The following is a 91,999-nucleotide window of genomic DNA, read 5'->3' as shown; positions in this document are numbered from 1 at the left end:
TTATTTTTTGACTTGGCAAACGCTCCTCTTTCAAGAAACGCTCGCCCGCACATTCGTTTTTGGTTATTGTTCAGTTTTCAAGGTTCTGCCTGCCGTTTTTGACGACTTGTATAGTATATTACATCTTTTCGATGTTGTCAACTACTTTTTTTCATCTTTTTTAACGGCTTTTTTCAGTTATCAACTGCCTTCAATCGCCTCAGGCGACTTTCATTATCTTACTAGATTTTATGAAAAATTTCAAGTGCTTTTTTCATTTTTTTATTTTTTAGCGGCAGTATAAACTGCCGCTAAAAAACATCCTGTAATTTATTTATGTTCTACCTCATATTTGAAATTCGTTATCTCGGGACGCATATCTTTACCTTCCTGCGCTTCTGCGGCCAGAATCGCCTGCAGCACGATAGCGCATTCCAACCGTTTTTTCTGCAATTTACAGCCATATTGATATGGCTTGCTGATGTCACCATTGATAAGATCAGCATTAGCATGACAGCCTCCACTACAGAAAAATCTAGCCCAACAAGTACTGCATTCTGTCTTAGTCATCACATGAGTATGTCTGAATTTTTGTACCAGATCAGGTTTTACGACACCTGTTTCCAACGTTCCTAATTTGTATTCTTCTCTGCCTACAAACTGATGACATGGATAAATGTCGCCTTCGGGCGTTATGGCAAAATATTCATGCCCAGCACCGCAGCCTGCTAAACGTTTAGCCACACAAGGTCCGTTATCAAGAGCAACATTAAAATGGAAAAAATCAAAAGCATCGCCTTCACGGCGCTTTTGCAGATAAGCCCTTGCCAGTTTATCATATTCTTCATATAGTACAGGCAGATCAGCTTCGGTAAGTACATAAGGTTCGTCAATTCCTACAACAGGTTCTACAGAAAGTTCTTTCCCGATCTTTGTCATATCGAGAGTATCTTCAGCAAAATGCGGATTAAAATGAGTATAAGTACCACGCAGATAATAATTTTTTCCATTCCGGCTTTCAATAACTTTTTTAAACCCGCGAACAGCTGCATCATAACTGCCCGTTTTATTTGGGAACGGCCTCATATTATCATGAGTTTCTTTTTTGCCATCCAAACTAAGAACAAGCATGACACGATTATCATTTAAAAATTGAATAATATCATCATTCAAAAGTGTTCCGTTAGTAGTGAGTGTCAATTTGATATTTTTGCCGGTTTCAAATTCACGACGACGCACATAGTTTATGACATGTTTGACAACCTCAGGATTCATCAGCGGTTCACCGCCAAATAGATCCAGCTCTAAGTTATGACGCATTTTACTGCCAGCTATAGCAAACTCCACAGCCTTTTCAGCTGTTTCTTTGCTCATCATTGCACGATATCCTCCAAAATCTCCTGTCCCTGCAAAGCAATATCCACAGCGCAGATTGCAGTCATGAGCTATATGCAGGCATAACGATTTTAGTATTGGTGTTTCTGCAAAAGTCTGGGGCACTTCAAATTCAGGAGAAAAAAGTAATCCTTCTTCCTGTAACTGATGAAGTTCTTCTAAAGCTTCACGCAAATCTTTTTCCGGATAGCTTGTTTGTAAGGCCGCAATGGCTTCATCATCATTAGTTCCATCAAAAACATCAAGCAAATCATAGATGACATCGTCTACCAGATGCACAGCTCCACTGTTAACGTCAAGTACAGCCATATATTCATCAAGACGCATTTTATGAATAAGCATGTATTTCCACCTTTCATAGTAAAACAGCCCCCTGTAAAACAGGGAGCTGCAAATTAAACAAATATACTAGTTAAATAAAGCCACAGCCTGAATTATTTTTGCTCACAAACCTGATTGCCAACAGTGCAGGAAGTTTTGCAGGCAGATTGGCAGGAAGCAGGACATTCGCCGCAGCCGCCGGTTTTTAAAGTTTTGTTCAGAATTGCTTTATTCACGGTTTTAATGTGTTTTCTCATTTTAAGATACCCCCAATATGTTTTGCTTACTGATTTATTTTACCGTTTTTTGCAGATTTCTGCAAGTGTTCTCCTGATATTTTCTTATAAGCTCTTGAAAAAATGTATGTTAATGCCTCGTTCTTTCAAGTATCCAACCCAATAAGAATAACGCAATCTTTCTTTAAAAGTATTGATATTTGAATTGTCAATACAAATACGTCCTAATTCCAACGGCTTTTGTTCCATAGTTTTTTTACTGACAGTGCCAGCATTCCCAGTAACAGCCCAGTAATAACCGTATTCTTTTACCGCCGCTAAAATTTTTGAATTATACATACCATTAGGATATGAAAGTGAACGAACTACATAACCATTATAATCTTTTTTCAGAAAATACCGCGAAGTAGCAAGCTCCCAACTCAAATACTGAGGATCTATATCCGTAAGTATCTGATGATTGATTGTATGAGAACCAATTTCCATCCCATTATCTATCAAAGACTGTATCTGATCGTGTGTCATATATCTGTAATGCCCTATTTTACTATGAACAACAAAAAAGGTCGCTGTAGCGTTATATTTTTTTAAAAGCGGCAGAACATTAGTATAGTTATCAAGATAGCCATCATCGAAGGTCATAACAATTGTTTTTTCTGTAGATTCACCATTGGCAAACATCTCTGCCATTTTTTTCACTGATACCATTTTATAACCATTGTCATGCAAATATTGCAAATGCGTTTCAAAAGTTTCTTTAGAAACAAACAGTTCTTTCATCCAGCCATCTGCCGACCCAATACCATGATATTCCAATATCGGCACAGCCTCTTTACAATACTGTTGATAGTCATACCTTACATAAAAAGCTGTTAAAGCAAGCAATACTATTATACTAATACCAGCGGCAGCCATATATTTTTTATACTTTTTCCAAAGATCACTCATTCTTTATCATCCCTAGTTCTTCAGCTAAATGCTGTATTTTTTTCAAGCGGTGATTAATTCCTGATTTTCCTATTTTCCCTTCGGATAGATCAGCTAATTCATTTAGAGAAGCGTCGGGATGATTTAAACGTAATTCTGCCGTTTCACGTAATGTCAGCGGCAATTTTCCCAATCCCAGATGTTTTTCTATATAACGTATGCTTTCAAGCTGTTGTACAGCTGCCTGCACAACTTTATTAAGGTTTGCCGTCTCACAGTTAACTACTCGATTGACATTATTGCGCATTTCTTTAACAATACGTACATTTTCAAATTCCAACAAAGCATTATGTGCTCCGATAACTGATAAAAACGAGGTGATACCATTTCCTTCTTTCAAATAAACGATATAATCATTTTTTCTGTCTGTTATTTTTACAGGCAATGAAAATCCTTGCATAGTTTTCATGATCATTTTCGCAAAATCCTGGTTCTCAGTTACCATTTCCAAATGGTAATCACTGGCAGGTCTGCTGATCGAGCCACCCGCTAGAAAAGCTCCGCGCAGAAAAGATTTGCGGCAGCAAGGAGTTGTTAATAAAGATGTTTTGCCTCCTTCATTTTCTGCCGGCAACAGCTGTAATTCTTCCAAAGCTTTACCAGCCTCTGGGGAAGGTACTACTTTTACCTGATAGCGATTGTTTTTTTTAAGGCGACGTGATCTTGTTATTACTACTTCTGTTTTAACATCGTAGTTATTTTTAAACAACTGAAGCACACGCCTGGCTAAAGCAGCATTTTCGGTCGAAAAATGAATACCCATATTTCGGCCTCTTAAAATAATAGCACCACTCATTCTCAGCAAACCAAACAGTTCGGCTTTTTCACAGCACTGTTTACCGTTTTCAAGCCGGGCTAGTTCGTTTTTAACTTCGTTAGAAAAAGACACCGGTCATTCTCCTTCTATAAAATAATTGATATATCTATTTTTTCTTTAATTCACGCATGCTTTGCCGCATAAAGAAGTAATCAAAAAATTGTATACCTTTGCCAAATAAACGCAAACGATAAACTAAAGAAATAATAACCTGCGCCAGTTTCTGCGGATTATGCCGCACTAAATCTTTATTACTGATAAGACGCGTGGGAATAACCTGGATCCCAAGCCGTTCTATTTTTTTGATATCGGGCGTAACAGGCATAGAACCTTTTTCGTTATATTGCGCTAATTGCGCCGCTGTAACCCGCTGGTCATTAACAATAACATAATCTAGAAACTGGGTTCCAGCCTGCTGAATAAGTGCCTGTACATGTTCAAAAGCCCCATAACCATCTGTTTCTCCGGGCTGCGTCATTACATTGCATATATAGATTTTCACAGCTTCTGATTTGATAACGGCATCACGAATACCTGTTACCAATAGATTAGGTATGACACTGGTATAAAGACTACCCGGACCAAAAATCAGGATATCAGCATTTAGAATAGCCTGCACTGCACTGGCAGTTGCCGGTGCATCGGCTGGTTCCATAGCCATCGTTCTGATTCTTTTATGTGCTTTTGGTATCTCCGATTCACCGTTAATAATACTGCCATCCGTCATTTCTGCTTTCAGTCTGATATCACGCAGCGTTGACGGAACAACTTTACCGCGCACATTCAAAATCTGACTCGTAGCAGCAAGGCCTGCTTCCATACCACCTTCAGCTTCAGCCATGGCAGCAATAAACAGATTGCCAAAACTGTGTCCCGCCAGCGGCGAATCGCCTTTAAAACGGTACTGCATGATCCGTTCCATCAAAGGTTCGCGATCCGCCAAGGCAACCAGGCAGTTGCGCAGATCCCCGGGCGGTAAAATACCCATTTCTTTCCGCAGCCTTCCTGAAGATCCGCCGTCGTCACCTACAGTGACAACAGCAGTACAGTTATTCGTAATATATTTCATACCGCGCAGCAGAGTTGAAAGTCCAGTGCCACCACCAACAACAGTAATTGCCGGACCGCGTGTCAGCTTGCGCTGCGTAAAGATTATTTCCATCAGCGATGCATTATTATCTGGCATAACAGCCTCAACTACAGAACGAATAATTTTACGAGTTGCATAATACATAATAAATAATCCAGCACATAGGGAAATAAAACCTGTCAACATCGAGACGGTATTAGAATATTTACCAGTAGTAAGATATGACATACGAAAAAGCATTTCTTCAACAAAACCCATAAATTGGTAATTGAAAAATAGTGCCAGCCCAATAGCACAGCACAGCACGCCCCCTGCAAAAAGCAGCAACCAGCGTTTCAGGTTTATTCCCGGACATAACCAACTGATCCAGCCCATAGGAACCTCCTCTTATTTGTTTTTCCGCTGCAGATCACGATGAGTAAGCTGTACGGCATAGCCCTGTGTACGCAAAAATTCATACAATCGATTTGCTATAAATACCGAACGATGCTGTCCCCCGGTACAGCCTACACTTATAACAAGCTGGCTTTTGCCTTCGGAAATGTACTGTGGCAACAAAAATTCAAGCATTTCTTCTTCTTTTTTCAGAAACTGAAACGTTTGAGGGAAACGACAAATAAAATCGGCAACCGGCTGGTCATTGCCAGTTAAACGCTTTAAATCTTCTTCATAAAACGGATTGGGCAAAAACCTGACATCTAAGACCATATCACTATCTAATGGCAGTCCGTGTTTAAAACCAAAGGACTGTACTAAAACAATCATGCGCTCTACACCGCCATTGCCTGAATACAACTTCCAAATTTTTTCTTTCAGCTCTGCTGTAGGCATATCAGTAGTATCGATAATGTGTGTAGCCCTGTTGCGTACTTCAGTCAATCTCTCACGCTCTACAGCAATATTTTCACTGAGGCTTTTACCCTGTCCGAGCGGATGACGGCGACGTGTTTCTTTATACCGCCTGATCAAGCTATCATCGGATGCATCAAGATACAACAATTCATATTCATGTCCCATAGCTTTCATTTCGTCCAATATTTCTATCAACTCGTCAAAAAAACGACCACCGCGTACATCTACTACCAGAGCAGTATTACGGGCCTGCGTTTGACGACATAATTCGGCAAACTTAGGAATAAGTGCCGGTGGCAAATTATCAATACAGAAAAAATTCATATCCTCCAACGTCCGCACAACTTGTGTTTTACCTGCACCGGACATCCCTGTAATGATCAGAAACTTTGATTCTTCCATAAGCTCACCTCCATATATACTAAAACCATAATAAATGACCCTATAAGGTTTATTATACCACAAGGGTATATATTCTCAACAGAATCGAAAATACCTCGTCAAGTTATCATATTATATCACAGTAATCAAAAAAGACGCCCCTTTCAGGGCGTCTTAATCAGCAAAACTTAAAATGCGCAGGGATCAGAAAATTTAATGTTACTATGCAGATCGACTTTCTCAAAAACTTCCTGCATTGCTTGTTCCAGTATACTCAGCATTTCTTCTATCTGCTGTACCGTACTTACCAGCGGCGGCATAAAAATAATAACATCACCAATATTCCTTACAATAAGGCCATATTTTCTGGCTGTCTGGCAAATTCCCCCTGCCATCAAAAGAGTTGAGTCAAAGGGTATTTTTAAATTTTTATCATGCATCAGCTCAATACCGGCAAGCATACCGCATTGTCGGGCATTACCAACATATTTCATAGTATTCATCTTCTGTATATGTTCTGCAATAACCGCCATTTTGGGCGGCAGATTTTCAATAACATCGTCTTTTTCAAAAAGCTCCAACCCGGCAACACCAGCTGCACAAGCCAAAGGATTACCGGTATATGAATGTCCGTGGTAAAAAGTTTTATATTCGGCTGCTTCACCTAAAAAAGTATTGTATATCTCATCAGTCACCATTGTAGCACCTAATGCCATATAACCTGCGGTAATACCTTTGGATAAGCACATCATATCCGGACAGATACCTTCATTCTCACAGGCAAATAATTTCCCGGTACGGCCAAATCCAGTCGCAACCTCATCAATTATCAAAAGCACATTATATTTTTTGGTAAGTTCACGTACACCTTTGATATACCCCTTAGGCTGCATCAACATTCCTGCAGCTGCCTGTACAAGAGGTTCTATAATCATTGCAGCAACTTTATCACTGTTTTCTTTCAAATAATCTTCCAACTCCTGCAGCAAAAAATCCCGGAATTCTATTTCATTGTTTATCCCCTCTATACTGCTGTGGTAAAACGACGGGCAAGTCATTTTTTTAGTATTAAAAAGCAAAGGTTTGTAGACTTTATGAAAAACATCTATATTACCAACGCTAACCGCACCTACCGTATCTCCATGATAAGAATCTCCCAAATTGATAAATTGCTGTTTTTCAGGCAAACCTTTATGCTGCCAGTATTGAAAAGCTATTTTTACTGCCGCTTCCACAGCTGTAGATCCGTCATCTGAATAAAAAACTTTATTCAATCCTTTAGGCGTTACCTCAACTAATTTTTTCGCCAATTCAGCAGAAGGCTTATTAATAAGACCAAGCAAAGTAGTATGGGCTATTTTATCAAGCTGTTTTTTTACAGCTTCATCAATTTCCCAACGGCGATGTCCATGTATATTAACCCATAAACTGGAAATACCGTCATAATAAGCGTTTCCTTCAACATCATACAATTTGACTCCTTCGCCATGATCAATTACCAGCTGCTTATTTTCATTCCATCCTTTCATTTGTGTAAAAGGATGCCAGATATATTCTTTATCCATAAATTCCCATTGATTCATTTTACAGTACCTCCTGCTAATGATAATATTCTATCAATATCAATGTTCGCCTCTGTAATTTCAGCTAATTCAAGACTATTAAATTCATCAAGCAAATGCTGAGATAGGACTGGCAATTTTCCTAAAATTGGTAAACCGGTTAATTTCTCATAATAATAAAGATTGCTTTGCTCCAAGGCACCAGCTTTTTTTCTGTCCCAACCATTAACTATCAATCCCACTACTTTCAAACCATGTATCCTTGCATATTCAGCCGTCAATACAGCATGATTAACATTACCTAGAACAGCTTTAACCACTATAACCAAAGGCAGCTTCAGTTCACTGAAAAAATCTTTAACCAAATATTCATCAGTCAAAGGCGCGGAGATTCCTCCTACGCCTTCAACTATACTGATTTGACTGCCCAAAAGCATCTCCCTTGCTCCTGCCAGCATTACACACGGATCTATTTTTATACCAGCAAGACGGCTGGCTTCAGCAGGAGCCAAGGCAGCCTCCAATACATATGGTACGACCTGATCATGTTTTTCCACATTTAGCCCCGCGCAGTGCAGTAAAAACTCGGCATCTGTAGAAATCAACTTCCCGTCACTATTCTTAACACATCCTGAAGCAGCAGGTTTGTAAACGCCAGTTTTATAACCGCGGTGCCGCATAGCTGCCGCCAAGGCTCCACTTACTACTGTTTTACCTATTTCAGTATCCGTTGCCGTAACGCCTATTCCCAACATTTATTCAGCCTTCTTTCTTTTCACCATGTTTTAGTTCCTGCCAAAGCGCAGTAATTATTTGAGCCGCCTGACGCAACTGCTCTTCGCAATGAGCAGCTGTAACCGTTATCCGAAGGCGGCTTTCGCCACGAGGGACTGTCGGCGGGCGAATACCTGACACTAAAATACCTTTCGACTTCAACCTGTCAGCAAATTGCATCGTAAGCCCAGCCTCCCCAATGACAACTGGTATAATCGGAGTAATACCTTCAACAACATTCAATCCACCTTCCAATAAAAGCCGGCGCATTAGTCTTGAGTTCGCCCGTAAAGAATCAAGGTATTTGGAAGCCTGAGTTTGTAAAAGTAACAACGCTGCATTAGCTGCCGCTAAAGTAGCAGGAGCTAATGCTGTTGAAAAAATAAACGGTCGCGACCTGTTAATAAGATAGTCAATAAGTATTTTTTTACCAGCTACATAACCTCCTTCTGCTGCCAACGCCTTGCTCAATGTTCCTACCTGCAGATCTATTACATCCGTTAAACCGTAATGAGACGCCGTTCCGCTGCCATCATTTCCAATTACGCCCACTCCATGCGCATCATCAACTATAAGGAAGGCATTGAATTGTTTTTTCAGCACCGCCAAAGAAGGCAGATCAGCAATATCACCATCCATACTGAAAACTCCATCTGTAACGATAAATCGCTGACCAGTAACAATTTCCGTCTCTAAAAGCCGCTGTAAATCTGCCATATCATTATGTTTATAAACAACCACTTTGCAACGGCTAATACGGCAGCCGTCAATAATACTTGCGTGATTAAGTTCATCACTGAAAACAACATCACCAGTTTGCAGCAAACCATACAAGACTCCCAAATTGGTCATATAGCCTGTATTAAAAACCAAAGCACTTTCACTATGCTTAAAATCTGCCAGTCGCTTTTCCAGTTCACTTGCTATGAAGGTCCCTCCAGTAGTCAGTCGTGAACCACTGGAACCAGTACCAAATTTTAAAGCCGCTTGGGAAGCTGCTTCAATAACTTCCGGAGCATGAGTAAAACCAAGATAATTATTACTTGCCAATACCAAGTAAGTCTTACCGGTTCGATCCTGTGCCTGAGCTGGATTTACAAAATACAGCTCAGTAATTCTACGCGCCAGCCCTGCTTGACTGATATAAGCCAACTCTTTTGCGATCCTTGTCTCAAGCATCTTATTTATCCTCCGGTCTGATCAATACTACCTGATCCTGTAAATAGGTGATAAGTTTCTGAACATCAGTTCCATGCTCTACAAAAAAAACTCTGCCACCAATCGGGTTGCCATATTCTTTCAATACAGGAATACGTTTATATCCATATTTTGCCGAAGCTACATAACCAGTCACATATTCAGGATCATCCGACCAGCATAATTCAGCGACAACCCCAACAGCACTGGCCACTTTAGATGCCAATACCAAAGCCTCACGGACATGATCCCCAAAAAGCCCTTTTTCTAAAAGTCTCGCCTCATATCTTTCTGAATTGTCACAATCCATTTTACTGACTCTCACACCACGTTCACCTAAAGAGTCTACTCTTAGCCCTGTATCCGCATCCAAAAGCATCGCTCCACGCATACTGTCCCGCAGATTGATTATACGGGAAATCCCAGCCGCTGCAGCTTCAGTACTCACTCCGGCTTTAACAAGTTCCTCCACAGCCGCTTTCCTGCCTGCCATAACACTATCTGCCTGACAGCTTGAAAGCGGCAGCAACGGACGATAAAAAATATCCGCAGTTTTTACCGCTTCTACTTTTAAGCTTATAAAATCCGCCATTCCACGCTGATGCTTTTGTGCCCTATGCAGCATTGCAACAATCGCCTGTTCTATTTTTTCTTCACTTAAAATACGTTCGGCACCAGAAATATGGCGTCCGCCTTGTTCATGCGGACCTCCTTGCGCAGAACGCATTTTGACACTGTAAAGCATATTCTCACCTTCTTGGACTTACAGTACCGGAACAGTAACTTTACGTCCCAAATCTTTAATCATCTGTTTATCAGCATCTGTACTGCGTCCGCCCGTAGTCAGATAACCGCCTATCATAATTCCGTTAAGGCCGCCGTTAAGTGCCAAAGCCTGCAAATCACGTAAATTTACTTCGCGTCCTCCGGCTGTTCTAATCAGTGCTTTAGGCAAAATGAACCGAAACACTGCATAAGCACGCAATATTTCTAAAGGAGTTAAAGTTTTATTATCGGCAAAAGGAGTACCGGGGATGGGAGTAAGTAAATTAAGCGGCACTGAATCTATTCCCAGCCTCTTCAATTCGAAAGCCATTTCAACACGCTGTTTTGCTGTTTCATTAAGTCCAAAAATACCGCCGCTGCAAACTCTTAATCCTGCTTTCTGAGCATTCCGGATCGTAAACATTTTATCTTCATAAGTATGAGTACTGCAGATATCCGGAAAATGGCTGGGTGCAGTTTCAATATTAGAATGATATCTGGTGACACCTATTTTTTTTAATTCAAAAGCCTGTGCTTCTGTTAATATTCCTAACGACGCACAAATTTCAATACCAACTTCCTCTCTAATTCGAATAAGCGTTTTACAAATATTATCAAAATCGTCTGCTTTACTTTGTCCGCGTCCACTAGTAACTATGGAAAACCTTACAGCACCTGCAGCTTTAGCCTTTTTGGCCGCATCAACTATCTCATCTTCCGCTAGCAATGAATATTCTTCAACACCAGTATTATAATGGGCTGACTGAGCACAAAATTTACAATTTTCAGGGCAGCGGCCGCTGCGGCCATTGATGATAGCACAACAATCTACAGCATCCCCTGTAAACTTTTGTCTGATTCTATCTGCCATAGCTAAAAGCAGCATCGTATCATCATCGCTAACATCAATAAGCTGTTCAGCTTCTTGACAGGTTATTGATCCACCCTGAAGAACTCTATCCGCTAAGCTTAAAATTAAATTTTTCATTTCTCCAGCTCCTTCGTAAACCTTTATTTTTTTTTAGTTAACAATCAAATTATAGCTCGTCAACGCTTTTTAGTCAACTAGTTAACTTAAGATGGTTAACGTATAATAAAAGGCACCGCTGTAAAAACAGCGGTGCCTTTTATTATTTTTCTGTAAATTATCTTATTGTAAATTTATCTCAGCCTGCCTGGTAAGTATATTTTCGATAGCCAATGCCACGCCATCATTATCATTACTAGCAGTAATCAATTTTGCCGCCTGCTGGACCTGAGGTTTTGCGTTAGCAACAGCAACGCCGATACCAGCATTGGCAATCATCGAAATATCATTATTTGAGTCGCCTATACACATGATTTCATCCGGTTTAATACCAAAACTTTCCGCCAATTCTTTAACAGCAACCCATTTATTAACCGCAGGCTCCATCAGCTCCAAAAAATTGTCCTTAGAACTGGTTACGTCAATACGTCTATCAAAACGATTCGCCACATCTTGCCAAGCCGCTGCAAAATCACTGCTTTCAGTCATCAGTAATAATTTATACGGAGCTTTGGTTATATGATATACAGCTTCACCAACAGCAGTCGTAGGAACACCGGAAATACGGCTATACATACGAGAATATTCATTTTCTTCCTTTACAAGCAGTTCATCATCTATATATACCTGAACATAATAGTCTTTTTCTTTGCAATAGGACAGAGCATCTAAAGCAGTTTGCAGCTGCATTGGTTTCCGAACGTATACTTTTTCTGAAAGCGCACCCTTTACCAATGCTCCATTATAAGCGATCAAAGGAACATCCAATTGTAATTGTTCAGCAAAGGGCTTGATAGATCTGTACATTCTGCCCGTTGCAAGAGTAAAAACAATTCCTGCAGCTAATGCTCTTTTAATAGCAGCAAGGTTACGCGGAGATATTTTCCGCTCATTATTGAGCAATGTATCATCCATATCACTGGCAATCATTTTGATTTTCATTCTTTGATCTCCTTTTTAACTGTTAGTTCAGTAACACCTAATACCATCAGACAAAATACCGCCAGCAAAACTAACGCACCAAATTTATCAGTCACTGTATAACCTGGCAGCAAACGCATAATATCCATAGTTAGACAGCTGCTGCCCACAAACAGCAAAGCCCGCTTCCGTAAGATAGAACCACCAAGTTTCCATACTAAAATCTGGACTAAGGCACTGCCAATACCAGCAATACATGCCCCTGCTATCAGACCGCCCAATGTGACGACCTCCATAACATCAGTCCAGTAAATCAAACAAAAATAAAGCACGCTCAAAGTTACGGCGCGCAGAAAAAATGCATACATACCATCACCCGAGATATATTATACCACAAGGGTACGTATTCTCAACAGACTAGAAAGCACCTCGTCAAGTTTTTACACAGTACTATAAAATAAAAAGAAGTTTCGCATAGCGAAACTTCTTTGATATTATTATTTATTGTTTACTGAACTGGTCTTTGCCAACACCGCACAAGGGACAAACCCAATCTTCCGGTAAATCTGCAAAAGCAGTGCCTGCCGCTATCCCATTATCAGGATCTCCTATTTCCGGATCATAAATATACCCACAAACATCACATACCCATTTTTCCATTTGTTTCAACTCCTTAAATTGATATTTTCAACTACATCAGCGACCTGCTGTAAAACAAAACCTTATTTTTTCAAGCTCTGTTAATTAAGCATTAACTACGACATCAAAAAGCAAGTCCTGTTTTACCACAAAATTACCGCTAATTGTTCTTTAATAATATTATACCATCAATACAGCAAAAGTCATCAAACAAAATTTACATAAATGACGATTTAATTTATTTAAGCACTTCTCGCTTTTCTGGCAAATCTAAACGAAAAAAATCATAAATACGCTGTGCTGTTGGATAATTCATACCTTCCACTTCTGCTAATTCTTCTACACTGGCAGCTTTCATCGCATCCAGCGACTGAAAGCGTTTCCATAAAGCCTGACGTCTTTTCGTGCCAATACCTTCAATATGATCAAGTACCGAAACCAAATTCCGCTTACTACGCAATTTGCGATGATATGTTATGGCAAAACGGTGTGCTTCATCTCGAATCCGCTGTATCAAATGAAGAGAAGCAGAATCTCGATCCAATAAGATACTTTCAGACGAACCCTCTGTAAATATTTCTTCTTCCCGTTTAGCCAAGCCAATAACAGGAAGTTCATGCAGACCTAAGCCACGAATAACTTCCAGCGCTGAACTCAGCTGTCCTTTACCACCGTCGATAATGACAAGACTTGGCAGTTCCTCATAATCTTTATAGCGTCGGTAAACGACTTCCTGCATTGATTTAAAATCATCTGGTTTCCCTTCTGTAGATTCAATTTTATAACGGCGGTAATCTTTTTTACAGGGTTTCCCATTACGAAAAACCACCATTGAAGCTACCGTTTCTGTTCCCTGAGTATGCGAAATATCAAAACAATCTATTCTTTCTAATGCATTTGGCAATTGCAGAGCTTTCTGTAATTCTTCTGCCGCCTGTTCCTCTGTTTTCAGCGAAACCTGACCTTTGCGCAGCCTCTCTTCAAGAAGTTTGGCTGCATTTTCAACCGCAAGATGCAATAATTCACGTTTAGTTCCCCTCCGGGGCTGTAAAAACTCAACTTTACGCCCGGCTCTTGCTGTCAGCCACTCTTCCAGAACGATCAACTCATCCGCTGCTGGAAGAACTGGCAAAAGTATTTCCCGCGGTACAAAAGATGCCTCGTTATAATATTGTTTAATAAAAGCAGTCAAAATTTCCTGATCGCTGTCATCATCATTTTGTAAAAAGAAATTATCACGACCAATCAACTTGCCGCCACGAACAAAAAATATCTGCAAACAAGTTCCGGTACTATCTTTGGCAAGACCTACTACATCAAGATCACCACCGCTTGTTACAGCCTTCTGCTGTTCGTTCAGTCTTATTACAGCCTGCAGTTGGTCACGTACCCGGGCAGCTTCTTCAAAAGCATAATTTTCAGCGGCCTGCTGCATCTGCAACTTTAGTTCACGTTCAAGTTCAGACGTACGCCCATCTAACAGTAAACACACGGCTCTGATCATTTTTCCATAATCTTCTCGGGAAACATACCCCGCACATGGAGCAAGGCAACGTTTAATATGATATTGCAGGCAGGGCCTATCGGTATTCATTTTTCGGCAATTGCGCAAAGGAAACATTGACCGCAGCAGTTTAACAGTAGCGTGCATTGCCCCAGCATCTGCATAAGGACCATAATATTTAGCACCGTCACGAAGCTGTTTGCGCGTAACATAAATACGCGGGAAATCTTCCTGCATCGTTACCTTCAAATAAGGATAAGTTTTATCATCCTTAAGCATAATATTATAGCGCGGACGGTGCTTTTTTATTAAATTGCATTCTAAAATAAGCGCTTCAACTTCGCTGTCTGTAACAATGGTTTCTATTTCAGCAACTTTTGCGACTAATGCTTTAACTTTTACAGTATGTGATGCCAGATTACGAAAATAACTGCGTACACGATTTTTTAATACTACCGCCTTTCCGACATAGATAATTTTCCCATGTTCGTCACGCATTATATAAACGCCAGATTTATCCGGCAGTACAGCTAAAGTTTTAGCAATAGATTCATTCATTACTGATACCACCCATGTTTTTTAGCCTGAGCCAAAGCTTGTTTAATATATTGACCTGTATATGATTTCTTGTTTTTAGCTACTTCTTCAGGAGTACCACAGGCAAGCAGAGTACCTCCCTTGTCACCGCCCTCAGGACCCAAATCGATAATATAATCGGCAGTTTTGATAACGTCAAGATTATGCTCAATAACAACGACGGAATCACCTGCTCCGACCAGTCTTTGTAATACCTCTAATAATTTATGTACATCTGCTATATGCAGGCCGGTTGTAGGTTCATCTAAAATATACAGAGTTTTCCCTGTGCTGCGCCGTGATAATTCTGTTGCCAGTTTCACGCGCTGCGCCTCACCACCGGAAAGTGTTGTTGCAGCCTGCCCTAACCTAATATAACCTAAACCAACATCTTCAAGAACCTCAAGCTTACGATAAATACGTGGCAGATTTTTAAAAAATTCACAGGCTTCCGTTACAGTCATGTCTAAAACTTCGGCAATAGTTTTTCCTTTGTAATGTACCTCCAGGGTATCACGATTATAGCGGGCACCATGACATACCTCGCAGGGAACGTATACGTCAGGCAGAAAATGCATCTCTATTTTATTCATACCATCGCCGCGGCAAGCTTCACAGCGTCCGCCTTTAACATTAAAGCTGAAGCGCCCTGGCTTATAACCGCGCAGTTTTGCTTCATTTGTCTGGCTGAACAGTTCACGAATAAAATCAAAAACTCCGGTATAAGTAGCCGGATTTGAACGAGGGGTCCTTCCAATAGGAGACTGATCAATATTAATAACCTTATCGATCTCACTCAATCCCAAAATTTCTTTATGGTCTGCTGGCCGCAGACGTGCCCCATGCAGTTTCGCAGCCAATGCGTTATAAAGAATATCGTTAATCAGCGTTGACTTGCCACTACCGGAAACACCAGTCACAACAGAGAAAACACCTAAAGGAATTTTTACATCGATGTTCTTAAGATTATTTGCCTTGGCTCCTTTAATTTCAATAAAACGACCGTCATTACTTCTGCGTTTTTTCGGTACAGGAATAAATTTGCGTCCGCTAAGATACTGACCGGTAATTGATTGCTCTGACTGCTTGACGACTTCAGCAGTTCCCTGTGCTACTACATTACCGCCATGCTCACCGGCTCCAGGACCAATGTCAATAATCTGATCAGCAGCATACATTGTCTCTTCATCGTGTTCAACTACCAGCAGCGTATTTCCCAGATCACGCAAATGCTTCAATGTCTCAAGTAATTTACTGTTATCACGCTGATGCAGCCCAATACTTGGTTCGTCTAAAATATATAATACGCCTACCAAACCAGAACCAATCTGTGTTGCCAGACGAATACGCTGTGCCTCACCGCCAGAAAGCGTTCCGGCAGCACGATCCAAAGTAAGATAATCCAGTCCGACATCATTCAGAAATTTTAGCCGGGCCAGAATTTCTTTTAGGACTTGTTTTGCTATAATCTGCTGTCGTTCAGTAAGTTTCAACGCATTAAAAAATTCTATTGCATCACGTACGGTCAACGCTGTGACCTGACAAATATTTTTACCGCCAACAAGAATGGCAAGAACCTCTTTTTTCAACCTGGCACCATGACACACAGGGCAAGGAGTACTTGTCATAAACCCTTCAATATCCAAACGCATCCGTTCGGAAAAAGCTTCTCGATGGCGACGGCGCAGCATAGGAATAATACCCTCAAAAGCAGTAGTATGTTTTTTTACTTCTCCCTGCATATTTTCATAGACAAAAGAAAATTTTTCTTCACCGCTGCCATACCAGAGCAAGTCTTTTATTTTTTCCGGTAAATCGTTCCAAACCGTACCAAAATCATATCCATAAGCCTTCAGAACCGCTCCCAGCTGTTTCATATGATAAGCTTCCATATTCGTGCTGAGTGCTGCAATTGCACCTTCCGCAAAGGGTTTAGCGCCATCTGGAATAATCAGCTCTTTATCCAATTCCATATTCATGCCCAACCCAGTACATTCAGGACAAGCACCATAAGGGTTATTGAAGGAAAAGAGACGCGGCTCGATTTCAGGCAAACTTATACCACAATCACTGCAGGCAAAATGTTCGCTGTACAATTGCGTTTCACCATTAATAACATTTATTTCCACCAAACCATCAGCCAACTTTAAAGCCGTCTCTATAGAATCTGATAACCTCTGAGCGATACCATCACGTACAGCCAAACGATCAACTATCACGGATAAGTCGTGCTTTCTTTTCTTATCCAGAGATATTTCTTCATCTAATGTGCGCACCTCACCATCAATATACATTCTGGCGTAACCAGCTTTGCGCATAGAATCTAAAATTTTCTGATGTTCACCCTTACGGCCGCGCACCAAAGGTGCCATAACCATAAATTTAGTATTTTCAGATAGTTCCAGAACATGATCGACAATCTGCTCAACTGTCTGCCGTTCAATAATTTTTCCGCAATTTGGGCAATGAGGTTCTCCAATACGGGCAAACAACAAGCGCATATAATCATATATTTCAGTTACTGTGCCCACTGTTGAACGCGGATTACGACTGGTAGTCTTCTGGTCGATGGAAATGGCAGGGCTGAGCCCTTCAATATAATCCACATCCGGCTTATCCATCTGTCCTAAAAATTGACGCGCATAAGCGGACAGCGATTCGACATAACGACGCTGCCCTTCCGCATAGATAGTATCAAATGCCAAAGAAGATTTACCGCTGCCAGATAAACCGGTAACTACAACCAGCTCATCACGCGGTATCTCAACTGTGATATTTTTCAGGTTATGCTGCCTGGCACCTTTTACAATTAATTGTTCTTTCATTACTTACTCCTGTTTTTAGGTTTAGGCGACAATTTCTGGCCTAACTGTCCTTTAATTACGATCAAACGGTCCCTTAATTCTGCAGCAAGCTCAAAGTTAAGTTCCTTGGCAGCAACAGCCATACGTTTTTCAAGTTCTTTCGCCATTTTCTGCAATTCTTTTTCCGACCGTTTTTTTATCGCATTATCACTGTAATCTTCCGTCCCGTCATCCTCGGCAATCTTCGTCAGTTTTATCAGCTGACGTTGTTCTTTATAGATAGTTTTTGGTGTAATCTGATGCTCTTTATTATAATCTTCCTGCAGTTCCCGGCGGCGGTTTGTTTCATCAATGGCACGCCGCATTGAATCCGTAATACGGTCAGCATACATTATAACCCGTCCGTGCTCATTACGGGCAGCTCTGCCAATGGTCTGGATCATAGCAGTATCACTGCGTAGAAAACCTTCTTTATCGGCATCTAAGATAGCAATCAGAGAAACCTCGGGTAAATCCAGGCCTTCCCGCAGCAGATTTATTCCAACCAGTACATCAAACTTACCATTACGCAGATCATCAATAATTTCAGCACGCTCAATAGTAGCAATCTCAGAATGCAAATAACGGACTTTTACCCCAGCTTGTTTCAAATATTCAGTCAGATCCTCAGACATCCGCTTAGTCAGAGTTGTAACTAAAGTACGTTCTCCTGCTTCAGTAACTTTATGTATTTCATTCAGCAAATCATCAATCTGACCTTTGATTGGCCTGATTTCTACCTGCGGATCTAATAAACCAGTAGGTCTGATAATCTGCTCTACCACCTGCTGCGTCTGCTCCATTTCATATTTTGCAGGAGTTGCGGAAACATAAATCACCTGATTTATCTGCTGCTGAAATTCATCAAAGGTAAAAGGCCTATTATCAAAAGCAGAAGGCAGCCTGAATCCATGTTCTACAAGCATCTCTTTACGCGAACGGTCACCAGCGTACATCGCCCTGATCTGTGGTAATGTCACATGTGATTCATCAATTACTAATAGGAAATCCTTGGGAAAATAATTAACTAAAGTAAATGGAGGTTCTCCTGCCTTACGATTAGCTAAATGCCGTGAATAATTTTCGATTCCGGAGCAGTACCCCATTTCATTCATCATTTCCAGATCATAGTTAGTACGTTGTTCCAGACGTTGTGCTTCCAGCAATTTATTATGTGAATTAAGATATTCAAGTCGTTCTGCCAATTCTACTTTAATGTCTTCCATTGCCCGATCCAGGTTTTCACGAGAGGTTACATAGTGAGAAGCAGGGAAAATAGCAACATGGCTGCGTTTAGCCAAAATTTCTCCAGTCAGTACATCAACTTCCAATATCCGCTCAACTTCGTCATCAAACATCTCAATGCGTACTGCTTTTTCATTATAGCCAGCAGGAATAACTTCGATAACATCTCCGCGAACACGGAAAGTACCACGTTGAAACGCAATATCATTACGATCATATTGAATCTCGACTAATTTGCGTAAAATAGCTTGTCTGTCAATCTTCTGTCCTACACGCAGAGACAGCACCATATCATAATATTCCTGTGGCGCACCCAATCCATAAATACAAGATACACTGGCCACAATAATTACGTCACGGCGTTCAAATAAAGCGCTAGTAGCAGAATGTCGGAGTTTATCTATTTCATCATTGATCGATGCATCTTTTTCAATATAGGTATCAGATTGTGGAATATAAGCCTCCGGTTGATAATAATCGTAATAACTCACAAAATATTCCACTGAATTTTCAGGAAAAAAAGCTTTAAACTCACTTGCTAACTGTGCCGCCAATGTTTTATTATGCGCAATAACCAATGTTGGTTTATTCACTTTATTAATAACCTGCGCAATAGTATAGGTTTTCCCAGTTCCGGTAGCCCCGAGCAAGACCTGTGTCCGCAGTCCTCTTTCTATACCTTCTGCCAACTTCTCAATAGCCTGAGGCTGATCTCCATCCGGCTCAAAAGGTGCTGTTATTTTAAAATCCATATTTTGACCTCTTGTCATTACTAAAAATTTATTTCAAAACTAATCCGACTGGGCAATGGTCACTGCCCGTGATATCAGCATAAATCACGCTGTCTTCTATTCTGTCAGCCCATCTGTCAGAAACAAGCCAGTAATCAATACGCCATCCCGCATTCTTTTCGCGCGCTTTAAACATATACGACCACCAGGTATAAGCACCTTCTTTTTCGGGATAGAGATGGCGAAACGAGTCAGTAAACCCCGCCGTTAACAACTCCGTCATTTTTGCTCTCTCTTCATCAGTAAACCCGGCATTATTACGATTAGTTTTCCAGTTTTTCAAATCTATCTCACGATGAGCAACATTAAGATCTCCGCAAACAAGCACCGGTTTAATTTGGTCAAGCTTCAACAGATAATCACGAAATGCATCTTCCCATATCTGTCTGTAATCCAACCGTTCCAGCCCGCGCTGTGAATTAGGCGTATATACATTTACCAGATAAAACTCCTGATATTCGGCAGTAATAACACGCCCTTCTTTATCATGTTCTTCAATTCCCAAACCATAGGTGACAGTAAGAGGCTTGACTTTAGAAAAAACAGCCGTACCGGAATACCCCTTTTTTTCAGCGCTGTTCCAGTACTCCTCATATCCAGGAAAAACAAACTCCGCCTGCTCACGCTGCATTTTTGTTTCCTGAACGCAAAAAACATCTGCGTCGACGCTGTCCATAAATTCTTTAAAGCCTTTATTCATACAGGCCCGCAGCCCATTTACATTCCAAGAAATAAATTTCATCTCAACACTTCCCATCTGCAGTTTTTTTGACTAAAAAAATTCTTTAATAGTAATATTTTATCATTTATCATAGCTTTTTTAAAGAGACTTCACCGAACAGGATTTGACAATTCTGCAAACAAACGTACACCCAAATAAAAAACCTCGACCATATCAGGTCGAGGCATTAAAACTTAATTTCATTGAATATGAGAAACTCTATCAGCGGCTTCTTTTTTCTTAGCATCGTTAAAACGCGGCAAAGTACTGAGATAACCGGTAATACGGCGTACACGCACTATGGTGTCATAATGTGGTTTAACGACTACATCATTACCGTCAAGCCCTAAATCCAAAGACAACAATGTTTTATGCGGCATTACCTGTAATTGATTATTGAGATAAATGGCGGCTTCTTCTTGCGAGATCCCATCCGCGCAATTAATTTTTATACCATGCAGTTCATAGGTCATGTTAACCAGCTCCTTAGATAAAATTCCATGACCTAATTATAAATCAATAATAATTATTTGTAAAGCCCTTTCTACAATATTTTGTGTTTATTTCACTTATTAACTTTTCCATATACAATATTTAGTACATCATTTTATGACTTCAATTAATAACAGGACGATTTTCCATGATATTTACCTGTTTGCTGATTGCCCATTTCATAGTTTCTTCCGGAGCAGTCTGATTCCCCAATTCTTTTATTTCATTTTCCCTAATCCGTTTTTTAGAGAATCTATCACCATCTTTTCGGTAAACATAGATATCAGCATTTAAAACCGTTCTTACATAGGTTGAACCGTCTTCATTACGCCATATCATTCCCTGCACCATCTGCTCGTACATGTCGTGCACAATGACCAAAACTAACGCTTCCGCTGGTATTTCTTCTGCTATCTTCCTCGCAACAGATTGGTCGACAACGCTTTTTCCATGTCCCGTAAAAATATTTTCTGCAGTCACCTTTTTAGTCCGATCTGTATCAACCAGCTTAAAATCAGGGAAATGATACGCCCAACGTACAGGCTCACGCCACATTTTATAAACCTGCTGCGTTACGTTACCACTGTTATCAAAAACTACAAAGGCTACAGGCTGATCAGCAAAAGCGGCAGCCGTATTAGGAACAATTGCCACTATTGTTAATAAAACAGCCAACAACAGCCAGTTAAATTTTTTCATTAATACTCCCTCCTATCAGCGTAATTCAGCTGCTTTACCATTGGCAAGCCGCTCTATACCTAAATGAACAGCTATTGTCTGACCGATATCAGAAAACGTCCGCATGGGTAGTAAAGCCTTACTAACAATATTTTTACCAAAAAACAAGACCGGAATTTTTTCACGTGTATGGTCACTGCCACTCCAGGTTGGATCACATCCATGATCTGCAGTAACCAGCAACAGGTCATCTTGCTTTAATAACCTAAGCAGTTCAGGCAAACGATCATCAAAATATTCCAATCCTTCCCCATAGCCTTCAACATCACGCCGATGCCCGAAGGAAGAATCAAAATCCACAAAATTTACAAAAACCAGGCTATTATCAGGAGCTTCTTGCACAGCCTGCAATGCAGCGGCAAATAATTTATCAAGACCACTGGCAGGATAATGCTTCGTAATTCCGCGGTGAGCAAAAATATCAGCAATTTTACCCACCGCATAGACACTGCCGCCTGCGGCTACCAGTTTGTCCAGCAACGTATCAGCAGGAGCAGGCACAGCATAATCATGCCTGTTGCCAGTCCGCACAAAATCTTCTGCACGAGTGCCCACAAAAGGACGCGCTATAACGCGCGCTATATGGTAAGGTTTAACTAGTTCATAGCAAATCTTACATAATTCATATAATCGTTCAAGACCAAACACTTCTTCATGCGCCGCAATTTGCAAAACACTGTCTGCGCTGGTGTAAATAATTGGCTTGCCAGTCTTTAGATGTTCTTCACCCAGTTCTTTTATTATTTCAGTTCCAGATGCATGCTTTTCCCCCAATACCCCCGGCAAATTTCCCTGTTTAATAATTTTCTCAACTAATTCCTTTGGAAAACATTTTAGCTGCTGCGGAAAATACCCCCAGTCAAAAAGTACCGGGACGCCTGTAATCTCCCAGTGCCCGCTCAGAGTATCTTTACCATGGCTTATTTCCTCTGCATAAGTATAAGCAGCATCGATTTTACTATCGTCACTGCTTAGAGGATACGCCAGCTTTTGACCACGGCTGAGCTCTGCCGCACCTGCCAGTCCTAACCTTGCCAGATTAGGCAGATGTAAATACCTGGAACTTCCATCCGCACTTTTGCGGTTTGCAGCCATCCACTCACAAATATGGCCTAATGTATCTGCACCGCTGTCACCAAACTTTTCAGCGTCATGGGCATAGCCAATACCAAAAGAATCCAATAATAAAATAATACTTCTTGCCATGTTATTTACCTGCCTTTATTAAATCCTGCAAAGTCTTTTTTACTACTGCCTGAAATCTTTGCGAAGCCAATTCGTAAAGATCCTGCGGCGCAACCAGTTCGCTGTCAGTCCTTTTAGCAACGACGCCGCAAATTGAAGCCGCTTGCAAACCAAAACTCTGAGCAACTATAAACAGCGCTGCAGTTTCCATCTCATAATTTAAAGCTCCTAATGCCTGCCACTCTTGTAGACTCCCCTGCAATGATTTTCTCACATAGCCTGTATAGCTGTCATAACGTTCCTGACCAGGCCAAAAAGTATCACTGGAAACAGAAATACCAGTATGATATGGAATTGACAGACTTTCTGCTGCCTGCTGCAGGGCCAGAGTTAACTCAAATGAAGCCACTGCAGGAAAATTCAAAGGCGCATAGTGCTGTGACGTTCCGTCTAAACGTACTGCCGCTTTATTGATAACAAGATCACCAAGTTCTACATCTTTCTGAATAGAACCAGTTGTTCCGACACGAATAAAATTCTTTATGCCAAGACGTGCCAATTCTTCCATTCCTATGGCGACAGAAGGTCCTCCCATGCCTGTAGAACAAACCAATACCGATGTTCCTTCAACATCCGCCAGCCAGCTTGTATATTCACGATGACAACCGACAGGCTCAGCGGTGCCAAGAGCTCTGGCCAACGCTTCTACACGCCCTGGATCTCCAGGCAGCAAAGCATACTCTGCTCCTTTAAGCATTTCTGCTGAAATACCAATATGATAAAGAACTTCATTAGGCATTACTTTATTCCCCACGCTACTGCCTCGCTTTCTTAAAATCATACTTCTACTTAATCTATATATTCGCCATTTTCATACTTGCTCCTGCTAAAAGATATTACAGCAATGTGAAATAAAAAACTGCCGCAGCAAATGCTGAGACAGTAATATTTTTAATAACCCAAACTCTCGCCAACTAAAATCACTTTGATTTTTCCTTTAGGTTTACAGCGTCTGGTAGTCAATATATAATTGCAAATACAGTCAGGTGCGTTACAATCTGCACAAAGCCCTGTTTCCATACAAGGAGTTTTTAACTGAGGAAAACGTTGAACATTAATAGGCGCCGCCAACATTCTCACACGTGCCAAAGCATCATCCTGGGTTTTGACGATTTTATTGATCCCTGCAATAACAATTACACTTTTAGGACCATACACCATAGCTGCCACACGATTTCCAGTACCATCAATATTTACCAGCTGTCCATCTTCACTAACAGCATTACTGCTCATTAAAAAAGTATCACACAACAGTGCTTTACGCATCAGCTCCGTTCTCTGCGCAGGTGTTTCTGCCGTGTCACGGTCAATAACCTTATAGCGTCCGCTTCGCATTACATCTAACAGTCCAATTTCCTGTATGGTAACGGAACCGCCCCAGGATACAACGTCGTCTTCAGATATAAGTTCTAATGCTTTGTCTAAAGCCGCAGGCTTATCCGAACAATAAAAAGCTTCAAAACCACGTCTTTCCAAATTTTTCAAAACTGTTTTACATGCAGCTTCACTGCGTAATTGAGTAGGAGTTTTTGCCATTCTGCTCACCTCTTATTCTGCAACTACTTCCCCTATGAATACTTCATCAGTTTCATCATGTTCTTTTAAAGTAACTTCAATAGTTTCCTTATGAGCAGTTGGTACGTTTTTACCAACAAAATCAGCGCGAATAGGCAATTCCTTATGTCCTCGATCAATAAGCACTGCTAATTGGATAGACCGTGGGCGTCCCATGTCAATGACAGCATCCAGCGCGGCTCTAATCGTACGACCAGTATAGAGAACATCATCAACTAAAACGATATTCTTCCCATTCAGATCAAAATCAATATCAGTTCCATGTACGATCGGATTATACCCCAAGGTAGAAAGGTCATCACGATATAAGGTAATATCAAGCATACCCACTTTTACTTTTACGCCTTCAATAATTTCAATTTCCTGTGCAATCCGTTGTGCCAACGGCACTCCTCTGGTTCGAATACCAACAAGCACAACATTATTGACACCCTTGTTCTTTTCGATGATTTCATGTGCGATACGTACCAACGCACGACGCATTGCATCACTGTCCATAATAACATTTTTCTTAACTACTTTACTCATACAGCTCACCTCAAAATATTTTAGAATTGTCCGTTACGTAAACGGGTAATAATTTTCTGCATATCTTCCGGCAGCCCCGCCTCAAACCGCAGCCGTTCTCCTGTACGCGGATGTGTAAACTCCAGTTCCTGTGAATGAAGTGCCTGCCCATGAATCGCAAATGGAACCTTCATCGGAGAATATTTAGGATCTCCTACTAAGGGATATCCCAAATAGTCCATATGGACACGTATCTGATGTGTTCGACCTGTTCTCAAACGGCAGCGTACAATAGTAAAACGTCCAAAACGCTCAAGCACTTCATAATCAGTTACTGCGGTACGCCCACCCTCTTGTACTACAGTCATCTTTTTACGGTCATTTTTATCACGAGCTATCTTCGCCGAAATTGTCCCGGTATCCTCTTTTATATTGCCCCTGACAATAGCAATATATGAACGTTTGGCAGTTTTGTTTTGAATCTGTTCCGATAAAGATATATGTGCAGCATCATTCTTAGCTACAATCATGATGCCTGAAGTATCCTTATCCAAACGGTGCACAATCCCCGGCCTGATTACATTATTTATCCCTGATAAATTTTGGCAATGATGAAGCAGTGCATTAACAAGAGTACCGGTATAATGGCCTGGTGCTGGATGCACCACCATCCCACGGCTTTTATTAACAACAACTACATCTTCATCTTCAAAAATAACATCCAAGGGAATAGCCTCAGAACGAATTTCTAAAAGTTCCGGCTCTGGCAGCATAACTGTGAACACATCGCCGGCCTTAACTTTATAGTTGGCTTTAAACACTTTTGCTCCACGAAATACACGCCCTTCCTCCAAAAGTTTTTGCATATTGGAGCGCGACACCTCTAGTTTTGCAGCCAGATAAATATCGAGTCTTTGCCCAACATCATTTTCTGCAGCAGCAATATTTTCTACTTCTTCAGTATTTCTGTCTGTATTAAATTCCATATAATAAAACCCACCCCTACACAAATAGCAATATCTGCCACATTAAAAATAGGCCAAATACGAAAATCAAAAAAATCTACAACCATACCATTTTCAGCTCTGTCTATCAGATTACCGACAGCCCCACCAATAAAAAGTGCTGTTCCGGCCCGCACACACAAAGGTTCTGCTAAGATTTCTTTTCTAAACCACCAAACTATGATCAGCACCAGCAAAGCTACACAAATAAAAAAAGTTCTGTTATGGGCAAACATTCCAAAGGCAGCCCCTGGATTCAAAATATAAGTTAAATGGAAAATGTTAGGAATGATGGGAATACTTTGTCCTTCAGCCATCACAGCTACAACTATATTTTTTGTCAATTGGTCAAGCAAAACGACTAACGCCGCCAGCCAAATCAAAATCATAAGTTACTCCTATATTTATAAAAATTACTCTTATTATTATACCTGTAAAATTATCTTTTTTCAATGCTTCTTTGCCATAGTGTAATGAGAATCACTTGAGTAATCAGTCTTAATAATTAAAGTATATATTTTTTTACATTTATGCATAAATAATTTTGACAGTCCTATATAAAAAACCCGGCACCAAATAGTACCGGGTTTTATAAATAAACTATTAGTACAGAATTTTATTAGCTATAACCAAACGTTGAATTTGGTTTGTGCCTTCATAAATCTGCATGATCTTAGCATCACGCATCATTTTTTCAACCGGATATTCACGGGAATAGCCATAACCGCCCATTACCTGAACAGCATCAGTAGTCACCTGCATAGCCACATCAGCAGCATAACATTTAGCCATAGCCGCCTCTTTGGAAAATTCCAGCCCCTGGTCACGCATCCAGCACGCTTTCAGTACCATCAATCTTGCCGTTTCAACCTTCATAGCCATATCAGCAATCATGGACTGGATCATTTGGAAAGAAGCAATCGGCTGGCCGAATTGTTTTCTTTCTTTAGCATATTTTACAGCACAATCTAAAGCAGCCTGAGCCAGACCAACGGATACTGCTCCAACAAAAGGACGTGCAGAATCCAAAGTATTCATTGCTATACGGAAGCCCTCGCCTTCACGGCCAACACGGTTAGATTCTGGAATCACGACATCCTGTAAAATCAATTCACAGGTATTAGAGGGGCGGATGCCCATTTTATCCTCTTTTTTACCAACAGTAAAGCCAGGTGTTCCTTTAGGTACGATAAATGCGGTCAAACCACGGATACCACCGGATTTGCGGGTATTAGCAAATACAAGATAAGTATCTGCAATTCCACCATTAGTAATAAACGCTTTAGTACCATTAAGAGTATAAGTTCCGGCTTCCTTGTTTTTTACAGCTGAAGTAGCGACACCACCGGCATCTGAACCTGCACCAGGTTCAGTTAATGCAAACGCAGCCAGTTTACCATCATTAAGTAAATCACAATGCGCTTGTTTCTGTTCTTCAGTGCCGGCAATTAAAATAGGATAAGACGCCAGGGAGTTCGCAGCCATTGAGGTAGCAACACCTGCACAGCCTTTGCCCAGTTCTTCATAAATAACGGCAACTGTAACGCTGTCCAGTCCAGGTCCGCCATATTCTTCTGGAACAATAACATTCAAAAGCCCCATATCAGCAGCTTTTTCAAGCAGCCCGGGCATAGATTGATTATTTCTGTCCATTTCGGCAGCGTAAGGGGTAATTTCTTTTTCTACAAAATCCCTCACCATTTCCTGTAATTCAAGTTGTTCTTCATTAAGTGCAAAATCCATTTTGTCCTCCTTGTGTTAAGGCTTAAGCCAAATTGCTTGTTAAGGCGACTTGCCGTCAGCCTTTACCATTTACGGGGTATATCCTTAATTGTTTCCACAACAAACAAAGTCGTCAGTACCGTTGCCAACAGAGTATCATTTTCATCATATACCTCAGCTTCGGCCACAAGAGTCATTCGTCCGCAATGGCAAATCTTACAGACAGCATAAAGTTTTTCAGCTGCTGTGTATTTTACAATGTTACAACAAAAATTTAATGTTTCAGCTTCGACACCAACGCTGACAGCGCTGATTTGCAATACAGATTCAAGAAGACGATAAATAACGCTGCTACGGACCTTACCACGATGATCAAGGTCAGTACCGGCCGTCAGAGAAAAACTTATCCGTATCTGGCCGCAGTTTAACTGTTCTATACTCAGCGCCGGATCATCTAAAAAGCGCCTTTCCAGACAAGCCGATTGCACTAAGAAAAGTATTCCCGATACATTTTCAGTACTCACGAACTACTCATCTCCTACTTGCCATAATCTTACTAAAACATAAACATATTTTGGACATTATACCTTGTGTATTTTACCACAAAAAATTTACTAACTCAATAGTTTTCAGACAATTTTATGCGATTTATGTAAAAAAAATACCACAACAGCTTCCAACGCCCACAAAACTGACTTGTCAGTCATTTTTGTTCAAAAAAATCCGCCAAAGTTTTCTTTGGCGGAAAGTCATTAATGATGGAACAAACGTAAACCAGTAAATGCCATTGCGATATTATATTTATCACATGTTTCAATAACATTATCATCTCTGATACTTCCGCCTGCCTGAGCAATATAATCTACACCGCTGCGGTGAGCGCGTTCAATATTATCACCAAACGGGAAAAAAGCATCACTGCCAAGAGAAACTCCGTGCAGCTTATGAAGCCATACTTTTTTTTCTTCACGTGTCAGCGGAGCTGGTTTTTCGGTAAAGAACTGTTCCCAAATTCCATCTGCAAGTATATCTTCATAATCGTCAGAAATATACACATCAATAGTATTGTCCCGATCAGGACGTCGAATACTGTCCTTAAAAGGCAGTTCTAAAACACTGGGGTTCTGGCGCAGCCACCAGTTATCAGCTTTATTTCCGGCAAGCCTTGTACAATGAACACGAGACTGTTGCCCCGCACCAATACCAATCGCCTGTCCATCTTTAACATAGCAGACGGAATTCGATTGCGTGTATTTCAAAGTAATCAACGCAATCAGAAGATCACGTACTGCATCCTCAGGAATTTCTTTATTGACAGTCGGACGATTTACAAGCAGCTCTGACGTAATTTTAGCCTCATTACGGTCCTGTTCAAAAGTTATACCAAATACATCTTTCGTTTCCTGTATCTCTGGAATATAAGACGGATCAATTTTGATAATATTATAAGTGCCCTTACGTTTAGTTTTTAAAATTTCCAAAGCTTCCTCTGTATAGCCGGGGGCAATAACGCCATCTGAAACTTCTCGAGCCAGCATAGCTGCAGTCTCCTTGTCACAGATATCTGATAAAGCGACAAAGTCTCCGTAAGATGACATACGGTCAGCACCCCGAGCCCTGGCATAAGCAGTAGCCAACGGAGTCAGAGCTAGATCGTCAACATAATATATTTTTTTCAGTACATCGCTCATCGGCAATCCAACGGCAGCACCGGCTGGACTTACATGTTTAAAAGATGCTGCTGCAGGCAGGCCGGTAGCTTCCTTTAATTCTTTTACTAACTGCCAGCTGTTAAAGGCATCCAGAAAATTAATATAACCAGGGCGGCCGTTCAAAACCTCAATTGGCAGTTCACCTATTTTACTATAAATACGCGCCTTACTTTGATTTGGATTACAGCCATACTTCAATAGCAGCTCTTTCACGACTATTCCTCCTTAAAAATATATAAAAAAACCGACACTTCTGGGGTAAAACGCCCAGACGGTCGGCAACACCGGTCATACTCCACGTGGTTAATCCACTTCCGTCAGTTATATGACCTACTTCTGCTTTAGATTATACTTTTTACCGCTCTTTTTGTCAATTATCCTTTTATCTCTTGTCCAACTATGCTACAATTTAGAAAATACTCCAAAGGAGATGTTTTAATGACTTACTGTTACGTCTGCCCACACCGCTGCGGAGTTGACAGGGCAGAAACAATGAACAGTCCAAATGGTATTTTCGGTTCCTGCGGCTGCGGTATGCAGCCAATAGTTGCCCGTGCGGCACTGCATATGTGGGAAGAGCCATGCATAAGCGGCACCAAAGGTTCAGGCACTGTTTTTTTTAGTGGCTGCAATTTACATTGTGCATTCTGCCAAAATTACGAAATCAGCTGTTTAAATAAAGGACAGGAAATATCCGTTGAAAGATTAAAAGAAATTTATTTTGACTTAATTAAACAAGGAGCCCATAATATCAATTTAGTTACAGCAACACATTTTACTGAGACTATTATCGCAAGCTTACAGGAACCATTGCCAGTCCCTGTAATTTATAATACCAGTGGTTTTGAAACTGTCGATACAATACACAGATTGAAAAATAAAATACAAATATGGCTTCCCGATCTAAAATATAGTGACGATTTAGCCGCAATAAAGTACAGTAATGCGCCTAATTATTTTAATACTGCTACAACGGCCATAAAAACCATGTACAAACAAGTCGGGCCCTACCAAATCGATGAAAATGGTTTATTAAAAAGTGGTGTAATTATCAGGCATCTGCTGTTACCGAATATGTTAGAAAATACACTAAGAGTAATAGACTGGATCGCTGACAATTTTGAACCGGGGCAGGTCCTGTTTAGTCTGATGCATCAATATATTCCATGCGGCCGAGCCGCTGAATACCCTGAAATAAACCGTGTTGTTACTGCAGAAGAATATCAAAAAGTTGAGCAGTACCTTTTCAATTCCGGTATTGAAGACGGCTTTGTTCAGGAAGATACCGCTGCCAGCGCTGATTTTATTCCCATCTTTGATGGGACTGGAGTTTAGTTGACAAAGATTTTATAATCCTATATTATAAAAATATAATTATGAATATTGAAAGGACACTTGAACGAATGAAAAACTGATCCAATTTCGCACCTTATCTGAAAAAGACACAAAAACAGCTTAAAACCAAAAGCTTTGTTAAGTGTTGTCTTTTATCAGTAAGTCAGAATGGATCATTTTCTGCGATTTGAGGCTAAGTCTACCTTTACACCTCCCATTCTGTCTTGAATCGGGAGGTTTTTATTGTCTTCGAAAGTTAGGAGTTGAAATTATATGTACATCCTCGAAACCAATTCATTTAAATATTATTTAGGCGAAAGACTATTATTCAAACTGCCTGCTTTAAAACTACATACAAAAAGCCGTATAGGCCTGATCGGGCTGAACGGAAGTGGAAAAACAACTTTATTAGAGTTATTAGCAGGTATAAGACCAATTCCTGCAGCCGCAAAAATCATTTGCAAAACAACAATGACTATACTACCGCAATTAAAAGAAAGACTCTCCAAAAGCGGTGGCGAAACGACTCAAGCCTACATCCTGCAGGCGCTCAAACAACAATCCGGTTTGCTGCTGGCAGACGAACCAACTAATAATCTTGATATGGACCATTTGTTATGGCTTGAAAAGGAACTTCGGCATTACTCAGGAGCCTTAATATTAGTTTCCCACGATCGTGATTTTTTAGATGCATTATGCAATGAAATCTGGGCTTTGGACGATAAACAACTTCAAATATATCAAGGTAATTACAGTAATTATCAGCAGCAAAAGATAATTTCTGAAAAAACTCATGATCAAGCTTATCGTAAATATATTATGCAAAAAACTCATTTAGAAACAGCTTTTTCTGCCAAACAGCAGCAAGCGCAAAAAGCTGTTAAAACCACGAAGATATCTTTATCAGAAGCCAGGATTACCGGAGCTAAACCCTACTTTGCTAAAAAACAGAAAAAGTTACAGCAAACAGGTCAATCCCTACTGACGAGGTTAGACAAACTTAAACAGATAGAAAAAAGACAATCCTTACCAATAATAAAAATGAATTTACTGTCTTCAAAACTATGGCAGGGACAAATTTTAGTAAGAGCACATAACTGGTCTTATATTATTGATAAAAAACCGCTCTGGCAAACAGCAAGTTTTTCAGTAAAATCCGGCGACAAACTTGCCATCATCGGACCAAACGGCTGCGGGAAAACAACTTTACTCAAACAATTTTTAAAAGCACACAACAAACACTTGCCAAATGTGCAAATAGCCGGCGGAGCAAAAATAGGTTACTTCAGTCAGGATATTGATATTCTTGATCCTGATAAAAACCTGCTCCGTAACCTACAGTCAACGTCTTCACAAAGCGAAGCTTTATTACGTACTGTTTTAATAAGACTTCGTTTCAAACGCGAAGATTTTTTTAAACCAATACAGCTTTTAAGCGGCGGTGAAAAAGTCAAAGCTGCTTTAGCAAAAATATTAGTCAGTGACTGTAATGTACTTATGCTAGACGAACCAACCAATCACTTGGATCTGGATGCTGTAACTGCTTTAGAAGAATTATTATGCAATTATCCAGGAACTTTGATTTTTACAACCCATGACCGCCGCCTGCTTAAAGCCATTGCTAAAAATTTATTAGTCTTTGATGGAACAAAACTGAACTTTTTCCCTGGGCCATATGACGACTACTCAAATAAACAAATAAGCACTGAGTATATTGAAGCAACAGCAGATATTTTACTTATAGAAAATAAACTGGCTGAAATTATCAGTCACCTTAGCCTCAATCCAACTGAAAAATTAGAAGCAGAGTTTCAATCATTACTGGCAAAAAAACGCCTTTTATTGTCAAAGCAATCATCTTAATTTACAAAATAGTTTGCATTAGTCGAATTTAGCTGTTAAAATATAACTCACAATGTATTTTATTTTGCAATTTGTATTCAAGGAGAACGATGATAAACAATTCACATAATAAATATATCATTTTCATATTGTTGCAAAGTTTTCTATACGGCTTAGGTAATCCACTCACTAAAATTGCTTTTGCCAGTATCACACCTTTATGGTGTCTGGCCTTTCGTTTTGGTCTGGCTTTTTCTCTCTTCGCAATTTTCTTTGCAACACGCTTAAGGAAACAGCTGCAGGCACTTTCTGCAAGCCAATATCTGCCAGCAGGATTATGTATGGCTTCAGCTTATATTTCATGTAATCTGGCATTAGAAGGAACTACGGCAACGAATGTTGGCTTTATTATGTCCTTATCAGTAATTTTCGCACCGCTTTTGTCAATAATAGTCTTACAGCGACCTTATAAAATTTCACATCTTCCTATACAACTATTAGTCATTCTCGGTATGTATCTACTCTGTAGTAATGGAGGAACGTTTTCTTTTAACCAGGGAGATTTATGGGCATTGCTTACAGCAGTCAGCGTCGCAGGAGCACTGGTCTTTGGAGAAAAATCTCTGAAAGCAACAGATGCTATCACTATTTCTGCTATTCAAACCTTTATTACGGCAGTTATCAGCATCGCAGGAGCTTTATTATTCGACGATATCAGCACTATCACTAAAATTCAACCAGAAGCCTGGGCTGTTGTTATCTATCTGGCTATTACATGTACCTGCCTGGCTTATTTTCTGCAAAACGCTGCCTTGAAATTCTTATCTTCCTCCTTAGTATCAATGCTGCAATGTACTCAACCTATTTTAACTGCTGCGGCCTCATACTTTTTACTTAATGAAAAATTAACTTTTACAGGTATGAGCGGAGCTGTAATAATTTTAGCTTGTATAATTTCTGAAAATATTTTAGAAAAAAAGTAAAACCGCGGTAAACCGCGGTTTTACTTTTACTTTTGTACTTTATTACGTCTTTCAGCTTCCATCTTCTTAAAAGCTTCTCTTTCCTGGCAAAGTTCCTCATATAAAGCCAGGCCATTCCAACTTTTATTATTTTCCGTAATCATCGCTTTTAACTCTATTCTTCCTACCCCTACACGCTGCAAAGCAATTAAAAATTTTTGTAACTTGCTGCCGTCAAATCCATGCAGCACCAACATTTCTTCCTGAAATTCTTCCCCCTGATAAACTTCTCCGTGATTTTCTATTCCAGAAATTCCCAATAAAGCTCCCAGCGGCTGCTCATACTCTGCTCTTGCAACCTCTTTAAACCTCACCTGCATCATCATACAGACCATTTTAATCATTTTTAACTTTTCTTCATTGAAATTATATAATAAAGCAACAGAATTGTTCATACAATACTCCTTTTCGATAATAATTATTGTTACCGCTATTATAGCATATTTTTCGCACTATTAGCTAACTCTACCAAAATAACTTTCAAGACGGACACAAAAAGACGCCTGCCAAAAAATTCCGGCAGGCGTTATTTTTATTCAACTGTTACTGATTTAGCAAGATTCCTAGGCTTATCAACATCACAGCCACGAGTTAAAGCAGCATAATAAGCTAACAGCTGCAAAGGTAGGACAGCAAGCAACGGAGCTAGATATTTATCTGTTCTGGGAATGAAAATAACATGATCAGCATATTTTGCAATACTGTCATCCCCTTCAAAAGCAATTGCAATGACCATCGCTTCACGCGCTTTTACTTCCTGCAGATTGCTGACTGTTTTATCATAAACATCAGGCTGTGTAGCTAAAACGATTACCGGCACACCTTCAACAATCAAAGCCAAAGTACCATGTTTCAGTTCTCCCGCTGCATAAGCCTCGGCATGGATATAAGATATTTCTTTAAGCTTCAAAGCACCTTCCAGCGCAACAGCATAATCAAGGCTGCGGCCCAGGAAAAATGCATCTTCACTGCTGCCATAACGGGTTGCAAAAACTTTAATCTGATCTACATTTTCCAGTAGCTTATGAATCTGCTCAGGGATATCGTGTAACCCTTCCACAAGCTTATGCGCTTTGGCAATATCTAAAGTACCGCGCAAACGTCCAACATAAATAGCCAGCATCAGCATTACTAAAAGTTGTGTAGTATAAGCTTTAGTAGAAGCTACAGCAATTTCTGGGCCAGCATAGGTATAAACAACCTGATCAGCTTCTCTGGAAATAGAAGAACCTACGACATTTGTAACCGCCAAAGTACGGGAACCAAGGCGCTTAGCCTCTTTCAAAGCAGCCAAAGTATCGCTGGTTTCACCTGACTGACTGATAACTATCGTCAAACTGTTGCCATCAACTAAAGGACTGCGATAACGGAATTCACTGGCAATATCGACTTCTACCGGAATCCGTGCCAGCTGTTCCAAATAGTATTTTCCAACAATACCTGCATGATAAGCAGTGCCACAGGCAACAATAAAAATCTTATTGATACCTGCCATTTCTTCTTCTGTCCAGCCAAGTTCAGTAAATTCAATTCCGTGAGAATCTTTCGGTACGCGCCCAGTCATTGTATCACGGATAGATTTTGGTTGTTCGTAAATTTCTTTAAGCATAAAATGTTCAAAACCGCCTTTTTCAGCAGCCTCTGCATTCCAATTTACTTCAAAAACCTTTTTACTGATCGGTGTTCCATTTATATCCTGTACCCAGACACTTTCTTTAGTGACAGTAGCAATTTCACCATCACTCATAATAAACGTACGGCGTGTCTTAGCAATAATAGCCGGTATATCGGAAGCAATAAAATTTTCGCCTTCACCAAGTCCAATAACCAAAGGATTATCTTTTTTTGTGCAAATTATTTTCTCCGGTTCTTTGGCACACATAAACACCAGCGAATAGGATCCCTCAATAACACGCAAAACTCTTTTTACAGTTTCTTCAAAGTCTCCATCATAATATGCAGCCATTAAATGTGCCACAACTTCAGTATCTGTTTCAGAAACAAATTTGTGCCCTTTGGCAATCAAATCTTCCTTCAGAACCAGATAATTTTCAATAATACCATTATGCACAACAACAAACTCCCCGCTGGCATCAGTGTGCGGATGAGAATTACGGTCGGACGGACGTCCATGCGTAGCCCAACGGGTATGTCCTATACCCATGGTGCCTTCAGGCATATGACCATCCAATTTTTGACGCAAAGAATCAAGACGGCCTACACATTTCTCAACAGTGATCTTACCTTTTTCATAAACAGCGATACCAGCGGAATCATAACCGCGGTACTCAAGCTTGCTCATGCCGTCCAGTAAAAACGGCGCTGCTTGATTATTACCAATATAACCAACGATACCACACATAGTTGTATCCTCCTAAATGTATATTGCCAATTCTGCCACAGACATTTTGTCACCGTCGTTACCGCCGGAATTTGTAGTCTGCTTACGGCCTGCAGCTAGCCGAGAGGTACCCGCTGACTGATCGATAAACCTCTCCCTCGTCTGCCGCCAAAGGCGGCACTTGCGCTTATGGTAACAAGTGTATGCTGAGCACACAACATGCCGCGCAGGCTTGGCTTGTCCCACGCGGCACGTCCTTGTAACCATTGTTATTGTACTATATTTTGACTCTTAGGTCAATGCTGACCAGTTATCCCAGTTCGCTGTTGACAACTTCGGCAATAGCACTTGCTATCTCTTCTAAGCGTTCTTGCTGTGGTCCTTCAGCCATAATACGGATCAAAGGTTCGGTTCCAGATGCCCGTACCAAAATCTGGCCGTTGTCACCAAGCTCTTCCTGATATTTTTTTATAATATTCTTTATAGATTCCTTTTCTTCCCAGCCATGCTTGTCAGCAACACGTACATTAAGCAGAATCTGAGGATATTTTGTCATCATCGCCCCCATTTCTGAGAGTCGTTTGTTATTTTGAACCAACGCCCCGAGAAGCTGTACGGCGGTTAAAATGCCATCACCAGTTTTTGCAAATCTTGAAAAAATAATGTGCCCGGACTGTTCCCCGCCCAAACTATATCCATTTTTCAACATTTCTTCTAACACATAACGATCACCAACAGCTGTTTTTACACAGGAACCGCCATATTTTTTCATAGCTTGATGCAACCCGACATTACTCATAACAGTTGTAACGAGCACATTATCTTTCAGCTGTTTCTTTTTCATCAGTTCCAGTGCGCAAATCAACATCATTTGGTCACCGTCAAGAGCTTCCCCCTTTTCATCTACAACCAAACAACGGTCTGCATCACCATCGTTGGCAATACCAACATCAGCACCAACCTCAACTACTTTAGCCTGTAATGCTTCAAGATGCGTTGATCCACAGCCATTATTGATGTTAATGCCGTTAGGCTGATTAAAAATCGTTACAACCTCAACCCCTAAAGAGCGTAAAATAACCGGAGCAATGACACTGTTGGCACCGTTAGAGCAATCCATCACAACCTTCAGTCCATTAAGTTTACATGGAGCAGCTGCAATAACATGATCTATATACAGCTTATCAAGGCCTTCTTCCACAATAACCTGCCCAACAGAAGAACCGCGGGGATTCTTACTGCATTCTACAGGCAGGCTTACCAGTTCAGCAATCTCATCCTCTACTGCATCCGGCAGCTTATGCCCAGTTTTAGAGAAAAATTTAATGCCATTATCTTCAAAAGGATTATGCGAAGCAGAAATAACTACTCCAGCATTGGCCTTCACTTCCGGTGTCAGAAACGATACTGCCGGAGTAGGCATAACGCCTAAAAGATGCGCGTTACCACCAGCAGAGCAAATACCAGCTGCTAAAGCAGCTTCCAGCATCGTACCTGATAAACGCGTATCACGACCAATAATGATTTTCGGTGTAGTAGTTTCCCTTCCAAAATAAGTTGCCGCAGCGCGCCCTAATTTAAAAGCGAGTTCCGGCGTTAATTCAATATTAGCGACTCCACGCACACCATCAGTACCAAACAAACGAGCCATTTCAAGACCTCCGAACAAAGGATTTTTATTATCAGCTTATTATAAACTTTTTATCACCAAGTGACAAGCCTTTAAAAAAATGGTGTAAATTTTGCCATTACAGCCCTGGCGACATGATAACCATCTAAGGATGCACTCATAATTCCCCCCGCATAGCCGGCACCTTCACCACACGGATATAATCCGTTATGAGTAATTGATACTTTAGTATCATTATTACGCATAATTCTTACCGGCGCAGAAGTCCTTGTTTCGATACCTGTAAGCAAAGCGCCGCCATCCGCAAAACCTTGAATTTTTTTGTCAAAAGCAAGTATTCCCGAACGTAAAGTATCTGCAACAAAGTCAGGAAGAACGCTGTCTAACGCACAAGCGGTCAATCCAGGTCTGTAAGTAGCTTTAATATTACACCGTAAATCAGGCTGCAAATATTTCAAAAAGCTTGCAACATTCTGTGCCGGCGCATTATAACAACTTCCGCCAGCCTTAAACGCCAGCTTTTCATAATACCGCTGAAACTCCATCCCGGCAAGCGGATCCGTACCAAAATCCTGAGGACCTACATTTACAACAAGTGCACTGTTGGCAATCCCGGAATCACGCTGATACATACTCATACCATTTACTACTACACCACCTGCTTCAGATGCTGCCGCAACGACCATACCACCAGGGCACATACAAAAAGAATATGCAGTTCTACTCTTATCCGGAGTATGATGGACTAATGCGTAATCTGCTGCCCCCAGACGTGGATGTCCTGCAAAATCACCATACTGTGCCTTATCTATAAGTTCCTGCGGATGCTCAATCCGTACCCCTATGGCAAATGGTTTTGCTTCAATACCAATTCCAAGCTGCAGCAATCTGGAATAAGTATCACGCGCACTGTGACCACATGCTAGAATAACCGCATTGCTCATGATTTTTTCACCGTCAGAAAGAATTACTCCGCTCAAACTATTTTCTTTAACTATAAAATCAACGACATGGGCATTATAACGTATTTCACCGCCAAAGGCACGTATTTCATTTGTCAAGCCCATAACCATCACACGTAATTGATCTGTGCCCACATGCGGCTTATGTTCGTATAAAATTTCCTTAGGAGCACCCGCCTGCACAAAATCTTTTAAAATTCTTCCCATCACCGGATCATTGACACGAGTGGTCAATTTACCATCGGAAAAAGTACCGGCGCCTCCCTCACCAAACTGGACATTAGAATCTGGATCAAATTTTCCGTCTTTCCAAAAACGCTGCACATCATCCACTCTTTGTGCTACAGGTTTACCACGTTCCAGTATCAAGGGCCTATAACCATACCGAGCCAACTCCAATGCAGCTAACAAACCAGCCGGCCCCGCTCCAATAACCAACGGCCGTCCAACTATTTTTTCCACACCCAAATCAGGTTCAACAAGACTTTCTTCTGTCAATAAAGTGACATCTTTATCCTTAACCAATCTACCTAACTGCTTAGAAGATATTTCTAAATCAATCAAAACATGGTAATTTAAGGAAATATTATTTTTACGGCGGGCATCAACTGCCCGCCGTACTATTTGCAAATTCTCAATATTCTGTTTTTTTAATCCCAGTTTTTTAGCGGCTGCCTCTTTAACAGATGTTTCCTCCAAAAGCGAAACCCTGACATTATTCACCTTTAACCTCATTAGTAATCCTTTCTCATTCCGCCTCAATATGTACCTTTACCGTATGAGTATCAGCCATTGTTTTTTCAGGCAACAAAAGTACCGCTTCTACATTGCCATTAGCACTGAATTTACCTAAATCTACTGGCTGTGTCTTTACTTCTGTTATACTTTGCAAAATGGAAGGTTCGGCTGTCAATTTCACTGTTGCAGGTTCACAGACTGCACGTTTCATGGTCATTCCGCCAGTTAATGCTCCAGTAGTTTCTACAACTACCGGTACTTCAACTGTAATCATCTGACGTACTAATGAAGCTTTTACCTGTGCTTTAGCAGGTGAAATCTGCAAATCAGGCATTTCCAAACCATTAGCGCTCATCGCTATCAATGTACTTTCAACTTGAAAATCATTTTCTCGCTCACTGACATCAACAGGTGCCACAACTCTAGCCATCTCATTGATACGATGCGTAGCACCTTTTACAGTTACACTGTCAGGAATGACCTCTCGTTTACTTAAAGTAAAATCAGAAGCAGGTATACCGATAACACGCGTATCAACCTCCATTACCTTTTCTGTAACAGAATCAAGATAAGCATAAATATTATTGGGATATACTTCCAACACGGTCCCCTGATTAAACTGTGCTTTAACAGGCAAGGCCTGCTGTCCTATATTTTTGTCAGCAAAATCAACATAGGCCGTAACTTCTTTTTCCGTTATATCACCTAAAACCGTTCTTTGAGCCTGAACCTTAACACGCACTTTATCAGGAGTATTAAGTACAATCATACCTTCCGGGACATTACGCAGTTCCAAATTAACCACATAATTACGTTCTACAAGTGGGTTCTGTTCATTCATAACATACATCCATAACGCACAGGCAATAAGAAACGCGATGACCCGTGCCAACATATTTTCACGATCAAAGAAATTCCCCATCATTTGCCACCCCGAATCTCTTTGATTTTATCATTGATAACCTGTTTCCAATTCAGAGAAGGCTGTACTACAGCAGCTCTTAATAAGCTTTTAATATCTTCGCCGGTCAGATAGCGATGCAATTCACCGTTACGGGCCAGAGAAATCGTGCCGGTCTCTTCGCTGACGACTAAAACCAGAGCATCTGACTGTTCGGAAATACCGATAGCAGAACGATGGCGCGTTCCCAACTCCTGGCTCAGATTACGTGCTTCTGTTAAAGGAAGCAGGCAGCTTGCTGCTACGATACGATTACCGCGTATAACAACAGCGCCATCATGTAAGGGTGTATCCGGTTCAAAAATATTGAGCAGCAAACTATCTGAAATCAAACCGTCAATCGGCACGCCGGTTTCAATTCTCTCTTCCAAACCTGTCTCCCGTTCAAAAACCATCAATGCGCCTATTTTTCTACGACTCATAATTTCCGTAGCATTAGTAACAGCATTCAGCATATCTTCCAGTTCTTTTTCATCAAGTTCGTTATGCTTATGAAATAAACGCCCGCGACCAATCTGCTCAAGCGCACGACGCAGTTCCGGCTGAAAAACTACAGGCAGCGCGACCATGACTACTGTCATACTTTTTTCCAAAAGCCAGGTAATAACATGCAGATTCAGCCATTTACTGATAAATAAAATAACAGCTAAGACCAAAAGACCTTTGACTAAAGTTGCGGCCCGAGTGTTTTTTAACATTAAGTATATACGGAAAAGGAAATAAGCAACAACTAAAATATCCAAAACATCTAAAATGCTTATCGTTTTTAATAATCCCTGCAGCTGCAATAACAAACTCTTCACCTGTTTCCTAAGTATTTTTTAGACAACAATATTCTAATATATATTATAACAAAAAACTCGTGTACTTCGCTATGCGAAATGCACGAGTTTAATATATTTTGCAAAAATTTCTTAAATTAATTATATTCTTGCTTTTAAATCATCTAATACTACCTGCTGTTCTGCCAACAGTACGTCTCCGCGTGAAAATTGTTTAGCATTTTCAGAAAAAGCAGGTCCGCCATAAGAAGTTCTTGCCGCAACACAGTTTTCCGGCTGCAAAGCCTCTAGTAGATCTTCTTCAAACAACGCTGAAAAAGTTTTATATTCTTCAAGCGAAATCTCCGGCAAGAATTTTCCCTGATGGATAGCATAAGCCACACACTTACCTACAACTTCATGGGCCTGTCGGAAAGGTAACCCCTTCCGAACGAGGTAATCAGCAAGATCAGTAGCATTAGAGAAATCTTTGCTGACAGCCTGCTCCATTTTTTCTACATTGACAGTCATCGTAGAAATCATATCGCTGTATACTGCCAGACTGAATTTAACAGTATCGACCGCATCAAAAAAACCTTCTTTATCCTCCTGCAAATCCTTATTATAAGTCAGCGGCAAACCTTTGGCTGTAACCAGCATCGCTTGCAGATGCCCATAAACACGACCTGTTTTACCACGCACAAGCTCGGCAATATCCGGATTTTTTTTCTGCGGCATCATCGATGAACCTGTAGCAAATGCATCATCCAGTTCTATAAACCCGAATTCTGTACTTGACCACAGACAAATCTCTTCACTCAAACGGCTCATATGCATCATCAAAACGGAAGCAAATGACAAAAATTCGATAATATAATCGCGATCGCTGACAGCATCCATGCTGTTGGCATAAACACTGCCGAAATTCAGCTGCTCAGCCACATCAAAACGATCAATAGGGAATGTAGTTCCAGCAATGGCTCCTGCACCAAGAGGCATCATATCAGCGCCAGACCACACCCCCTGCAACCTGCGAAAATCACGCTGCAGCATATTAAAATAGGCCAGCAGATGATGTGCAAAGGTTATAGGCTGAGCACGCTGCAGATGTGTGTAACCAGGCATCAGCGTTCTGTCATGTTTTTTGGCAACTGCCAAAAGCGCCTTCTCAAACTGCAGCAGCAATTCACCGATCTCTACAATCTCACGTTTCATATACATGTGCATGTCTAAAGCAACCTGGTCATTACGGCTGCGGGCAGTATGCAAACGTGCCCCAGCAACGCCAATCCGCTCAGTAAGGCGTGCCTCAATGTTCATATGAATATCTTCTAAAGCCACTTCAAAACTAAAATTACCGGCTTCGATATCAGCAAGAATAGTTTCCAAGCCGGCTACAATCTTTTCCACATCTTCAGCAGGAATAATACCGCATTTGCCCAGCATTTGCGCATGGGCAATACTGCCTCGGATATCTTCGTGATACAGCCGTTTATCAAACTCAATAGATGCATTAAATGCATCTACGAGTTCATTGGTATTTTTACTAAATCTGCCGCCCCAAAGCTTAGCCATTATTTCAGTTTTCCTTGTTTCATCAATGCACGTACAGTCAAAGGCAAGCCAAACAGGTTAATAAAGCCGCCGGCATCTGCCTGATTATAGACTTCATCAGCACCAAAAGTTACATACTCCTGGCTGTATAAGGAATACGGAGATTTAGCGCCTGCAGAAATGATATTGCCTTTATACAGTTTCAAACGTACTGTACCTGTAACAGTTTTTTGTGTTTCATCAACAAAAGCTGCCAAAGCTTCGCGCAGCGGAGAGAACCACATACCGTCATAAACGAGTTCAGAATATTTAATGCCTACCATTTGTTTATAGCTCATAGTAGCACGATCAAGGCAAAGATTTTCCAGTTCATTATGAGCATAATAAATAATAGACCCACCAGGAGTTTCATAAACACCACGGGATTTCATACCAACCAGACGATTTTCAACCATATCACAAATACCAACGCCGTTACGGATACCAATCTCATTAAGATTTTCAACGATAGTGGCCGGACTCATTTTTTTACCGTTAACAGCAACCGGCACACCCTGTTCAAATTCCAGTTCTACATACTCAGCTTTGTCAGGCGCAGTTTCAGGAGTATTAGTTACAATAAAAAGTGCGTCCTTAGGAGCATTCCAGGGATCTTCGAGATCTGAACCTTCATGGCTCAAATGCCACATGTTACGGTCCATAGAATAATCATGTTCCTTGGTAACAGGAATAGGAATATTATGTGCTTCCGCAAAGTCAATGGCATCTTCACGGGAACGGATGCTCCATTCGCGCCAGGGAGCAATAATTGCCAGCTGCGGAGCCAGTGCTTTTACAGAAAGTTCAAAGCGAACCTGGTCATTACCTTTGCCCGTAGCACCATGAGCAACAGCATCAGCACCTTCTTTTTCAGCGATCTCTACTAATCTTTTAGCGATCAGAGGACGTGCAAAAGAAGTACCAAGTAAATATTTCTTTTCATAAACTGCGCCGGCTTTGACAACAGGCCAAACATAATCAGCAATAAATTCTTCCTTCAAATCTAAAATATAACATTTGCTGGCACCTGATTTAAGTGCTTTATCATGTACGGGATCAAGTTCGTCACCTTGACCAAGATCTGCCGTAACTGCTATAACTTCACAGTTATTATAGTTTTCTTTGAGCCAGGGAATAATTACCGAGGTATCCAAACCACCAGAATAAGCAAGCACGACTTTTTTAATGTCTTCTTTTTTCATTGTAGATACAGCCTCCTAAGATGTTTAAATATGTAAGATTTCATGCATAAACTTGTAATGACGAATATGATTATACCACATTTTCCAAAAAATGGAAGAGTTTTTATGAATGTATACCGTATTTTTACTTATAACACTTCATCACTCATCAAAAGTGCCATAATCGCTTTTTGTACATGCAGACGATTTTCTGCCTGATCAAAAATTTTTGATTGCGGTCCTTCCAAAACATCCTCAGTTATTTCCTCCCCGCGATGTGCAGGCAAACAATGCAAAACCATAGCGTCAGGCCGGGCCACTGCCAGCAATTCTTTATTGATCTGATATTCACCCAAAGCTTCCTGACGGATAGATTGTTCTGACTCTTGACCCATACTCGCCCAAACGTCAGTATAAAGTACATCAGCACCTTTCGAGGCTCTGAACAGATCATCGTCAACCTCAATCGTACAGCCTGTATGGACTGCATCTTCCTGGGCTGTCTTAACGATAACAGGATCTGGCTGATATCCCTGCGGACAAGCACAGACCATATTCATACCAACTTTTGCACAGGCATACATCAGTGAATGTGCCATATTATTACCATCACCTACATAAACAAGTTTCCTGCCTTTCAAGACCTCTTTATACTCCATAATAGTAAATAAATCAGTCAAAGCCTGACAGGGATGCAGCATATCCGTTAAACCGTTAATGACCGGAATACTTGCATATTTAGCCAATTCTAAAACAGATTCATGTGAAAAGGTACGAATCATGATCCCGTCAACAAAACGTGATAAGACTCTTGCCGTATCACGTACTGGTTCACCACGGCCAATCTGAGAAGCAGAATCGTTCAAATAAATCGGGTGACCGCCAAGCTGCCAGAAACCAACCTCAAAAGAAACACGTGTACGTGTTGATGCCTTGGAAAAAATCATCCCAAGAGTTTTGCCTTTAAGATATTGATGCGGCTCGCCATTTTTTTGTTTACGCTTTAACTTTTTAGCGACATCTAAAATAGTCGCAACTTCACCCACCGATAAATCGTGAATAGAAATCAAATCTTTATTTCTTAAACCCATTCTCCACCCTCACAAACTTGGTTAAAATTCAGCCAATGCCGCATCTAAAGCAGCTACTGCCTGATCTATTTCTTCTTTTGTAACGATCAAAGGAGGAACTAAACGAATAACGTTACCAGCCGTACAATTAACAATGACCTGGCGCTTAAGACAAGCTTCGACAACCTCTTTGCCATCTTTAGCCAACTCCATGCCTAAAATCAAGCCGCAGCCGCGTATTTCAATAACCTTATCCGGATACTTAGCCATCAGAAATTCCAGTTTCTTTTTGAAATAATCTCCTTTTTCTGCCGTCTGTTCTAGAATATTTTCATTTTTTATTGTAGTTAAGGTCGCATAAATAGCCGCACATGCTAAAGCATTGCCGCCAAAAGTACCACCATGATCACCAGGTTTAAAAACATGCGCCAACCTTTCCGTGACGACAAAACCACCAACAGGGAAGCCACCGCCAATCCCTTTGGCAAAAGTCATAATGTCAGGTTTTACACCACTATGCATATACGCAAACCATTTTCCTGTACGCGCGACACCTGTTTGAATTTCATCAAAAACAAGCAGTGCGTCATATTTATCGCACAGTAATCTTGCTTCATGCAAGTATGTATCACTGGGAACATGAACGCCGCCTTCCCCTTGAATAGGCTCGAGCAAAACACAGCAAACATCTTCATCCATTGCTTCTCGTAACGCTTCCAAATCACCATAAGGAACATAATCAAAACCTGCAGGCAATGGCTCATATCCTTGCTGATATTTTGGCTGACCTGTAGCAGTAACAGTCATCATAGTCCGACCATGAAAGGAATGTACAGCCGTAATAATACGATATTTCCCCTCATTTTTTTGATGGCCATACTTACGCGCAAGTTTTATGGCACCTTCATTGGCTTCAGCACCGCTATTTGCTAAAAATACCCTGTCAAAGCCTGTAGTTTCAATGATTTCTTTAACAGCTTTTGCCTGAATATCAGTATAGTAAATATTAGAGCAGTGCATAAGTTTCGCAGCCTGTTCACTAATAGCTTTTACCAGTGCAGGGTGTGCGTGTCCCAAAGAATTAACTGCTATCCCTGCTAAAAAATCCAGATATTCATTACCGTCAGCATCATAAAGCTTACAGCCTTTACCATGGGTAAGTGCCAGCTGATATCGACCAAAGACCGGCAAATAATATTTTTCTGTTTGGTCGATAATTGTTTTTGCGTCCATTGCGATCCCCTCTAATCCTTTTATTCTCAGCAGTCTTTACAGCTCTTTTACTACTTCTGTCCCCACGCCTTCATCACTGAATATCTCCATTAAGATTGTATGCTCAGCACGTCCATCAATAATATGCGTTTTTTTCGCACCGCCGGAAAGCGCCGTGATGCAGGCCTTCACTTTTGGAATCATACCTCCGTCGATGTTGCCGCGGATGATCAGTTCCTGTGCTTTTTCAAAGCTCAGCGTCGAAATAAAGCTTGCTTCATCACGATAATCCGCATAAATACCTTTAACATCAGTTAGAACCAGTAATTTTTCAGCTTTCAGTGCACCTGCGATCTCACCGGCAACACTGTCTGCATTAATATTATAAGTTTCTCCATTAGCACCCACTCCAGTCGGTGCAATAACCGGTATAAAATCATTATCAAGCAGTACTTCTAAAAGCTCTGTATTGATTTTTTCGACATTGCCGACATAGCCAATATCAACTAAATTTACCTCACCATTTTCATAAACATCTGCCAAATGCTTTTTAGCACGGATAAGTCCGGCATCCTTACCATTCAAACCAACTGCGCGTCCACCCAGAACATTTAAACGGGCAACAAGGTCAGTATTGATCTTACCAACAAGGGCCATTTCAGCTATCCCGACGGATTCTGCGTCAGTAACGCGCAAACCACTGACAAATTGTGTTTTTTTGCCAGCCTTGCCAAGCATAGCAGTGATTTCAGGACCGCCTCCATGTACAACTACAGGACGTAATCCGGCGCATTGCAGGAAAACAATATCCTGCAGCACTTTAGTCTTAATATCATCATTAAGCATAGCGTTACCGCCATATTTTACTACTACAGTTTTTCCTTTAAAATCGCGCAGATATGGCAGCGCTTCCACTAAAGTTTTAATTTCTTCGTTACGTAACATTGACAGTTCCTCCTGTTTTTACGGCAGTACCGGGCCCTGGACTGCCTTTTGTTATTTTTATAAATTTGAGGCGGCCAAAGCTCCCGACTCAGTACGTCAACAAATCTCAGGTATGGTATTCACCATTAATTTTGACATATTCATAGCTGAAATCACAGGTCCAGACTGTAGCACACTCATTCCCTGCCGCCATATCAATGGTCATTGTGATATCATGTTCACTCATGATATCAGTCAAGCTTGTCAGCGGTATATTACAGTTCATACCATTTTCAACTAAACGTACGCCGCCGATTGACAAATTAACTTTATCTGCATTCATTGCTGCACCACTATAACCTGCGGCGCAAACAATGCGCCCCCAGTTCGGGTCTTCGCCAAAAAAAGCAGTTTTAACAAGTGGCGACTTGGCAATTGCCATAGCCGCTGCTTTGGCATCTTCCCATGTAGCCGCACCAACAACATTAACTTCCAAAAATTTTGTAGCTCCTTCACCGTCTCTGGCAATCAACTTAGCGAGATCCTGTGCACAAGTTACCAAAGCTTCAAAAAAAGCCGGATAATCTGGATGTTCCTCTGAAAATATAATTTCATTTTCAGCCAGTCCGTTGGCCAGTACGATCATACTGTCATTGGTACTGGTATCTCCATCAACGACTACCATATTAAAAGATTTATCAGCAGCAGCCTTAACAGCTCTTTTTAAAACATCTGGAGCGATTGCCGCATCAGTAGTTAAAAAGGTGAGCATTGTCGCCATGTTAGGATGTATCATCCCTGCACCTTTAGCAATTCCAGCAATCCTTGCAGTCTTCCCTCCAACCTCAAATTCATAAGCAGCACGCTTAATAAACGTATCAGTTGTCTGAATTGCCATAGCACAGCTTTCACCTTCGTTTTCATCCATAACATCGACAGCATCGGCTAAACCATTTTTTATTTTATCCATAGGCAAAAAATGACCTATAACACCAGTACTGCAAACATAAACATTCTGCGGTTCAATACCAAGTAAATCAGCTGCAAAAGCCTGCATTTCTCTGGCATCAAGTAAGCCCTGTTCACCTGTACAGGCATTCGCACAACCGCTGTTGACTATAATAGCCTGAGCCACAGCCTCTTGTGCAACTTCTCTGCTTAATAAAACAGGAGCCGCACACATTTTGTTTTGAGTAAATACAGCACCGGTAGATGCCGGAACTGTACTGTAAATAACAGCCACATCATGATTGCCACTAGCTTTAATACCGGCTTTAACCCCGGCAGCAAGAAAACCCTGAGGCGCTGTTACCCAGCCATCAATTTTCTTCATTCTTCACGCCTCCTCATGGATAGATAGGTAATTGAGTCAAACCAGTATTTTCCGGTATCCCAAACATCACATTCATATTCTGCACAGCCTGACCTGCCGCACCCTTCACTAAATTGTCCAGCACACTCATAACGATGATACGTCCAGTACGCTTATCAATCTGCCAGCCAATATCCACATAATTAGATGCTCTGACATTTTTTATTTCCGGGCAAGCACCCTGACCGCGCAAACGAATAAAATACTCATCAGCATACATTTCTGCAAAAGCTTCCTGAACCTGAGCTTCGCTGACGTCATTTTTAAGAGAGGCATAGCAAGTCGCTAAAATACCACGATCAACAGGCAACAAATGTGGTGTAAATTGAATCACAACATCTTTTCCGGCATATTCACTATAAACCTGCTCGATCTCAGGAGTATGCCTGTGACCAGCAACACCATAAGCGTGAAAATTTTCATTCACAGAGCAATAGAGACTACCCAGCTTCAAACCCCGTCCTGCACCCGTTGTTCCAGATTTCGCATCTATAATAATTCCCTGGGTTTCAATCAAGCCTGCTTTCAGTAAAGGTACCAAGGCTAAAATACTGCAAGTTGTATAACAGCCTGGGTTCGCTAAAATTTTAGCATCCTTTACCTGTCCCCTATATAATTCGGTCAGGCCATAGACTGCCTTAGTTTCTGGATCTTCGTGTTTTACTTTATACCATTCTTCAAAAACTCGTATATCCTTAAATCTATAGTCTCCGCCCAGGTCTATTATCTTTGTATCGTGCATTTTCAACTGCCTGCCGATCTTCATCGCATGACCATGCGGCAAAGCAATAAAAATAACATCGCTTTTATCAGCAATTTGCTCAATATCCTGTAAACTGCCCAATGCAGTTTCAATCCGTACAGACAGATGAGGATACATAGCAGCAATATTCTCACCGGTACTGCTTTCAGATGTTATCGCAGCAAGTTCTACTTCCGGATGTCCATCCAATAATCGCAACAGCTCGGCTCCGGCAAAACCTGTAGCTCCAATGACACTTGCTTTCATATCCAGCCTCCCTAAAACTTATGATTTGTAATTATACAACTTTATCGCATAAACACGCAAGTATTTCTCTGAAAAATTTTTAAAAATATCCTACTTAAAAAAAATCTGTCTATTATTATAAACACTAACCCTATTATATTTAATATTGTACTACTTTAGAGGCCTTTTTTCAAAACATTTTTCAATTTTTTATTCATTGGTAAGTGTTTTTTATTTTATTATTTCTAAAATCTCTGATACAATATAATCAATAATTATAATAATTTAAAGAGGTACCTTATGTTCAAAATATTCGTTATCATCATTATAGCTGTAGGTATCTTTTTTTGGTATCCTACCAGTGGTGACCCCATCAAAAAAGAGATTCTATCGCCAACTACACAGCATTCTGTGCAACTGCCGCCTGCTGAACACAGTAAGGCAACCGTTTTTTTACTTTCTATCTTACCTCCAAAACAAACTTGGCCAGATCCGATACAAAAAATCTGGCTAAGCCTAAATATTGAAGAAGCTGTCCAAGAACGCACTAACGATATTGAGTGGGTTCCTATCACAGATATCCCTATTGAAATGCAGCAAGCCTTACTGGCCATTGAAGATCACAATTTTTACAATCATGGCGCCATAGATGTTGACGGTATCCTGCGTGCTACATTAGTAAATATTACTGCCGGAGAAGTAGTTCAAGGCGGCAGTACAATTACGCAACAGCTCACAAAAAACCTTTTTCTGTCACAAGAGCAGACTTTGATCCGTAAAACTGAAGAAGCGCTGCTTTCTCTGGTTATGGAACAGCATTACAGTAAAGACCAGCTTTTAGAGATTTATTTTAATACAACTTATTTTGGTGCCGGTGCCACTGGCATCAAGTCTGCAGCACTTACCTATTTTGATAAATTACCTCAGGAGATGCAGCTTGCCGAATGTGCTATTATTGCGGCTCTTCCTTATGCACCATCTGCACTCAATCCACTAGAAAATCCTGAAGGCTGTAAAAAAAGACAGCGTTTAGTTTTGCAGACAATGGTAAAACGAGGTTATATTGGCACAACTTTAGCAGAAAAAACCTCTGCCGAACCAGTATTCCTTGCAAATGGAGCAACATTCTAAATAACAAAAACGTCATCTTAAATTTAAGATGACGTTTTTTATTTATCTGTCATAATCTGATATTTTTCTCCGTCAGTCCTCAAAGTAATTTCACCATTTTGACTGGTGACTTTAACAGGAATCTGTAAATACTCAAATGTTCCCAATACCTTTTTATTAGGATGATTATATTTTTCTTTATCGCCACAGCTTATCAGTGCCAGCTGTGGCTGTACCGCTTTTAAAAAATTATAAGTGGAAGACGTACTGCTTCCGTGATGTGCTACCTTCAAAACAGTGCTCTGCAGTTTTTTTCCATATCTACTTACCAAATCATTTTCGGTCTTTGCTTCAATATCTCCTGTAAAAAGCATTGAAAATTCACCATACTGCAATTTAAAAACCAAACTATTATTATTTAAATCTTTTTCAGGGAAACCATTTTTACTAGCAGGTGCTAAAAACTTTAAATTTATATTGTCTGCAAACTCCAGTTTTTGCCCAGCACTTAATATTTGGCGGCTTAAAATTCCGTTAAGAATCAATTTCTCTACATCTTTAGAAATTTCACTTTGAGGATTTACAATACCGTTGTCATAAAAATTTTTAACATCAAAATTATTTAATATTTTTATTACTCCTCCTAAATGGTCTAAATGATGATGTGTAATAATCAAAGCATCCAGTTTTCTAACCCCTAAAGTCTTCAATCTGCGAACAAGTATATCACTATTTTTATAATCACCTGTATCCACAAGTATTGCAACAGCCTGATTTCTCAATAAAATTGCATCCCCATGCCCAACATCCAACAATTTTACCTCAAGCTGGCCTTGCAAAAGTGAAATAGCTTCATGAGCTTCTGACCCAAAATCATAAGCTTCATAGCCATACGCTGCGACTGCTATGATAATCGTTAAAATAAATTTCCAAAACTTTTTCATATTTCCTCACAAAAACAAAACGTGCCGTAAAATATCGGCACGTTAAAATTCTACTGGTGGGACATTTTCTGCTTCATGATTTGCTTATAAGTTTCAACACCCGGTTGATCGTAGGCGTCAACATCAGCCAACTCACCTTCATATGCTACGGAAAGCATCAGAAAATAAAGCAGCTGTCCTAAATAATATTCGTCTATCCGAGGCAAAATATATTTCGCATTTAACCGCCCGTCGCTATTCAAAGCCTCTTCATTAGCAGCAAGTGCAATTTTCAGAGCATGGTCAACAGACAAGCCGTCATATTTTTTTAATGAGCTGATATGAGTAAAGGGATTGTTTAAAACAATCTGCTGCTCACGTTCCAATATTTCAACAAACTGTATTACTTTATCTTTTTTTCCATCCTGATGCTGTTGTGTTTGAGCATGCATATCAGTGGAACCAACAGCTGAAACCGGAGTACGTCCATAATAAACAACATTGCCTTCACGATCTTTACGCTTCCCAAGAGATTCAGCCAAAAGCTGTACATACCATTCACCAACAGATTTCATTTTCGCCGCATATGGCATAAAAACTTCAATATCAACGCCTTTTTCGGCTGCTGCATACTTCAAGACTGCGTTCAAGAGCGCCGGGTTTTCTCCAAGCGAAGCTGACTGACATGCATTTTCCATATCCCTTGCTCCACATAAAAAGGCATCTATATCCATTCCTATAGCGGCAGCAGTAATTAATCCTGGATCGCTGAAAATACAAAATCGGCCGCCAATACCTTCTTTGATATCAAAACACTGCCATACATTCTCCTTGGCCAAGTTATATAAAGGAGATATATCTTCATCAAGATCGGTTACAACCGCAACCTCCATTTGCAATAACGAAGACTTTTGACACTGCTCATAAAAATAAGAAAACGCTGCTAAAGTTTCTAAAGTCGTACCAGATTTGGAAATAGGAACAAGCAATACTCTGAATTGCTCATTTTTCCCCAGCCTGTGCGTGGCAAGATACTCCACTTCATCCACAACTTCACTATACTGATCTACATCTAAATTATTTCCCGAGAAATATACCCTAGGATAACCATGCCTGCGTTTTTCACAGCCTACATTCCAGCCGGAACCGGCAAAAATATCAAACAGAACTTTATTGCCAAGATAAGATCCCCCTACTCCTAAAAAAACAACAGCATCTATCTCCTGCTGCAGATAACTTCCAAACTGCTTCAATTTAGCAATAGACTCCGGCGTATTAGGATTGCCATTCTTAACGAAAGGCAGTTTCGTAAAAAGCACATGCTCCGGCGTACCATCTTTAGATAAATGTGCCTTTGCCATACCTTGCTCACGTATTAACAGTAAAGCATCTGCAGCATCTTTAGCCTTACTCTCCAAAGTTTCAATAACTGCAGGTGTTATTGTATCAGTATTTATCATATTGCTATAATCAAAAATAAAACCACTTGCTAATGCTATTTCTCCAGATAATTTCATAATATCACCATATCAATTATTTATATACTTAAATATTTTATCATAAAAATATAACAAAAGCAAAAGAACCAATGCTTGAGGGCATTGGTTCTTAAATTATTATTTCTGCAGATTACGTAAATAGTTCTCTGCCGTTTCCAGCTGTATATCCTTTGTGGGCTGTTCGGGCAGTTCCACAACTTCATCAGGCGTAATACCCGTACCATTAATAGATCTTCCAGAAGGAGTATAATATTTAGCCGTAGTTAGCTTTAACCCAGTATTCTGAGGTAGCCTATATACAGTTTGTACCGACCCCTTACCAAAGGTCCGAGTACCAAAAAGCTTCCCGGACTTAGTGTCCTGCACAGCTCCTGCAACGATTTCAGAAGCACTTGCACTGCCATGATCAACTAATACGGCAAGTGGATACTTCACTTGCTCCAAATAAGATTCTTCCGTATATTTGCGACCTTCCCTGTCTATAACGGATACGATCGGTCCCTTAGGAACTAAATATTGTGCAACACGTACAGACTCTCCTAAAATTCCTCCAGGATTCTGCCTTAAATCCAACAGCAGTGCCTGCATCCCCTGCTCTTCCAGTTCCTGATATTTCTTCGCAAACTCTCCCGATGTATTCTCGTTAAAAATAGCAATCCTGATATAGCCAATCCTGCTATCTGGCAGCATTTCTCCTGCAACTGACTTGATCTTAATATCGCCACGTACAACTCTTACCGTACGTTCGTTACCTTTATTATCGTCCAAGACCAGCTCGACTTCTGTTCCCTGCGTGCCTCTAATCATTGCAACAACATCTTCAAGCTGCATCCCAGCCGTCTTTTTTCCATCGACCTGAACTATTTTGTCGCCGGCTTTGATACCGGCTTTTTCTCCAGGCGTTCCCTCTAAAGGTGCAACTACAACAAAATTATTCTCCTTTTTACCAACTACTACGCCGATACCGCCAAAAAAACCTTCTGTTACATTACTGATATCTTTAAAACTCTGCTGATCCAAATACACAGAATACGGATCATCTAACGCTTTTACCAAACCTGTAGCTGCGCCATCAAATAATTTTCCATCACTTGGCTGTTCTACAAATTTTTCCCGGACCAAAACTAACGTCTTGAGAAATTTCAAACTTCCCAAAGCATCACCGGTAATGCGCTCCATACTGTAAAATATAGCTCCAAGCGTAACAACTATAGCGCAAAGGCAGGCTACAAGCACTGTCATCATACTAAAACGCTTTTTAAACATAACTTCCCGCCTCGCTTATCTTCCCTTAAATCAAGGTAAATAATCCAACGGTTCAGTTACCTCGCCGTGGATACGTACTTCAAAATGACAGTGCGGGCCAGTCGACCAGCCAGTACTGCCGGCATACGAAATTACCTGACCCTTATTTACATATTGTCCTTCGCTGACGGCAAGTTCCTGATTATGGCCGTACAAAGAAACAAGTCCTCCGCCATGATCGATCATCACTGCATAACCATAACCGCCCATCCAGCCAGAATAAATTACTGTACCAGAGTCAGCCGCTACAATCGGTGTACCATAATCACAGGCAATATCCATACCGGAATGATATCTTGTTGTGCCAAATACAGGATGTGTACGCCAACCATAATAAGATGTTATCTCACCTGTTACTGGCCAGATAAACTTACCGGTTCCACCGCCCGTAGGCATAGAAGAACTACGTTCCAAGCTTCTCAACATACTCGCAATATTCTCAGAAATGGCAAGTAAGCGGTCATAATCTTCATCAGCCTGGCGACTTTCTTCTTCAGCCCTATAAAGCAGCTGAGCACGCTCTTCCTTGCTGGCTTCAGCCTTCTGCTGCTTTTCATCAAGGTCACTGCGCATTTTTTCAATATCAGCCATCTGCGCATCCAATTCTTTCTGACGCGCTTCAATTTCAGCAGTTTCCTTCATGATCGTATCCATCATTGCCAAATCGCGGCTGATAATTTTTTGCAACAAAAACATTCTTGAAGAAAAATCTGAAAAATCTTTTGCACCTAACAATACATCAAGATAATTGATTTGTCCATTGATATAAATATCGCGCAGACGCTGGCGATAAATCTTCATACGGCCTTCCATTTTAGCTTTCTTTTCAGCTAAAACTTCTTGGTTTTCGTCAATCAGTGGCTGTAATTTATCACGTTTGGCTTCGATCTCTTTAATCTCTGCCTGCAGACGATTCAATTCAGCAACAATCTCTTCCATTCTGTCACTGGCAGCTTCTGCTTCACGACGAGCACGTTCTTTAGCTATTTCCATTTGCTGCATTTTTTGCTGTACGTCATCATATTCCGCTTGCTTATCTTCCAGCTCATTTGCAAAAGCCGGCAAAATTTGCATAACAGCGAATATCAACGCCAATACAGCCATTAAAACTTTCTTTTTTGGCATAATCGGCCTCCGCTGTTAAACTTTTAAAAACTTGCGCAAGGAAATATAACTTCCTGCAGCACCAATTGCCGTTCCGGCTAAAATAATAGAAATATCGACATAGGTGAGCATTGGATATGCCGGAACCATTGGTAAAAAAGCCAGTGTCGCATAAATACGAGACAAAAGCGCCGCATAGGTACCGTTAATAACAAAATTAGCAATCAACGCCCCAAAAAAACCAAGCGTCATACCTTCCAGAATAAAAGGCCACCTGATAAACCAGTCGGTAGCGCCAACATATTTCATAATATTGACCTCTTTTCTCCTGGCAAAAACAGTTAACCTAATAGTATTAGCAATAATAAACAATGTTGCAAGAGCCAGTAAAATTACCAGAACAACACCGCCAATACGCAGTATTTTCGTCATCTGAAAAATATGTTCTACTATTTCCTGACCGAATTTAGCTGTTTCTACGCCTTCCATTTCGTGTATCTGCGGCGCCAGTTCATTAATTCTATCAGGTCTGTCTACCTGCACTTCAAATGAATTAGGAAAAGGATTATCAGTTCCTAATGAATGCAGCAACTTTTCCTGCTGCCCCAACCGTTCCTTAAATCTGGAAAGAGCTTCTTGCTTACTGACCTCTGTCACGCTTAGAACACCGGGCAAATTCTCCAGTGTCTGCTTCATATCGCTTAGCCCAGGGGCTTCAACAGAATCTTCCATATAAACAGTAATCTGCACCTGACTTTCGAGATATTGCGCTAAATTATTGGTATTGATAAAAATCAGCAGAAACATACCTAAAACAAGTAATGAAAGTGCCACAGTAGACACCGAAGCAAGGCTCATCAAGCCGTTACGTTTGATAGATTTATAGGTTTCCCGGATAAAATATTCTTTTGTACTAAGACTCATAACCGTATACCCCTTTTAAATCATCACGAACAATCGACCCTTTTTCAATGGCAATAACTCGTTTTTCCATATTATCAACGATTTCTTTATCATGTGTCGCCATCACGATAGTAGTTCCACTTTCATTGATCTCACTGAAAATACGCATTATATCCCAGCTTGTTTCCGGATCAAGGTTACCTGTTGGCTCATCAGCAATTACAAGCAGCGGATCATTAACAATCGCACGTGCGATCGCTACACGCTGCTGTTCGCCACCTGATAATTCCGTTGGATAAGAATTGGCCCGTTTACGCAATCCAACTAAATCCAGCACACTCATCACGCGGCGCTTGATTTTACGATAGGGAGTCTCTATAACCTGCATAGCAAAAGCAACATTGTCATAAACAGTGCGATCAGGAAGTAACCTGTAATCTTGAAAAATAATCCCTAACTGTCTGCGCAAATAAGGAATTTCCTTTTCTTTAAGCTCCAATAGATCCACACCATTTACATATATATTGCCAGTAGTTGGTATTACCTCACGAAAAAGCATCTTAATAAAAGTGGATTTTCCGGCACCGCTCGGCCCGACCACAAAAACAAATTCGCCAGGCTGGATATGGATATTGACATCACGCAAAGCTACTGAACCGCTTGGATATGTTTTACTGACATCGGTCATTAAAAGCATGGTGAAAGCTCCCTTCTCTTCAACACTCAAACAATTACGTCAGTCTTTATCATCACGACAAATCCCAATTCATCGTTTTTCTTCAACCTTTTTTAGCAAAGCAAAAGCTTTATCAGAGTTGATCTGCGCTTTATGCCGCAAAATTTCAATATTCTTATTTTGTTCAAGCGGAGTTTTCTGCCAACCAGCTACAGCAGCCTGAACAATCGTATCTCTATCAATTTTTTCAACCGTTCCAATAGGTTTTTCACCAATAGCGTTTACAAAGCTATCTACTTTAGGGTCATAAGATATTGCCAGCAGCGGCGTTTGCATTACAGCAGCAAAAACCAATGCATGCAGCCGCATTCCAATCAAAAGGTCAAAATTTCCTATGATAGAAAGAAATTCCTCAGTATTATATTTTTCATTCAATAAAAATATATCCTTTTGGCAAACCAAAGCTTTACGCAGTTTCTCACAGGCTTTTACATCAACAGAATACTGCAGCGGCAACAAAATCAGCTGCGCCCCATAGCTCTGCTGCAATTTGGAAGCAGCTTCAGCCAAAACCTGAAAACATTGACTGTCACCAGACCAAGGACGTACAGAAATACCTATGACGGGCTTGGTTAAATCTACACCAGCCTCCTGCAGCAGGTACTGCCCGCATTCTTTAGTTACGGGATTAAGCGAAAGTACTGAATCAGCCGTAACCGTTATCTTCTCGGGTTTTACGCCCATTTCAATAAGTTCCGCTGCAGACTCACTATCTCTTACTGTAATCAAATCTGCCTCATTGCAAACCAAACTTGTCAATTTTCGAGCCCATTTGGCTCTAATAGGTCCAATGCCTTGAGCAAAAAGCATTACTTTTTTACCAAAAAATTTTCCCAATCCAATAATGCTAAGATAATATAATAAACTTCGTTTACTGGTCACGTCCTGAAGCAGGCTTCCGCCTCCTGAAATAATCAATTCAGAATCTTTCATCGCCCGAATAATCCCTAACGGATTGAAGCGATATACACTGCAAACCTGGTGTTTAGCCGCAGTGTCTTCCGGATTGCCTGACAACACGGTCAGTTCTACGTTTTTCTCCACTTGCCGCAACGATTCTATAATAGCAGTAAGCATGGCTTCGTCACCGGCATTAGCAAACCCGTAGTAACCGGAAATCAAAATTTTACTCATGCTCTAAGAATCTCCTTTGCCATTTCTGCACATAAGGCAGCAAAATAGAAACGGCGATAACAGCAATGATACCTAATACAGCACCCAGAGCATAGCCGTCGACGGCACGAATATAACTCATGATAACAGGAGTACGCATATGTGCAAAAGTCTGCACTAAAGATCCCTGCCCAATAGTAGCTCCAACCACTAACAGCATCTGCCATAAACGCGGTGCCTGTTTATACGCCGCAAATGCCGCTAAATAAAACGCGGGATGTCCAATCATAAATTCTTTTTCACGCGGGCGTGCATACATCATCTGCTCAAGGAACAGACGCATTTTAATTTCAAGAGCCGGAACCGGAACCCCAGCGGTATGACCGCTGCGACCAACAAAAATATATGCTACAAAAGCCAATACACCCAAAAATGCAACATGTTTTACTGTTATCCTGGTACTGAAAAAATTTTTCAGGTGCACAGCAATATTTCCAATCTGGCCTTTGCTGAGAACATTAAATCGCTGCATATACCATAGAGAAATCAACAGCACAGGTAAAATAAACGTTAATTTTACCCCTTTATAAATATCAATTTCCAGGAAAAACCTGCTGTCGCCTAAAACAGCCGCTACAAAATATGCTCCAATTAAAGAAAGTATCACAGCCAAAGCCAGCTGCCATGTAGCACTGATAATAATCTTCAGCGTGTTTGGGGTATTTTTTTTGCAGGACTCCCAAAGTTCGACAATAACTGTCATCGATAATACTGGGAAAACAGTTGCCGCAATCAAAGCCAGTAACTGACGTGTAAGGATTCCGCCAAATTTCAGCAAAGTTACACTGGCAACAATACCGCCAGTCAGCAATAACATATACTGTATTTTTTTACTGAAATTAAACAGCAAGGTTAAATACATAATCCCACCGGCCAGAATAGCAAATGCCAGCGGCACTAACCAGGCCCGTTCTGGGAAATATGGAACAAACTTACCGTCAGTAGTATTTTTAGAAAAAACTCCTGCCGGTCCAAGCTTATATCCTCTTGCCTGTACATCGTCGGCAATTTTCGAAACATAATCTAAATTAAGCTCTAAAATATCCCTGCCTTCCTGAGGGATCATAAACGGTTTGATATAGTTGATACGGATATTACGTTCTTCATCTGTAAGAGCCCAACGTCTCAAAGCTTCTGGCATTTTCAGTTTTCTCTGCTCGGCTTTGTCAATAATATATGTACGTGCAACACGATAATCCATATGCTCAGCTAACGGAAGGAGTCCGTCCATTGCAGCAAACTGCAGCTGTGTATAATGTTCTACCATTCCAAAAGTCATATTCTGTTTCTTTAACTTATGAGCCATATAGGCAATGTAATCCGGATAACCAACTACTTCACGACCACAGCCTATATACCCGGTTACATTGGCACCAGACTTATCGATCCTACGAAAAATACTCCTGATTTTATCATAATCATTAGGCAAATAATTCATTGGTCTGACGATAACATTAAAGCCGAAAGCTTTTGCTTTGCGCATTTCTTCTGTTGAAAGGCCTAAAGGAGCTTGCATAACGCCAGGCTTGCTGTCATAATTTTCTTCTGTAATGACCATTGGATTACCTAAAATCTCAATTATCTGCGGTTCGTTGTTTACTATCCGCAAACGGTCCTTGCCATAACGCAGATACAGATCCTCCACCACTTCTGTCAAAACATCATATGACGTTCCGACAGTCACATAGACAGCATTAGGCACTACAATACCTTCGGAAAGTACAGGAGCAAATTTACCACCGTCGCCGCCCAAAGCAGAGCCTTTTAGCAGCTCCTCCCCAGTAACAGCTACAATAGAACCGTTGTTGTTAAGCTTCTCTAAGGTAGTATCAAACACTACCAGACTTGTAACTCCGGCCTTTTTAAATCCTGCCAGAACGTCATTTAAAGACAAGCCTTCCCAGTTCGCTATATGTTCCAGCCCTTCATATTCCATTGCCATTTCAACAGTATCGTTGCGCTGCTCAATTTCATGACGCTGATAGTTCAACCATAATGAAACTATCAGTCCTATAGCTATTATCGCAATAAGTACCGGGTTATAACGGCTTTTCATCAGCTGATCTCCACCTAATTCAAAATTTCTTTTTCAATAATTACAGTTTCTTTTGCTGGCTGCGCAGATACGCTTCAACAAACATTTCCAAACCACCGTCCATGACAGCCTGCACATTACCTGTTTCAGCATTAGTACGATGATCTTTAACCAGTTTATAAGGCTGGAATACATATGAACGGATCTGACTGCCCCATTCTATGTCCTGATAGTCACCGGCGATATCGCTTTTTAAAGCATCCTGCTTAGCTCGTTCATATTCATATAGCTTTGCACGAAGAAGCTGCAAACACCGTTCCCGGTTCTGGATCTGTGATCTTTGCGTCTGGCACTGTACTATTATTCCAGTAGGAAGATGCGTCATACGCACAGCAGAGCTCGTTTTATTTACATGCTGTCCACCAGCACCACTAGCTCGATAGGTATCAACTTTCAAATCTGCAGGATTGATGTCAATTGCAACGCTGTCATCCAGTTCCGGCATCACATCCACCGCGGCGAAAGAAGTATGCCGGCGGGCATTCGCATCAAACGGAGAAATACGCACCAGACGATGTACACCCTTTTCACTTCTCAAATATCCGTAAGCATTATGTCCATTAATCTGAAGCGTAGCACTTTTAACACCAGCTTCATCTCCCGGAAGATAATCGAGCATTTCCACTTCATAGCCTTCACGTTCAGCAAAGCGGGAAAACATACGCAGCAGCATAGAAGTCCAATCCTGCGCTTCTGTTCCGCCGGCACCGGCATGTAATGTAAGAATAGCATTATTGGCGTCGTACTCGCCATTCAAAAGCATGCCTAATTCTAAATGTTCAACATCAGTACGAATAGAAACCAGCGTTTCTTCCATTTCAGGTAACAGACTTTCGTCATCTTCTTCCAGCGCCAGTTCGCACAAAACTTCCATGTCCTCTACTCTGGTTTCCAAAGAACGAAATGTTTCTACCTCTTCTTTCAACTGCGTTACAGCCTGAGCAGTTTTCTGCGCCGTTTCAGGTTCATCCCAAAATCCAGGTGCACCCATTTTATGTTCTAATTCTGCAATACGGTCCTCTTTGACAACTACGTCAAAGAGATCCCCTCATTTCCTCTAGTTTCTGTTTTAATGCTGCAATCTCCGGTTTATATTCCTCAATCAACACTAACTTCACATCCTCTCTTAATAACACCAGTAAAGTTGAAACTTACCGCTTCAACTTTACTGTAACTAAAACCAACTATAAATTTCTGTAAATCTTACTTATCCTGCCCGCAGCAATTTTTATATTTTTTACCGCTGCCACAGGGACAAAGATCATTTCGTCCGGTCGTTTCACCTTTTACCAGAGGCTGTTTTTTAATATCATCGCCTTCCCCCGGGTTGTTAGTGGATGCGTTTTCCAACCGATTTTCAACCTTAGGCTGCGCCACAACATTTACACGGTAAATATAGCGTACTACATCGTCTTGAATAGCGTCAATCATCGCCTGGAACATATCATAGGCTTCAAATTTATATTCAACCAACGGATCTTTCTGTCCATAAGCCCGCAGACCTACACCTTCACGCAGCAAATCCATAGAATCCAAATGCTCCATCCAATGGTTATCGACAACTTTAAGCATTACAAGATTTTCCAGTTCGCGCATTAATTCAGGTGTAATAGCATCCTCGCGTTCAGCGTAATGTTCATCGGCAACTTTATGCAGATATTCTTCCAGCTCTTCACGACTGAGGTTTTGCAGATAATCAATCTGCAGCAAATCAGCCGGAGCATAGAACTCCTCAGCATAAGCAATTAATGCCTGCAAATCCCAATCCTCTGAATAAACTTCCGGCGGCGCATACATCGCCATCGTACGGTCTACAACTTTATGTATCATATCCATAATAGTATCACGCAGATTTGCCTGCTGCAGGATCTTTTTACGCTGGGCGTAAATAACCTCACGCTGCTGATTCATAACATCGTCATATTCCAAAACCTGTTTACGAATAGCAAAGTTTCTGGCTTCAACTTTTTTCTGAGCCGATTCGATAGAACGGGTAACAAGCTTATGTTCAATCGGTTCATCTTCCTCCATCCCCAGTTTGTCCATAATACTGGAAATATTATCAGAACCGAACAAACGCATCAGGTCATCTTCCAAAGACAAGAAAAATTTTGAAGAACCAGGATCACCTTGACGAGCGCAGCGGCCACGCAGCTGATTATCAATACGGCGGCTTTCATGCCTTTCCGTACCAATGATGTGAAGACCTCCTAATTCTGGAACGCCTTCACCCAAGACAATATCCGTACCACGGCCAGCCATATTCGTAGCAATGGTAACAGCGCCATATTGACCGGCTCCGGAAATTATTTCAGCTTCTTTTTCATGATATTTAGCATTCAAAACATTATGCGGAATCCCGCGCCGTTTCAGCATCGCCGATAATTCTTCTGACTGAGCGATGGAAGTAGTACCCACCAGTACCGGTCGTCCAGACTTATGGCATTCTTCAATCTCATTAACAGCGGCTTTATATTTAGCGCGTTTCGTTTTCAAAATAACATCAGGATAATCAATCCTGACCATAGGTTTATTGGTAGGAATAACAACAACGTCAAGTCCGTAAATTTTCTGGAATTCCTGTTCTTCTGTTTTAGCAGTACCAGTCATACCGGAAAGTTTTTCATACATACGGAAATAGTTCTGGAAGGTAATAGTCGCCAAAGTCTGACTTTCACGCTCAACTTTAACACCTTCTTTAGCTTCAATAGCCTGATGCAAGCCTTCCGAAAAACGACGGCCAAACATTAACCGGCCTGTAAATTCATCAACAATGATAACTTCGCCGTCTTTTACAACATAATCTTTATCACGGTGCATAATAGCTTTGGCCTTCAAAGCACACATCAGCTGATGTGAAAAATCAACGCCGTGTTCAGTATCATACATATTTTCTATGCCCAGCATTTTTTCAGCTTTAGCAATACCAATTTCAGTAGGGGCAACTGTTTTCAGCTTTTCATCAACAGTATAATCTTCCCCTTCATCCATTTTAGCAACTACCTGAGCCAAAACTTTATACAAATCAGTAGATTTTTCGCCAGGTCCGGAGATAATAAGCGGAGTTCTCGCTTCATCAATCAAAATACTGTCAACTTCATCGACAATACAATAATTTAAAGGCCGTTGTACCATTTGATCTTCGTCAACGACCATATTATCACGCAGATAATCAAAACCGAACTCGTTATTAGTGCCATAGGTAATATCAGCAGCATAAGCAGCTTTGCGGTCCGGATAATCAAGCGCATGCGCAATAAGACCTACGGAAAGGCCTAAAAATTTAAAAACACGCCCCATATCCTCACTGTCACGGCGAGCCAGATATTCATTGACCGTAACGACATGAACGCCCTTTCCTGTCAACGCATTCAAGTATGCCGGCAAAGTAGCTACCAGAGTTTTACCTTCACCAGTGCGCATTTCAGCAATTTTACCACGATGCAGAACACAACCGCCAATAAGCTGCACATCAAAATGGCGCATGCCTAAGACACGTTTGGCCGCTTCACGGACAACTGCGAATGCTTCAGGTAAAATATCATCTAATGTTTCACCTTTAGATAACCGTACTTTAAAATCAGCTGTCTTAGCGGCCAGATTTGCAGAGCTTAAGCCTACCATATCTTTTTCTAATGCGTTGATTTTATCGACAATGACTCCGATCTCTTTTAATTCTTTTTCATTCGGGTCACCAAAAATTTTTTTCAACAAACCTTCGAGCAAAATAATCACTCCTTAAATTTTTACAATAAAAAACACTATACCTAACTTAAAATTTTAGCAGAAAAGCCTGCAAAAGTCAAAAAGCCCGGGGCTTCAACCCCAGGCTTTTTGTGAACTTTCAGTAAATTATTTTCCTATTTAATATTGCCGCTTATTTTAATTCCGGAGCCAACAAACCGTAATTACCATCTTTACGACGATAAACCACGTTCACGCCACCAAAATCAGGATCATAAAAAACGAAGAAATCATGATTCAAAAGGTTCATTTGTAAAATAGCTTCTTCTGCAGTCATTGGATGCATAGCAAAAGATTTATTCTTAATAATCTTGAATTCACCATCATCTTCTGCAACTGTTTCTACAGAAGCTGGGACCACGGCATCCTGGAAGTTATTGTATTTTCTCTTCATCAGGCGGGTTTTATATTTGTGGATCTGGCGTTCGATTTTTTCTATTACCAAATCAATGGAGGAATACATATCTTTGGTCGTTTCCTGTGCTCTCAGCAAGATCCCACTCGCCGGTACAGTAATTTCCACAATATGATTACCTTTTTCCACTTTCAAAACTGCTGAAATATCACCGACAGTTTTAAACTGTTTCGTTACTTTCGTAATCTTTTTTTCGACATAATCTTTTAATGCCGGAGTTACATCAATGTTTTTACCACGTACGTTTACGTTCATAATTCATACCTCCTTGAATTCCCCAAGGTGATGGGATCGCAAGCTCTCTGCTTGCTTTAATATAGTAATTCGCCGCGCTCCGCAAATCTCCTGCTGATAAAGTAACAAAAAACTCGCATGTCTCAAAAATTTCACATGCGAGTTTACAATTGATACTAATGTAACACTTCGGGTAATAAAACACCCAATTAACCTTAGTAACACTTATAATATTTTGGATAAAAAGCTGCGCGTGCGTTCTTCTTTCGCATGCAAAAAAACCTCTTCTGGTTCTCCCTGCTCTACGATAACTCCGCCATCTACAAAAATGACCCTGTCACCGACTTCACGGGCAAACCCCATCTCATGAGTTACCACTGCCATTGTCATACCTTCTTTGGCCAGGCTTTTCATGACATCCAATACTTCATTGATCATTTCCGGATCGAGAGCAGAAGTGGGTTCATCAAACAACAATGCTTTAGGTTTCATTGCCAAAGCCCTTGCAATCGCTACACGCTGCTGCTGTCCACCGGAAAGCTGATCAGGATAAGCATTTGCTTTATCATCCAAGCCAACTTTTATCAACAGTTCCTGTGCCGTTTGTTCTGCCTCACTGCGGCTGATACCACGCACCTTCATTGGCGCCAGCACTAAATTTTCAAGAACAGTCATATGCGGGAACAGATTAAAACGCTGGAATACCATCCCGACTTCTTTACGTATTTCATTAATATTTGCTTCCCCTGTCAACGGTATACCGTCAATAACTATACTGCCGCCTGTCGGTTCTTCCAAATAATTTATACAACGCAGTAAAGTACTTTTACCACTGCCAGATGGTCCAATAATTACCACAACTTCGCGTTCAGCAATTGTCAAATCAATACCCTTTAAAACATCTAGATTACCATAACTTTTTCGCAGATCAGTTATTTTAATCATTGCTTCATTCATTTCGTATCATACCTCCGTTCCAACATCCCTACGAGACGGGCAACCGTAAAAGTCATAATCAAATAAATAACAGCTACAGCCATCCAAATTTCGAAGGATGCATATGTACGGGCGATAATCAACTGACCACGACGCGTAAGTTCTTCAAACCCAATAACAGAAACCAATGAAGAATCCTTCAACATTGCAATAAACTCGTTGCCCAAAGGCGGAATAATGCGTTTAAAGGCCTGCGGCATAATAACATAACGCATAGTCTGCGCCCAGCTCATTCCTAAAGAACGGCCAGCTTCCATTTGACCCTTATCAATTGATTGGATACCGGCACGGAAAATTTCCGCAATATAAGCACCACTATTGATAGAACAGGCAGAAATTGCTGCAAAATAGGGATCCACGCGGTGCCCAATAATTCCCGGCAAAGCGAAATAAACCAAAAATATCTGTACCAGAAGCGGCGTTCCACGAATAAAATCCACATAACAATTAGCAAAATAACGCACCGGTTTTATACTGGCAAGACGTGCTATACCGACTGTCATACCTATCAAAAGGCCAAAGCCTACGCTTAAAGCCGTTATTTCGATCGTAATACCGGCACCAGCCAGCAGCAAGGGCAAGGCATCCCAAATCAAGCTGAAATTAATATCCATGCAGTTTGTCTCCCTTTCATTGTCAGCTCTTTAAAATTCACCAAAGAAAATACGGAGCACACCACCGTCACCGTTGATGTACTCCGCATCCAGATATGACCATATTATTTCTTTACTTCACCAAACCAGGTTTTGTAAATCTTGTCATACTCGCCGTTTTTCTTCAATTCGGCCAGAGCTTTATCGATTTCAGCAGCTAATTTATCATTGCCTTTTTTAACTGCAATGCCGTATTCCTCAGCTTCAAGCACATCGCCTACAGTTTTGGCATCAGCACTACCGCCTTGTGCCAAATAATAGCCAACTACCGGGCTGTCGTTGATAACAGCATCCACGCCGCCATTCTTTAATTCCATAGCAGCTTCTGTATTCGTGTTGAATGCCGTTACTTTGGCATCTTTTACGCTTTCTGCTTTAGCTGCGCCGGTAGTACCGATTTGGACAGCAATTCTTTTACCTACCAAATCCTCGATACCTTTAATGGTATCATTGTTCTTCTGTACCATAACTACCAAACCGGATCTGTAATAAGGGGCGGAGAACAGTACTGCCTCCTGACGCTCAGGAGTAATACTCATACCAGCAATTACGGTATCAATATTACCGGAACTCAATGCAGGGATCAACGCATCAAACCCCATATTCATGATTTCAACCTTGTAACCCATCTGTTTGCCAATGGCCCGGATAAGGTCCATATCAAAACCAGTATATTCTTTAGAGCCTTCTTTTTGGAATTCAAACGGTGCAAAAGTAGGTTCAGTGCCCACACGCAGAACTTTTGCAGGTTCAGCTTTTTTAGCTTCTTCTTTGCCGCCGCAACCGGCTACCATTAAGGACAAAGCTGCTAAAACAGCCATTGCCATAAGTAAATATTTTTTCATTTTACAACCTCCAGAAAAATATCTGGACTGCACTCAACACGCAGCCCTTTATATTTGTTAATTATATAACTAAAAACGGCCTGGCGCAACCTAAAGTTATACGAATATTATTTCTTTTCTTCACCAAACCATGTTTTATATAATTTATCATATTCTCCGTTTTGTTTCATTTCGGCTAAAGCTTTATTAATTTCAGCAGCCAGCTTATCATTGCCCTTTTTTACTGCAATACCATAGTCCTCCGAATTCATGACCGCACCGACAACCTTTGCGTCAGCGCTCCCCCCCTGCTGCAAATAATACTTCAAAACAGGGCTGTCATTAATTACAGCGTCGGCACCGCCGTTTTTCAGTTCCATAGCAGCAGCAGTATTGTCGTTAAACGCGGTTACCTTGGCATTTTTAACTTCGCCTGCTTTATTAGCTCCTGTGGTCCCGATCTGCACAGCAATTCGTTTTCCTTCCAAATCACTGAAGCCTTTGATTGTATCATCATCTTTTTTTACCATTACGATCAGGCCAGAAGTATAGTATGGGTCAGAAAACACCACTACTTTTTTACGTTCATCAGTAATACTCATCCCAGCGATCGCAACATCAATATTTCCTGAATTCAACGCCGGGATCAAAGCATCAAAGCCCATAGAAGAAATCTCTACTTTATAACCAAGCTTCGTACCAATAGCACGAATAAGATCCATATCAAAGCCAGTAAATTCATCCGAGCCTTCTTTTTGAAACTCAAATGGTGCAAAAGCCGGTTCGGTACCAACCCTTAATACCTTTTCCGTTTCTGCCTTCTTGGGAGCTTCCTGTGAACCGCCACAGCCGGCAGCCAGCAATGCAAGCATTGCCAATAAAGCCATCATTAAAAATCCAATCTTTTTCATTTTTACCCCTCCAAATCAATTCAGCAGCTTTCCAACCGCTTCTATTTATAATATTTTCTTATTATAGTACTAAATATCACGGCAGGCAATAAAAAAATACCGTTATTTTTAATAACGGTACAAATTTCACAGACAACTCAGCTGACCTGGTTTTCGCCCCCACACTCGCCTGCTGGAGGGTTCGCTCATAAGCTTTTCAGAGCTCCCCACTACTACCCCTCTCGCCTTTGCGGCAGGACTTACTTCTAAGCTGCGCCGTGCTCACAATACTTTGATTGCTTACGTGGATCGTTTTGCCCGCAACTGGCCTCGACTTGCAACCACAGACCTGAGTTGTATTTATAATTATACATTAAGCAAAAATTTTTGCAAGTGTCTTTGCTAATCAACTTTTTCGTAGTATACTATTATCACCATGTGAATGAGGACGGATTGTTTATGATTGCCATACCCCAATTCTTAGATTTTCCTGACGACGGACAAACTTCGGAAATCTGCGAATTCTTTTTGAAAATGCTACAACATAAGAATAAGGCGCTTTATATGCACAGCCAGCAGGTCGCCAACTATGCTGCCAGCATCGCCGCCAAGCTGGGATTACCGCCGGCAGAAGTTTCCTGTATCAAAACCGCAGCATTGCTGCACGATATAGGCAGTCTTTCCGTGCCCAACATGATCCTTATGAAAGCCCCTTACCTGAGCACCCGCGAAATGTCTATCTACAAACGGCATTGCCAGGCTGGCGCAAGCATGCTTGAAAATATCCAAGGTTTCAGCCATATTATCCCCATCATTCATGCCCACCATGAAAAATGGGACGGCACCGGATATCCCAAACGCCTTAAAGGCGTAAACATTCCTCTGGGAGCCAGAATTATTTCTGTAGCAGACCACTATGATAAATTTATTAATCCCTGCACCCAGCAATGGCAGAAAACACACAGCGAAGCAATTATCGAACTGCAAAACAAAGCAGGGCTTGATTTTGACCCTAATGTTGTAAAAGCGTTCATGCAATCAGTTATTCCCAGTAAAATTATCAAACAAAAAAAATAATAATATCGACTACTTGTACTTGCTGTCAGACACTGGCAGCAAGTTTTTTATTGTATTTGTCCATAATTTTCGATACTGCCGCAAAAGGCAAGTCCATAAACTTCTACAGCTCCAGCATTTTTCAAAGTTTGGGCAGCCTCTTCCATTGTCGCTCCAGTAGTAAAAATATCATCTACAACAATCACAGTTTTACCGGTAACATTTTGTGTAACAGCAAAACAATCTTCTAAATTCATTTTTCGTTCCTGCGGGCTTAAATCATACTGGGGAACAGTTTCACGCCTTCTCGTCAGAGCCGGAGTCAAACAATATTCGGCATCAGTATTTTTAAATAAAACCAGCGGGATCTCGAATCCCCTCGCTCTTGTCCTTTGCCTTGACGTTGGTATTGGTACAATCATTACATCACGCTTACTTAAAATATTCCGCAGAAATTCCGGCCAGCCGTCAACACTAATCCGGCAGCATTCTTCTGCCAACAGCTCCAAAATATCCCTGCGGTTCTTAAACTTTACATTTTGTAATGCCGTTTTTAAAGCGCCGTTATACCTGAACAACATCCCCACACCATCTAAAGCTTCACGACCCGACAGCCACAAAGGCTGCAATAACACTTCTCTGCAAACACTGCAAAACAAACCGTCTTCAGAGATCTGACCGCAGCCGGCGCACTTTCGTGCCCAAAATACCGATAGTAACAGCGCATACCATTTTTTTATCAACCGTATAAACATGGGTGATTATGCATCACCTTTCCCTAAATTTATAACGTCCTTAAAAAATATCTCCCTGCTCCTGCAGTCGTTCCGCCAACAGCGAATAACGTTTTCTCGTTCTGTCATTATCCACCGCAGTCTGTACCGCCGCTTTCGTTCCTACTAAAATAACCTTCTGCCGTGCACGCGTTACTGCTGTATACAACAAATTCCGCTGCAGCATGATATAGTGCCCTGGAACCATCAGCAAAATAACCGTCGGATACTCGCTCCCCTGCGATTTATGTACACTCATCGCGTATGCAAGCTGCAATTCATCAATTTCATTAGGTGTATAAGTTACATACTCACCATCAGCACGCTCAGGATAATCAACAGTAACATTGCGGCCATTTATATACACGATCCTGCCAATATCACCATTGAAAACCTCTTTCTCATAGTTATTGCGAATCTGCATCACCTTATCACCGGCCCGCAGAACATTTCCAGGCGTATTGACCTCACTTTTATTCAGCTCCGGAGGATTGATCCGCTGCTGAAGCAAATGGTTAAGGTTCTGAACGCCACAGGGATTCTTATGCATAGGCGATAAGACCTGTACGGACTGCCAGTCACTTTGCTGCGTCAATCTAGCATAAATATTAGCCACATATTCCGCCGCATCAAATTCATTCTCGATCTCTACAAAAGTAAAATCGCTGCTCGGCTCCCACTCAGGCATCTGCCCGCGGTTTATCCTATGTGCATTACGCACAATAGGGCTTATCTCAGCCTGACGAAAAACATTTTCTAATCTTACAACAGGCATTTTCTGCGAACGGATAATATCCTTTAAAACAGATCCGGCACCAACAGACGGAAGCTGGTCGACATCGCCGACAAAAATCAGCCGACAGCCGCCCTGAACCGCTTTCAGCAGATGATAAGTAAGCGTAATATCCAGCATCGAAGCTTCGTCGATTATAATTGCATCGGCATCCAGAGGATCACCGTCATTCTTGCCAAAGTTAAAGCCGCCGCCATTCGGCGTATATTCCAGTAACCTATGTACTGTTACCGCAGGATGCCCGGATGAATCGGCCAACCTCCTGGCAGCGCGTCCCGTAGGCGCTGCCAGGAGTATCCGACAGCCAGCTTTTTCCAGCACTGCCAAAATCCCCTTGATTACAGTCGTTTTACCTGTACCAGGCCCGCCTGTAAGAACAAACACACCATATTTTAAAGAAGCATGAATAGCTTCTTTCTGTGCCTCAGCCAATACAATACCGGCTTCAGACTCCCATTGCCCAATAATCTTATCAACATTGACTTTTTCCAACGCATCAGCCAGATCGCGTAATTTAAGCAGCCTTTTAGAAGTCTGAACTTCCGCCTGATACAAATACTCAGGATAGATCAGCCGTAAACCGCCAACTTCTTCCGTACGCAGCATGTCCTCTGCCAAAAGCTTTTGAAAAACATCATTGACAACGCTGCTACTGACCTGCAGTAGCCTCACTGTTTCGCGCAGCAGTAACTCCTCAGGTACACAGGTATGCCCTGCTGAAGCAGCCTGATTTAGCGCATATTCCACCCCGGCTTTAATCCGTTCCTCACAGGCGCCGTCCATCCCGGTCGCCAAGGCAATCTTATCTGCAGTTCTAAAACCGATACCGGTAATATCACTAGCCAGGCTATATGGATTCTCCTGAATCCTTTTCATCGCCGTAGCTCCATATTGCGCCTGCAGCTTCGGTGCATAATTAGCACTGACGCCGTGCGATTCCAAATACACCATCAATTCCCGCATATCCGACAACTCTGCATAAGACATCCCAATAGCTTCGGCCTTCTTTCTGCCGATACCTGAAATCTCGGTCAGCCGATGCGGTGATAAAGATAAAACATCCAGCGTATCTGAGCCAAAATGCTCAACGATACGGGCGGCCATAGTTTTACCAATGCCCCTGACCGCACCTGAAGCCAAAAAACGCTCCACACCATCGGTAGTTGAAGGTTTTATAGCCTGGCAGACCTCAGCACGAAACTGTCTGCCGAACTTGGCGTGTTCGCCCCAGCTGCCGCTGAGCTCTACCGACTCTCCCAAAAAAGGAGCCGGTCCCCGGTAAACGACACTTACCTTACCTTCATGGTCAGTTTTCACCCTGAAAACACTGAACTGGTTATCTTCACTTTGAAAAACTATATTATCAATAACGCCCTGCAATTCTTGCATTATTCCACCACCGTACAAAACAAATGTTCTCGTTTATTATAACACGTTTTCAAATAAAACAAAACTTTTGGCCATATTCTTTTCACACCTGTAACCATGAATAAACTTTGACAGCAAGCTATTTTTTAGCTATAATATATTAAGTTGTTTATACTCCAACCAACATTTTATTTTAAAAATTAAAGCTCGCCTCTTTGAAAGGAGAACTACCTTGAAATCAATTGGAACACAAATAGCTATAGATATGTATAACTGCAGCGATCTGCTTTTAAGCGACGCTTCCGGCGTTCAGGCAACCATTCAAAGCGCAGCCGCAGATTTCGCCATGCAGCCGCGGGAAACCTATATCAACTGCGAAGAAGGCATCAACGAATATTCTGTTTTTTCACATTGCAAGCAAGGTCATGTGACCCTGCATCTATATCCGGATCTTGGCTTTGTCACTATTGATGTTTTCACCTGTTTCAAAGATGCCGACCCAGACGGATTAGCGCGTTTCCTGCGTAATTATTTTGATCCTGACAAATCGAAGATCACTTACCTTGACCGCGGTGATTTCGGCAGTGAAAGCGATATGAAACCACGCCGTAAATCCAACATCAAAACTATACGCCGTGCCCGTACTATCGGTAATAAACTTTCTAAACTTATGATGAAACCACGTTCAATGTAAAAGCTGCCTTCAGGCAGCTTTTTTCTTTTTTTCTGTTCCTAGAGCAAATTCTCTGTTAAAATAATAGGTAAATATATAATTAAACTATTTTGGAGTAAACTATGAAATATATTTTTTGGGACATAGACGGTACGCTTTTGAAAACAGGATTAGCTGGTGTCGACGCTTTGCGCGATGCAATCAAATGCCGCTTTGGCATCGAAAATTTTCAATTCTCTCATCCGCTGGCCGGAATGACAGACTCCTTTATCTTTAAACAAACAATAAAGGATATCAAGGGCAGCTGCAATGCCGCCGACGCCGCAGGCCTTTTGATCCATTATCATCAGCTGCTGGAAAAATATTTGCCCTCGCATCACGGCAGCCTGATGCCTAACGTCAAAGAAACTCTGCAGTATTTTTCCAAGCAGCAGACGAACTATAAAACATGTCTGCTCACTGGTAATACTAGGGCCGGTGCCTTTGCCAAACTGCGGCATTACGGGATCGCGCAATACTTCGACAGCCGTTACAGCGCCTGCGGTGAGTTAAGTGAAGACCGCTGTGAGCTTGCAAAAACAGCCTATCAAAGACTTTATTTGCTCGAACCTGACCTTACACCAGACAACGTTATCATTGTAGGTGATACTCCTAACGATATTCTTTGTGCTCAAGCCATAAAAGCACGCAGTTTAATAATCCTTGCCGGTTCTACGTATAACACAGAGGAGCTGAAAAGTTACAACCCTTGGCAAATCATCCCAGAATTGCCTGATGACCCCAGGGATTTTGCAGCTTTACTTGACAAAAACTAACATGTATTTTAAGGAGATAACTATGAAAAATCTTTTCTACGGACTGCTGCTGACTTTACTATTTACTACAACGCCGGCAGCTGCCTATAACAGTTCTGACCTTAACCAGCTCATGAGCAGCGGCAGCTGCGCCTACGGTGATTTATCGGGTGCTGATCTAAGCAGCCTGGATCTTACCGGAGCAAATCTCACCGGCAGTAATTTGACAGGTGCCAGGCTGATTAAAACAAAATTAGCAGGAGCTGTTTTCGATAAAGCAGTACTGACCAAAACTGTGCTGACCGATGCTGAACTTGCCAATACCAGTTTCAAAGCAGCACAGCTGAACTATACAAATTTCAGCGGCAGTGACTTAAAAACAGCAGATTTTACACAAGCCAATGCTTTCAGAGCTAAATTCGCCAACTGCGATTTACAATTTGCCGTCTTTTATCTGACAAATCTTCAGGAAGCAACACTTGACAGCAGTAATTGTCTGGAAGCCGATCTTACACAGGCTAATTTATCTTATGCCTGGCTTTACAACACCAATCTGCACGAAGCCGTTTTGGTCTACGCCAATCTTTTCAACGCCAAAATGAACAATGCTAATCTGAGCAATGCCAATCTTACCGGTGCTACATTGAGTCAGGCTTTGCTACAGAACGCCAATCTTAATAATGCTATGCTGGACAAAGCAGTGCTTAATCAAACCGATTTTAAAGGCGCCAGCATGAACTTTACTGACTTTGGCACAGCCTTTAAAACAGAAGCAATATTTGAATAAATACATAAAATCACCTTAAAATAATTCTTATAAAACTAAAAGTGCAGACCAATATGGTCTGCACTTTTAGTTTAAACAAATTTCATGAATATAATTTCTCCATATTCCCCCGCAATACATTTACTTTTTCGTGTAAATAAACCCATTTGTGTCTTGCTGGTAAAACAGATAATATTAGCCTTTTATCCTTGCAAAATTACTTTATATATTAAAATGTAGTACTTAAAGCCCCGGTTTCCGCTGCAAACGGAAACCGGAGCCAACACTTATTCCACAGTCAGTCTAACCACCTGACTGTTTTATATAGTTGTCAGACACTGATGTCTTTATTATGAGTAAGCTTAAAGAAGATTAACAGTGAAATAATTGACGTTAAAGTAAGTACTGTTGAGTAAGCTGCCGCATTACCAAAGTTACTGCGAATAACCTCGGTATAGATTGCTACCGTCAGCGTACTGGTTTTACTTGTATAGAGAATGATCGAAGAACTGAGTTCACTGATCAGGGTGATCCAGCTCATAATCGCTCCGGCTAAAACTCCCGGAAGCATCATCGGCACGGTTACTTTCCAGAAGGATTTAAATTCTGTCGCGCCCAGACTGATCGCTGCTTCCTCGATACTGGGACTGATCTGTGTAATGATAGCCGTACTGGAACGAATCGTATACGGCATCCGGCGTATAGCCAGGGAAATAATAATGATCAGCGCCGTACCGCTTAAAATAAGCGGCTGCTTGTTAAAGGCATACAGGAACGAGATACCTAAAACCGATCCGGGAATAATATACGGGAACATCGTTACCGTATCCAACACTTCCGTAACGTAGGAACGCTTCCGCACTGTAAGATAAGAAATAAAAATACCCATAAAAACAACGATAAAGATCGCGCAGATACCAAAAAGATAAGTATTGGTAATCGAATTATTGTCTTTAGCAAATAAGGTATTCATATAATTCTGCAGAGAAAAATTACCTGTGTACACAGCACCGCCGCTGACCTCAAGGAAAGATGTAAAAATAACCGTCAGTTGAGGCAGCATTGCCAAAAAAGTAACGCCATAAACAAAAAGATAGGCAAAAATTTTTTTGCTGCCTTTGGCCTCTACAGCTTCCATTGGCTTCAACGCTGTCATCGAATAGGAATAGTGCCCGGCGATATAACGCTGGAGGAAAAACAGCAGTAAAGTGATAACAATAACTATCACACACAAGGATGCAGCAAAATGGTCATCGGTGCTGACTTCGCCCATAAACTGAGTATAAATCAATACCGGAAAGGTTTTAAACCCTTCCCCAATCAGCATCGGCGTACCAAAGTCAGAAAAAACACGCATAAATACCAGTAACGAACCTGCTAAAAGCGACGGCATAACTAACGGCAGAATAATCTGACGCACACGCTGAAAAGCGGTCAGACCAAGGCTTTCAGCCGCCTCATTCAGCGAATTATCCAGATTCTTCAAAGCCCCAGATACATACATATAAATCAGAGGGAACGACTGCAGAGCAAAAACAAGAACGATCCCTGCAAACCCATAGATACCGTCAAGTTTAACGCCAAAAATCGAATTAATAATCTGTGTTACAAAACCGTTACGTCCTAAAAGCTGAATCCATGCATAGGCTCCAATAAAAGGCGGTGACAAATACGAAATAACGATCAGTATATTAAGGTATTTACTGCCGGGGATTTTGACGCTGCGCAGCACATAAGCCATCGGTAAGCCGATAACAGAAGCAATAATCGTAGAGCATACGGTTACATAAAAACTGTTGACTAATGTACTCCAGTAATATTTCCGTGCAAAAAATTTAGTAAAATAGTCCAGCGTCAGTTTTGATGATTCCGGATCTATCACGCTTTTATATAATATTAAAATCAGCGGATAAACAACAAAGATAATAAAGAAACACAGAATAAGCAGGGCGATGCCCATCCAAAGATTAAATTTTTTGGCAGTATTCATCAGCGGTTCCCCCTAACTATCAGGGGAGTATTCCCATCCTCCGTAAAAACATTGATCTTAGCCGGCTGTACCAGCAAACGTACCGTGGTCTTGTTGGGGATAGTATCTTCAACGCCTGAATTTTGAATTACTTCTATTTCCTGCCCATTTTCCAAACGCATAAAATAATGCGTGGTAACACCTAAAAAGACGCTGTGCTCGACTACGGCAGTCAGCCCATCAGACCTGTTAAGACAGATCTCAAACTCCTCCGGGCGCACAGAAACCAGCACTTTGCTGCCTGCGGATATTTCCGGAATTAAATTATCCATCGGCACTTCATAAGCACCAAAATCAAGTATTTTAGCAGCGCCTGTAATTTTGACTTTCGCTTCCAGAATATTAGAAAGACCTATAAATGTAGCCACAAATACACAGTTCGGACGTTGATAAATTTCTTTTGGCGTACCTATCTGCTGAATGATACCGTTATTCATAATCGCGATCCGATCAGAAACGGCCAGCGCCTCTTCCTGATCATGCGTTACATAAACTGTAGTAATACCTATTTTCTGCTGAATAATCTTGATGGCATTACGCATCTCGACTCTGAGCTTGGCGTCAAGATTGGACAGCGGTTCGTCCATCAGCAATACCTGCGGGTGAATAACAATAGCCCGAGCCAAAGCAACCCGCTGCTGCTGACCACCGGAAAGCTGCGTCGGCATCCGGTCTTTCAGATGGGCAATCTTTACTGTTTCCAGGATTTCATCGACTAATGCATTCATTTTTTCTTTGGCTACCTTACGGTTTTTCAGCCCGAAAGCAACATTATCTTTAACTGACATATGCGGAAAAATAGCATAGTTCTGAAAGACCATGCCCATATTACGCAAATGCGTGGGTATATCATTAATGATCTGGTCATCTATTTTGATCGTACCGCCTTCGATAGAGTTAAAGCCGATAATCATTCTCAGCAACGTAGTTTTGCCACAGCCGGAAGGTCCCAACAACGTAAAAAATTCTCCGGGCCGGACATCTACTGACAAACCGTTGATAATAGTATCCTTGCCAAACCGCTTAACGACATTATCGATAGTAATCGCTACACTCATAAAATAACCGCCTTTTTATTTTAGTCAGACAAAAGGGGACTCTGCGAGTCCCCTTTGCCATTTATAACATTTACACTTGCTTACATAGATTTTTCCATATGCTCGCTGAACATTTTAGTAATCTTGGCTTTATTTTCGGAAACCCATTTTTCATCATAGTTAGGAGCTAATTTGATTTTATCATTAGGAGTCATATAATCAGCCAAGGTGGCGCCTTTACGCAGTGGACGTACTGTCAGATTCATACCGACAGCATTCTGCACTTTTTCGGAAAGCATATAATCGACAAATTTCTTAGCATTTTCCGGATGCTTACAGTTTTTCAGGATCTGTACGGATTCTCCGGGGAAAATAGCGCCCTCTACCGGAAATACTACTTTTACCTTAGCGCCATTTTTCACAAGATTGGCTGCCGGGTCTTCCCAGGTAAGACCAACGACATATTCGCCGCCGGCAACGCCTTTGTAGACCTGACTGGAGCTATTGCACATTTTACCGCCCAGATTAGCGATAAATTTATCAACATAATCCCACGCTTCCGGAGACATCGGGTCGCCGTTTTTTCCCATCCCATACAGCATTGCCATCAAGCTTTGGAAGGCCGAGCTGGAGTTGACAGGATCGCCGAAAGCGATTTTTCCTTTTAAAGCCGGATTGAGTAAATCTTCGAAACCGTCAATTTTCATGCCGTTAGCAAGCTCAGTATTAACGATCATAACTGTTGGATCAGCAAAGGCCGGTGTAAAAACACCTGCTTTATTTTTAAAGCCATCCATCATTTTATCGTTTTCAGTGGAAGTATATTCCATAAACAGATCTTTAGAAGAGGACAGCATCGTTTCATCGGCCGCCCACAAAATATCACCCAGCGGATTATCTTTTTCAGATTTAGCACGTTTAAGGACTTCACCGGTACCTGCTACAACAAGATTCACCTTTATACCTGTATCTTTTTCAAATTGAGGGATAACTGCATTATTCAGCTGCTCGCTGCGGGCAGAATAAACTGTCAGTACTTTTTCCTCCGGTCCTCCGGCTTTTTTCTCTGCTGGTTTGTCACTGCCGCAGCCTGCCGCAACAAGCATCAGTGATGCTAAAACTGCTGAAATGATTTTAGTTGACTTTTTCATAAAAACCCTCCATTCTTGTCCTTTGAGTTAATTTTGTTCTTAATTTTCGCACTTTTCTTACTAATTTGATTATAACCCTTTTACAAAAGGGGGTCAAGCTTAGACACATCATAATACACCACAAACAATTTATGCTATAAAAAAACAGAACTGTCTGCAGATAATTTTACTCAACCAGTAAAAGGCCATATATTTTCAGTTCAGGAACCGCCGCCTGCAGAATTTCCGCCTGATAACCATTATCATTAGCCAAAGCCATAACATCAATTCCGCATGCTTCCAGCGAGGGTCTTGCTTTTGTTGGATTTACACACTGCTTTAAATTACATTCTTTGCACAAACGACAGCGTCCCGCCTTTAAAGCAAAAGCTTTATAATGATTCTGCAGAAAGGCTTCCCGTTCCAGGTTTAATAAAATCTCCAGCAGCCCATTACTCATTGACAGATCGGCCGCAGCAAAATTTTCAACCGCCACCCCATTCAAAGGAAAAGTGTACTGAATGATAATCCCTCTGATAAATTCCTGTAAAAACCTCTGCGTTGCCGCATAATCAGGAACAAATGGCGGACAGCACAATGTTTTTCCATAATTAGGGCAACCAAACTGGCACTTCCAGCGTGTCCAGGCCCCAGTCCTGATACTGGCAACGTCAACTGTTTTTGCGCCTGAAGCGCCTAAAGCCAAAGCTTTTTCAACCAGTTTCTGCAGATCATGTTCCAACGCAGTTTTTTGCATACGACGACCTTCTTTCACTCACATATATTATTTTCATATTTTTATTATACACCTTAATCATATTCTGATGTTTCTTAAAAATAATGTTCAAAAATTACACTTTCAGCAGTAAAAAAATACATTATAAGTAATTATTAAAAGAATTATAAAAAGCATTTCCCTCGCCAAAGTTTCTTTGCTATAATCTAGTCAATATCGTTAAGGAGGCATCACCCATGACAACAGCTTTCGATAAAGACCTAGAACTTATTTTTCAAAAACTGACTTCTGACCGACAAGTTAAACAAGCTTTAGATTTTTTAAAACAGGATGCGCCCAATACTATCGCACAGCAAAAAGAACTGGTAGTCATAGAAGCGCCAACATTTCGGGAAAAACAACGCAGCCTACACTACGCTCAAATGCTGAAAGCTGCCGGTCTGCAGGATGTGACCATAGATGAAAAATTTAATGTTTACGGAAAAATCTACGGCAGTGGTAAAACCGGTAAAAGCGTTCTTCTTGAAGGGCACTTAGATACAGTGTTCTCCTTTGGTACCGTTACAGATGTTATCGAAAAAGACGGCAAGCTTTATGCTCCAGGTATTTGCGATGATACCAGAGCTTTAGCGGCAAATCTTTCAGTTATCAGGGCTTTGGTCAACAGCGGCCTGCGCCCACATCATGATATTATGATTGCAGGCACTGCGGCAGAAGAAGGCCTGGGAGCTATGAGCGGCATGAAATATTTGGTTAATAATAAAGCTGAGGAAATACTCGCAGCCATTTCGATCGACGGTCCCAGTAATGATGTAATGTATTTTAATGCTACGGGCATGATCAATTATGACGTCACCTATACAGGTCCCGGCGGTCATGCTTATCTGGCTTTCGGTACTCCCAGCGCAGTGCAGGCTATGGGACGAGCCATCGCCGCTTTAAGCGATATGCAGGTGCCTGAAACTCCTAAAACTACTTTTACAGTCAGCCTTACCAACGGCGGGCAGGCCATCCACGGCATTGCTCAAAGCGCTAATTTTAAAATCAATATGCGTTCCGACAGCGCTGAAGTTCTGGCGCAAATGGAACAGCAGGCACTCGCGATTTTCCAGCAGGGTGCCGACGCAGAAAATGCCCGCTGGCAGAAACCCGGCGCTGTAAAAGTTACTTTCAGTAAAATCATGGACGTCCCCGCCGGCAGCCAATCCGAAAGCTGCCGTATGGTCCAGGCGGCCAAGCTGGCAACCTTAGCCTGCGGCATCACGCCGCAGCCGCGTTTAGGCGGCTGCACCAACAGCAATATGCCGATCGCAATCGGCATTCCGGCTGTTACATTAGGACGCGGCGGCGCTGAATATGGTACCCATACCGTAGACGAATGGTTTGACCCAGCCGGAGTATATGTATGTGAACAAAAATCACTGCTGATGCTTTTGGCTTTAGCAGGTTTGACTGACGTTACTGCTGCTCCACAACTTTAACGGCTGCTTCAATCAACACAAAAAGCTCTGACATTAGTCAGAGCTTTTTGTGTTGATGTGTAAGTGTCCAAACTCAATGGGAGGATCAAAATATCTATATATCTATTGTCAGAAGCCATGCTTCTATTGCTTCCAAAATTTGCTGAAAGTTATGCTGCAGTTTTGCGATATCGTCAGAGTCCGCATCATCTATATGCAAGCCTGCCGTTACGGCAACATTAGTATTAAATTTACTCGCCAGGCGCAAAGCCGCCTCTCTGGCAGGCAAATCATCCTTATGTCCCAGACGGCATAAAACAGAGGCACTGGCGGAAATCTCAGCAGTATTTTTCAAACTCGGCCTGGGAGAAGCCAAGGCTGCAGCACCAATATGCGAAGCCTCGCCTCCGCCAATCACTACTGCGATATCTTTACCGCATAAAACCACACATGCCGTAACTGTATAAGGTTTGTCCCCCTCGCTTAACGTTACTGTCTGCATATGTCTTCTCCCTGCCATGAGACAAATTTCTTATACTCGATCCCAAACTGCATCAAAATCTTACCGATAATATGATCGATCTGCTGTTCCAGTGAATTGGAGCCATTATAAAAAGTAAGCATCGGCGGTACTATAGCGCAGCCGTTATCAGCACATTCTTTTATATTGCGCAGATGGATACGGCTCAACGGCAGCTCGCGCGGTACTAAAACCACCTTACGGTTTTCTTTAAGACAGACATCAGCCGCACGCAGCAGCAGATTTTCTGCAAACCCTGAGGCTATCCCGGCAACGGTTTTCATACTGGCGGGAATAATTATCATACCATCCGTAACAAAAGAACCGCTGGAAATACTTGCTGCCAGATTTTTATTACTGTGAGTAAAATCGGCCAGTTCTGCAAGTCTGCTGATTTCTATATTAGTTTCACATTCAAAATTCTTAACAGCACCTTCCGTAATTATCAGATGCACTTCCATATCAGGCAGCTGCTTTAGAGCCTTGAGCATCTGATAACCCATAATGACACCGCTGGCACCGGAAATTCCTACAATCAAGCGCATAATAACCAACCTTTCTTAAACTTACTTTTTAAGACAAATCACCACAGACCGATTACTTTCCACCAGGGTACAGCAACGCCGACAGTAATAATGAACAGCACGATCGTAAACGGTACACCGAATTTGATCGTTTCTTTTTCCGTATACATACCGTTGTCTTCACCTACGCCGACCAAAATCGCCAGATTATGGAATGGCAGTATAAAGTGAGCGTTGATAGCAATATAGGCAATCATAACAGGAATGATCGTACTGATACCCATTGAGCCCGTAAAGGCCAGCATCGCCGGGATAACGATCCCCATAACTGCGATAACGCTGCCGAACAGCATATGGATAGCAATAGAAACGGCTGTAATAAATGCGGCCAGGATGAACATATTTTCCGGCACACTGCTTGGCAATACAGTTTGCGCTATCCATGTATTCATGCCTGTAGCACCGCCCACACGGCCAATAGCGACAGCAGCTGTCAAAAAGATCAGTGTTTGTACCGGTACACCACTCCAGCTTTGCGGAGTCAAAATGCCGCCGATCTTAGGCATTGCCATCCCCATAGCAATAAATAACGTTACCCAGCCAATATCAATGCCATGCAGCGTGTCAGTCATCCAGAGGATAATAGCCAGTGTTACCCAAACGGCAGTACGTAATTCTTTGCCGCTCATCGGTCCCATAGCTTCCAGCTTCTCTAAAATTTCAGTTTTATTGACATTGACCTCTTTGGTTGGCTTGAACATAAACAGTATCATAACCATTGTAATGATACTGGTAACGATCATTGGCAGACCCATAACTTCGAACCATTTGAGCCAGCCTACCGGTTCCGGGTCACAGCTGGCAGCCGCCAGTGGATTGATCGACGCATCACCAGTCAGAAAGATCATGGAAACCGGGATAGAAGCCGTAAAAACAGTAAAACCGATCTTAACCGCGTCTTCACGGGGAATGTCCGCGCTTTTTACCACAACAGCCATGACCGACATAATGAGAAAAGCGCGCGGCCAGGGATGCGGAATCAATAAGGCCAGAATGAACGTCAGAGCAAAGATAGAAACGATAATACTTTTAAAAGACGAAACATATTTTACGATGAACTTATAAGCGATCCTCTCACCTAAACCTGATTCTTTCACCGCCACCGCAATAAGATAAGCGCCGATGATCAGATACATCATAGAAGTAGTCCAGGTAGAAAAAATCAATGTTGTTGGCGCAACTTTAAAAACTGCTAAAAGCAAAAGATACAGACCTGAGACATAACCGGGCTGAGCAATACCAAAAGCCCAGAAAATCACTGTCATCAGAGAAAAGGCCATACACATCTGTCCTGTGCGTTCCAAGCCGGGAATGTTAGCAAAAAAGATGACCACAGCTACGATGATACCTAAAATAAAACCTATAATCGGTTTATTCTTTCCCATAATTGTCCTCCTTAAAAATATCCAATCAAAGTCAGATAATGTGGTTAAGGCGTTTAAAACGCCTTAACCAGCAGAATCATTCAATCCTGTACGGTAAAATCAGGCAAGAATTTTTTTACATCGACTTCCATAAATTTTGCGCGTTGGAATCTTGCTTTCTGATTAAACGGAATTGTCGCGTCATAAATAGTTTTGCAGGCAATACCATGATCGCGGATCGACCAGCTGCAGGCAGGATCATTAGACGGATCAAGCGGATGGCAGCGTACGCCGGGGATTGTTACGATATCGACATCGGCCTGCATCCTGGTAGTCATCGCCCATAGCACATCGTTAGTATCAAAAATATCGACATCTTCATCAACTAAAATCACCTGCTTCAATTCCGGGAAAGCAGAGAAAGCAAGCAGCGCAGCCTGACGCTGACGACCCTCGTCACTTGGAACGGTCTTTTTGAACTGGATAACGGCAATAAATTTACCGCCGCCGGAGGAATGTGCATAAACATTTTGTACACGGCCCGGCATAGCTCTTTCCACCATATCAAGGATCGACGCCTCAGTCGGGATACCGGCCATGCTTACATGCTCTTCGGAAGGTCCAATGCAGGTTTGCATAATCGGATTTACTCTGTGAGTAACAGCTTTTACTTTGATAACAGGTAATTCTGCATTGGCAGGCCCGGTATAACCGGGAAATTCCGGCATCGCTTTACCGGTATTGGAATTCTGGTCCTCGCGAACGCGCGCGCCTACCAAAAGCTCGCCTTCAATGACGTATTCGGCGTTGGCGATACATTTTTCATCGATCGTCACACAGGGAGCTAATTCAACAGCCTTACCGCGGATTGCTCCGGCAATAGATAATTCATTGAAGCCAAGCGGAGTTGTCGGCGGCTCAAAGCAGGAAGCGATCTCAATAGCCGGATCGACACCGATACTGATGGAAATTGGCAGCGGTTTGCCTAAAGCTTCGGCCTTTTCACGGAAAGCGCCCAAATGCCGGGCCCCCGGTGTGAAAAACATGGAAATTTCGTCTTTGCTCTGCAGGCAAAGTCTATGGATCGTAACGTCAGATTCACCGGTTTCGACATCGGAAGCATAGCACATACCTAAAGTTACATACGGTCCTGCATCTTCCGGAGTATTGGTAGGAGCCGGGATCAATTTACGGATATCAAAGCCTTCGTCAGTAGCCAGATGCACGACTTCCTGGCATTGAGCTTTCGCTTTATCAACGACCACTGGAGCAATAGCATTTTTTACAGCGTCACGCATCATAAAACCTAATTTTTCAGGTTTACTATTCAAAAGATAGCCTACACGTTTACGGCTGGCTAATAAACCAATAACTACTTTTGCACCTGGGTGTCCTTTCACATTTTCAAAAGTCATAGCCGGCCCTGTTTTAGTAGGACGGGCAACAGTGCCGCCTGCACCCACATAACGATAAACGCCAGCCAGTTCTGCAGAAGGGTCAACCTCTACATCAGTATGTACCATTTGTCCGGGAATGCTTTCCAGTAATTCCAACGCAGATCTTAAATCAATAACTTCTTTAGTCATAAAAATAACCTCCTGACTTTTTGTTGAGTGTTACCTCACAATTTGATAATAGATTGTGGTGTAACAATACAGTCAAGAGGTTTTTAAAAAAATTTTTATTTATTTTTTTAAGGTAACAGGAGCCTGCAGCATACAGAAATCTACGCCTGTTTCCTGCTTATAAAAGGTAGTATCAAGCAGACACACGTCGATGATATCCCCTGCCAGTTCATAATTATTTTTAGCCAGCCACTGCATCAGCTTTTCCAGATGCTCAGTATCATAAGGCATACCATACTTATACATGCACACATATTCTCCGGCCGGTATCGTAAGTGTATTTTCGTGCTCCTTGTTCCATACCGGCAAAAATATACAGGACCCGGCTCCCTGAAGCCACTTATTTTTTTCCACACCAGACTTTTTGATGATAGAACCAAAACCGCCTGACGGAACCATTTCACGTTCAAAGATACGCTGCCACAAATCCATTAATGTCGTGTGCAGGTTATCTTTATCAATAGGCTGCAGCCACTCTTTAAAAATCGCCTGACGTGCATCTATATAGCGTACAAAAGGCAGCGACATCCTCATCATCCCTGCATCTACGGCTTCTTCATACAGATCGATCCTTTGATTTAGGTATTCGCGCAAAGTATTGAGCTTGGCAATTTGATTCATAATATACTGTTTTTGTTTCTCCAAAAGATACATTTCGTTTTCCGGCGTCCGTTCCTGAAAATGCTGTTGGATATCTTTCAGACGGATTCCCAACGATTTAAGGAAACAAATCTCTCGTAAATATGGTATCTGGTGTTTACAATAATAACGGTAACCGTTGGTATCGACCTTCGCCGGCTTAAATAAATCAATATTATCGTAATGAATAAGGGTCTGTCTGGTAATTCCGTGCAGTTTTGCCATTTCGCTTATAGAAATATAAGTGCTCATCAAGACCACCTCACCCCATTTTTTTATATTATATAATAGTTTAGGGTGTATTGTAACAATACAGTTTATGAAAAACCTATTCCAAAATAAAAACCCTCTGACCTAAGTCAGAGGGTTTACTGTCAGTTTGGTAGCGCCAACGAGAATCGAACTCGTGATTTCGCCTTGAGAGGGCGACGTCTTAGCCGCTTGACCATGGCGCCATTGGCTCCGGGACTAGGGCTCGAACCCAGACAAGATGATCCAGAATCACCTGTGCTACCATTACACCATCCCGGAATTGTGTTGAACACAAGGGTTATTATAACTCACTTTGCCGCGATTGACAAGTACTTTTTTTACTTTTTCTTACATTCCCTTATTATAAGTGAACGTATCCAGAGTTTCATTGATCTTTTTAGCCAAAGATTCCGGCAGTCCTTCAATATTGACGTTGAGGAAGCCGCGGACGATAGTAGCAGTAGCTTCTTCTTCGTCCATTCCTCGCGCCATCAGATACTCGATCTCTTCAGGAGCGATGCGGCCCACAGCAGCCTCGTGGCTGAGCTCGGCATTACCTGTAAATGCATCCAGCTCAGGTATGGCAGAAATATAACCTTTATTACTGAGCATCAAGCCATTACATTCCAAATGGGCACGAATGCCTTCGGCACGACCTGTAAGATTGCCGCGGTTGATGATCTCACCGCCGGTAGAAATAGTACGGGTCACGATTTCGGCACGGGTACCAGGCACCTCTAACAGCGCCTTGCCGCCGATATCAAGATGCGACCCCTCCGGTGCCACTAAAATAGAATTTAAGCGTGCCACAGCGCCTTCGCCTACCAGCTTGGTAGTAGGATACATCTGCACATCTTTTACTTTTTCCATGCAGACATAATTAGAAATAAACTGGCCGCCTTCTTCGATGATCGTTACGCTGCGAGGACGCACAGCAATGTTTTCGCCCCAGCTGTGGATCATGGTAAAGGTCAGCTTAGCATTTTTTTCAACATAAAATTCACTGATACCGATATGCACGCCTTTTTCAACACCGGGATCACTGGCACAGCCAGAGATGATATTAAGCTCAGCGCCTTCTTCTACAATAACAATGTTATGAACACGCTGCAGCTGCTCCTCGTGACCGATAAAAACGCAGGCCTGCAGCGGAGCTTCTATCTTCTGCCCGGCTTTGACTCTGATAAAATATCCCTGTTCCTGCTCCAATGCAGTTTTAGCAGTATATTTATCAGTATCTGCCTTCACGGCATTCCACCAGTATTTTTTGACAAGTTCAGGATATTTTTTAGCGGCGGCGCCGGTATTCATCAATTCCAGCGGCAGCTGCGGCTTTACTTCGGCCTCAATAGGCGCATTGTCGACCTGAATAAAGCTGGCGCTGCGATTCTCCCTCTCCAGATCGATACCAACATGCTCCAGCCGTTCTTTCCCTGCTGCTGAAAGCTCGGCGGTACTTTGCACATGCTGTTCGTTATTATCATCAAATTTTTCCAAATCGATATCATTGCCAAAAGCAGCTTTTTTAACCAGCGCTTCCTGCAGATTTACCTGTTCACTCATTTCATTCCCCTCCTGCAGCCGCCAGTGGATTGATCGACGCATCACCAGTCAGAAAGATCATGGAAACCGGGATAGAAGCCGTAAAAACAGTAAAACCGATCTTAACCGCGTCTTCACGGGGAATGTCCGCGCTTTTTACCACAACAGCCATGACCGACATAATGAGAAAAGCGCGCGGCCAGGGATGCGGAATCAATAAGGCCAGAATGAACGTCAGAGCAAAGATAGAAACGATAATACTTTTAAAAGACGAAACATATTTTACGATGAACTTATAAGCGATCCTCTCACCTAAACCTGATTCTTTCACCGCCACCGCAATAAGATAAGCGCCGATGATCAGATACATCATAGAAGTAGTCCAGGTAGAAAAAATCAATGTTGTTGGCGCAACTTTAAAAACTGCTAAAAGCAAAAGATACAGACCTGAGACATAACCGGGCTGAGCAATACCAAAAGCCCAGAAAATCACTGTCATCAGAGAAAAGGCCATACACATCTGTCCTGTGCGTTCCAAGCCGGGAATGTTAGCAAAAAAGATGACCACAGCTACGATGATACCTAAAATAAAACCTATAATCGGTTTATTCTTTCCCATAATTGTCCTCCTTAAAAATATCCAATCAAAGTCAGATAATGTGGTTAAGGCGTTTAAAACGCCTTAACCAGCAGAATCATTCAATCCTGTACGGTAAAATCAGGCAAGAATTTTTTTACATCGACTTCCATAAATTTTGCGCGTTGGAATCTTGCTTTCTGATTAAACGGAATTGTCGCGTCATAAATAGTTTTGCAGGCAATACCATGATCGCGGATCGACCAGCTGCAGGCAGGATCATTAGACGGATCAAGCGGATGGCAGCGTACGCCGGGGATTGTTACGATATCGACATCGGCCTGCATCCTGGTAGTCATCGCCCATAGCACATCGTTAGTATCAAAAATATCGACATCTTCATCAACTAAAATCACCTGCTTCAATTCCGGGAAAGCAGAGAAAGCAAGCAGCGCAGCCTGACGCTGACGACCCTCGTCACTTGGAACGGTCTTTTTGAACTGGATAACGGCAATAAATTTACCGCCGCCGGAGGAATGTGCATAAACATTTTGTACACGGCCCGGCATAGCTCTTTCCACCATATCAAGGATCGACGCCTCAGTCGGGATACCGGCCATGCTTACATGCTCTTCGGAAGGTCCAATGCAGGTTTGCATAATCGGATTTACTCTGTGAGTAACAGCTTTTACTTTGATAACAGGTAATTCTGCATTGGCAGGCCCGGTATAACCGGGAAATTCCGGCATCGCTTTACCGGTATTGGAATTCTGGTCCTCGCGAACGCGCGCGCCTACCAAAAGCTCGCCTTCAATGACGTATTCGGCGTTGGCGATACATTTTTCATCGATCGTCACACAGGGAGCTAATTCAACAGCCTTACCGCGGATTGCTCCGGCAATAGATAATTCATTGAAGCCAAGCGGAGTTGTCGGCGGCTCAAAGCAGGAAGCGATCTCAATAGCCGGATCGACACCGATACTGATGGAAATTGGCAGCGGTTTGCCTAAAGCTTCGGCCTTTTCACGGAAAGCGCCCAAATGCCGGGCCCCCGGTGTGAAAAACATGGAAATTTCGTCTTTGCTCTGCAGGCAAAGTCTATGGATCGTAACGTCAGATTCACCGGTTTCGACATCGGAAGCATAGCACATACCTAAAGTTACATACGGTCCTGCATCTTCCGGAGTATTGGTAGGAGCCGGGATCAATTTACGGATATCAAAGCCTTCGTCAGTAGCCAGATGCACGACTTCCTGGCATTGAGCTTTCGCTTTATCAACGACCACTGGAGCAATAGCATTTTTTACAGCGTCACGCATCATAAAACCTAATTTTTCAGGTTTACTATTCAAAAGATAGCCTACACGTTTACGGCTGGCTAATAAACCAATAACTACTTTTGCACCTGGGTGTCCTTTCACATTTTCAAAAGTCATAGCCGGCCCTGTTTTAGTAGGACGGGCAACAGTGCCGCCTGCACCCACATAACGATAAACGCCAGCCAGTTCTGCAGAAGGGTCAACCTCTACATCAGTATGTACCATTTGTCCGGGAATGCTTTCCAGTAATTCCAACGCAGATCTTAAATCAATAACTTCTTTAGTCATAAAAATAACCTCCTGACTTTTTGTTGAGTGTTACCTCACAATTTGATAATAGATTGTGGTGTAACAATACAGTCAAGAGGTTTTTAAAAAAATTTTTATTTATTTTTTTAAGGTAACAGGAGCCTGCAGCATACAGAAATCTACGCCTGTTTCCTGCTTATAAAAGGTAGTATCAAGCAGACACACGTCGATGATATCCCCTGCCAGTTCATAATTATTTTTAGCCAGCCACTGCATCAGCTTTTCCAGATGCTCAGTATCATAAGGCATACCATACTTATACATGCACACATATTCTCCGGCCGGTATCGTAAGTGTATTTTCGTGCTCCTTGTTCCATACCGGCAAAAATATACAGGACCCGGCTCCCTGAAGCCACTTATTTTTTTCCACACCAGACTTTTTGATGATAGAACCAAAACCGCCTGACGGAACCATTTCACGTTCAAAGATACGCTGCCACAAATCCATTAATGTCGTGTGCAGGTTATCTTTATCAATAGGCTGCAGCCACTCTTTAAAAATCGCCTGACGTGCATCTATATAGCGTACAAAAGGCAGCGACATCCTCATCATCCCTGCATCTACGGCTTCTTCATACAGATCGATCCTTTGATTTAGGTATTCGCGCAAAGTATTGAGCTTGGCAATTTGATTCATAATATACTGTTTTTGTTTCTCCAAAAGATACATTTCGTTTTCCGGCGTCCGTTCCTGAAAATGCTGTTGGATATCTTTCAGACGGATTCCCAACGATTTAAGGAAACAAATCTCTCGTAAATATGGTATCTGGTGTTTACAATAATAACGGTAACCGTTGGTATCGACCTTCGCCGGCTTAAATAAATCAATATTATCGTAATGAATAAGGGTCTGTCTGGTAATTCCGTGCAGTTTTGCCATTTCGCTTATAGAAATATAAGTGCTCATCAAGACCACCTCACCCCATTTTTTTATATTATATAATAGTTTAGGGTGTATTGTAACAATACAGTTTATGAAAAACCTATTCCAAAATAAAAACCCTCTGACCTAAGTCAGAGGGTTTACTGTCAGTTTGGTAGCGCCAACGAGAATCGAACTCGTGATTTCGCCTTGAGAGGGCGACGTCTTAGCCGCTTGACCATGGCGCCATTGGCTCCGGGACTAGGGCTCGAACCCAGACAAGATGATCCAGAATCACCTGTGCTACCATTACACCATCCCGGAATTGTGTTGAACACAAGGGTTATTATAACTCACTTTGCCGCGATTGACAAGTACTTTTTTTACTTTTTCTTACATTCCCTTATTATAAGTGAACGTATCCAGAGTTTCATTGATCTTTTTAGCCAAAGATTCCGGCAGTCCTTCAATATTGACGTTGAGGAAGCCGCGGACGATAGTAGCAGTAGCTTCTTCTTCGTCCATTCCTCGCGCCATCAGATACTCGATCTCTTCAGGAGCGATGCGGCCCACAGCAGCCTCGTGGCTGAGCTCGGCATTACCTGTAAATGCATCCAGCTCAGGTATGGCAGAAATATAACCTTTATTACTGAGCATCAAGCCATTACATTCCAAATGGGCACGAATGCCTTCGGCACGACCTGTAAGATTGCCGCGGTTGATGATCTCACCGCCGGTAGAAATAGTACGGGTCACGATTTCGGCACGGGTACCAGGCACCTCTAACAGCGCCTTGCCGCCGATATCAAGATGCGACCCCTCCGGTGCCACTAAAATAGAATTTAAGCGTGCCACAGCGCCTTCGCCTACCAGCTTGGTAGTAGGATACATCTGCACATCTTTTACTTTTTCCATGCAGACATAATTAGAAATAAACTGGCCGCCTTCTTCGATGATCGTTACGCTGCGAGGACGCACAGCAATGTTTTCGCCCCAGCTGTGGATCATGGTAAAGGTCAGCTTAGCATTTTTTTCAACATAAAATTCACTGATACCGATATGCACGCCTTTTTCAACACCGGGATCACTGGCACAGCCAGAGATGATATTAAGCTCAGCGCCTTCTTCTACAATAACAATGTTATGAACACGCTGCAGGTGATCCTCGTGACCGATAAAAACGCAGGCCTGCAGAGGAGCTTCTATCTTCTGCCCGGCTTTGACTCTGATAAAATATCCCTGTTCCTGCTCCAATGCAGTTTTAGCAGTATATTTATCAGTATCTGCCTTCACGGCATTCCACCAGTATTTTTTGACAAGTTCAGGATATTTTTTAGCGGCGGCGCCGGTATTCATCAATTCCAGCGGCAGCTGCGGCTTTACTTCGGCCTCAATAGGCGCATTGTCGACCTGAATAAAGCTGGCGCTGCGATTCTCCCTCTCCAGATCGATACCAACATGCTCCAGCCGTTCTTTCCCTGCTGCTGAAAGCTCGGCGGTACTTTGCACATGCTGTTCGTTATTATCATCAAATTTTTCCAAATCGATATCATTGCCAAAAGCAGCTTTTTTAACCAGCGCTTCCTGCAGATTTACCTGTTCACTCATTTCATTCCCCTCCTGCAGCCGCCATTC

82 protein-coding genes, 4 tRNA genes, 1 pseudogene and 1 riboswitch are annotated in these 91,999 nt (G+C 41.6%); of the genes and pseudogenes, 10 read left to right on the top strand and 77 right to left on the bottom strand.

All coding sequences use genetic code 11. The annotated features are described in order from the left end of the window. Positions 1 to 283, top strand: a 283-nt coding sequence (locus C8D73_RS11290; protein WP_211305800.1) for a hypothetical protein, incomplete at its 5' end; no start/stop codon positions are given. A 26-nt stretch (positions 284 to 309) separates the two neighbouring features. On the opposite strand, the gene scfB is transcribed toward C8D73_RS11290, so the two are convergent. From scfB to C8D73_RS07810, 29 genes are all read right to left on the bottom strand, one after another. Continuing rightward, positions 310 to 1,716 (bottom strand): thioether cross-link-forming SCIFF peptide maturase, encoded by a 1,407-nt coding sequence (scfB, locus tag C8D73_RS07950; protein ID WP_113077847.1) that lies wholly within the window; start codon positions 1,714 to 1,716, stop codon positions 310 to 312. Between the two features lie 92 nt (positions 1,717 to 1,808). After that, positions 1,809 to 1,952 carry a six-cysteine ranthipeptide SCIFF gene (gene scfA, locus C8D73_RS07945; RefSeq protein ID WP_113077846.1) on the bottom strand — a complete coding sequence of 48 codons (144 nt, stop codon included), beginning with the start codon at positions 1,950 to 1,952 and terminating at the stop codon, positions 1,809 to 1,811. 84 nt (positions 1,953 to 2,036) lie between these two features. Next, positions 2,037 to 2,879, bottom strand: coding sequence for a polysaccharide deacetylase family protein (locus C8D73_RS07940; RefSeq protein WP_113077845.1), 843 nt, complete (start codon positions 2,877 to 2,879; stop codon positions 2,037 to 2,039). After that, the gene (gene whiA / locus C8D73_RS07935) at positions 2,872 to 3,807 is read right to left on the bottom strand and encodes a DNA-binding protein WhiA (RefSeq protein WP_021717911.1); all 936 of its coding nucleotides are present in this window, start codon (positions 3,805 to 3,807) and stop codon (positions 2,872 to 2,874) included. Before whiA ends, C8D73_RS07940 begins: the two co-directional genes overlap by 8 nt. 34 nt (positions 3,808 to 3,841) lie before the next feature. Further along, entirely contained in the window at positions 3,842 to 5,200 is a 1,359-nt protein-coding gene (locus tag C8D73_RS07930) for a gluconeogenesis factor YvcK family protein (RefSeq protein WP_113077844.1), read from the bottom strand. Between the two features lie 12 nt (positions 5,201 to 5,212). Continuing rightward, positions 5,213 to 6,079, bottom strand: coding sequence for an RNase adapter RapZ (gene rapZ / locus C8D73_RS07925; RefSeq protein WP_021717913.1), 867 nt, complete (start codon positions 6,077 to 6,079; stop codon positions 5,213 to 5,215). A 167-nt stretch (positions 6,080 to 6,246) separates the two neighbouring features. Continuing rightward, a complete protein-coding gene (gene bioA, locus C8D73_RS07920; protein ID WP_113077843.1) occupies positions 6,247 to 7,641 on the bottom strand; it encodes an adenosylmethionine--8-amino-7-oxononanoate transaminase in 1,395 nt (464 codons plus the stop codon). Beyond that, entirely contained in the window at positions 7,638 to 8,375 is a 738-nt protein-coding gene (gene bioD, locus C8D73_RS07915; protein WP_113077842.1) for a dethiobiotin synthase, read from the bottom strand. Before bioD ends, bioA begins: the two co-directional genes overlap by 4 nt. Before the next feature lie 4 nt (positions 8,376 to 8,379). Then, positions 8,380 to 9,573, bottom strand: coding sequence for an 8-amino-7-oxononanoate synthase (gene bioF, locus C8D73_RS07910; protein ID WP_113077841.1), 1,194 nt, complete (start codon positions 9,571 to 9,573; stop codon positions 8,380 to 8,382). A 1-nt stretch (position 9,574) separates the two neighbouring features. Continuing rightward, on the bottom strand, positions 9,575 to 10,336 hold the full coding sequence (locus C8D73_RS07905) for a 6-carboxyhexanoate--CoA ligase (RefSeq protein ID WP_113077840.1): 762 nt from the start codon (positions 10,334 to 10,336) through the stop codon (positions 9,575 to 9,577). Positions 10,337 to 10,354: 18 nt separating this feature from the next. After that, entirely contained in the window at positions 10,355 to 11,344 is a 990-nt protein-coding gene (bioB, locus tag C8D73_RS07900) for a biotin synthase BioB (RefSeq protein ID WP_113077839.1), read from the bottom strand. 162 nt (positions 11,345 to 11,506) lie between these two features. Next, positions 11,507 to 12,325, bottom strand: coding sequence for a Cof-type HAD-IIB family hydrolase (locus C8D73_RS07895; RefSeq protein ID WP_113077838.1), 819 nt, complete (start codon positions 12,323 to 12,325; stop codon positions 11,507 to 11,509). Next, positions 12,322 to 12,672: a hypothetical protein gene (locus tag C8D73_RS07890; protein ID WP_113077837.1), complete on the bottom strand. Its 351-nt coding sequence runs from the start codon at positions 12,670 to 12,672 to the stop codon at positions 12,322 to 12,324. The genes C8D73_RS07895 and C8D73_RS07890 overlap by 4 nt, the downstream gene beginning before the upstream one ends. 133 nt (positions 12,673 to 12,805) lie before the next feature. Beyond that, complete coding sequence (gene rd, locus C8D73_RS07885; protein ID WP_021717921.1) at positions 12,806 to 12,964, bottom strand: rubredoxin; 159 nt, start codon at positions 12,962 to 12,964, stop codon at positions 12,806 to 12,808. 217 nt (positions 12,965 to 13,181) lie between these two features. Continuing rightward, complete coding sequence (uvrC, locus tag C8D73_RS07880; protein WP_113077836.1) at positions 13,182 to 15,005, bottom strand: excinuclease ABC subunit UvrC; 1,824 nt, start codon at positions 15,003 to 15,005, stop codon at positions 13,182 to 13,184. After that, the gene (gene uvrA, locus C8D73_RS07875; protein ID WP_113077835.1) at positions 15,005 to 17,848 is read right to left on the bottom strand and encodes an excinuclease ABC subunit UvrA; all 2,844 of its coding nucleotides are present in this window, start codon (positions 17,846 to 17,848) and stop codon (positions 15,005 to 15,007) included. Before uvrA ends, uvrC begins: the two co-directional genes overlap by 1 nt. Continuing rightward, positions 17,848 to 19,863 (bottom strand): excinuclease ABC subunit UvrB, encoded by a 2,016-nt coding sequence (gene uvrB / locus C8D73_RS07870; RefSeq protein ID WP_113077834.1) that lies wholly within the window; start codon positions 19,861 to 19,863, stop codon positions 17,848 to 17,850. The genes uvrA and uvrB overlap by 1 nt, the downstream gene beginning before the upstream one ends. A gap of 28 nt (positions 19,864 to 19,891) precedes the next feature. Then, a complete protein-coding gene (locus C8D73_RS07865) occupies positions 19,892 to 20,644 on the bottom strand; it encodes an exodeoxyribonuclease III (protein WP_021717925.1) in 753 nt (250 codons plus the stop codon). Between the two features lie 179 nt (positions 20,645 to 20,823). Continuing rightward, complete coding sequence (locus tag C8D73_RS07860; protein ID WP_021717926.1) at positions 20,824 to 21,096, bottom strand: anaerobic ribonucleoside-triphosphate reductase; 273 nt, start codon at positions 21,094 to 21,096, stop codon at positions 20,824 to 20,826. A gap of 142 nt (positions 21,097 to 21,238) precedes the next feature. Beyond that, complete coding sequence (locus C8D73_RS07855; RefSeq protein WP_113077833.1) at positions 21,239 to 21,814, bottom strand: hypothetical protein; 576 nt, start codon at positions 21,812 to 21,814, stop codon at positions 21,239 to 21,241. A 15-nt stretch (positions 21,815 to 21,829) separates the two neighbouring features. Next, positions 21,830 to 23,059, bottom strand: coding sequence for a phosphopentomutase (locus C8D73_RS07850; protein WP_113077832.1), 1,230 nt, complete (start codon positions 23,057 to 23,059; stop codon positions 21,830 to 21,832). A 1-nt stretch (position 23,060) separates the two neighbouring features. Beyond that, positions 23,061 to 23,879, bottom strand: coding sequence for a uridine phosphorylase (udp, locus tag C8D73_RS07845; protein ID WP_113077831.1), 819 nt, complete (start codon positions 23,877 to 23,879; stop codon positions 23,061 to 23,063). A 110-nt stretch (positions 23,880 to 23,989) separates the two neighbouring features. Next, the gene (locus C8D73_RS07840) at positions 23,990 to 24,634 is read right to left on the bottom strand and encodes a lactate utilization protein (protein ID WP_021717930.1); all 645 of its coding nucleotides are present in this window, start codon (positions 24,632 to 24,634) and stop codon (positions 23,990 to 23,992) included. Between the two features lie 12 nt (positions 24,635 to 24,646). Next, on the bottom strand, positions 24,647 to 25,201 hold the full coding sequence (gene pyrR / locus C8D73_RS07835) for a bifunctional pyr operon transcriptional regulator/uracil phosphoribosyltransferase PyrR (RefSeq protein WP_021717931.1): 555 nt from the start codon (positions 25,199 to 25,201) through the stop codon (positions 24,647 to 24,649). A 20-nt stretch (positions 25,202 to 25,221) separates the two neighbouring features. Next, positions 25,222 to 26,166: an RluA family pseudouridine synthase gene (locus C8D73_RS07830; RefSeq protein ID WP_113077830.1), complete on the bottom strand. Its 945-nt coding sequence runs from the start codon at positions 26,164 to 26,166 to the stop codon at positions 25,222 to 25,224. Next, the gene (gene lspA, locus C8D73_RS07825; protein WP_113077829.1) at positions 26,130 to 26,573 is read right to left on the bottom strand and encodes a signal peptidase II; all 444 of its coding nucleotides are present in this window, start codon (positions 26,571 to 26,573) and stop codon (positions 26,130 to 26,132) included. Before lspA ends, C8D73_RS07830 begins: the two co-directional genes overlap by 37 nt. A 214-nt stretch (positions 26,574 to 26,787) precedes the next feature. Further along, positions 26,788 to 27,927 carry an acyl-CoA dehydrogenase family protein gene (locus tag C8D73_RS07820; protein ID WP_113077828.1) on the bottom strand — a complete coding sequence of 380 codons (1,140 nt, stop codon included), beginning with the start codon at positions 27,925 to 27,927 and terminating at the stop codon, positions 26,788 to 26,790. A 62-nt stretch (positions 27,928 to 27,989) separates the two neighbouring features. After that, positions 27,990 to 28,430: a hotdog family protein gene (locus C8D73_RS07815; protein ID WP_113077827.1), complete on the bottom strand. Its 441-nt coding sequence runs from the start codon at positions 28,428 to 28,430 to the stop codon at positions 27,990 to 27,992. Between the two features lie 228 nt (positions 28,431 to 28,658). Continuing rightward, a complete protein-coding gene (locus C8D73_RS07810) occupies positions 28,659 to 29,837 on the bottom strand; it encodes a phosphoribosylaminoimidazolecarboxamide formyltransferase (RefSeq protein WP_346265874.1) in 1,179 nt (392 codons plus the stop codon). A 39-nt stretch (positions 29,838 to 29,876) separates the two neighbouring features. Beyond that, positions 29,877 to 29,953: riboswitch (ZMP/ZTP riboswitch) on the bottom strand. 103 nt (positions 29,954 to 30,056) lie between these two features. Here C8D73_RS07810 and C8D73_RS07805 point away from each other — a divergent pair. The 3 genes from C8D73_RS07805 (at position 30,057) to C8D73_RS07795 (ending at position 33,778) form a co-directional block, all read left to right on the top strand. Then, positions 30,057 to 30,953: a radical SAM protein gene (locus tag C8D73_RS07805; protein ID WP_113077825.1), complete on the top strand. Its 897-nt coding sequence runs from the start codon at positions 30,057 to 30,059 to the stop codon at positions 30,951 to 30,953. A 273-nt stretch (positions 30,954 to 31,226) separates the two neighbouring features. Further along, a complete protein-coding gene (gene abc-f / locus C8D73_RS07800; RefSeq protein ID WP_113077824.1) occupies positions 31,227 to 32,816 on the top strand; it encodes a ribosomal protection-like ABC-F family protein in 1,590 nt (529 codons plus the stop codon). Between the two features lie 89 nt (positions 32,817 to 32,905). Continuing rightward, positions 32,906 to 33,778: a DMT family transporter gene (locus C8D73_RS07795; protein WP_113077823.1), complete on the top strand. Its 873-nt coding sequence runs from the start codon at positions 32,906 to 32,908 to the stop codon at positions 33,776 to 33,778. 26 nt (positions 33,779 to 33,804) lie between these two features. On the opposite strand, the gene C8D73_RS07790 is transcribed toward C8D73_RS07795, so the two are convergent. From C8D73_RS07790 to argC, 13 genes are all read right to left on the bottom strand, one after another. Beyond that, positions 33,805 to 34,212, bottom strand: coding sequence for a DUF3783 domain-containing protein (locus C8D73_RS07790; protein ID WP_021717939.1), 408 nt, complete (start codon positions 34,210 to 34,212; stop codon positions 33,805 to 33,807). Between the two features lie 137 nt (positions 34,213 to 34,349). After that, positions 34,350 to 36,179, bottom strand: a complete 1,830-nt coding sequence (gene glmS, locus C8D73_RS07785; RefSeq protein ID WP_113077822.1) for a glutamine--fructose-6-phosphate transaminase (isomerizing) — start codon at positions 36,177 to 36,179, stop codon at positions 34,350 to 34,352. Between the two features lie 289 nt (positions 36,180 to 36,468). Beyond that, positions 36,469 to 37,809 (bottom strand): phosphoglucosamine mutase, encoded by a 1,341-nt coding sequence (glmM, locus tag C8D73_RS07780; protein WP_113077821.1) that lies wholly within the window; start codon positions 37,807 to 37,809, stop codon positions 36,469 to 36,471. 71 nt (positions 37,810 to 37,880) lie between these two features. After that, positions 37,881 to 39,485 (bottom strand): NAD(P)/FAD-dependent oxidoreductase, encoded by a 1,605-nt coding sequence (locus tag C8D73_RS07775; RefSeq protein ID WP_113077820.1) that lies wholly within the window; start codon positions 39,483 to 39,485, stop codon positions 37,881 to 37,883. A 13-nt stretch (positions 39,486 to 39,498) separates the two neighbouring features. Further along, positions 39,499 to 40,413, bottom strand: a complete 915-nt coding sequence (locus C8D73_RS07770; protein ID WP_113077819.1) for a CdaR family protein — start codon at positions 40,411 to 40,413, stop codon at positions 39,499 to 39,501. After that, complete coding sequence (gene cdaA / locus C8D73_RS07765) at positions 40,410 to 41,243, bottom strand: diadenylate cyclase CdaA (RefSeq protein WP_044491756.1); 834 nt, start codon at positions 41,241 to 41,243, stop codon at positions 40,410 to 40,412. The genes C8D73_RS07770 and cdaA overlap by 4 nt, the downstream gene beginning before the upstream one ends. A 129-nt stretch (positions 41,244 to 41,372) precedes the next feature. After that, the gene (gene argH / locus C8D73_RS07760) at positions 41,373 to 42,785 is read right to left on the bottom strand and encodes an argininosuccinate lyase (RefSeq protein WP_021717945.1); all 1,413 of its coding nucleotides are present in this window, start codon (positions 42,783 to 42,785) and stop codon (positions 41,373 to 41,375) included. Beyond that, positions 42,785 to 44,005, bottom strand: a complete 1,221-nt coding sequence (locus C8D73_RS07755; RefSeq protein ID WP_113077818.1) for an argininosuccinate synthase — start codon at positions 44,003 to 44,005, stop codon at positions 42,785 to 42,787. Before C8D73_RS07755 ends, argH begins: the two co-directional genes overlap by 1 nt. 128 nt (positions 44,006 to 44,133) lie before the next feature. Further along, complete coding sequence (gene argF / locus C8D73_RS07750; RefSeq protein ID WP_021717947.1) at positions 44,134 to 45,075, bottom strand: ornithine carbamoyltransferase; 942 nt, start codon at positions 45,073 to 45,075, stop codon at positions 44,134 to 44,136. A gap of 21 nt (positions 45,076 to 45,096) precedes the next feature. Further along, entirely contained in the window at positions 45,097 to 46,287 is a 1,191-nt protein-coding gene (locus tag C8D73_RS07745) for an acetylornithine transaminase (RefSeq protein ID WP_113077817.1), read from the bottom strand. 36 nt (positions 46,288 to 46,323) lie between these two features. Then, entirely contained in the window at positions 46,324 to 47,211 is an 888-nt protein-coding gene (gene argB, locus C8D73_RS07740) for an acetylglutamate kinase (protein ID WP_021717949.1), read from the bottom strand. 106 nt (positions 47,212 to 47,317) lie between these two features. Beyond that, positions 47,318 to 48,523 (bottom strand): bifunctional glutamate N-acetyltransferase/amino-acid acetyltransferase ArgJ, encoded by a 1,206-nt coding sequence (argJ, locus tag C8D73_RS07735; RefSeq protein ID WP_113077816.1) that lies wholly within the window; start codon positions 48,521 to 48,523, stop codon positions 47,318 to 47,320. A gap of 13 nt (positions 48,524 to 48,536) precedes the next feature. Next, a complete protein-coding gene (gene argC / locus C8D73_RS07730; RefSeq protein ID WP_021717951.1) occupies positions 48,537 to 49,571 on the bottom strand; it encodes an N-acetyl-gamma-glutamyl-phosphate reductase in 1,035 nt (344 codons plus the stop codon). Positions 49,572 to 49,850: 279 nt separating this feature from the next. Here argC and C8D73_RS07725 point away from each other — a divergent pair, with 279 nt between their 5' ends. Continuing rightward, positions 49,851 to 50,681 (top strand): transglycosylase domain-containing protein, encoded by an 831-nt coding sequence (locus C8D73_RS07725; RefSeq protein ID WP_113077815.1) that lies wholly within the window; start codon positions 49,851 to 49,853, stop codon positions 50,679 to 50,681. Positions 50,682 to 50,719: 38 nt separating this feature from the next. On the opposite strand, the gene C8D73_RS07720 is transcribed toward C8D73_RS07725, so the two are convergent. From C8D73_RS07720 to C8D73_RS07650, 15 genes are all read right to left on the bottom strand, one after another. Beyond that, positions 50,720 to 51,604: a ComEC/Rec2 family competence protein gene (locus C8D73_RS07720; protein WP_113077814.1), complete on the bottom strand. Its 885-nt coding sequence runs from the start codon at positions 51,602 to 51,604 to the stop codon at positions 50,720 to 50,722. Positions 51,605 to 51,654: 50 nt separating this feature from the next. Next, a complete protein-coding gene (locus tag C8D73_RS07715; protein ID WP_113077813.1) occupies positions 51,655 to 53,100 on the bottom strand; it encodes a glucose-6-phosphate isomerase in 1,446 nt (481 codons plus the stop codon). Positions 53,101 to 53,199: 99 nt separating this feature from the next. Continuing rightward, entirely contained in the window at positions 53,200 to 54,348 is a 1,149-nt protein-coding gene (locus tag C8D73_RS07710) for a S41 family peptidase (RefSeq protein WP_113077812.1), read from the bottom strand. Positions 54,349 to 54,378: 30 nt separating this feature from the next. Further along, positions 54,379 to 55,512 (bottom strand): murein hydrolase activator EnvC family protein, encoded by a 1,134-nt coding sequence (locus C8D73_RS07705; RefSeq protein WP_021717956.1) that lies wholly within the window; start codon positions 55,510 to 55,512, stop codon positions 54,379 to 54,381. Positions 55,513 to 55,527: 15 nt separating this feature from the next. Next, positions 55,528 to 56,415 carry a permease-like cell division protein FtsX gene (gene ftsX, locus C8D73_RS07700; protein WP_021717957.1) on the bottom strand — a complete coding sequence of 296 codons (888 nt, stop codon included), beginning with the start codon at positions 56,413 to 56,415 and terminating at the stop codon, positions 55,528 to 55,530. Beyond that, a complete protein-coding gene (ftsE, locus tag C8D73_RS07695; RefSeq protein WP_021717958.1) occupies positions 56,405 to 57,091 on the bottom strand; it encodes a cell division ATP-binding protein FtsE in 687 nt (228 codons plus the stop codon). Before ftsE ends, ftsX begins: the two co-directional genes overlap by 11 nt. Positions 57,092 to 57,160: 69 nt before the next feature. Continuing rightward, on the bottom strand, positions 57,161 to 58,264 hold the full coding sequence (gene csaB, locus C8D73_RS07690; RefSeq protein WP_021717959.1) for a polysaccharide pyruvyl transferase CsaB: 1,104 nt from the start codon (positions 58,262 to 58,264) through the stop codon (positions 57,161 to 57,163). After that, the gene (locus C8D73_RS07685; RefSeq protein WP_113077811.1) at positions 58,257 to 60,359 is read right to left on the bottom strand and encodes a DUF5693 family protein; all 2,103 of its coding nucleotides are present in this window, start codon (positions 60,357 to 60,359) and stop codon (positions 58,257 to 58,259) included. Before C8D73_RS07685 ends, csaB begins: the two co-directional genes overlap by 8 nt. Positions 60,360 to 60,399: 40 nt before the next feature. Then, a protein-coding gene (gene prfB / locus C8D73_RS07680) for a peptide chain release factor 2 (RefSeq protein ID WP_211305799.1) occupies positions 60,400 to 61,507 on the bottom strand; the annotation gives its coding sequence in 2 pieces (ribosomal slippage) (positions 60,400 to 61,434 and positions 61,436 to 61,507; 1,107 coding nt in all). Between the two features lie 94 nt (positions 61,508 to 61,601). After that, positions 61,602 to 64,124 (bottom strand): preprotein translocase subunit SecA, encoded by a 2,523-nt coding sequence (gene secA / locus C8D73_RS07675; protein ID WP_021717962.1) that lies wholly within the window; start codon positions 64,122 to 64,124, stop codon positions 61,602 to 61,604. Positions 64,125 to 64,275: 151 nt separating this feature from the next. Beyond that, complete coding sequence (gene hpf, locus C8D73_RS07670) at positions 64,276 to 64,812, bottom strand: ribosome hibernation-promoting factor, HPF/YfiA family (protein ID WP_021717963.1); 537 nt, start codon at positions 64,810 to 64,812, stop codon at positions 64,276 to 64,278. Positions 64,813 to 65,016: 204 nt separating this feature from the next. Next, positions 65,017 to 65,736, bottom strand: a complete 720-nt coding sequence (locus C8D73_RS07665) for an amino acid ABC transporter ATP-binding protein (protein ID WP_044491776.1) — start codon at positions 65,734 to 65,736, stop codon at positions 65,017 to 65,019. Between the two features lie 8 nt (positions 65,737 to 65,744). After that, the gene (locus tag C8D73_RS07660; RefSeq protein WP_021717965.1) at positions 65,745 to 66,401 is read right to left on the bottom strand and encodes an amino acid ABC transporter permease; all 657 of its coding nucleotides are present in this window, start codon (positions 66,399 to 66,401) and stop codon (positions 65,745 to 65,747) included. 104 nt (positions 66,402 to 66,505) lie between these two features. Beyond that, positions 66,506 to 67,285, bottom strand: a complete 780-nt coding sequence (locus C8D73_RS07655) for a basic amino acid ABC transporter substrate-binding protein (protein ID WP_021717966.1) — start codon at positions 67,283 to 67,285, stop codon at positions 66,506 to 66,508. A 107-nt stretch (positions 67,286 to 67,392) separates the two neighbouring features. Then, on the bottom strand, positions 67,393 to 68,175 hold the full coding sequence (locus C8D73_RS07650) for a basic amino acid ABC transporter substrate-binding protein (protein ID WP_113077809.1): 783 nt from the start codon (positions 68,173 to 68,175) through the stop codon (positions 67,393 to 67,395). Between the two features lie 432 nt (positions 68,176 to 68,607). On the opposite strand from C8D73_RS07650, the gene C8D73_RS07645 reads away from it, so the two are divergent. Further along, a complete protein-coding gene (locus C8D73_RS07645) occupies positions 68,608 to 69,231 on the top strand; it encodes an HD-GYP domain-containing protein (protein WP_370820557.1) in 624 nt (207 codons plus the stop codon). 47 nt (positions 69,232 to 69,278) lie between these two features. Here C8D73_RS07645 and C8D73_RS07640 read toward each other — a convergent pair whose 3' ends face one another. Together C8D73_RS07640 and recD2 are read right to left on the bottom strand one after the other, a co-directional pair. Next, positions 69,279 to 69,965 carry a ComF family protein gene (locus tag C8D73_RS07640; protein ID WP_113077808.1) on the bottom strand — a complete coding sequence of 229 codons (687 nt, stop codon included), beginning with the start codon at positions 69,963 to 69,965 and terminating at the stop codon, positions 69,279 to 69,281. Between the two features lie 40 nt (positions 69,966 to 70,005). Continuing rightward, the gene (gene recD2, locus C8D73_RS07635) at positions 70,006 to 72,165 is read right to left on the bottom strand and encodes an SF1B family DNA helicase RecD2 (RefSeq protein ID WP_113077807.1); all 2,160 of its coding nucleotides are present in this window, start codon (positions 72,163 to 72,165) and stop codon (positions 70,006 to 70,008) included. Positions 72,166 to 72,376: 211 nt separating this feature from the next. Here recD2 and C8D73_RS07630 point away from each other — a divergent pair, with 211 nt between their 5' ends. The 3 genes from C8D73_RS07630 to C8D73_RS07620 all read left to right on the top strand — a co-directional run bounded on the left by C8D73_RS07630 (position 72,377) and on the right by C8D73_RS07620 (position 74,398). Next, on the top strand, positions 72,377 to 72,838 hold the full coding sequence (locus C8D73_RS07630) for an S-adenosylmethionine decarboxylase family protein (RefSeq protein WP_021717971.1): 462 nt from the start codon (positions 72,377 to 72,379) through the stop codon (positions 72,836 to 72,838). 101 nt (positions 72,839 to 72,939) lie between these two features. Continuing rightward, positions 72,940 to 73,632 carry an HAD family hydrolase gene (locus C8D73_RS07625; protein WP_021717972.1) on the top strand — a complete coding sequence of 231 codons (693 nt, stop codon included), beginning with the start codon at positions 72,940 to 72,942 and terminating at the stop codon, positions 73,630 to 73,632. A gap of 22 nt (positions 73,633 to 73,654) precedes the next feature. Further along, positions 73,655 to 74,398 (top strand): pentapeptide repeat-containing protein, encoded by a 744-nt coding sequence (locus C8D73_RS07620; protein WP_170123187.1) that lies wholly within the window; start codon positions 73,655 to 73,657, stop codon positions 74,396 to 74,398. Positions 74,399 to 74,708: 310 nt separating this feature from the next. On the opposite strand, the gene C8D73_RS07615 is transcribed toward C8D73_RS07620, so the two are convergent. The 4 genes from C8D73_RS07615 to C8D73_RS07600 all read right to left on the bottom strand — a co-directional run bounded on the left by C8D73_RS07615 (position 74,709) and on the right by C8D73_RS07600 (position 79,330). Further along, positions 74,709 to 76,367 carry an ABC transporter permease gene (locus C8D73_RS07615; protein ID WP_046430198.1) on the bottom strand — a complete coding sequence of 553 codons (1,659 nt, stop codon included), beginning with the start codon at positions 76,365 to 76,367 and terminating at the stop codon, positions 74,709 to 74,711. Continuing rightward, complete coding sequence (locus C8D73_RS07610) at positions 76,367 to 77,464, bottom strand: ABC transporter ATP-binding protein (RefSeq protein ID WP_113077805.1); 1,098 nt, start codon at positions 77,462 to 77,464, stop codon at positions 76,367 to 76,369. The genes C8D73_RS07615 and C8D73_RS07610 overlap by 1 nt, the downstream gene beginning before the upstream one ends. An 80-nt stretch (positions 77,465 to 77,544) precedes the next feature. Next, complete coding sequence (locus tag C8D73_RS07605) at positions 77,545 to 78,549, bottom strand: extracellular solute-binding protein (protein ID WP_370843891.1); 1,005 nt, start codon at positions 78,547 to 78,549, stop codon at positions 77,545 to 77,547. Between the two features lie 211 nt (positions 78,550 to 78,760). Beyond that, positions 78,761 to 79,330: a DUF2284 domain-containing protein gene (locus C8D73_RS07600; RefSeq protein ID WP_021717977.1), complete on the bottom strand. Its 570-nt coding sequence runs from the start codon at positions 79,328 to 79,330 to the stop codon at positions 78,761 to 78,763. Between the two features lie 215 nt (positions 79,331 to 79,545). On the opposite strand from C8D73_RS07600, the gene C8D73_RS07595 reads away from it, so the two are divergent. Then, complete coding sequence (locus tag C8D73_RS07595; protein ID WP_113077804.1) at positions 79,546 to 80,790, top strand: M20/M25/M40 family metallo-hydrolase; 1,245 nt, start codon at positions 79,546 to 79,548, stop codon at positions 80,788 to 80,790. A 94-nt stretch (positions 80,791 to 80,884) separates the two neighbouring features. On the opposite strand, the gene lpdD is transcribed toward C8D73_RS07595, so the two are convergent. The 14 genes and pseudogenes from lpdD to C8D73_RS07525 form a co-directional block, all read right to left on the bottom strand. Next, positions 80,885 to 81,271, bottom strand: coding sequence for a prenylated flavin chaperone LpdD (gene lpdD / locus C8D73_RS07590; RefSeq protein ID WP_021717979.1), 387 nt, complete (start codon positions 81,269 to 81,271; stop codon positions 80,885 to 80,887). After that, the gene (locus C8D73_RS07585) at positions 81,259 to 81,834 is read right to left on the bottom strand and encodes a UbiX family flavin prenyltransferase (protein WP_113077803.1); all 576 of its coding nucleotides are present in this window, start codon (positions 81,832 to 81,834) and stop codon (positions 81,259 to 81,261) included. The genes lpdD and C8D73_RS07585 overlap by 13 nt, the downstream gene beginning before the upstream one ends. Before the next feature lie 38 nt (positions 81,835 to 81,872). Continuing rightward, entirely contained in the window at positions 81,873 to 83,258 is a 1,386-nt protein-coding gene (locus C8D73_RS07580; RefSeq protein ID WP_113077802.1) for an SLC13 family permease, read from the bottom strand. 80 nt (positions 83,259 to 83,338) lie between these two features. Next, the gene (locus C8D73_RS07575) at positions 83,339 to 84,823 is read right to left on the bottom strand and encodes a UbiD family decarboxylase (protein WP_113077801.1); all 1,485 of its coding nucleotides are present in this window, start codon (positions 84,821 to 84,823) and stop codon (positions 83,339 to 83,341) included. 99 nt (positions 84,824 to 84,922) lie between these two features. Then, positions 84,923 to 85,753, bottom strand: a complete 831-nt coding sequence (locus tag C8D73_RS07570; RefSeq protein WP_113077800.1) for a MerR family transcriptional regulator — start codon at positions 85,751 to 85,753, stop codon at positions 84,923 to 84,925. A 128-nt stretch (positions 85,754 to 85,881) separates the two neighbouring features. Next, positions 85,882 to 85,956 (bottom strand) — tRNA-Glu (locus C8D73_RS07565). Positions 85,957 to 85,958: 2 nt separating this feature from the next. Beyond that, positions 85,959 to 86,032, bottom strand: a tRNA-Gln gene (locus C8D73_RS07560). A 69-nt stretch (positions 86,033 to 86,101) separates the two neighbouring features. Further along, entirely contained in the window at positions 86,102 to 87,316 is a 1,215-nt protein-coding gene (locus C8D73_RS07555) for a SufB/SufD family protein (protein ID WP_021717985.1), read from the bottom strand. Between the two features lie 13 nt (positions 87,317 to 87,329). Next, positions 87,330 to 87,914 (bottom strand): annotated as a pseudogene (locus tag C8D73_RS07550) (anion permease); the annotation flags it as partial. 80 nt (positions 87,915 to 87,994) lie between these two features. Continuing rightward, a complete protein-coding gene (locus C8D73_RS07545; RefSeq protein WP_113077801.1) occupies positions 87,995 to 89,479 on the bottom strand; it encodes a UbiD family decarboxylase in 1,485 nt (494 codons plus the stop codon). A gap of 99 nt (positions 89,480 to 89,578) precedes the next feature. Then, positions 89,579 to 90,409 (bottom strand): MerR family transcriptional regulator, encoded by an 831-nt coding sequence (locus tag C8D73_RS07540; protein ID WP_113077800.1) that lies wholly within the window; start codon positions 90,407 to 90,409, stop codon positions 89,579 to 89,581. A gap of 128 nt (positions 90,410 to 90,537) precedes the next feature. Further along, a tRNA-Glu gene (locus C8D73_RS07535) sits at positions 90,538 to 90,612 on the bottom strand. A 2-nt stretch (positions 90,613 to 90,614) separates the two neighbouring features. Further along, positions 90,615 to 90,688, bottom strand: a tRNA-Gln gene (locus C8D73_RS07530). A gap of 69 nt (positions 90,689 to 90,757) precedes the next feature. After that, the gene (locus C8D73_RS07525; protein ID WP_113077799.1) at positions 90,758 to 91,972 is read right to left on the bottom strand and encodes a SufD family Fe-S cluster assembly protein; all 1,215 of its coding nucleotides are present in this window, start codon (positions 91,970 to 91,972) and stop codon (positions 90,758 to 90,760) included. Between the last annotated feature and the right edge of the window lie 27 nt (positions 91,973 to 91,999).

It is taken from the genome of Phascolarctobacterium faecium DSM 14760, from assembly GCF_003269275.1.
In the GTDB taxonomy this organism is placed as follows: Bacteria; Bacillota; Negativicutes; order Acidaminococcales; family Acidaminococcaceae; genus Phascolarctobacterium; species Phascolarctobacterium faecium.
Note: the sequence above shows the minus strand (reverse complement) of the source record. Positions and strands in the feature narration are given on the sequence as shown.

Excerpts from the sequence above, each read along its gene's own strand:
- scfB (WP_113077847.1), bottom strand. The coding sequence starts at position 1,716 with ATGCTTATTCATAAAATGCGTCTTGATGAATATATGGCTGTACTTGAC.
- scfA (WP_113077846.1), bottom strand. The coding sequence starts at position 1,952 with ATGAGAAAACACATTAAAACCGTGAATAAAGCAATTCTGAACAAAACT.
- C8D73_RS07940 (WP_113077845.1), bottom strand. The coding sequence starts at position 2,879 with ATGAGTGATCTTTGGAAAAAGTATAAAAAATATATGGCTGCCGCTGGT.
- C8D73_RS07930 (WP_113077844.1), bottom strand. The coding sequence starts at position 5,200 with ATGGGCTGGATCAGTTGGTTATGTCCGGGAATAAACCTGAAACGCTGG.
- rapZ (WP_021717913.1), bottom strand. The coding sequence starts at position 6,079 with ATGGAAGAATCAAAGTTTCTGATCATTACAGGGATGTCCGGTGCAGGT.
- bioA (WP_113077843.1), bottom strand. The coding sequence starts at position 7,641 with ATGAATCAATGGGAATTTATGGATAAAGAATATATCTGGCATCCTTTT.
- bioD (WP_113077842.1), bottom strand. The coding sequence starts at position 8,375 with ATGTTGGGAATAGGCGTTACGGCAACGGATACTGAAATAGGTAAAACA.
- bioF (WP_113077841.1), bottom strand. The coding sequence starts at position 9,573 with ATGCTTGAGACAAGGATCGCAAAAGAGTTGGCTTATATCAGTCAAGCA.
- C8D73_RS07905 (WP_113077840.1), bottom strand. The coding sequence starts at position 10,336 with ATGCTTTACAGTGTCAAAATGCGTTCTGCGCAAGGAGGTCCGCATGAA.
- bioB (WP_113077839.1), bottom strand. The coding sequence starts at position 11,344 with ATGAAAAATTTAATTTTAAGCTTAGCGGATAGAGTTCTTCAGGGTGGA.
- C8D73_RS07895 (WP_113077838.1), bottom strand. The coding sequence starts at position 12,325 with ATGAAAATCAAAATGATTGCCAGTGATATGGATGATACATTGCTCAAT.
- C8D73_RS07890 (WP_113077837.1), bottom strand. The coding sequence starts at position 12,672 with ATGTATGCATTTTTTCTGCGCGCCGTAACTTTGAGCGTGCTTTATTTT.
- rd (WP_021717921.1), bottom strand. The coding sequence starts at position 12,964 with ATGGAAAAATGGGTATGTGATGTTTGTGGGTATATTTATGATCCGGAA.
- uvrC (WP_113077836.1), bottom strand. The coding sequence starts at position 15,005 with ATGAATGAATCTATTGCTAAAACTTTAGCTGTACTGCCGGATAAATCT.
- uvrA (WP_113077835.1), bottom strand. The coding sequence starts at position 17,848 with ATGAAAGAACAATTAATTGTAAAAGGTGCCAGGCAGCATAACCTGAAA.
- uvrB (WP_113077834.1), bottom strand. The coding sequence starts at position 19,863 with ATGGATTTTAAAATAACAGCACCTTTTGAGCCGGATGGAGATCAGCCT.
- C8D73_RS07865 (WP_021717925.1), bottom strand. The coding sequence starts at position 20,644 with ATGAAATTTATTTCTTGGAATGTAAATGGGCTGCGGGCCTGTATGAAT.
- C8D73_RS07860 (WP_021717926.1), bottom strand. The coding sequence starts at position 21,096 with ATGACCTATGAACTGCATGGTATAAAAATTAATTGCGCGGATGGGATC.
- C8D73_RS07855 (WP_113077833.1), bottom strand. The coding sequence starts at position 21,814 with ATGAAAAAATTTAACTGGCTGTTGTTGGCTGTTTTATTAACAATAGTG.
- C8D73_RS07850 (WP_113077832.1), bottom strand. The coding sequence starts at position 23,059 with ATGGCAAGAAGTATTATTTTATTATTGGATTCTTTTGGTATTGGCTAT.
- udp (WP_113077831.1), bottom strand. The coding sequence starts at position 23,879 with ATGATTTTAAGAAAGCGAGGCAGTAGCGTGGGGAATAAAGTAATGCCT.
- C8D73_RS07840 (WP_021717930.1), bottom strand. The coding sequence starts at position 24,634 with ATGGCAAAAACTCCTACTCAATTACGCAGTGAAGCTGCATGTAAAACA.
- pyrR (WP_021717931.1), bottom strand. The coding sequence starts at position 25,201 with ATGAGTAAAGTAGTTAAGAAAAATGTTATTATGGACAGTGATGCAATG.
- C8D73_RS07830 (WP_113077830.1), bottom strand. The coding sequence starts at position 26,166 with ATGGAATTTAATACAGACAGAAATACTGAAGAAGTAGAAAATATTGCT.
- lspA (WP_113077829.1), bottom strand. The coding sequence starts at position 26,573 with ATGATTTTGATTTGGCTGGCGGCGTTAGTCGTTTTGCTTGACCAATTG.
- C8D73_RS07820 (WP_113077828.1), bottom strand. The coding sequence starts at position 27,927 with ATGGATTTTGCACTTAATGAAGAACAACTTGAATTACAGGAAATGGTG.
- C8D73_RS07805 (WP_113077825.1), top strand. The coding sequence starts at position 30,057 with ATGACTTACTGTTACGTCTGCCCACACCGCTGCGGAGTTGACAGGGCA.
- abc-f (WP_113077824.1), top strand. The coding sequence starts at position 31,227 with ATGTACATCCTCGAAACCAATTCATTTAAATATTATTTAGGCGAAAGA.
- C8D73_RS07795 (WP_113077823.1), top strand. The coding sequence starts at position 32,906 with ATGATAAACAATTCACATAATAAATATATCATTTTCATATTGTTGCAA.
- C8D73_RS07790 (WP_021717939.1), bottom strand. The coding sequence starts at position 34,212 with ATGAACAATTCTGTTGCTTTATTATATAATTTCAATGAAGAAAAGTTA.
- glmS (WP_113077822.1), bottom strand. The coding sequence starts at position 36,179 with ATGTGTGGTATCGTTGGTTATATTGGTAATAATCAAGCAGCGCCGTTT.
- glmM (WP_113077821.1), bottom strand. The coding sequence starts at position 37,809 with ATGGCTCGTTTGTTTGGTACTGATGGTGTGCGTGGAGTCGCTAATATT.
- C8D73_RS07775 (WP_113077820.1), bottom strand. The coding sequence starts at position 39,485 with ATGAGGTTAAAGGTGAATAATGTCAGGGTTTCGCTTTTGGAGGAAACA.
- C8D73_RS07770 (WP_113077819.1), bottom strand. The coding sequence starts at position 40,413 with ATGATGGGGAATTTCTTTGATCGTGAAAATATGTTGGCACGGGTCATC.
- argH (WP_021717945.1), bottom strand. The coding sequence starts at position 42,785 with ATGGCTAAGCTTTGGGGCGGCAGATTTAGTAAAAATACCAATGAACTC.
- C8D73_RS07755 (WP_113077818.1), bottom strand. The coding sequence starts at position 44,005 with ATGAAAAAAGAAGACATTAAAAAAGTCGTGCTTGCTTATTCTGGTGGT.
- argF (WP_021717947.1), bottom strand. The coding sequence starts at position 45,075 with ATGGGTTTAAGAAATAAAGATTTGATTTCTATTCACGATTTATCGGTG.
- C8D73_RS07745 (WP_113077817.1), bottom strand. The coding sequence starts at position 46,287 with ATGGACGCAAAAACAATTATCGACCAAACAGAAAAATATTATTTGCCG.
- argB (WP_021717949.1), bottom strand. The coding sequence starts at position 47,211 with ATGTTACGTAACGAAGAAATTAAAACTTTAGTGGAAGCGCTGCCATAT.
- argJ (WP_113077816.1), bottom strand. The coding sequence starts at position 48,523 with ATGAAGAAAATTGATGGCTGGGTAACAGCGCCTCAGGGTTTTCTTGCT.
- argC (WP_021717951.1), bottom strand. The coding sequence starts at position 49,571 with ATGAAAGCAAGTGTCATTGGAGCTACAGGTTTTGCCGGAGCCGAGCTG.
- C8D73_RS07725 (WP_113077815.1), top strand. The coding sequence starts at position 49,851 with ATGTTCAAAATATTCGTTATCATCATTATAGCTGTAGGTATCTTTTTT.
- C8D73_RS07720 (WP_113077814.1), bottom strand. The coding sequence starts at position 51,604 with ATGAAAAAGTTTTGGAAATTTATTTTAACGATTATCATAGCAGTCGCA.
- C8D73_RS07715 (WP_113077813.1), bottom strand. The coding sequence starts at position 53,100 with ATGAAATTATCTGGAGAAATAGCATTAGCAAGTGGTTTTATTTTTGAT.
- C8D73_RS07710 (WP_113077812.1), bottom strand. The coding sequence starts at position 54,348 with ATGTTTAAAAAGCGTTTTAGTATGATGACAGTGCTTGTAGCCTGCCTT.
- C8D73_RS07705 (WP_021717956.1), bottom strand. The coding sequence starts at position 55,512 with ATGCCAAAAAAGAAAGTTTTAATGGCTGTATTGGCGTTGATATTCGCT.
- ftsX (WP_021717957.1), bottom strand. The coding sequence starts at position 56,415 with ATGAGTCTTAGTACAAAAGAATATTTTATCCGGGAAACCTATAAATCT.
- ftsE (WP_021717958.1), bottom strand. The coding sequence starts at position 57,091 with ATGCTTTTAATGACCGATGTCAGTAAAACATATCCAAGCGGTTCAGTA.
- csaB (WP_021717959.1), bottom strand. The coding sequence starts at position 58,264 with ATGAGTAAAATTTTGATTTCCGGTTACTACGGGTTTGCTAATGCCGGT.
- C8D73_RS07685 (WP_113077811.1), bottom strand. The coding sequence starts at position 60,359 with ATGAAAAGCCGTTATAACCCGGTACTTATTGCGATAATAGCTATAGGA.
- hpf (WP_021717963.1), bottom strand. The coding sequence starts at position 64,812 with ATGAACGTAAACGTACGTGGTAAAAACATTGATGTAACTCCGGCATTA.
- C8D73_RS07665 (WP_044491776.1), bottom strand. The coding sequence starts at position 65,736 with ATGATTAAAATAACTGATCTGCGAAAAAGTTATGGTAATCTAGATGTT.
- C8D73_RS07660 (WP_021717965.1), bottom strand. The coding sequence starts at position 66,401 with ATGGATATTAATTTCAGCTTGATTTGGGATGCCTTGCCCTTGCTGCTG.
- C8D73_RS07655 (WP_021717966.1), bottom strand. The coding sequence starts at position 67,285 with ATGAAAAAATATTTACTTATGGCAATGGCTGTTTTAGCAGCTTTGTCC.
- C8D73_RS07650 (WP_113077809.1), bottom strand. The coding sequence starts at position 68,175 with ATGAAAAAGATTGGATTTTTAATGATGGCTTTATTGGCAATGCTTGCA.
- C8D73_RS07640 (WP_113077808.1), bottom strand. The coding sequence starts at position 69,965 with ATGTTTATACGGTTGATAAAAAAATGGTATGCGCTGTTACTATCGGTA.
- recD2 (WP_113077807.1), bottom strand. The coding sequence starts at position 72,165 with ATGCAAGAATTGCAGGGCGTTATTGATAATATAGTTTTTCAAAGTGAA.
- C8D73_RS07625 (WP_021717972.1), top strand. The coding sequence starts at position 72,940 with ATGAAATATATTTTTTGGGACATAGACGGTACGCTTTTGAAAACAGGA.
- C8D73_RS07620 (WP_170123187.1), top strand. The coding sequence starts at position 73,655 with ATGAAAAATCTTTTCTACGGACTGCTGCTGACTTTACTATTTACTACA.
- C8D73_RS07615 (WP_046430198.1), bottom strand. The coding sequence starts at position 76,367 with ATGAATACTGCCAAAAAATTTAATCTTTGGATGGGCATCGCCCTGCTT.
- C8D73_RS07610 (WP_113077805.1), bottom strand. The coding sequence starts at position 77,464 with ATGAGTGTAGCGATTACTATCGATAATGTCGTTAAGCGGTTTGGCAAG.
- C8D73_RS07605 (WP_370843891.1), bottom strand. The coding sequence starts at position 78,549 with ATGCTTGTTGCGGCAGGCTGCGGCAGTGACAAACCAGCAGAGAAAAAA.
- C8D73_RS07600 (WP_021717977.1), bottom strand. The coding sequence starts at position 79,330 with ATGCAAAAAACTGCGTTGGAACATGATCTGCAGAAACTGGTTGAAAAA.
- C8D73_RS07595 (WP_113077804.1), top strand. The coding sequence starts at position 79,546 with ATGACAACAGCTTTCGATAAAGACCTAGAACTTATTTTTCAAAAACTG.
- lpdD (WP_021717979.1), bottom strand. The coding sequence starts at position 81,271 with ATGCAGACAGTAACGTTAAGCGAGGGGGACAAACCTTATACAGTTACG.
- C8D73_RS07585 (WP_113077803.1), bottom strand. The coding sequence starts at position 81,834 with ATGCGCTTGATTGTAGGAATTTCCGGTGCCAGCGGTGTCATTATGGGT.
- C8D73_RS07580 (WP_113077802.1), bottom strand. The coding sequence starts at position 83,258 with ATGGGAAAGAATAAACCGATTATAGGTTTTATTTTAGGTATCATCGTA.
- C8D73_RS07575 (WP_113077801.1), bottom strand. The coding sequence starts at position 84,823 with ATGACTAAAGAAGTTATTGATTTAAGATCTGCGTTGGAATTACTGGAA.
- C8D73_RS07570 (WP_113077800.1), bottom strand. The coding sequence starts at position 85,753 with ATGAGCACTTATATTTCTATAAGCGAAATGGCAAAACTGCACGGAATT.
- C8D73_RS07555 (WP_021717985.1), bottom strand. The coding sequence starts at position 87,316 with ATGAGTGAACAGGTAAATCTGCAGGAAGCGCTGGTTAAAAAAGCTGCT.
- C8D73_RS07545 (WP_113077801.1), bottom strand. The coding sequence starts at position 89,479 with ATGACTAAAGAAGTTATTGATTTAAGATCTGCGTTGGAATTACTGGAA.
- C8D73_RS07540 (WP_113077800.1), bottom strand. The coding sequence starts at position 90,409 with ATGAGCACTTATATTTCTATAAGCGAAATGGCAAAACTGCACGGAATT.
- C8D73_RS07525 (WP_113077799.1), bottom strand. The coding sequence starts at position 91,972 with ATGAGTGAACAGGTAAATCTGCAGGAAGCGCTGGTTAAAAAAGCTGCT.